The 83,246-nt window shown below is 42.3% G+C and carries 83 protein-coding genes, 2 tRNA genes, 4 pseudogenes and 1 riboswitch; of the genes and pseudogenes, 43 read left to right on the top strand and 46 right to left on the bottom strand.

Annotated features, from left to right (window positions below; translation table 11 throughout):
• The 3 genes and pseudogenes from CSQ79_RS28655 to CSQ79_RS17445 all read left to right on the top strand — a co-directional run.
• Window positions 1-112, top strand: a pseudogene (locus tag CSQ79_RS28655) (IS982 family transposase); the annotation flags it as partial.
• A gap of 284 nt (window positions 113-396) precedes the next feature.
• Window positions 397-546, top strand: a complete 150-nt coding sequence (locus CSQ79_RS27985) for a hypothetical protein (RefSeq protein WP_289501256.1) — start codon at window positions 397-399, stop codon at window positions 544-546.
• Window positions 547-549: 3 nt separating this feature from the next.
• Window positions 550-1,209, top strand: a complete 660-nt coding sequence (locus CSQ79_RS17445) for a DUF7002 family protein (RefSeq protein ID WP_143755470.1) — start codon at window positions 550-552, stop codon at window positions 1,207-1,209.
• 191 nt (window positions 1,210-1,400) lie between these two features.
• Here the strand turns inward: CSQ79_RS17445 and CSQ79_RS17440 are convergent.
• A tRNA-Met gene (locus CSQ79_RS17440) sits at window positions 1,401-1,474 on the bottom strand.
• A 240-nt stretch (window positions 1,475-1,714) separates the two neighbouring features.
• On the opposite strand from CSQ79_RS17440, the gene CSQ79_RS17435 reads away from it, so the two are divergent.
• On the top strand, window positions 1,715-2,794 hold the full coding sequence (locus CSQ79_RS17435) for an MraY family glycosyltransferase (RefSeq protein WP_099702423.1): 1,080 nt from the start codon (window positions 1,715-1,717) through the stop codon (window positions 2,792-2,794).
• 103 nt (window positions 2,795-2,897) lie between these two features.
• Here the strand turns inward: CSQ79_RS17435 and CSQ79_RS17430 are convergent, their stop codons facing one another.
• The 8 genes from CSQ79_RS17430 to CSQ79_RS17395 form a co-directional block, all read right to left on the bottom strand.
• Window positions 2,898-4,412 carry a Ycf46 family AAA ATPase gene (locus tag CSQ79_RS17430; protein WP_099702422.1) on the bottom strand — a complete coding sequence of 505 codons (1,515 nt, stop codon included), beginning with the start codon at window positions 4,410-4,412 and terminating at the stop codon, window positions 2,898-2,900.
• A 43-nt stretch (window positions 4,413-4,455) separates the two neighbouring features.
• The gene (locus CSQ79_RS17425; protein WP_099702421.1) at window positions 4,456-4,962 is read right to left on the bottom strand and encodes a YceD family protein; all 507 of its coding nucleotides are present in this window, start codon (window positions 4,960-4,962) and stop codon (window positions 4,456-4,458) included.
• 141 nt (window positions 4,963-5,103) lie between these two features.
• Window positions 5,104-5,619: a Jag family protein gene (locus CSQ79_RS17420; protein WP_099702420.1), complete on the bottom strand. Its 516-nt coding sequence runs from the start codon at window positions 5,617-5,619 to the stop codon at window positions 5,104-5,106.
• A 2-nt stretch (window positions 5,620-5,621) separates the two neighbouring features.
• Window positions 5,622-6,767 (bottom strand): membrane protein insertase YidC, encoded by a 1,146-nt coding sequence (yidC, locus tag CSQ79_RS17415; protein WP_099702419.1) that lies wholly within the window; start codon window positions 6,765-6,767, stop codon window positions 5,622-5,624.
• A gap of 218 nt (window positions 6,768-6,985) precedes the next feature.
• Window positions 6,986-7,366: a PH domain-containing protein gene (locus CSQ79_RS17410; RefSeq protein ID WP_099702418.1), complete on the bottom strand. Its 381-nt coding sequence runs from the start codon at window positions 7,364-7,366 to the stop codon at window positions 6,986-6,988.
• A complete protein-coding gene (rnpA, locus tag CSQ79_RS17405) occupies window positions 7,353-7,754 on the bottom strand; it encodes a ribonuclease P protein component (RefSeq protein ID WP_099702417.1) in 402 nt (133 codons plus the stop codon). The genes CSQ79_RS17410 and rnpA overlap by 14 nt, the downstream gene beginning before the upstream one ends.
• Before the next feature lie 31 nt (window positions 7,755-7,785).
• Window positions 7,786-7,920, bottom strand: a complete 135-nt coding sequence (gene rpmH / locus CSQ79_RS17400; protein ID WP_099702416.1) for a 50S ribosomal protein L34 — start codon at window positions 7,918-7,920, stop codon at window positions 7,786-7,788.
• 115 nt (window positions 7,921-8,035) lie between these two features.
• Window positions 8,036-8,548 carry a DUF2808 domain-containing protein gene (locus CSQ79_RS17395; RefSeq protein WP_099702441.1) on the bottom strand — a complete coding sequence of 171 codons (513 nt, stop codon included), beginning with the start codon at window positions 8,546-8,548 and terminating at the stop codon, window positions 8,036-8,038.
• 854 nt (window positions 8,549-9,402) lie between these two features.
• Here CSQ79_RS17395 and CSQ79_RS17390 point away from each other — a divergent pair.
• From CSQ79_RS17390 to CSQ79_RS17380, 3 genes are all read left to right on the top strand, one after another.
• Window positions 9,403-10,569 carry a Re/Si-specific NAD(P)(+) transhydrogenase subunit alpha gene (locus CSQ79_RS17390; protein ID WP_099702415.1) on the top strand — a complete coding sequence of 389 codons (1,167 nt, stop codon included), beginning with the start codon at window positions 9,403-9,405 and terminating at the stop codon, window positions 10,567-10,569.
• A 72-nt stretch (window positions 10,570-10,641) separates the two neighbouring features.
• Window positions 10,642-10,935: an NAD(P) transhydrogenase subunit alpha part 2 gene (locus CSQ79_RS17385; RefSeq protein WP_099702440.1), complete on the top strand. Its 294-nt coding sequence runs from the start codon at window positions 10,642-10,644 to the stop codon at window positions 10,933-10,935.
• On the top strand, window positions 10,932-12,326 hold the full coding sequence (locus CSQ79_RS17380; RefSeq protein WP_099702414.1) for an NAD(P)(+) transhydrogenase (Re/Si-specific) subunit beta: 1,395 nt from the start codon (window positions 10,932-10,934) through the stop codon (window positions 12,324-12,326). The genes CSQ79_RS17385 and CSQ79_RS17380 overlap by 4 nt, the downstream gene beginning before the upstream one ends.
• A gap of 225 nt (window positions 12,327-12,551) precedes the next feature.
• Here CSQ79_RS17380 and CSQ79_RS17375 read toward each other — a convergent pair whose 3' ends face one another.
• Window positions 12,552-13,361 carry a DUF3800 domain-containing protein gene (locus CSQ79_RS17375; RefSeq protein WP_099702413.1) on the bottom strand — a complete coding sequence of 270 codons (810 nt, stop codon included), beginning with the start codon at window positions 13,359-13,361 and terminating at the stop codon, window positions 12,552-12,554.
• A 279-nt stretch (window positions 13,362-13,640) separates the two neighbouring features.
• On the opposite strand from CSQ79_RS17375, the gene CSQ79_RS17370 reads away from it, so the two are divergent.
• Window positions 13,641-15,218 (top strand): alkaline phosphatase D family protein, encoded by a 1,578-nt coding sequence (locus CSQ79_RS17370; RefSeq protein WP_099702412.1) that lies wholly within the window; start codon window positions 13,641-13,643, stop codon window positions 15,216-15,218.
• Window positions 15,219-15,252: 34 nt separating this feature from the next.
• Here CSQ79_RS17370 and CSQ79_RS27980 read toward each other — a convergent pair whose 3' ends face one another.
• The 3 genes from CSQ79_RS27980 to CSQ79_RS17355 all read right to left on the bottom strand — a co-directional run bounded on the left by CSQ79_RS27980 (window position 15,253) and on the right by CSQ79_RS17355 (window position 16,324).
• Complete coding sequence (locus CSQ79_RS27980) at window positions 15,253-15,426, bottom strand: hypothetical protein (RefSeq protein WP_099702411.1); 174 nt, start codon at window positions 15,424-15,426, stop codon at window positions 15,253-15,255.
• A gap of 8 nt (window positions 15,427-15,434) precedes the next feature.
• Window positions 15,435-15,524: a cytochrome b6-f complex subunit PetN gene (gene petN / locus CSQ79_RS17360; RefSeq protein WP_015189376.1), complete on the bottom strand. Its 90-nt coding sequence runs from the start codon at window positions 15,522-15,524 to the stop codon at window positions 15,435-15,437.
• Window positions 15,525-15,649: 125 nt separating this feature from the next.
• Window positions 15,650-16,324, bottom strand: coding sequence for an SDR family oxidoreductase (locus tag CSQ79_RS17355; RefSeq protein ID WP_099702410.1), 675 nt, complete (start codon window positions 16,322-16,324; stop codon window positions 15,650-15,652).
• Between the two features lie 115 nt (window positions 16,325-16,439).
• On the opposite strand from CSQ79_RS17355, the gene CSQ79_RS17350 reads away from it, so the two are divergent.
• The 8 genes from CSQ79_RS17350 to dnaB all read left to right on the top strand — a co-directional run bounded on the left by CSQ79_RS17350 (window position 16,440) and on the right by dnaB (window position 24,438).
• Window positions 16,440-17,096: a hypothetical protein gene (locus CSQ79_RS17350; RefSeq protein ID WP_099702409.1), complete on the top strand. Its 657-nt coding sequence runs from the start codon at window positions 16,440-16,442 to the stop codon at window positions 17,094-17,096.
• Between the two features lie 172 nt (window positions 17,097-17,268).
• Entirely contained in the window at window positions 17,269-17,652 is a 384-nt protein-coding gene (locus CSQ79_RS17345) for a hypothetical protein (RefSeq protein ID WP_099702408.1), read from the top strand.
• 52 nt (window positions 17,653-17,704) lie between these two features.
• Window positions 17,705-19,540 carry an ABC transporter ATP-binding protein gene (locus CSQ79_RS17340; RefSeq protein ID WP_099702407.1) on the top strand — a complete coding sequence of 612 codons (1,836 nt, stop codon included), beginning with the start codon at window positions 17,705-17,707 and terminating at the stop codon, window positions 19,538-19,540.
• 192 nt (window positions 19,541-19,732) lie between these two features.
• Window positions 19,733-19,939 carry a hypothetical protein gene (locus tag CSQ79_RS17335; protein ID WP_099702406.1) on the top strand — a complete coding sequence of 69 codons (207 nt, stop codon included), beginning with the start codon at window positions 19,733-19,735 and terminating at the stop codon, window positions 19,937-19,939.
• A 216-nt stretch (window positions 19,940-20,155) separates the two neighbouring features.
• A complete protein-coding gene (locus CSQ79_RS17330; protein WP_099702405.1) occupies window positions 20,156-20,974 on the top strand; it encodes a TlyA family RNA methyltransferase in 819 nt (272 codons plus the stop codon).
• Between the two features lie 350 nt (window positions 20,975-21,324).
• Entirely contained in the window at window positions 21,325-22,098 is a 774-nt protein-coding gene (gene gloB / locus CSQ79_RS17325) for a hydroxyacylglutathione hydrolase (RefSeq protein ID WP_099702404.1), read from the top strand.
• 192 nt (window positions 22,099-22,290) lie between these two features.
• The gene (rplI, locus tag CSQ79_RS17320; protein WP_099702403.1) at window positions 22,291-22,749 is read left to right on the top strand and encodes a 50S ribosomal protein L9; all 459 of its coding nucleotides are present in this window, start codon (window positions 22,291-22,293) and stop codon (window positions 22,747-22,749) included.
• Between the two features lie 333 nt (window positions 22,750-23,082).
• Window positions 23,083-24,438, top strand: a complete 1,356-nt coding sequence (gene dnaB, locus CSQ79_RS17315) for a replicative DNA helicase (protein WP_099702402.1) — start codon at window positions 23,083-23,085, stop codon at window positions 24,436-24,438.
• A gap of 18 nt (window positions 24,439-24,456) precedes the next feature.
• Here the strand turns inward: dnaB and CSQ79_RS17310 are convergent, their stop codons facing one another.
• Window positions 24,457-25,824 (bottom strand): di-heme oxidoreductase family protein, encoded by a 1,368-nt coding sequence (locus CSQ79_RS17310; RefSeq protein WP_289501254.1) that lies wholly within the window; start codon window positions 25,822-25,824, stop codon window positions 24,457-24,459.
• A gap of 53 nt (window positions 25,825-25,877) precedes the next feature.
• Window positions 25,878-27,008, bottom strand: coding sequence for an imelysin family protein (locus tag CSQ79_RS17305; RefSeq protein WP_099702400.1), 1,131 nt, complete (start codon window positions 27,006-27,008; stop codon window positions 25,878-25,880).
• Window positions 27,009-27,197: 189 nt separating this feature from the next.
• Between CSQ79_RS17305 and CSQ79_RS17300 the strand changes: the two genes are divergently transcribed.
• Together CSQ79_RS17300 and CSQ79_RS17295 are read left to right on the top strand one after the other, a co-directional pair.
• A complete protein-coding gene (locus CSQ79_RS17300; protein ID WP_099702399.1) occupies window positions 27,198-27,644 on the top strand; it encodes a ferritin-like domain-containing protein in 447 nt (148 codons plus the stop codon).
• A 9-nt stretch (window positions 27,645-27,653) separates the two neighbouring features.
• Window positions 27,654-28,607 carry an FTR1 family iron permease gene (locus CSQ79_RS17295; RefSeq protein ID WP_099702398.1) on the top strand — a complete coding sequence of 318 codons (954 nt, stop codon included), beginning with the start codon at window positions 27,654-27,656 and terminating at the stop codon, window positions 28,605-28,607.
• Between the two features lie 439 nt (window positions 28,608-29,046).
• Here CSQ79_RS17295 and CSQ79_RS17290 read toward each other — a convergent pair whose 3' ends face one another.
• The 3 genes from CSQ79_RS17290 to trpB all read right to left on the bottom strand — a co-directional run bounded on the left by CSQ79_RS17290 (window position 29,047) and on the right by trpB (window position 31,597).
• Complete coding sequence (locus tag CSQ79_RS17290) at window positions 29,047-29,676, bottom strand: ribonuclease D (protein WP_099702397.1); 630 nt, start codon at window positions 29,674-29,676, stop codon at window positions 29,047-29,049.
• 40 nt (window positions 29,677-29,716) lie between these two features.
• Complete coding sequence (locus CSQ79_RS17285) at window positions 29,717-30,247, bottom strand: CAP domain-containing protein (protein WP_099702396.1); 531 nt, start codon at window positions 30,245-30,247, stop codon at window positions 29,717-29,719.
• Between the two features lie 114 nt (window positions 30,248-30,361).
• Window positions 30,362-31,597, bottom strand: coding sequence for a tryptophan synthase subunit beta (trpB, locus tag CSQ79_RS17280; RefSeq protein ID WP_099702395.1), 1,236 nt, complete (start codon window positions 31,595-31,597; stop codon window positions 30,362-30,364).
• 67 nt (window positions 31,598-31,664) lie between these two features.
• Here trpB and CSQ79_RS17275 point away from each other — a divergent pair, with 67 nt between their 5' ends.
• The 4 genes from CSQ79_RS17275 (at window position 31,665) to CSQ79_RS17260 (ending at window position 34,295) form a co-directional block, all read left to right on the top strand.
• Window positions 31,665-32,012 (top strand): translation initiation factor, encoded by a 348-nt coding sequence (locus tag CSQ79_RS17275; protein WP_099702394.1) that lies wholly within the window; start codon window positions 31,665-31,667, stop codon window positions 32,010-32,012.
• 62 nt (window positions 32,013-32,074) lie between these two features.
• Window positions 32,075-32,446 (top strand): tetratricopeptide repeat protein, encoded by a 372-nt coding sequence (locus CSQ79_RS17270; protein ID WP_099702393.1) that lies wholly within the window; start codon window positions 32,075-32,077, stop codon window positions 32,444-32,446.
• Between the two features lie 170 nt (window positions 32,447-32,616).
• Window positions 32,617-32,775, top strand: a complete 159-nt coding sequence (locus CSQ79_RS17265) for a YqaE/Pmp3 family membrane protein (RefSeq protein ID WP_099702392.1) — start codon at window positions 32,617-32,619, stop codon at window positions 32,773-32,775.
• 116 nt (window positions 32,776-32,891) lie between these two features.
• Window positions 32,892-34,295, top strand: a complete 1,404-nt coding sequence (locus CSQ79_RS17260) for a DNA cytosine methyltransferase (RefSeq protein WP_289501253.1) — start codon at window positions 32,892-32,894, stop codon at window positions 34,293-34,295.
• On the opposite strand, the gene CSQ79_RS17255 is transcribed toward CSQ79_RS17260, so the two are convergent.
• From CSQ79_RS17255 to CSQ79_RS17240, 4 genes are all read right to left on the bottom strand, one after another.
• Window positions 34,287-35,039, bottom strand: coding sequence for a SinI family restriction endonuclease (locus tag CSQ79_RS17255; RefSeq protein WP_099702390.1), 753 nt, complete (start codon window positions 35,037-35,039; stop codon window positions 34,287-34,289). The two genes, CSQ79_RS17260 and CSQ79_RS17255, sit on opposite strands and share 9 nt — an antisense overlap.
• Window positions 35,040-35,120: 81 nt before the next feature.
• Window positions 35,121-35,315, bottom strand: coding sequence for a hypothetical protein (locus tag CSQ79_RS17250; RefSeq protein WP_099702389.1), 195 nt, complete (start codon window positions 35,313-35,315; stop codon window positions 35,121-35,123).
• 14 nt (window positions 35,316-35,329) lie between these two features.
• On the bottom strand, window positions 35,330-36,124 hold the full coding sequence (locus CSQ79_RS17245) for a dienelactone hydrolase family protein (protein WP_099702388.1): 795 nt from the start codon (window positions 36,122-36,124) through the stop codon (window positions 35,330-35,332).
• A gap of 22 nt (window positions 36,125-36,146) precedes the next feature.
• A complete protein-coding gene (locus CSQ79_RS17240; RefSeq protein ID WP_099702387.1) occupies window positions 36,147-37,760 on the bottom strand; it encodes an NAD(P)H-quinone oxidoreductase subunit 4 in 1,614 nt (537 codons plus the stop codon).
• A gap of 204 nt (window positions 37,761-37,964) precedes the next feature.
• Between CSQ79_RS17240 and CSQ79_RS17235 the strand changes: the two genes are divergently transcribed.
• Window positions 37,965-38,801, top strand: coding sequence for a class I SAM-dependent methyltransferase (locus CSQ79_RS17235; RefSeq protein WP_099702386.1), 837 nt, complete (start codon window positions 37,965-37,967; stop codon window positions 38,799-38,801).
• Between the two features lie 111 nt (window positions 38,802-38,912).
• Here the strand turns inward: CSQ79_RS17235 and CSQ79_RS17230 are convergent, their stop codons facing one another.
• Together CSQ79_RS17230 and thrB are read right to left on the bottom strand one after the other, a co-directional pair.
• The gene (locus CSQ79_RS17230) at window positions 38,913-39,410 is read right to left on the bottom strand and encodes a hypothetical protein (protein WP_099702439.1); all 498 of its coding nucleotides are present in this window, start codon (window positions 39,408-39,410) and stop codon (window positions 38,913-38,915) included.
• Window positions 39,411-39,418: 8 nt separating this feature from the next.
• On the bottom strand, window positions 39,419-40,345 hold the full coding sequence (gene thrB / locus CSQ79_RS17225) for a homoserine kinase (protein WP_099702385.1): 927 nt from the start codon (window positions 40,343-40,345) through the stop codon (window positions 39,419-39,421).
• A 131-nt stretch (window positions 40,346-40,476) separates the two neighbouring features.
• On the opposite strand from thrB, the gene CSQ79_RS17220 reads away from it, so the two are divergent.
• From CSQ79_RS17220 to CSQ79_RS17205, 4 genes are all read left to right on the top strand, one after another.
• A complete protein-coding gene (locus tag CSQ79_RS17220) occupies window positions 40,477-40,875 on the top strand; it encodes a VOC family protein (protein WP_099702384.1) in 399 nt (132 codons plus the stop codon).
• A gap of 101 nt (window positions 40,876-40,976) precedes the next feature.
• A complete protein-coding gene (locus tag CSQ79_RS17215) occupies window positions 40,977-41,777 on the top strand; it encodes a MerR family transcriptional regulator (RefSeq protein WP_099702383.1) in 801 nt (266 codons plus the stop codon).
• Between the two features lie 250 nt (window positions 41,778-42,027).
• Window positions 42,028-42,384 (top strand): nucleotidyltransferase family protein, encoded by a 357-nt coding sequence (locus tag CSQ79_RS17210; RefSeq protein ID WP_289501251.1) that lies wholly within the window; start codon window positions 42,028-42,030, stop codon window positions 42,382-42,384.
• Entirely contained in the window at window positions 42,356-42,709 is a 354-nt protein-coding gene (locus tag CSQ79_RS17205; protein WP_099702382.1) for a HepT-like ribonuclease domain-containing protein, read from the top strand. The genes CSQ79_RS17210 and CSQ79_RS17205 overlap by 29 nt, the downstream gene beginning before the upstream one ends.
• An 82-nt stretch (window positions 42,710-42,791) precedes the next feature.
• Here CSQ79_RS17205 and CSQ79_RS17200 read toward each other — a convergent pair whose 3' ends face one another.
• Both CSQ79_RS17200 and CSQ79_RS17195 read right to left on the bottom strand, forming a co-directional pair.
• Window positions 42,792-43,475 (bottom strand): SDR family oxidoreductase, encoded by a 684-nt coding sequence (locus CSQ79_RS17200; RefSeq protein ID WP_099702381.1) that lies wholly within the window; start codon window positions 43,473-43,475, stop codon window positions 42,792-42,794.
• Window positions 43,472-44,872: a helix-turn-helix domain-containing protein gene (locus CSQ79_RS17195; protein ID WP_099702380.1), complete on the bottom strand. Its 1,401-nt coding sequence runs from the start codon at window positions 44,870-44,872 to the stop codon at window positions 43,472-43,474. The genes CSQ79_RS17200 and CSQ79_RS17195 overlap by 4 nt, the downstream gene beginning before the upstream one ends.
• Window positions 44,873-45,387: 515 nt before the next feature.
• Between CSQ79_RS17195 and CSQ79_RS17190 the strand changes: the two genes are divergently transcribed.
• The 5 genes and pseudogenes from CSQ79_RS17190 (at window position 45,388) to CSQ79_RS17170 (ending at window position 49,173) form a co-directional block, all read left to right on the top strand.
• Entirely contained in the window at window positions 45,388-45,885 is a 498-nt protein-coding gene (locus CSQ79_RS17190; RefSeq protein WP_099702379.1) for a hypothetical protein, read from the top strand.
• Window positions 45,886-46,112: 227 nt separating this feature from the next.
• Entirely contained in the window at window positions 46,113-46,529 is a 417-nt protein-coding gene (locus tag CSQ79_RS17185; protein ID WP_143755469.1) for a hypothetical protein, read from the top strand.
• Window positions 46,530-46,707: 178 nt separating this feature from the next.
• A complete protein-coding gene (locus CSQ79_RS17180) occupies window positions 46,708-46,917 on the top strand; it encodes a hypothetical protein (protein ID WP_289501250.1) in 210 nt (69 codons plus the stop codon).
• Window positions 46,918-46,938: 21 nt separating this feature from the next.
• Window positions 46,939-47,351: pseudogene (locus CSQ79_RS28945) on the top strand (type II toxin-antitoxin system VapC family toxin).
• 388 nt (window positions 47,352-47,739) lie between these two features.
• Entirely contained in the window at window positions 47,740-49,173 is a 1,434-nt protein-coding gene (locus tag CSQ79_RS17170) for a bifunctional orotidine-5'-phosphate decarboxylase/orotate phosphoribosyltransferase (protein ID WP_099702377.1), read from the top strand.
• Between the two features lie 396 nt (window positions 49,174-49,569).
• Here the strand turns inward: CSQ79_RS17170 and CSQ79_RS17165 are convergent.
• Both CSQ79_RS17165 and ptsP read right to left on the bottom strand, forming a co-directional pair.
• A pseudogene (locus tag CSQ79_RS17165) lies at window positions 49,570-50,285 on the bottom strand (Crp/Fnr family transcriptional regulator).
• 261 nt (window positions 50,286-50,546) lie between these two features.
• On the bottom strand, window positions 50,547-53,051 hold the full coding sequence (gene ptsP, locus CSQ79_RS17160; protein WP_099702376.1) for a phosphoenolpyruvate--protein phosphotransferase: 2,505 nt from the start codon (window positions 53,049-53,051) through the stop codon (window positions 50,547-50,549).
• A gap of 262 nt (window positions 53,052-53,313) precedes the next feature.
• Here ptsP and CSQ79_RS17155 point away from each other — a divergent pair, with 262 nt between their 5' ends.
• Both CSQ79_RS17155 and CSQ79_RS17150 read left to right on the top strand, forming a co-directional pair.
• The gene (locus CSQ79_RS17155) at window positions 53,314-53,886 is read left to right on the top strand and encodes a GNAT family N-acetyltransferase (protein ID WP_099702437.1); all 573 of its coding nucleotides are present in this window, start codon (window positions 53,314-53,316) and stop codon (window positions 53,884-53,886) included.
• A gap of 68 nt (window positions 53,887-53,954) precedes the next feature.
• A complete protein-coding gene (locus CSQ79_RS17150) occupies window positions 53,955-54,314 on the top strand; it encodes a DUF6464 family protein (protein ID WP_099702375.1) in 360 nt (119 codons plus the stop codon).
• A gap of 8 nt (window positions 54,315-54,322) precedes the next feature.
• On the opposite strand, the gene fmt is transcribed toward CSQ79_RS17150, so the two are convergent.
• Window positions 54,323-55,318, bottom strand: a complete 996-nt coding sequence (fmt, locus tag CSQ79_RS17145) for a methionyl-tRNA formyltransferase (RefSeq protein ID WP_099702374.1) — start codon at window positions 55,316-55,318, stop codon at window positions 54,323-54,325.
• Between the two features lie 257 nt (window positions 55,319-55,575).
• Here fmt and CSQ79_RS17140 point away from each other — a divergent pair, with 257 nt between their 5' ends.
• Window positions 55,576-56,391: a hypothetical protein gene (locus CSQ79_RS17140; protein ID WP_289501248.1), complete on the top strand. Its 816-nt coding sequence runs from the start codon at window positions 55,576-55,578 to the stop codon at window positions 56,389-56,391.
• Window positions 56,392-56,416: 25 nt separating this feature from the next.
• Here the strand turns inward: CSQ79_RS17140 and CSQ79_RS17135 are convergent, their stop codons facing one another.
• Together CSQ79_RS17135 and CSQ79_RS17130 are read right to left on the bottom strand one after the other, a co-directional pair.
• Window positions 56,417-56,962 (bottom strand): DUF937 domain-containing protein, encoded by a 546-nt coding sequence (locus CSQ79_RS17135; protein WP_099702373.1) that lies wholly within the window; start codon window positions 56,960-56,962, stop codon window positions 56,417-56,419.
• Between the two features lie 216 nt (window positions 56,963-57,178).
• Window positions 57,179-57,382 (bottom strand): hypothetical protein, encoded by a 204-nt coding sequence (locus tag CSQ79_RS17130; protein ID WP_099702372.1) that lies wholly within the window; start codon window positions 57,380-57,382, stop codon window positions 57,179-57,181.
• Between the two features lie 127 nt (window positions 57,383-57,509).
• Window positions 57,510-57,649: riboswitch (cyclic di-AMP (ydaO/yuaA leader) on the bottom strand.
• A gap of 310 nt (window positions 57,650-57,959) precedes the next feature.
• Between CSQ79_RS17130 and CSQ79_RS17125 the strand changes: the two genes are divergently transcribed.
• On the top strand, window positions 57,960-59,477 hold the full coding sequence (locus CSQ79_RS17125) for a YcjF family protein (protein WP_099702371.1): 1,518 nt from the start codon (window positions 57,960-57,962) through the stop codon (window positions 59,475-59,477).
• 57 nt (window positions 59,478-59,534) lie between these two features.
• Here CSQ79_RS17125 and dhaL read toward each other — a convergent pair whose 3' ends face one another.
• From dhaL to CSQ79_RS17110, 3 genes are all read right to left on the bottom strand, one after another.
• Complete coding sequence (gene dhaL / locus CSQ79_RS17120; protein ID WP_099702370.1) at window positions 59,535-60,164, bottom strand: dihydroxyacetone kinase subunit DhaL; 630 nt, start codon at window positions 60,162-60,164, stop codon at window positions 59,535-59,537.
• Between the two features lie 2 nt (window positions 60,165-60,166).
• Window positions 60,167-61,240: a dihydroxyacetone kinase subunit DhaK gene (gene dhaK / locus CSQ79_RS17115; RefSeq protein WP_099702369.1), complete on the bottom strand. Its 1,074-nt coding sequence runs from the start codon at window positions 61,238-61,240 to the stop codon at window positions 60,167-60,169.
• Between the two features lie 140 nt (window positions 61,241-61,380).
• Window positions 61,381-61,896 (bottom strand): hypothetical protein, encoded by a 516-nt coding sequence (locus tag CSQ79_RS17110; RefSeq protein WP_099702368.1) that lies wholly within the window; start codon window positions 61,894-61,896, stop codon window positions 61,381-61,383.
• 152 nt (window positions 61,897-62,048) lie between these two features.
• On the opposite strand from CSQ79_RS17110, the gene CSQ79_RS17105 reads away from it, so the two are divergent.
• The 6 genes from CSQ79_RS17105 to CSQ79_RS17080 all read left to right on the top strand — a co-directional run bounded on the left by CSQ79_RS17105 (window position 62,049) and on the right by CSQ79_RS17080 (window position 68,724).
• Window positions 62,049-62,963: a histone deacetylase family protein gene (locus CSQ79_RS17105; RefSeq protein ID WP_099702367.1), complete on the top strand. Its 915-nt coding sequence runs from the start codon at window positions 62,049-62,051 to the stop codon at window positions 62,961-62,963.
• Window positions 62,964-63,152: 189 nt separating this feature from the next.
• Window positions 63,153-64,307, top strand: coding sequence for a glutamate--cysteine ligase (gene gshA, locus CSQ79_RS17100; RefSeq protein ID WP_099702366.1), 1,155 nt, complete (start codon window positions 63,153-63,155; stop codon window positions 64,305-64,307).
• A 167-nt stretch (window positions 64,308-64,474) separates the two neighbouring features.
• Entirely contained in the window at window positions 64,475-64,936 is a 462-nt protein-coding gene (locus CSQ79_RS17095; protein WP_099702365.1) for a tRNA (cytidine(34)-2'-O)-methyltransferase, read from the top strand.
• 475 nt (window positions 64,937-65,411) lie between these two features.
• Entirely contained in the window at window positions 65,412-65,576 is a 165-nt protein-coding gene (locus tag CSQ79_RS27965; RefSeq protein WP_289501247.1) for a hypothetical protein, read from the top strand.
• 173 nt (window positions 65,577-65,749) lie between these two features.
• Entirely contained in the window at window positions 65,750-68,443 is a 2,694-nt protein-coding gene (locus CSQ79_RS17085) for a peptidoglycan DD-metalloendopeptidase family protein (protein WP_289501246.1), read from the top strand.
• A gap of 207 nt (window positions 68,444-68,650) precedes the next feature.
• Window positions 68,651-68,724: transfer RNA gene (locus CSQ79_RS17080), tRNA-Pro, on the top strand.
• 226 nt (window positions 68,725-68,950) lie between these two features.
• On the opposite strand, the gene CSQ79_RS17075 is transcribed toward CSQ79_RS17080, so the two are convergent.
• The 12 genes and pseudogenes from CSQ79_RS17075 to hoxE all read right to left on the bottom strand — a co-directional run bounded on the left by CSQ79_RS17075 (window position 68,951) and on the right by hoxE (window position 81,836).
• A complete protein-coding gene (locus tag CSQ79_RS17075) occupies window positions 68,951-69,934 on the bottom strand; it encodes a methyltransferase domain-containing protein (protein WP_099702362.1) in 984 nt (327 codons plus the stop codon).
• A 96-nt stretch (window positions 69,935-70,030) separates the two neighbouring features.
• Window positions 70,031-70,282, bottom strand: coding sequence for a HypC/HybG/HupF family hydrogenase formation chaperone (locus CSQ79_RS17070; RefSeq protein ID WP_099702361.1), 252 nt, complete (start codon window positions 70,280-70,282; stop codon window positions 70,031-70,033).
• 16 nt (window positions 70,283-70,298) lie between these two features.
• Window positions 70,299-72,398: a carbamoyltransferase HypF gene (gene hypF, locus CSQ79_RS17065; protein ID WP_289501245.1), complete on the bottom strand. Its 2,100-nt coding sequence runs from the start codon at window positions 72,396-72,398 to the stop codon at window positions 70,299-70,301.
• Window positions 72,371-72,619 (bottom strand): acylphosphatase, encoded by a 249-nt coding sequence (locus CSQ79_RS27960; RefSeq protein WP_289501244.1) that lies wholly within the window; start codon window positions 72,617-72,619, stop codon window positions 72,371-72,373. The genes hypF and CSQ79_RS27960 overlap by 28 nt, the downstream gene beginning before the upstream one ends.
• 60 nt (window positions 72,620-72,679) lie before the next feature.
• A complete protein-coding gene (locus CSQ79_RS17060; RefSeq protein ID WP_099702360.1) occupies window positions 72,680-75,436 on the bottom strand; it encodes a bifunctional acetate--CoA ligase family protein/GNAT family N-acetyltransferase in 2,757 nt (918 codons plus the stop codon).
• Window positions 75,402-76,136 carry a hydrogenase nickel incorporation protein HypB gene (gene hypB / locus CSQ79_RS17055; protein ID WP_099702359.1) on the bottom strand — a complete coding sequence of 245 codons (735 nt, stop codon included), beginning with the start codon at window positions 76,134-76,136 and terminating at the stop codon, window positions 75,402-75,404. The genes CSQ79_RS17060 and hypB overlap by 35 nt, the downstream gene beginning before the upstream one ends.
• Window position 76,137: 1 nt before the next feature.
• Window positions 76,138-76,479, bottom strand: coding sequence for a hydrogenase maturation nickel metallochaperone HypA (hypA, locus tag CSQ79_RS17050; RefSeq protein ID WP_099702358.1), 342 nt, complete (start codon window positions 76,477-76,479; stop codon window positions 76,138-76,140).
• Entirely contained in the window at window positions 76,472-76,942 is a 471-nt protein-coding gene (locus CSQ79_RS17045) for a hydrogenase maturation protease (RefSeq protein ID WP_099702357.1), read from the bottom strand. The genes hypA and CSQ79_RS17045 overlap by 8 nt, the downstream gene beginning before the upstream one ends.
• 399 nt (window positions 76,943-77,341) lie before the next feature.
• Window positions 77,342-78,229, bottom strand: coding sequence for a DUF8173 domain-containing protein (locus tag CSQ79_RS17040; protein ID WP_099702356.1), 888 nt, complete (start codon window positions 78,227-78,229; stop codon window positions 77,342-77,344).
• A gap of 108 nt (window positions 78,230-78,337) precedes the next feature.
• Window positions 78,338-79,354 carry a medium chain dehydrogenase/reductase family protein gene (locus CSQ79_RS17035; protein ID WP_099702355.1) on the bottom strand — a complete coding sequence of 339 codons (1,017 nt, stop codon included), beginning with the start codon at window positions 79,352-79,354 and terminating at the stop codon, window positions 78,338-78,340.
• A 259-nt stretch (window positions 79,355-79,613) separates the two neighbouring features.
• Window positions 79,614-81,210: pseudogene (locus tag CSQ79_RS17025) on the bottom strand (NADH-ubiquinone oxidoreductase-F iron-sulfur binding region domain-containing protein).
• An 83-nt stretch (window positions 81,211-81,293) separates the two neighbouring features.
• Window positions 81,294-81,836, bottom strand: coding sequence for a bidirectional hydrogenase complex protein HoxE (hoxE, locus tag CSQ79_RS17020; RefSeq protein WP_099702353.1), 543 nt, complete (start codon window positions 81,834-81,836; stop codon window positions 81,294-81,296).
• Window positions 81,837-82,162: 326 nt separating this feature from the next.
• On the opposite strand from hoxE, the gene CSQ79_RS17015 reads away from it, so the two are divergent.
• Complete coding sequence (locus tag CSQ79_RS17015) at window positions 82,163-82,384, top strand: DUF4327 family protein (RefSeq protein ID WP_099702352.1); 222 nt, start codon at window positions 82,163-82,165, stop codon at window positions 82,382-82,384.
• Window positions 82,385-83,246 lie beyond the last annotated feature (862 nt).

The raw sequence follows: 83,246 nt of genomic DNA, 5'->3' as shown, positions 1-83,246 counted from the left end.
CCGAAGCCCTGTTAATTTCTGCGTTAACGTTCTTTGCGGATTAATTGCTTACTGCCATCAACCTAAGAAACCCAGCCTTCAGATGGAGTGGCTTTTATCTCAAACAGCTTAACCCGAACTCAGGTTAATTAAGCTCAGATATTTAACTTTTTTACCTGAAAATGTAACCTGAATTAGGAATATCTAATAGCAACAAGCAAAAAGTTTTGGTATTTGTAATAAAAATGTCCCAAAAGTGATTTGAACACTTGACCTTGGTCTTATAAATCCCCAAAGAATTGCTGTCAAACTCTGTCAAGGCATATGTTAGAGTATTCATACAGTTCCCTGCCTAAACTTTGACTAAAAATTAAAAAGGCGATTCCTGCGCAAAATAGCAACAAAGGACTTATGCTGATGTACCAGCAGCCTGCTCAACAGATGGTACTTGGACATCTATGTGACAGTACTAATGACGTTGAGAAGATTGACCAAGCTTGGTTTAAATCTATGGTACTTCAAGTTACACTCTGGAGCTATCCTTATGTGAAGAAAAGCGATTTTTAAGCAATGGCAAAGCAGATAAAACTCCCCGATCGCATTTACCACATGGCAGAAGCCGGAAACTGGTCGTCGATCCAACAGTACGGACTGCTCTGTGCTAGCAAACTGCTTGATCTGGCTGGACTAGTTGGAACTGAGCGCGAACACTTGGAGCGCGTCCAACGACAGGAACATACTAAGCTTCCAAACGGAGTGCAGATTCGCGATCAAAAGCCAATGCCGCCAGAAGCACTAGAATCTTGCTTGGTTGGATTGAACCCAGCGGAGTGGTACGCCTTGATCAACAACCGCGTATTTTTCTGGCTCGATCCAGATCGTCTCAATCGGCAGCGAGCCGCGTGCGAGCCGCGATCGCAAATAGTATTGACTATTGATACATCTGAGCTAGTAGCTGCTTACTGCCACCAAGTCGCTGTCACTCCAATCAACACGGGTAACGCTCGACGGCGTCCAGCTTGCCGTGGGGCAAGTACTTTCGTCCCCTATACTGTGTGGGTCGAGTCAGGGTGGGCTAGCGAAGCGGCGACACTCGGACTTCCTGAACGCAAGCGATCGCATGTCCCAGTTGAGCTGACGGTTACAGGCGGGGTACCTGACGCAATGCGGTTTGTGCTCAACGTGTGTGAACTAGAAACGGGTCAATCGTTTACGCTGCTAGATGCCTAAATAATGCTTTACTTCCTTAAGCTAACTCGTCTAAACTATGAAACTACAATTGCATAAATCATCTACATTCGTTACAAATGTTGGTTAAAATGTCCTTGTGTAACGAAATCGTTAAAACAGCTTACTCAAACAGGGGATAATAGCGATCGCCCGCGAGCAGCCTTTCGTTATTTTAGCATTATGATAAAAAATGGCTCAAGGCAGATTTGAACTGCCGACCTTGGGCTTATGAGTCCCCTGCTCTAACCAACTGAGCTACTGAGCCAAGCATTAGACAACGATTTATAAATATAGCATACACTATAAGCGATCGCTAGCCTTACTGAAATTAAACAGAAACAGCACAATTCTAATCAAAGGTGAGTATTCGCCAGAGAAAATGTGAGATTTCCTAATTTTTACCTGATTTACATCAGCGACGGAATTCCCTTAAGGCAGTAGCATATTGATTTATATAGCGATCGTGCTTGTGTAATTATTCCCAGTAAGGGTTGAATTATTATAGATGAACCTGTACGGATTTCTCCAATCCCTCGGCATTGCCAACCCTAGCGGAACCGGCTGGCTAGCGGTAATCTTTACCTTTATATTAGCCTGGGTAGTCACCTGGCGATTGACTCCGCCAGTGCGTTCGTTTGCGTTACAAGTTGGTTGGGCAGATCAACCCAACGAAAGGCGGCTGAATCGAGAACCTTTGCCTAATGCTGGAGGTTTAGTCATTTACTTCGGAGTGCTTGCTGCACTAGTACTGGCTACTCTCTTACGACCAATTGTGATTGAAGGTGTACTTGCTGAAGTTCTAACAATCTTATTGGGAGGGTCAATACTAGTACTTGTAGGTTTTATTGACGATCAATTCGGCTTACCGCCGTGGGTACGTTTATTAACTCAAATTCTGACAGCACTGCTATTGATTAGTAGTGGAATCAAAATAGAAGCACCTTTGGGGACTCCGATTGACTCACTACTTGCGATCTGTCTAACTGTGCTGTGGGTAGTTGGAATTACTAATGCTATTAATTTGATGGATGGAATGGATGGCTTAGCAGGAGGGGTGAGTTTTATTACTGCTATGAGCTTACTTGCAGTTTCTGCTCAATTTGAGACACGGGCAGCAGCAACTTTGCTTTTAGCTGCATTAGGAGGAGGCGCACTGGGATTTTTACGCCACAACTTTCATCCTTCACGGATCATTATGGGCGATGCTGGAGCCTATTTTTTTGGATACGTTTTAGCTGCGACAACTATTTTAGGTAATCTAAAAGTAACAACGGTGTTTGCTCTAGTGCCACCTGTCTTGTTTCTGCTCTTGCCAGTCATCGATACGACTCAAGTATTTGTATTACGGTTGATGGCAGGAAAAAATCCTTTAAGTACTCCTGGTAAAGATCATCTGCACCACCGTTTACTAGCTTGGGGCTTTTCTCAAAGACATACAGCAATCACGTTATGGACTGTCACAATTGTTTCTAACTGGCTAGCTATGCAGCTACAAGGAATGAGTGCAATGGCAGCATTAGTTACAATTGCGAGTGTTGTTGCTCTATTAAGCTTTACAATTTGGCGCAGAATTAGGTCTGTTTGACACATTGCTAATTAAGCATATGAGCTATGGTCAACGCTCCTGTTGCCTTTCATTCTCGCTCATTTGAGTTTTAGCTCACAAGGACGAGTAGTTGGCGTGCAGTTCATTGCATCTGCCGCTGAATCCGACAACTTAAAGTGCTGTGCTTTGAAGCTAAACGAGCTTTTCCTGCCGCAGCCCATTCTTGGAGAAACTCGATTTGCTCTTGCGCTGTCCTTGCCAAAGGAATAATTTGACTAGCGGCTTCTAAAACGTCATCGGTAGTAAAGTCACGGTTTTGACTAAAGCCAATATGCATAGCTTCAATGAGCGTTTGCTCAATTTCTGCACCGGAAAAGTCTGGTGTTTCGTAAGCTAATCGTTCGATGTCGTAATTTTTGATATTGTGCGGACGCAGTCGCAATAGATGAACTGTAAAAATGGCTTTGCGTTCTTCTTGGGTGGGTAATCCAACAAAGAAAATTTCATCAAGACGCCCTTTGCGCAGCATTTCTGGTGGCAACGACTGAATATCATTAGCAGTCGCTACAACAAACACTGGTGATGTTTTTTCTGCTAGCCAGGTGATAAATGTACCAAATACACGGCTTGTCGTACCAGCGTCACCTTTACCACCAATGCCAGAAAATGCTTTGTCAATCTCATCAATCCAGAGGATACAAGGAGATAAGGCTTCAGCAACTTGAATCATCTGCCTAGTGCGTGATTCAGATTCACCAACTAAACCGCCAAACAATCGTCCAACGTCTAAGCGCAGTAAAGGTAAATGCCAGTGATGCGCGATCGCTTTAGCAGTCAGTGACTTTCCTGTTCCTTGAATTCCTACTAACAATAAGCCTCGTGGGTGCGGTAAACCATAGCTGCGGGCGCGTTCAGTAAATGCCCCGCCTCGCCGTAGCAACCAATCTTTGAGATTATCTAATCCACCAATATCAGAGATCTTTTCCGTAGCAGGGTAAAAGTCAAGAATTTGAGTTTGCCGAATTGTTTGCCGCTTTTCTTGCAATACGAGTTCGACATCTTCAGGTTGAATTTGTCCGTGGGTTGCGATCGCCCGAGCTAAAACTCGTCGAATGCGCTCCATTGATAGTCCTTGGCACGAACGAACTAATTCATCAAGTACCTTTCCCGTCAGTGATTGCCCTGTTGCTGCTAGTAACCGCTCGATTTCTGCTTTAATTTCTGGTGCTGCAGGTAGAGGAAACTCCAAGACGGTTAAAACTTCACTCAAGTCTTCAGGAATCGCTACTTTTGGCGAAAGAATAACTATATTTTTCGGTTGAGACTTTAATAGCTTTGCTAAATTACGTAATTTACGGCAAACGGACACATCTTCCAAAAATCGGTGGAAATCGCGCAAAATAAATACTGCTGGTGCTGACATAGGCAGTTTTTCAATTAATTCCAGCGCCTGTAGCGGGTTACGACGACCAAAACCCGCATCATTAGGATTACTTGTGTATCCATCGACAAAGTCCCAAGTATAGATTGCCCGATTTCCTTGACGCTGTGCAACTTCCCGAACTGCTAGTTCTACTCGTTCTTCTTCAAATGTTGGGATGTAAACTAGTGAATAGCGGGCGCGGAGTAGCAGTTCAAATTCATCATGGAAGCTCATGGTAGTATTGGGGGCTAGACGCTATTAAGGACTCGTTTGCATTTTAACTATTAGAGTTGTTTTTGAGCGATTGCAGAGAAGCCCAGCGCTTGTCAATAAGTCCAGCTGAAGCATCGTTATTGTCTGTTTGAATTCCGAGACATTTACTGTCACACAGTTGCCTTTGCGGAATTTCTAAACACAACTGCTCATAAAGCCACTGGGTAGGATTGAAGAAACCGCGAGGTGGTAATGTTTCTATCAAGTCTTCCAAAGCTAGTTCTCGCTCAACTAAAGGCGTATCCGTTTGTTCTGCAGTTTCGTCTAACCAAATAATTTCTGAGGTATCGACGACCAAACGATGATTATATTGTTGCAAGCAGCGATGGCAAGTTAATGTGATGATTGTTTCGGCAGTTGCTGAAACTTCTAAATAGTTGCCGCAGTGTTTAACTTTTATCCAGCCGCGAACGGGTGTCAGGGTTTCTAAATCTGGTAAAAACTCCTGAACTTGAATTGCCTCAGTTTTCTCCGGCGCTTTAATTAGCTGCGGAATATAAATTGCTTCCATCATAATTTTGCGCCACCCCTTCAAACACAAGTATTTCCGGCACAGGTTAGTACTCAAATAACAGTCTAGCTGTTGCTATCACTTGTTAGCTATCAATTATGTAAAAGGGGCGCAATAACGCCCCCAGACTCTCCACTGATTTTATGGCAACTGCCGCACAACTAAATGACGGTGCGGCTCTTTACCTTTACTAAAAGTTTCTAAATCAGAGAAACCTTTCAAAAACGTGTGAACTTGACGGCGTTCTGCTGATGACAGAGACTTAATTTCAACTTCTTGCCCTGAAGCACGGACTTGCTCTGCTGCAGAGGAAGCGATCGCTTGCACTTCTGCTTGGCGACGTATGCGATAACCGTCTAGTTCTACAGTATATGATGCTTGTTCGCCTTGTGATTGATGTAAATTGAGTGTCGCATTAGCCAAATACTGAATTGCGTCAAGTACGTTGCCTTCGGAACCAATGAGAGTTTTTATTTGATCTGAGCTAAGTTTAGTTTCATCAACTGTCAACCAGTAATTGTCAGGCTCTTGAGCAGCACCATCTTGAATTTGACTTGCTTCTACTAAGTGTGCTTCCACATTTGTAGACACACTCATAAGTTTGAGCAGCGATTCCAACCAAGTTTGACCCCGCTGCATTCGCGTATCTTCTGTCATACTTATCCTGAAGCTTTTTTCTTAGAACGTCCTGGCTCGAAAGGAAGTGCTTCACGTCCTTTGGCTTCTGACTCTTTTGTCTCTGATGCTGCGACAATCTTTTGGAGATTTTCAGGCAATGGTTCGCGGGAAACAACAAAAGTTTGCAATGTTTGGAAGATATTCGCAATGAGCATGTACATCAGGACTCCAGCAGGTAACGGGAAAAACAAAAACATCCCCGAAAAAATGACTGGAGTAATTTTGTTAACTGTATCTTGTTGAGGATTACCTGAGGCACCTTGACCAGAAAGAACTTGGTTAAGATATAAACTCAAACCAAAGCCGATCACCATTGCCACAATATCCCAGTGAATTTTGCCATCGGCATCAAACGCGCCCACTCTGCCCAAAGCATCAATAAACAAAAAGCCTTTTTCCGAAGCAATTCCTGGAATAGTTCCTTGGATTGTTGCTTCACCTGGTTGCAAGGCTTCAATATTGCCTACTTCATCAATTTGTATCCGCTCTTGACCTTTAGTGATGCTCCAACGTGGCTTAATCCTAGTTTCTGGATGTTCAGCCGCTAACTCTTGAAGTGGCTTACCCTCAACTGTTTGAAATTCGAGCTTTGTTTTTTCTCCAACAGCTAAGCTATTACCACTAGGTACAATTGCGCTAATGCGGTAATGCTCTCCATCGGCTATATAGATATTTTGAGGTGAAGTCGCAAAGGCTTTTGGTTGAATTCGTTCGATTTGTTCCTGGGGTACAATTTGCAGGTTGACAGTATAGTTGATATCAGAAAACGGCGAACCGCGCAGCGTCGCGAATAAAGCAAACAGTACTGGCATTTGCAACAGTACTGGTAAACATCCAGCTAGCGGATTACCAAATTCTTTGTATACCGCGCTCATCTCTTCCTGCAACTTTGCAGGATTGTCCTTGTGTCGTTCTTGAATTTCTTTAACCCGCTTTTGCATTAAAGGCTGCGTAATTCGCGTGCGCCGCATATTGCGAATTGAGCCAGCACTGAGAGGGTAAAGTGCAAAGCGAATGACGAGTGTTAACGCCACGATCGCTAAGCCATAGCTGGGCACGATCCCATAGAAGAAATCCAGGATCGGCAGCATTACGTTGTTAGAAAGAAACCCGATACCAAAATCCATTGGTGTTAAGTCAACCTGAACTACTCTAATTTGTCTGAATCTAATGTATCCGAACTAAGGGTTAGGCGTTGCGAGCAGAGAACGGAGGATTGATGTTTTTCGTCATTTTACTAACACATCGATGTTCAAAATTCGTTCATATTATTAAATACTACGCTAAGCACTGGCTCTAGCATTTCATAGTAAAACCAGAAGCCTGCCCTCATATCGTTATCAGACTATGATGTTGCACCAACTTTCTTGGCAGCTACTTGCTCGTTGATATAGTCGTAAATCTCGCGAAACTTTGGAACTGCACGTAGTTCCAAGCGACTACCATCTCTAAGTGTAAGAACCATATCTCCCCACATGCCAAGACCACGAGGAACTTTTACAATCTTGACAATTTCTGCGTAGATAATATCAGTGCGATCGCGCCCTTGCCATCCTCCTGTTACTGTAATTCTACGATTTGTAACGCGATAGCGTAACCACAAGGCTCTGACAATTGCGCCAACACTCAGTGGTAAACCGATTAGCGTTAATCCAATTAGCAAGTTAATAATAAGGTCTCCAGTATGCGGTCCACCTTCAAAAAACACTTCTTCACGAATGCCCATCGATTACCTCAGCTTCTTTCAACAACTGCTCTAATTCTTGCAGAAATTGATCGTAATCGCACTTAGCTTGCACAACTGAAGGTTTTACGATAACCACTAATAGCCATCCAGGCGATATCTGAGGTAACAAACTGCGAAAAGCTGCTCGGATCTGACGCTTGATCCGATTGCGCACTACAGCCCGTTTACTCACCTTTGTACTAATCGAAATGCCAATTTTAGTTGGCACTAACTCAAAGTTTTCTGGCTCCACCTTGGAATTATTAACAATCGGTTTAGCTTTTTTGTGTAAGGCTCTCAGTGTGAGATGAGATCCATGACAGCGGATACCTTCTCGAAACACTGCTCGGAAATCGTACCGACTTTGAAGTCTATTTGAGCTATGCACTACGTCTCGTTGATTTTTGAATGTCTCAACGCTAAACGGTTAACCGATGACGTCCTTTTTTTCTGCGAGCTTTAATCACGTTTTGTCCATCTGGAGTCCGCATGCGAGCGCGAAAGCCAGATGTTCTTTTTCTTTTGCGGTTGGTTCCTTCTAGAGTGCGCTTCATGGGTTTTCTTCCTTACTCAGCTGTTTCAAAAAATCACAATCTCTTATTGTATCACCAAACTTGCAACTGATTGACTTGAATAGCAGCTTCTCAGGAAGATAGACTAACTGCTAGCTCAACTAATACTCAGAATCCACGTTCCTACATAGCGCAGTAGGGGTACATCACCAGGAGATTGAATCTGGCAATTGAAATAGTACATCCCGCCAAAGGTAGGATTTCTAACATTAGAAAATACTATTTCAGTACGCGAGTTAGCTGGTACAGGTTCGGCAGGAAAGATTTCTACTACACGGTTTTCTTGGTCCCATCTCACTTCTTGCAGGGGTACGCTTTTGCCTCTTACACGTACTTCAATTTTATCTGGATCAAATTTGCCTCGATAGTTATCTGGATAGGAAACTGTAAATTGAGCAGCAGCTAAATTCAGCCTATTTCCTGGAATGCGCAAGCGGTACCGATCCCAACCATTAGCTTGCCCACCAAAATCCAAGCGAAAAGGCAACTGATTTTCGCGTTTTACACCGCTAAATATTGTAAAACCAGGTAAAGACTGGGCGGTAGAAATGACAGGAAATGCAGCAATCAAACAACCACTAACAGCTAAAGCAGAAATTACGCGACGCATAGATACTTTTGTGGCTACCATCGGTCTGTATACCTAAAAAATTACTAGGTGTTTTTACTAAACTTTACCAGAAAGGGGCGAGGAGCTAGGGATGAGAGACGAGGGCAGAAAAGAATCTCGTGTAAATCAAGTTTAAGGCTCTAGCACTAATGGTATGGAGAAGCTAAAAATTGTGTGGAGAGGAAGTAGCCCGACACACAAATCGCAATTCCAGCCGCTAAATGCCTGTTAAGGGGTGAGAGAACTCCTTACTCATCGCTCCTCGCTCCTGTGAGGTTGGACGTGCTGTAGTTGAAAAAAGTGCCATTTTCTTAAGATTTTGTTGAGCATATCTTAGACCAAAGAAGCAGAGCAGGCTCAGTTTGAGTTACTCTCATCTTAGGTAATTTGCTTGACTTTGTTGATAAATGTGTACCAGTGTGTCTATATCTTGGGTTTTCGTTATAAAAGTTGAGACATTTTGCCACACAAGTGCCTATCAGGTAAGCTACATTCATCAAGACATTTCCCAAAATTGTTAAATATGCTTTCTGTATGACGAAGAAAGTCAATGTTACTACGTGTAACATATAGGCTATTTTTTGTAGCTCAATTTATAAAAGAAGCTAAAGATAGAATTTAACATTTGGGGATCGCAATAAGATGTGCAGAATTAAGTATAAGTAAGTTTTGAAAAGTATTAAATTGCAATTGCCACAATGAAGCCTCCGATAGCAACAAAGCGGATAACACGCTGCTTTGCCTTGTCCATGCAAAACTGAGGAGGAGTAAGGAGCTTTCAATTGGCTATAGAGGGAGCTAGTAACACACATAGTTTTGAATTGCGTGATTGGGATTATCAAGAAGGAGATTGAATGAAATTAGCAGTTGCAAAAGAAATTGAAGTTGGTGAGCGTCGTGTTGCCTTAATTCCAGATACAGTTGCTCGACTAGTTAAGAAGGGAATCGAAATCTGGGTAGAAGCAGGTGCCGGAGAAAGTTCCTTTTTTACGGATACAGACTACGAAACAGCAGGGGCAAAAATCATAACTGATACAGATGCCTTGTGGCGTGAAGCTGATATCCTGCTCAAAGTAGGGATACCTAGAGAGCGCGAAGACGGACGTTTGGAAGTAGATTTATTGCGTGAAGGCGCAGTTTTAATTAGCTTTTTAAATCCATTAGGTGAACCTGAGATCGCCCAGCGTTTAGCACAGCGACAGATTACAGCGCTGAGTATGGAAATGATCCCGCGCACAACGAGAGCGCAAAGTATGGATGCTTTATCATCACAAGCATCGATTGCGGGATACAAAGCCGTGTTAATTGCTGCCGCAGCACTGCCAAAATACTTTCCCATGCTGACGACTGCGGCGGGAACAATCGCTCCAGCTAAAGTATTTATCATGGGTGCAGGAGTCGCTGGATTACAAGCGATCGCCACTGCAAGACGCCTAGGCGCTGTAGTAGAAGCCTTTGATATTCGCCCCGCAGTCAAAGAAGAAGTTCAAAGCTTGGGCGCTAAATTTGTTGAAGTCCAACTTAATGAAGATACCGTTGCCGATGGTGGATACGCTAAAGAAGTTTCGGAAGCTGCAAAGCAACGTACGCAAGAAGTTGTTGCCGAACACATCAAGCAATCTGACGTAGTTATTACAACGGCACAAGTTCCTGGTAAAAAAGCACCGCTACTTGTTACTGAAGAAATGGTAGCTCGAATGAAACCAGGTTCAGTTATTGTCGATATTGCTGCTGAACAAGGTGGAAACTGTGCTTGTACCGAACCAGGTAAAGACGTGCAACGCAATGGTGTAACAATTATTGGACCAATTAATCTACCTTCGTCAATGCCAGTTCACGCGAGTCAACTGTATGCAAAAAACCTTTTTTCACTTGTCCAATTGCTGATTAAAGATGGCAACTTAGACGTGAATTTTGATGACGATATTGTCAGTGCTGCTTGCATTACACACGCAGGTGAAATTCGCAATCAACGAGTCAAAGAGGCTTTGGCAACTTTCAGTAGTGCCACGGCTGGTTAAGTGGTGATGGGCGATCAAAGCAATTACCAATCACCCATTACCAATTACCTACTAAGAAATGGAGATTTTTCAATGACAGAAGCATTACTTGCTGCTTTGTTTGTATTTGTTTTGGCATCTTTTACAGGATTTGAGGTCATCAATAAAGTCCCGCCAACATTACATACGCCTTTAATGTCTGGTGCGAATGCGATTTCCGGCATTGCGGTTATCGGCGCAATTCTAGTTTCGGGTGCTAATGAGGGACAGGTATCTGTCATTTTAGGGTTAATTGCCGTCGTACTAGCGACCATTAACGTTGTAGGTGGTTTCTTGGTGACAGATCGGATGTTGCAAATGTTTAAGAAAAAAGAGGTGAAAGCGTGAGTGACTTTCTACCAACTGGAATTCAGTTAACTTATTTAGTCGCTGCTTCGTTATTTATTGTTGGTTTAAAAAAATTAGGTTCGCCTGCTACTGCACGGCAAGGTAATTTCTTAGCAGCAGTCGGGATGTTGCTTGCTGTCGTCGCAACGTTGCTCGATCGCCAAGTGCTGAGCTATGAAATGATTCTAATTGGGTTAGCGGTTGGTTCGTTGATTGGTGCGATCGCTGCGCAAAAAGTTGCCATGACGGCAATGCCGCAGATGGTGGGCTTATTGAACGGACTTGGTGGTGCGGCTTCGGCACTGGTAGCAGTGGCAGAGTTTTGGCGATTAATGGGAAATTCTCAAGCGATTCCCCTCGATGCCAATATTTCCATGCTGTTGGATGTCTTTATTGGTGGTGTCACCTTTACTGGCAGTATGATTGCCTTTGCCAAGCTGCAAGGTTTAATCAGCGGTTCCCCTGTGACATTTCCTTTACAGCAACCGATTAATGCCTTACTTTTAGGTGGTTTTGTTGTTGGTAGCGGATATTTATTATTTGCCCCCGAAAATTTACCAATATTCTTGGCAGTAGTGGGCGTTTCCCTACTCCTCGGCGTATTATTTGTCCTACCAATTGGTGGTGGCGATATGCCTGTCGTGATTTCGCTGTTGAACTCGTTGTCAGGTTTAGCGGCGAGTGCTGCTGGTTTTGTCGTCATGAACAATATGCTAATTATTGCAGGTGCTTTGGTAGGTGCATCTGGGTTAATTTTGACGCAGATCATGTGCAAAGCAATGAACCGCTCATTAGTTAGCGTGTTGTTTGGCTCGTTTGGTAAAGCTGGAGTTGCTGGCGGTAGTGGGACAGAAGATAAAACTGTCCACAGCATTGATCCCGAAGAAGGCGCAATGATGTTGGGTTATGCGCGTTCAGTCGTGATTGTTCCTGGATATGGGATGGCAGTAGCGCAAGCACAGCACAGTGTTCGCGAATTAGCAGATCAACTTGAAAAAATGGGTGTCGATGTCAAGTATGCCATTCACCCTGTTGCTGGAAGAATGCCAGGGCACATGAATGTGTTACTTGCAGAAGCGAATGTTCCGTATCCACAGTTGCATGATATGGAGGATATTAATCCCCAATTTGAGCAAACAGATGTCGCGTTGGTAATTGGCGCAAATGATGTTGTTAATCCCGCAGCCCGTAGCGATGCTGCTAGCCCCATTTATGGAATGCCAATTTTAGAAGTAGATCGCGCTAAGCACACAATTGTAATTAAGCGGGGTATGAGTACTGGCTTTGCTGGGGTAGATAACGATCTGTTCTACAAAGATAAAACTATGATGCTCTTTGGTAGCGCTAAAGATGTCGTAGGCAAGTTGGTTTCTGAGGTAAAGCAGTTATAAAAAGCTATCTCAATTACAACTGACAAATTGACAAGCTTGCTTTGAGGGATTAGTGCTCTTGAGGCAAGTTCTTTTTTAAGTATAATTACTTATAATTGTTACTAAATGATAGGCTAGCCATAGTTGACAAAAAAATGATTAAAAGGTAGCCTTAAAAATAGGCACAGCCTAGGGGTGGTCGTAGACCGCCGCACCATTACCGCTAAAAAGGCGGTTTTGTTGTTTTTAGGGGTTATTGTCAAAGCAGTAATATTTAATTCCTAAACTATCTACAAGATTAGGCTCTAAATCACAATCTACTAGTAAATTAGCCTTTTTAAGGCTTAAAAATGCTTGATTGTTTGGCTTGTTTTTACTAATAACAACAGGGTACAAACATAAGTCAGCAATTTGCATCACTGAATTTTTCTTTTTCTTGCTATCGATCCCGCGTAGTAGAGATGAAAAGTCGTTAGCAGATAGAGGAGAATATTTATTAGCTCGAACAGTATCAAAAGGGTGTCCTACAGAGCGCAGTTCATTAAAGTAAGATTTGATTAGTCTATCTTCTTTTTTTCCGGCAGCTTCAAAATAAACCATTAATGTACCATTTTTAGTAGCTACATACTTAGCTGCACGTTCTACTAAAATAGTGAATGCACTTTTCATCATTTCCCATGTATCCTCGCCATACTTTTCTAAGTATCGTTTTAGATAACCATGACGAGATATAACACAAGCATGAACAATAATTGGGCAAGCAACTATTGTGTGAGTTACATCCTCCATAAACTTTTGTTGATCTGCTTTTGAAAGATTTCCTAGCCAATCATACCTATCCTTTTTAGAACGTATTTCGCTTCCATGTAAAGGTGTATCTAGAGGAATATTCCAGCGTTGTTTAAAGCCTAATACTAACGTTTCAATAATCGGTTCATGACCTCTACTTATGAGAACACCACCCATGCCAAAAAAAGGATATTGATCTTTGGGATCAGGCTTAGGGCTACCTGAATCATCGATATATAAAGCAAATTCACTATGCTCTAATTTCATAAACTGAGAAATAGTAATAAATCTCTTTTGGTTTCATAGTTAATAACTTCTATAAAAACAGCGGACAATCTCAATAAAATATTGAAATTAAAGCTATGTTGAAATTATTTTCAAAAACATTTTAGCTTAAAAGAAGTTTAACGCTAGCTTGAACAGCAGTTAATTATCAATTGATATCTTGCATAAGAGTCTTTTACTCAAAAAAAGATTGGTTACTTGATTAAATCTTTGATTTTTCTAAGTTGCCTGACTTTAAAGAAGATATCTAGAGGAATTAATATGGCTCGCTGGGATGTGGAGCGTTTGCTGGTGACTCAGATGCAGCGGCGGCGCTTGCTGATGGGTGTGAGTGCATTAACAAGTTTGGCGATCGCAAGTCAATTTTCGCGGCGAGTTGTTGCTCAACCAAGATTTTCTGATTATCCATTTAAACTTGGTGTCGCTTCAGGAGAACCATTACCCGATGGTTTTGTGATTTGGACGCGGTTAGCACCTCAACCACTCAACGGTGGGGGAATGCCAAGGCAGAATATTGAAGTGCGCTGGCAAGTAGCACGAGATCCCAAAATGCAGCAAGTGGTTCAGAAAGGAACGGCGATCGCGACTCCTGAACTTGCCCATTCAGTTCATGTAGAAGTTCAAGGATTAGAACCAAATCGCTGGTATTGGTATCAATTCAAAGCGGGTAATGACACAAGTCGCATCGGGAGAACGCGCACTGCACCCGCACAAGGCGAACGCTTACAACAACTAACTTTTGCATTTGCTTCGTGTCAAGACTGGCAAAATGGCTTTTATTCTGCCTACCGCAATATGGCGCAGGAAGAACTCGATTTTGTCATCCATCTTGGCGATTATATTTACGAATACGGACCTGATTTCAGCAAGCCACGTCAACACAATAGCCCTGAAATTGTTAGTCTTGCTGACTACCGCAACCGCCATGCTTTGTACAAAACTGGATTTCATTTACAAGCAGTTCATGCAAAATTTCCTTGGATTGTCACCTGGGACGACCACGAAGTTGATAATAATTATGCCAACTTAATTCCTGAAGACAATCAAACACGAGAGGAATTTATTAAGCGCCGTGCAAACGCTTATCAAGCTTACTACGAGCATATGCCATTGCGTTTATCTTCCTTACCCAAGGGTCCAAATCTGCAACTTTATCGACGTTTGACTTTTGGGGACTTAGCTGAGTTTTTTGTATTGGATACTCGTCAGTATCGCACCAATCAACCGTGTGATGATGGATTAAAACCTCGGTGTGCGGAAGCTTTGGCTGAAAATGCGACGATGACAGGCAAAGAGCAAGAACGTTGGTTATTTAGAGGATTAGAGCGATCGCAAGCGCGTTGGAATGTCATAGCCCAACAAACAATGATGGCTCAATTTGATTTTGATGCGCGTTCAGACAGTGAGGTGTTTAACCTCGATCAGTGGGATGGTTATGTTGCAGCACGCGATCGCCTATTTAACTTCATCCAACAACGCAAAGAAGTAGCTAACCCTGTTGTGATTACAGGTGATATTCATTCAAACTGGGTACACGATCTCAAAGCCGACTTTAACAATCCTGCTTCGCCTACCATTGGTACAGAGTTTGTTGGAACTTCAATTTCCTCTGATTTTCCCGCGCAGTTTATCGCCCCAGTTACTGCAGCTTTAGCAAACAACCCACATACCAAATTTTTCGACGGTGCTTTTCGCGGTTACGTTCGCTGTCAACTGACACCCAAACAATGGCGTAGCGATTATCGAGTTGTTTCGACGATTCTCGATCCGCAAGCTCCAGCAAGTACGCTAGCATCCTTCATTGTGGAAAATGGGCAACCAGGCGCTCAAAGCGCATAAAATTACAATTGTGTCAAGAGGGTAAGGCATTGCCTTACCCCTTTTTGCGTTTGTATTTACCTTGAATGCGGTTTTCGCGGTTTTCTTTGTCTTGACGACGGCGATCGCGCCAATCTGCTGCTGTTAAGTACAAAACACCTCCGGTTACTGCAGTCAGTAACCCAAAGGCAATTAAAACAAGAACATTAAGTGCTGTTGTCGTTTCCACTTGAGCTTTTACAGTCCGTTACGACCCCAAACTACCATTGCAATTGACCATGTGAAGGTAACAAGCAGTGTAACCCAACCGAGTGTCAAGATTTCCATAGCCGTGTATTAAGCATTCTGTAAAACAATCTTAAAATTTATCATACTGCAAGATCGGCACTAGAGGTAACGTTAGAAAAACCTATGAAGATAGGTTTCGTTTGTGTAGCGGTGATTTCAATCGCTCAGCTGACATCAAATGCAACAAAATCAGGTTGACCGTACATCATTTGGCGATCGACGGCGGAGAGAATTTTATTATTCGCCTTTTCCGAATTGAGACAGCGACAGACAAGTTGGGCGACATCAGCGCGGTGAATTGTCCCAGCAACTCGCGGATCTTCGGTAAGAATGCCATTATTTGTTGCGGGTTCTGATTTCAAACCACCTGGTCGAATGATTGTATAAATGAGTCCACTGTTAATCAAATGCTGTTCAGCTTTTTCCTTCTCAGCTAATACAGACCCTAATGTTGCCAAAGCTTGAGGTGGTAAAGCTTGCGCACTATCACCGCTACCAATTGAGGAAATTAAAATAAATTTTTGAACTCCGGCTTTGACTGCTGCATCGATCAAATTTTTGTTTCCTAAATAGTCAGCGCGATCGCCATCTTTAGGTAAACCACCAATTGTGCTGACAACGGCTGTAATTCCTTCTGACAACATTGCGTTTTCTACATCACTGACACGCAAGGCGTCGCCTAAAACAACCTCAATTTGCATTGCTTCTAGATCCGCACGAGTCGCCTCGCTGCGTAGTAACGCTTTTACCTTTAATTGTTGTTGTCTCAAACAATGCGCGATTTCTCGACCGACGCCACGGCTGGCTCCCGCAAGAAAAATGTAGGATGGATTTGTCATGCTTAGTTTTGTTGGGTAATGGGTAACAGGTAATGAATCGGAACTATGACCAATTATCAATTACCAATGACCAATTACCAGCCTTTTAGTGATGTTCGTTTTCACTCGCTTACTTATGAGTAGAAAAATTATTTTATGGGTGCTTTGGGCAGCATTTATAATCTATGTGCTGTTTTTTGCACCACCATTGCATCTACAAGAAACCTTAACACTGTTAATCAATATTCTGACGTTGCAGTGGACAAAGGTAAATCCAGTTATTTTATCTTTGTTTTCGCTCATTGGTGTTTGGATATTCATTTATAGCTGCCTTTTGTTTTTTGATGGCAGAATGCAGAAGATTCCGTTTTGGGCTTTTGCACTCGCGTCACTTGGTACAGGTGTGATTGGGTTAATCCCATACTTGGCGTTACGCGAAGCGAATCAAGAATTTACTGGTGCTAAAGATTCGTGGTTACAGTTGCTAGACTCGCGTAGTACTGGTGTCGCTGTGACGATCTTTACCATTGGTTTAGTCGCTTTTGGTTTATTTGCTGGCGATTGGGGAGATTTTTTCCAGCAGTTTTTAGGCGATCGCTTTATTCACGGTATGAGTTTAGCGTTTTGTGTGTTTACTGTCTTGTTTCCTACCGTACTTGGCGATGATATGGCGCGTCGCGGTTATTCTAGCGATTCACAACTTTTTTGGTTGTTTGCGCTTATTCCTTTATTTGGTTCCCTTGCATACCTTTGCTGGCGTCCGCCTTTACACGATACCGTTTCATCAATTTAGTACTTGTGTACTATCTTTAAGTAGAATGAAGAGGGGCTAGGAGCTAGAAGTCAGGATTCATGGAAAAATCTACTTTTGTGGAAACTACTAATCAGTTTAGGTTCTATCTGTACAACCCTGATCTCTGACCTCTGACCCCTGACCTCTTTATTATTCAGGGAGAACATCACATATGGCAATTGCAGATTTACGCAAAAGCGACATGATGGCGCATTTACTAGATGCTTTAGATGCAGGTAAGGATATTGGTCACTACGGTAGATTAGTGTTTGCGATGGTAGCGCGGCACTTTTTAAGCGAAAAAGAGTTAATCGAACACCTGCAAAAAGACCGCGACTTTAGTGAAGAAGACGCGCGATCGCTTTATCAACAAGTACAAGGTAAAGACTATAACCCCCCACGCCGCGAACGAGTATTGGAATGGCAACAACAGCAAGATTTTCCGATTTGTCCCAATCCTGACGATCCTGATGCTTGCAACGTTTACAAAGATTTGCAGTTTCCTGAGGAAATTTACGACCAAATCTCGGAATATCACGAACAAAAGGGGAGTTAAGTAGCTAGGGTTAGTAAAAAGAGTGGAGTGGGTTTCCCGCATGGGATCGTAGATGAAAAGTTATTCGCAGGGAATCGCACTCCCATTGCAGCAAAGCTTGCGACAAATATTAGCAATATTTCGTTATAGTGGACGGGCTATCGAACTGGTATGGACGACTAGCCATGTCCTGACATTGGTTCTGGCAGTATTCACTTTAACAGCAGGTTTACTTCCTGGGGCGATCGCCTACATTGGTAAATTAATTGTTGATGCGGTTGTGGTAGCCTCACAGTCAGGATTAGAAAGTAATCGAGCCGCCTTAGGCTATTTAACACTAGAAGCCATATTAGTTGCCTTACTCGCAGGCAGTCAACGGGGATTGAGTATCTGTCAATCACTATTACGAGTGTTATTAGGGCAAAGAGTTAATATTTTAATTCTAGAAAAGGCTTTAACCCTCGATCTTGCCCATTTTGAAGATTCTGAATTTTACGATAAGATGACGCGGGCGCGGCGTGAAGCCTCAAGTCGTCCGCTGTCGCTTGTTAGTCGTACGTTTGGTATTGTTCAAGATAGTCTTTCACTCATTACATACGGTGGATTACTACTACAATTTTCGCTGTGGGCTTTGTTAGCACTCGTTTTAACTGCAATTCCTGCATTCGTTGCTGAAACAAAATTTGCCGGAGAAGCCTTTCGCTTATTTCGCTGGCGCGCACCAGAAACACGACAACAGCATTATCTAGAAACATTAATCGCGCGTGAAGATTTTGCGATGGAGGTGCAGCTGTATCAACTAGGACCAATGTTGCTACAACGCTACCACAATATTTTTAATCGCCTTTATCGTGAAGATCGCAATTTAACCCTACGCCGAGGCGTGTGGGGTTACGCTTTGGGTTTACTGAGTAGTGCAGCATTTTATGCAGCGTATGCTTGGATTGTGATAGAAGCGATCGCCGGACGAATTTCGCTTGGTGATATGACGATGTATCTTGTTGTGTTTCGCCAAGGACAAACAACATTTTCTTCTGCACTGACTTCCTTAGGAGGAATGTACGAAGATCAGTTGTATTTGTCTAATCTTTATGAGTTTCTCGAACAAGACATTCCCCAACCAGGCGGTAATGCGACTCAAGGAATTATTCCCCAAGACGGTATTCGGTTTGAAAATGTGACTTTTACCTATCCAGGAAGCTTGCAACCTGCAGTAAAAAACTTATCGTTGCATCTCAAACCAGGTGAAAAACTGGCGATCGTGGGTGAAAATGGTTCGGGAAAAACGACTTTAATTAAATTATTAACGCGCCTTTACTCTCCAGATTCAGGACGAATTCTGCTTGATGGCTTAGATTTACAAGAATGGGATATTGAAGTTTTGCATCGGCGGATTGGCGTGATTTTCCAAAATTTTGTCCGCTATCAATTCACTGTTGGTGAGAACATTGGTGTTGGAGATGTTCAACACTTGGTTGAAGAACCACACTGGCATACTGCCGCAGATAAAGGCATGGCACAACCTTTTATCGAGCAAATGGCTGATAAATTCTACACCCAGTTAGGGCGTTGGTTTAAAGGAGGTCAAGAACTCTCTGGCGGACAATGGCAAAAAATTGCACTTTCGCGGGCTTTCATGCGGACACAAGCAGATATTCTTGTTTTAGATGAACCCACCGCAGCGATGGACGCGGAAGCTGAAGTGTTAATTTTTCAACGATTTCGCACTCTCAGCAAAGATAAAATGGCAATTTTAATTTCGCATCGCTTCTCCACTGTCCGCATGGCAGATAAGATTGTTGTTCTTTCTGGTGGAGAATTAATTGAACAAGGAACTCACGAGGAGTTACTGCAAGCTGAAGGACGTTATGCCCGACTTTTTTCGCTACAAGCTGCGGGATATCGGTGAAAGAAGTAGAAGGGTAAGAGGGTAGGCGGGTAGTTGGGTAGGCGGGTAGATGGGTAGTAAAGAACAATAATAATCAAATCTCTCCCACACTCCCACTAGCCGCTCGTTCATCCAAAAGTAAAGAATTTCTAAGAAGACTGACATCTTGACTATATTGGAGTCAAAATCAATGGCAAGTCTTTTGATGTTGCCATGATGGTCAATCCTGCGCAAAACTCAAATCCATCTGCGGACGTGCATCTGACGGCGGCGGAACAGGATCTTATTGAGCAAATTCAATCTGAGTTAATATCATTAACTCGTGTGACTCCCGATGAAACGACTGATTGGCAGCAATTTCCGTTTGGGACTAACTGGAATAGTACGTGGGAAGGGGAAATCTACCGTAACCTTTGGTAGCAGTCTGTAAGCATTAGAATAGACAAAGCTTATATTTCAGAGAGGTGAGGGAACAGTAGCTTAAAAGCATGGGATTGAAACAAGGAATTATTCTCCTCGGCTCAATGTATCTCGCCATAATTCTTTGTTCTTTTAGTGATTTTTTTATCCACCTCTAAAGAATTATTTTTATTCCCCTCACTCCTCACCCCTCGCCCCTTCTTCTGTAATTTTGTCTTGGCTAAACAACGACTTGATACGCTACTTGTAGACTTAGAACTTTGTTCCTCTAGACAACAAGCGCAACGTTTGATTCGCGCCGGTGAAGTTTTTGTCAATCAACAAATTATTGACAAACCTGGAACTGAGGTTGAGACAACATTACCAATTCATATCAAAGAGCGATCGCCTTACGTTTCACGCGGCGGAGAAAAGCTTTTCAAAGCTTTAACTGAATTTGAGATTTCGGTTGCTGGGCGTGTTTGCTTAGATGGTGGAATCTCCACTGGCGGTTTTACAGATTGTCTTTTGCAAGCTGGTGCAAAACGCGTTTATGGTGTCGATGTTGGCTACGGACAAGTTGACTGGGGTTTACGCAACGATTCGCGTGTCATTTTAAAAGAACGAACTAATTTACGCTATCTGCAACCAGAACAATTATATAAAGAGGGTGACGCTGCTGCTGATTTTGCGGTAGTTGATGTATCGTTTATTTCTTTAACAAAGATTCTACCTGCTTTGTGGGAGTTACTACAGCCTCCGCGAGAAGCAGTTTTGCTCGTTAAACCACAATTTGAAGTAGGGCGATCGCAAGTTGGCAAAAAAGGCGTAGTCCGCGATCCCAAAGCACAAGCTGAGGCAATTTTTCAGGTGTTACAAGCTGCACAACAACTAAATTGGCAATATCGTGGCTTAACCGTTTCTCCGTTGCTAGGTCCTGCTGGCAATATTGAATACCTATTGTGGTTAGGAATCGATAGTTACATTGCAACACCTAATTTTTCTCAGATTATTCAGTTTGCCCAAACAGTCCACGAACAATTCACCAGCAATTAAATCTGCTTTCTTTTTATCTACTAAATACCAATTTACATCTAAGTTTTGTACATAAATTAAAATAACATCATTGCTGAATTGCTTGTTATGAGCATTTTTGTCACGAAAATTGAATATCTGGGCAGTGAATTTAAGTCAAGTTTTAGTTACCTACTAATATTTAAACCACTATAATTTCAGTAAATTACAGTAATACTTTTGGCACGTCTATAATCTTCACTTATTATTGGGTTTATTCATTAGTGTTAGGTATAAACTCTAAAAGCTTTGAATTGTTAATTAAGTATTTTTTCTCGTTAAAAATAATTTTTATTACGTTATTAATTGGAAGAGTGATAGAACTACAAGCAATGGAAGTCATCAGAATTTCAGCACTTTATGATAATTACATCTTTTTACTGCATGAACCCATGCAAAATATAGCTGCGGTTGTAGACCCAGCAGAGGCGGAACCAGTACTACAGCAATTAGAGCAACTAGGCGCAAAGCTAGTGACAATTTTTAATACGCATCATCATAATGACCATGTGGGTGGTAATCGCAAGTTGATGCAGCATTTTGGTAATGTCACAGTGTATGGTGGCGAGAAAGATCGTGGCAGAATACCTGGACAACAAGTTTTTTTGAAAGAAGGCGATCGCGTTTACTTTGGCGATCGCACTGCTGAAGTCATTTTTGTCCCTGGACACACTCGCGCCCACATTGCTTACTACTTTCCACCAGAAACACCAGGGGCGCTTGGAGATTTGTTTTGTGGTGATACTTTATTTGCTGGAGGTTGCGGTCGCTTATTTGAAGGGACTCCAGCCCAAATGATGGATTCTTTATCTAAATTAAGAGCTTTACCGGATAATACGCGAGTGTGGTGTGCTCACGAATACACTTTAAAGAACCTGCAGTTTGCACTGACAGTGGATGGTGGAAACCCTGAGTTACAAGCTCGTTTTGCTACTGTCAAAGCAGCACGTAATCGTTTTGCAGCTACTATACCTTCGATGTTGAGTATCGAAAAGCGTACTAATCCTTTTTTGCGTTGGCATCAACCAGAATTACAGTTAGCAGTCCAAAGTAACGATCCATTGCAAACTTTTGCACGGTTGCGCGGCATGAAAGATCAGTTCTAACTTCCAGTAGTTTTTTCTAGAATAAATCACAGCATCAACAAGATTGCTGCAAATTAACTGCACGCAGTATGATAAATAGTTGCGATCGCTTGCTGCATTTCGTTACGATTATAAATTCTGACTCCTTTTACAAAGTAGTTTCATCCTTCTACTGCAAAGACACCACAGCAATTAAATCACGACAGGAAAATCATGGCAAAACGCGTGCAATTAGTTCTCAATCAGGATATTAGTAAGTTAGGACGATCTGGAGACTTAGTTGAAGTTGCACCAGGCTACGCTCGCAATTATTTGCTGCCCCAAAATTTAGCGGTGCAGGCGACTCCAGGTATTCTCAAGCAAGCTGAACGCAAGCGTGAAAAAGAACGTCAACGTCAAGAAGAATTAAAGCAACAAGCTTTAGCCCAAAAAGCAGCATTAGACAAAGTTGGGCAATTGACTATTGCTAAGCAAGTTGGCGAAAAAGATGCAATCTTTGGTACTGTAACTGCTCCCGAAGTCGCAGCGTTAGTTCAAGAAGCCATTGGTCAAGAGGTAGATCGGCGTGGAATTACCTTACCTGACATTAGCCAAACAGGAACTTACACCGCTGAAATTAAGCTGCATCCAGAGGTAACAGCAGAAGTCCAAATTCAGGTCGTACCAGAATGAAGAAGTCATGGGTCAGAGGTCAGGGTGATTTTTGAACCGCAGGTCTGCACGATTCGCATCCTTAAATGAGAACAAAAAATTTCTCCCCTGCACTTGAAGCACCTCTGCTTAATTGTATTCAATCTAAACTTGAAAGGGTATTAGTCCACCTCCGTGGACTTCGTTTTTACAGCCGCGAAGGGAGTCACTAGGCTTAAAAGATGTGGTGTGTAATCATAGCCAGGGCAATAATAGAAAGCGGAAAGATAGATAATAGATACAGTATCTAATTTCTTGCCTTAAATTTGTCCTCCTCGTAACCCTAACCTCTGACCTCTGACCTCTGACTGCTATATGACTCAACAACTGAGTTTTCAAGATAATATAGGTGGCTTACCTCCACAGAATGTTGATGCAGAAGAAGCCATTCTAGGAGGTATTCTACTCGATCCTGAAGCGATTAGCCGTGTGAGCGATCGCTTGATTAAAGATGCTTTTTATATCAACGCCCACAGAGAAATTTACGAAGCTGCCTTGAAACTCCACAATCAGGGTAAACCAACGGATCTTTTAAGTGTTTCAGCGTGGTTAGCAGATCGCGATTTACTTGCACGTATCGGTGGGAGAAGTAAATTAACTCAACTTGTAGATCGTACTGTATCAGCAGTCAATATTGACGTGCTAGCAATGCTAGTGATGGATAAATACTTGCGGCGCAAGTTGATCGAATCGGGTAATGAAATTGTCCAGCTAGGCTATCAAACTGATGTGGAGTTGGCAACAGTTTTAGACAGCGCTGAGCAAAAAGTTTTCAGCATCACGCAAGAACGCCCGCAACAAGGTCTTGTCTCGATTTCGGATACGCTCATTGATACTTTTCAGGAACTTGAAAGTCGCGATCAGGGGCAAACTCTACCAGGAATATTGTGCGATTTTTACGATCTGGATGCTCTTACAGGTGGTTTCCAGCGTTCTGACTTGGTAATTTTGGCAGGACGCCCAGCAATGGGAAAAACTGCTTTAGCATTGAATATTGCTAAAAATATTGCTGCTCGTTATGAACAATCAGTTGCGGTTTTTAGCTTAGAAATGTCTAAAGAGCAATTGGTGCAACGTCTTTTGGCAAGTGAAGCAGGAATCGAAAGTCATCGGATGCGGGCTGGACGCATTAGCCAAAACGAGTGGGAACAACTAAGCCGCGCATTTGGAAATTTATCGGAATTACCAATTTATATTGACGACACCGCAAATATGACGGTGATGGAAATGCGATCGCAAGCACGACGCCTACAAGCTGAGAAGGGTACAGAGTTAGCGCTGATTTTAATTGATTACTTACAGCTCATGGAAGGCAGTAGTAGTGATAACCGCGTTCAAGAATTATCGCGAATTACGCGATCGCTTAAAGGTTTAGCAAGAGAATTAAAGGTTCCCATCATTGCTTTATCTCAGTTGAGTCGTCAAGTTGAAGCGCGAACAAACAAACGACCTCTACTATCCGATTTACGCGAATCAGGTTCACTAGAGCAAGATTCAGATTTAGTTTTAATGATTTATCGCGACGATTATTACAATAACGATACTCCCGATCGCGGTATTGCGGAAATTATTGCAGCGAAGCACCGCAATGGTCCTACAGGTACGGTAAAGCTATTATTCGATCCGCAATATACTAAGTTTAAGAATTTAGCTAAGCCTCCAAGTTACTGATGTTGAAGTTTTTGTGAGTTACAGAGAATTTAAGAATCGAATTAAAGCATCGCGATCGCTTTGAGGCATCTTTTTAAACATCTCTTTTGATTGTGCTGCTTCTCCTCCATGCCATAAAATAGCTTCTGCTAATGTCCGCGCCCGACCATCATGAAGATAGCCAGAATAAGGTAATGCAGTTTGAGTCAAGCCTAAACCCCATAGTGGTGGTGTGCGCCATTCTGTTCCGGTTGCAGCAAAGTCTGGTCTACGGTCGGCTAATTCTGCTCCCATGTCGTGTAATAACAAATCGCTATAAGGGTAGATTGTTTGATGTGCTAAAGCAGGAATTTCATAGTTTGCAGTACGTAATTCTGCCACATGACACGCAGCACAATTGGCTTGATTAAATAATTTTTCACCCTGCTTGACTATCGGATCGTCTACCATTGTGCGAGCAGGAACAGCTAGCGTTTGCGTATAAAAGGTTGCTGTATTGAGAGTGCGATCGTCAATATCACTAGAGCCATCTTTTTCAGGAAATAAAGGATTAGTCACACCCATATCATTGACATAAGCAGAAGCAGATTGCTGTAAGAGGTCAGGAATATTAGCTTTATGCCCAAAACGACCTAACACTACTTTTTGGGCAGTTGTATCCCATACCATGTTCGGACGACCAGAAATGCCATCTTTATTGCTATCTTCTGGATCAGCTAAAGCTAAGATGGTTTCGTCCACGATCGCTTCGAGTAAACCGCGACCAAATATTGGTGTAGGAATCCGCAGCGAGGTTAAAACTTCTGGTGGTAAAGGTTTCCCGTTAGGAAGTGTGATTCGAGCAACAGGCGATCGCAGTTCGTAGGTTGTTCCATCTGCATAGTTACCAAAAGACTTTTGCCAAGAAATTTCTACTTCTGCTTCGGGTTGATAACCATAAACAGCTTGATCCTGAATTTGCGTACCAATTCCTGGAACAGGTGGTGCATTTCCTAAAGTCACTGATGCTTCAGGATGCGATTCAAAGATAACCTCTTGTTCTTCACTAGTTGTAGGGTATCCTGGTGGTAAACTGACTCGGACAAGCATTTGTCCTTTCACAGGCATTCCTCTTCCATCACGGATGTGACAACCTGCACAAGAAGCATTGTTAAATAATGGTCCTAATCCTGAATTAACAGGCGCTGGCGGTGTGACAAAAACAGCTTCAAATGCTCGATCGCCTTCTAAATGATCTTGTAATTCAGCTTCACTTAAATTTGGTGCTGGCTGTTCAAAACCACGGGAAGTGCGATTGATGACTGTTGTTGCGCCTCCCGCCATTGGCGATCGCGGTAAAGACCAATTTTGACCCCAGAAAATCGATAAAGCAATTCCTGCGGCGATCGCTACAGCAAAAATTATCAAAAATTTTAGTTGTTTTCTGTGAATATGCACTGAGGAGTTCATACTGTTACAGCTTAGTTCTGTACCAAGGGCAAAACTTCCTGTCTCATGGTTTGTTGAAGACTATCAATTGCAGTTTGTGCGGCTTGAATTTGTGGTACTGCTTGCGGATTAGCCATTGCAGTTTCTAAAGGTGCAGGAATTTTCTCTAATGCTGCCATTGATGTCTGAAATTGACTTTTAATTCTGGCATCTAAATCAGGATTAACTTGGGCAATAAAATCACTAATTCCTTTTCCATCGGTATTAGCATCTGGGAAACGACCTAAATAAACGTTCTCTGCACCTTTGACGTTGCTTTTTAAGTCTTCAAGAGTATGAAAGCTAAATCGACTTTCGAGTAATTTAGTGTCTTTTTGCGCTAATGGTTCACCGATCTTCTCATTAGCAACTTCATCTAGGCTGTCGATTGTTCCTTGAACAATTTCTGCTGCTCCAGAAGGTAATGTTGGATAGTTGCTATTACTACTTTCACCCGCAGTAGCAAGTACTTCTCGGTACGCAGGTTGACCCTCCACTCCTGTTGTCCAACTAGCAACTAGTTCATTCGCCACACGGCTAAAGTCTTTACCTAAAGCTTGTAAGTATTCGAGTTCTCGTTGGTTGAAATCACTAACTTGTTTGTTGTTCTCTGTACCAAAGAGCAAAAACTCGATCGCATGAAATCCTTTTTCTGTATCTTGGCGCTTTTGAATTGTTTCTACAGTCAAAGGGTCATTACTTTGCAGTACAGCCGTTAAGTCGGTTTCATTGACTGGCCACGAATCTAAGGCTGCATCATATCCTAAAGAATCTGCTGGTCCAAAGGTAAAGCTTTCACTCTGTTCCCAGGGCGATCGCGCATCGCGCCAAGCATTCCGTGCTGCTGCAAGCGTTTGCTCGTTGGGATCTTGCACAAAAGTGTCAATTGCTTTTGATAGTTGTGCTGCTTTTTGAGCAAATAACTGATTAGTAGGAATCACAACTTGATCGGCAAAGTCACTGACAATCTGGCGATCGCTAAATTTACTAGCACTCGCTGCTGAAGTCGTATTCGAGGAGTTTGTATTTGCTATTGTTGAAGTTTGATTTTGACAAGCACTCGCACTCAAGAGTATCCCTGCGAAGACTGCTACCCACGTCCTTTGCTGCAAATGAAAACGCATTGTTCACCTGTTTATTGCAAGTAAAAATCAACTAACACTCATTATTGATCGACTTACTTGCTTTTTGTTTTAAGTAAATCTTGAGATTTTTTAGGATAGAATGAGAAAGTTTTGCAAAATAAACAAGTTACACCAACAGCGCTAATCTAGAAAATAGCGCGTTCAGAACAATACATACTTAAAATACTTATGAAAGAACTTGACCAAGAAAAAACGATTCACTTGCTAAACACCATTATGGAGTTTGAACTTGCGGGTGTAGTGCGTTATACACACTATTCACTCATGGTTACAGGACCAAATCGAATTCCGATCGTAGATTTTTTTAAAGCACAAGCAAACGAATCGCTACTCCACGCCCAACAAGTTGGGGAAATTCTGACTGGCTTGGAAGGACACCCCAGTTTGCGGATTGCGCCAATGGAAGAAACTTACACGCACACGGTGCGAGATATTTTAGAAGAAAGCTTGAATCACGAAAAAAAAGCTTTGGAATTATATAAAAGTCTTCTAGAAACAGTGAACGATGCAAGTATCTATTTAGAAGAATTTGCCCGCACTATGATCGGACAAGAAGAATTACACAACATTGAAATTAAAAAGATGTTGCGCGACTTTAGTGGTAGTGCTGTCTAAAAAACGTTTATGAGTATTAGTGCTGCGTTACCAACTTTTGTGATTACCCTGCGCGAAGGCGTTGAAGCTGCTTTAGTTGTAGGAATTGTCTTAGCGTGTCTCAAAAAAGCACAGCAAAGTCAATTGAATTCTTGGGTTTATGCAGGCGTGGGGGCGGGAATTGGTGCGAGTGCGTTGGTAGGTTTGCTGTTTAGTTGGATTATTCCTGTTATTAGTAACGCAAATCCTGAATATACGCCTGTCATTAAACCCCTCATGGAAGGGGTATTTAGCGCGATCGCAATTGTCATGCTAAGTTGGATGCTAATTTGGATGACACAGCAGGCGAAGCATCTCAAAGCAGATATTGAAGGGACACTAACTGACACTTTGCAACACAACCAAGCTGCGGGTTGGGGAGTTTTTAGCTTAATTTTTATTGCAGTGCTTCGTGAGGGCTTTGAAACAGTTATTTTTATTGCTGCTAATTTTCAACAAGGTTTATTCCCTGCTTTGGGTGCAGTATTCGGCTTAGTTGGTGCTGTTTTGATTGGCGTGATGCTATTTAAATGGGGTGTCAAGTTTAATATCCGCCGCTTTTTTCAAGTGATGGGGGTTTTATTACTGTTAATTGTTGCAGGTTTAGTGGTATCTGCATTAAAGCATTTTGATGCTGCTGTTGCTGCCCTTGCAAGTATAAATCCTGCCTCAGAGTCGTTGTGTTTCTATCACGAACAGTTTGTCAGAAATCCTTCTTGTATTTTAGGACCAAGAGTGTGGGATACTTCACAGATTTTGCCTGACAATCGCTTTCCTGGAATTATTCTCAAAGCTTTATTTGGCTATCGACAAAACCTATTTTTGGTGCAAGCTGTAGCGTACATCGCATTTTTATTGACGGTTGGTAGCATTTATTTTCGCAGTTTAGGCTGGGGTCAAACGAGTGCTACAGTGCAAAAACCAGCTAGTTCGCAGCAAGATTAATCGGAACTTCGTCAGATTGTTGAGTAGGTTCAGCAGTAGTTGAGATAGTCGTAAACTTAGAACCGTATTAGAGGAAAGTCAGTAGAAGTTTGCTCATTGAATTCTACCATAAGAAGTTTTTGCACGCTTAGAGTATCAATTAACTTCGCTAATTACAGCAAAGTTAACGATTTTTATCAAATGATTGAGAAAACTTAAAAAGGTTCCTTTTATTTAGGTAAGTGGGTAAAAATAAACATAACTCAAGAGCTGGTAACTGCTTAATAGTTTTAAGTTTTGAGTTTTGTTAGCGTAGCGGTGCCTTAGCACGTTTTGAATTGTTCGCGAACAAAGGTGCCGGAGGCATTACAATTTTGAACTTTGAGTTTTCTTAACTCATAACTCAACACTCAACATTCATAACTCTCTATTACCCATTACCCGCTACTCACCTACTGAACTAGTGTTCAAAAATATCTTTGAATTGTAGTAAGTCAAGCGTGACAATTGTTGGCAAACACTCAAAACAGGCTTGTGCTAACTCTAATCTGTCTTCGCGCTCAAGCATTGTAATGAGTTTCTGTTGTGCAGAAAGTAAATAGCGGACATCGTTGGCTGCGTAGCGGAGTTGTTGTTCGCTTAATGAAGCAGCGTTTCCCCAATCAGAACTTTGGGCGCTTTTATCGAGTTCAACTTGCTCTAGTTCTTGGATTAAGTCTTTTAGTCCGTGTCGATTTGTATAAGTACGGGCTAGTTTACTAGCAATTTTAGTACAAAAGAGGGGCGATACCTGAATATCAAGATGATAACTTAAAGTAGCAATATCAAACCGTGCAAAGTGAAAAACTTTCAGAATGCTACTTGCTTCCATTAAAGTTTGTAAGTTTAGAGCAGATTCTTGTCCTTTAGCAATCCGAATTGCGGTTACGCGCCCTTGAGGATCGCACAGTTGCACAAGACACAAGCGATCGCGCCAGGGTAATAAACCCATTGTTTCAGTATCGACGGCGATCGCCTCCGCATTCATGTATTCCGCTAAGATTTCATCGCTGATGTCGCGATCGCAAACTTGAAAATCGGTTAATTCCATATTAAGGTTCAGGAAATATTAAGAATAATTGATTTTGATATTAGCGGCTGCGGATAAAAATCTGGGTAAAGTAATATTCGCCTTTAGAGTTTCGACTAATACCGATACCAGTTAAATCATAATGACCTTCGATGTTAACGCGATGTCCTGCACTTTTAATCCAACCTTGGACAGCTTGCACGTCTGGATTACTATAGCCTTGGTTAAATGCAACATTTTCAGCAGCAGCACGATATGGTATGCTACGGCGAATGATTTGAACCCGCTGATCGAAACCATCATGGCTAAAAGGTACTTTACCACTTGCCATTGCTTGACTATGAGCTAGTGCTTGGGCACTAATTTGAGAATTGAGAGTTAATGGTGGTAAGTTGCGCGATCGCCGATATTCATTGATTTGCTTGTGGATAGATTGTTCCAAAGTTGCAAAACTAGAACTTGATGCAGGAGATGATGGTGTGCGTGACATTTGTTCAGGTAAAATTCTTTCCGCAATCGATATAGCATCACAACTAATAATTCCACCCGCGACAAGCACGCTCAAAGCTATGCTTGAAAAATGGTTTTGCATTTTAGCAATTACTGTTTAATAACCTCTAAACAAGCAATTTCTCATGAGTAATTAATATGTCCTCTTAAAAGCTATTACCAATTACCTATTACCTATTACCTATTACCCATCACCTCAATCTTGAAGATGCTTCGCGACAGTTTGCACGTCTTTATCACCGCGCCCTGAACAGTTAATCACTATTCGCGGACTACCTTCGAGTTGCGGACATAAGGTGTCGAGATATGCGATCGCATGAGCGGTTTCAAGTGCAGGTATAATTCCCTCTAGCTGCGCTGTGCGTTTAAATGCTGCTAAGGCTTCTTCATCAGTAACGCTGTAATATTCCGCCCGTTGCTGATCTTTTAAGTAGCTATGTTCAGGTCCTACCCCAGGATAATCTAGCCCTGCACTAATTGAGTGTGCCTCTACAACTTGACCATCATCGTCTTGTAAGAGATAACTCATCGCCCCGTGTAAAACACCAACACGTCCTTGAGTTAGTGTAGCTGCGTGTTTTTCAGTATTGACGCCTTCCCCTGCTGCTTCAACACCAATCAACCTCACAGATGGTTCATTCACAAACTCATGGAATAAACCCATTGCATTAGAACCACCACCGACACACGCCAGAAGAATATCAGGTAATCCGCCCCACTTTTCTAAACACTGGGCGCGAGTTTCAATGCCAATTACAGCATGAAAGTCACGCACAATCATCGGATACGGATGCGGTCCTGCAACAGAACCTAAAATGTAGTGAGTATTTTCAACATTTGTCACCCAATCGCGAATTGCTTCGGAGGTTGCATCTTTAAGTGTTCCTGTTCCCGCCGATACAGGGCTGACTTCCGCACCCATTAACCGCATCCGAAACACATTAAGACTTTGACGTTCCATATCCTGAACGCCCATGTAGATGACGCATTTTAATCCAAATCTCGCGCAGACTGTAGCTGTTGCAACACCATGTTGTCCTGCACCTGTTTCAGCAATAATCCTTTGCTTACCCATGCGTTTAGCGAGTAATACCTGTGCCAGGGCATTATTGATTTTGTGTGCGCCGGTATGATTCAAATCCTCGCGCTTTAGATAAATTTGTGCGCCTGTGCCATCTGGACGAGCATAATGCGCTGTGAGGCGTTCTGCGAAATACAACGGTGTAGCCCTTCCTACATAATCCCGCAGCAGTTGTTGTAATTCAGCAATAAATTCTGGATCGTTGCGATACTGCTGATATGCTGCTTCTAATTGACTCAAAGCAGGCATCAACGTTTCAGGAACATATTTACCACCAAAGCGCCCAAAGCGTCCGAGGGTGTCGGGGCGTTGTTCAGCTTGAGATTGTGTAGGTAAAGGAGTAGTAGTCACAGACTGGCTAAAATAACAGAATACAGTTAATTAATTATAAATTAAACTCAGGCTTTCAACTTTCACTATGGCTGCTGCAAATCGTAAATCCTCTGATAATCCTTTTGTTTACCGCGAGTTTGGCGGCGATAATTCTCCAGCCCTAGAACGCGGAATTCAAAACTTACCGCCTGCGCAACAAAACCTCCGCGTCCAAGCTTCGCGTAAAGGACGTAAGGGTAAAACAGTGACTGTGATTAGTGGTTTTCAATCCACACCAGAGACTTTAACAGCTTTGGTAAAACAACTCAAATCACAGTGTGGTAGTGGCGGAACTGTTAAAGACAACGAAATTGAAATTCAAGGCGATCACAAGCAAAAAATTATTGAAATTCTTACTCAACAAGGTTACAAAGCAAAAATCAGTGGTGGGTAGCTTGTGTCCTACTTACTAAGAGTTAATACAGTCAGAAGTTAATTATAAAGAATATAGCTAAGATGCCAAATTTAGCAGAAGGGATAGCTGCATTTCAAGCAGGAGATTACACAACTGCTGTTAAAATTTTAAAGCCAATTGCTGATTGTGGCGAGGCTGAAGCGCAATGTATAATTGCAAATATTTACCATCTAGGTCTTGGTCTAGAGAGAAATATTTTAGAAGCAGTTAAGTGGTACAAGAAGGCAGCTGAACAGGGTTATGGTCTAGCCTCAAATAATTTAGCAGGGATTTTTCTGTCTGGTGATAACGGTATAGAAGTAGATCGAGCAGAAGCAGAAAAGTGGTACAAAAAGGCTAAAGATCAAGGTTTCTTACATACTCCTAGTGAAACATATCTTGAGCCAAGATTTCTACTTAGTAGTCCTGAATAAGTAAGGTATAGATGGCAACAATGGCTCTAAATACGCCCATAGTTCATTACAAAATCCAAGCAAATTAACGCTGCACCATAATCAAGTTAAGATGTTAGCATAATTACCAATGCCGGTGTGTTAAAAACCACCCTTTAATTCAGTAAAAAGTTGTCACATCACATAATACAATGGATATTCTTCGCCTAATATGCGCAATCTTTTTGCCACCTCTTGGTGTCTTTTTGCAAGTAGGTTTTGGTAGAGACTTTTGGATCAATGTGCTTCTAACTTTACTGGGCTACATTCCAGGAATTGTTCATGCGGTTTGGATCATTCTTTCTAAATAAACTGCCTGCACAAACATCAAACAGCACTTAGGAGGAAAAGACACTATAATTAGATTGAAATTGGGTACTTAGTTTGAGTTTCGTGTCCGAAATCTATGTCTGCTCAATACCTCTCTGTGAAAGAAGCTTCGGAAATATTGAATTGCTCTGAGCAATACGTTCGCAAATTGCTCCGCTACGGTGACATCAGCGGAGAAAGGATTAGCAGCCGATGGATTGTTGCTGCGGAATCTGTTGATGAGTATCGATCTAAAGAGGAGGATACAAGCGGATTTGTTCCAGATCATGCAAGGAGATCCTTTAGTAAACCATCCCTAAAAGCATTAAGTTTTTTCTCTGGATGCATGGGTTTAGATTTAGGACTGGAAAAGGAAGGAATCAAAGTAATTCTCGCTTGTGAAATAGATTCAGCAGCCCGAAAAACGATTGAAACGAATCGACCGGATATCGCGCTAATTGGAGATATTAGAGACTACTCAGCTACAGCAATTCGGGAAAAGGCGGGATTAAGTTCTGAAGAAGAGATTGATGTAATTGTTGGCGGTCCCCCGTGCCAAGCTTTCAGCAGTGCAGGTAAGCGACAAGGGTTCAATGATGAACGAGGAAATGTCTTTTTAACTTTCATTGATTTGATCGTCGAACTCAAACCCAGGTTTGCAGTAATAGAAAACGTCCGAGGACTATTATCTGCTCCGTTAAAGCACAGACCACATGAGATGAGAGGAAATAACTACCCATCATTATCTCAGGATGAACAACGGGGAGGTGCACTACTTTTCATCACTCGGAAGCTCAAAGAAGCTGGTTATAGTGTTTCTTTCAACTTGTACAACGCTGCCAATTTTGGTTCGCCACAACAAAGAGAAAGAGCTGTCATTGCTTGTAGCCGTGACGGAGAAAAACTTCCCTATCTCACACCGACTCATTCGGAGAAAGGTTTGTATGGACTTCCTCATTGGCGAACATTGAGAGATGCGCTAGCAGGACTTCCTGATAAACATCAATTCATCAAGTTTCCTGAAAAACGAATCAAATACTATAAACTTTTGAAACCTGGACAATGTTGGCGAGATTTACCAGTAGAGTTGCACCAAGAAGCACTTGGGGCTTCTTATCACGCAGGAGGCGGAAAAACAGGTTTTTATCGGAGATTAGCTTGGGATAAGCCTTCTCCAACGCTTGTAACACATCCTGCAATGCCTGCAACGGATTTGGCACATCCAGAAGAAAATCGACCGCTGAGTATTGAAGAGTACAAGCGAATCCAAGAATTTCCCGATGATTGGGTAATTGCAGGAAGTTTACTCGATCAATATCGACAAGTTGGAAATGCTGTACCCTGTTCTCTGGGAAGAGCGATCGCCAGAATGTTACTAAACCACCTCAAGGGCGAAACACCAACTATTTACCCCGACTTTCCCTACTCGCGGTATCACAAGACTGATGATGTAAGTTGGACAGTTGAAACTTTAGGCTCTCTGGAACCATCTGCAAAACAACTTTCTTTAAATTTAGTCTGAAGACTGAGACAAAGATTGCCAAGGGTTATTTGCTTCTAGTGCTAAAGCACTTGGATTTGCTAATAAAACTTTCTGAACAAAAAGAATAAAGTTTTCTTCGGAGAAGCGATTTGTATTATATTTCTCATTAAAGTATGACCATTTGTATAGTCCTGTTTTTGCATCAACCCTGTGCCATTTTTCAATTGATTGATTAATCCTGACCCTAGAAGAAGAGCTATTTTCTGAATTACTACGGTTTTTTACTTGTAAAAGAGAGCCATCTATGTGGCAAAAATCGACGTGGCGGATAACTTCTCCCCAACAACAGTACCAACCATAGTCAGCTAGTTGTTCAGCTAGAAATTCTTCAAGAAGTAAGCCTTGAATATTTTCTGCTGACATGGACAATCTATGAGCATACTTAATCTGCTCAAGATGTTTTTCAGTTAATCCTGTTAATCTAGCCTTGATAATTGTATCGACGATTGGATCAGCAACTGTTCTCGGAGGTTGAGAGATCCGTCTTGAGATTCTGTTCTCGAAGCTATAACAATACTTTTGCAACCAAGACTGAGCTAAGAATTCTGGTGTGTCTCCTTTTAGAGTTGGAGAAAGTCCTGGATTTCTATAACAAGCTGTTAAAATTATACGATGCTCTTGGAGAAGCGGCTGATCAACCTGAGAGAAGGCGTTTTGAAAAATTTGGAGAAAGTTTTCTTCAGAATTACAAGCCGTGATAATGTCACTAAAGGTAACAGGCATGAAATTTCCTCTCTGGGCAAGAGAATGCCAACAGATTACAAATGCCCAGGTTTCATATCAAAATAATGCTTCTCATTAAGCCTACTCTTCTAAAGGCTTGTTTTCAAAATACCCCATTTCACATAAAGAGTGCTTCACTAAGTCCATCTCAAAAATAAACTGAGGATCGCCACTGCGCGTAGAATCCAAAGCAGTCACTAGTTTAGACACTACTTGCAAAGTAGCATCTAATTTTTTCTCCAACTGTGCAATAGCTACAAGATCTTGTTCACTCATTTCTCTGCGGTTTGCTATCTTACTCCAAAAATCTCCGCAAAAAACTGCCGCATATCTTGCCAAGAACGGCGATCAGCTAACTGATTATACGCTACACCTTCAGATTTATCATTACCCGCTTCAGGATTTGTAAAACTGTGAACCGCACCACCGTAAGCAATTAATTGCCAATCAACTCTAGCATTGCCCATTTCTTCAGCAAAGCCTAAAACTTGTTCGGGCGGTACTAATGGATCTTCCGCACCATGTAATACCAGTACTTTACCCTTAACATTCTTCGCATCACTAGGATTTGGTGTATCCAAATTACCGTGAAAACTGACAACGCCAGCAACATTTGCCCCACTACGGGCGAGTTCCAACACAGTACCACCACCGAAACAATATCCAATAGCAGCAATGCGTTGGGCATCGGTTAAAGAATTTTTTTGTAAGACTTGTAATCCTGCTAAAGCGCGATCGCGCATCAACTGACGATCAGATCTGTAAATTTTAGCCTGTGCTGCTGCCTCTTCGGGATTTTTTGGTCTAATTCCTTTGCCATAAATATCTGCTGCAAAAGCAACATATCCTAGTTTTGCTAATTGCTGGGCACGTTGTTGAACATAAGGACCAATTCCCGTCCACTCATGAACAATCATGACACCAGGACGCCTACCTTGAATTTCATCATCGTAAGCTAGATATCCTTCTAATACTGTGTTGCCTTGCTTGTATTCCACAATTTGGGTTTGAATTGCGGCTTGAGCAACAGTACTAAATGCTAAAGCAAAAATAGGAGCAAGCAGAAAGGAGCGTAAGATCTTCATTAGGTTGACAGTGGAATTTAATTTATTCGCTAGCGATGAGTACTTGTGATTCAGGTACAGCTAGCTGTGGTGCGACTAATGCAGTTGAATAGAGAGGCGATCGCTGTTTTTGCGCGATAACTGTTGGTAACACTTGACGTACTTGTGCTGCAACTGCAACTGTTTTGACATCATACGTCTGAGTTGCCAGTTTAGGATACATCCCAATACCAATAATTGGCAATAGTAAGCAAGCTGCAATAAACACCTCGCGTGGCTTTGCGTCACCAAGATACTCTTCAATTACAATTCCAGAATTCTCGTTACCATAAAATACTTGGCGCAACATCGACAACAAGTAAATTGGAGTTAAAATGACTCCTACCGCCGCTAAGAGAATGACGACAACCTTAAACACAGGGTTGTAAGCATCGCTGGTGGTAATTCCCAAAAAGATTGTTAATTCGCCCACAAAGCCACTCATACCTGGTAGCGCTAAAGAAGCCATTGCCCCAGCAGTGAATAGTGCGAAAACTTTGGGCATCGCTTGCGCCATACCACCCATTTTCTCCATGATTAGAGTATGGGTACGCTCGTAGGTAACTCCAGATAAGAAGAACAAGCTAGCCGCAATTAAACCATGCGATACCATTTGCAATACTGCACCGCCGATACCCAATTCGGTAAACGAAGCAATACCGATTAATACAAAACCCATGTGGGCAATTGAAGAATAAGCTAAGCGGCGCTTGAGATTTGTTTGGGCAAATGCAGTTAATGCACCATAGACAATGTTGACTACACCTAAAATTGCGAGTACAGGAGCAAATGAAACATGGGCATTGGGCAACATTTCGATATTCATGCGAATTAGCCCGTAACCTGCCATTTTGAGCAATACACCCGCCAAAATCATTGAGACAGGTGCAGAAGCTTCACTGTGGGCATCTGGAAGCCAAGTATGTAATGGGAAGATGGGTAACTTGACGCCAAAAGCAATGAGTAATGCAGCATAAACCAACAGTTCAAACGCTCTAGGATACTGCTTAATACCTAAAGTTGCCATGTCGAAGGTAACGACATCGCCATACATTGCCATCGCAAACGCAGCTACTAAGATAAATATCGATCCAGCAGCAGTGTAGAGAATGAACTTTGTTGCAGCGTAACGGCGATTTTGTCCTCCCCAAATCGAAATTAGTAAGTAGACAGGGACTAATTCAAGTTCCCACATCAGGAAGAACAACAGCATATCCTGGGCTACAAATACGCCAATCTGCGCGCTGTACATCATTAGCATCAACGCAAAAAACAAGCGTGGTTTTTTCGTTACGTTCCACGCTGCCAAGATTGACAAAGTAGTGACAAAACCTGTTAGCAATACCAACGGTAATGATAAGCCATCTACCGCAACTGACCAGTTCATGCCTAGCTGAGGTATCCAAGGATAGCTTTCTGCTAGTTGAAATGTTGAGATTTGTAAATCGTAGTTCTGCCAAACGGCGTACACCATCAGAATCAAATCCGCTATCCCTACTCCTAAGGCGTACCAGCGAACTGTTTTACCTTGATTGTCTGGAATGAAAGGAATGGCTAGGGCAGCCACCAACGGTAACAGAATAATGGTTGTTAACCAAGGAATTTGTGTGCTAAGCATGACTGAGGATAAATACCTATTGCCTATGACATACATTGTATTAAGTTAGGTTAACTTTTGAAAAGGTGGATTTACAGGAATTGTGATGATAAGAATAAATACTTAGTCACACTTTCTATTACAAATCTTAATGAATAAATGTTAAGAGTGGGAAATAAGGTGGCGATCGCAACAGCGTATGTAACCTAAAGGTTCTCTAAACTCATGACACCAAAACAACCCAATGATTGGTACAGTACATTTGCCAGTGTCTATACTGCAGAACAGAGAAAAAATTGGTACAGTACAGCTGCAGATGCTTACAACCAAGTAAGACCGCGCTATCCTCAACAGCTAATTAATCGTGCAGTAGAGTTAGCTAAACTGCCTGATAAAGCAGTTATTTTAGAAGTAGGCTGTGGTCCTGGAATTGCAACAGTTGCGTTTGCAGATCGTGGATTCTCGATGATTTGCCTAGAACCAAACCAGGAAATGTGCCAGTTAGCACAGCAAAACTGCACGCAGTATCCAAATGTCAAGATTGTAAATACTTCTTTTGAAGAGTGGCAGCTAGAGACGAAGAAATTCAATGCTATTGTTGCTGCAACCTCTTTTCACTGGATTTCACCTGAGATTGGGTATTCAAAAGCTGCTACTGCGTTGAAAGACAATGGCTCTTTAATTTTGCTGTGGAACGCCATCCCAATCCACCCCCCATACAATATTTATCAAATGTTGCAAGAGGTTTATCAGACTTATGCACCGTCGCTTGCAGAATATGAAGCAAGAAGCACTCAGGAAGAAAATCTCAGCAGATTTGGACAAGCAGTGATTGACTATGGGCTATTTAAGGGTTTAGCATCCGAACAATTGAGATGGAAAGCTACCCATAGTATTGATGACTATCTCACGCTTTTAAGTACCTTGTCACCTTATATCAGGCTAGAACAACACAAGCGAGAAGCTTTGTTTGCGGGTTTAAGAGAGGTTTTAGCAAGACATTGTATTACAAGTATCCCAGTTTCTTATTTCTCAGTGCTTCAGGTTGCTCAAAGGATATGAATCTGCGATGATTGTGATGTGAGCCTGGCGAATAAATTCGCGGCTTAACGAATAAAGTCCACCTGCGTGGACTAAAGAAATATCAGTGCTATGGTGTCATGCAATAAGTCTTTACACGATGCGATTTACAATCGTTAAAACATCGCTATCAGTACGCACATAGGGAACTGAGATCGATCTAAAGCCAGTAATTAAAGGTTTATAGTATACCTGCCAATAACTAGGACTGAGTTCATCCGCAGTTGCTTTGAGTGACTGTAGTTCAGCAGCGAGTTCAGCGGCGAGTTGATTAATACGTTCAGCTTGGGCTAAAGCCTGTCTTTTACCAGCAGCGACGCGCTGTTCTAAAGAGTCATTTTGGGAAAGTTGCGATGCTAATTCAATTTTTTGAGCAAGTTGCGCTTCTAAAGCAGCGATCGCATCGTCAATACCTTTAACTTCTGCAAATAATTGTAAATCTTCTTTAGCACGGCGACGGTAAGCATCTGCAATCTCTTCTGGAGACGCACTTTCTAGATCTATCGGCTCGGTTGTCAGTGAAGTACGCTCCTGACGTAGCGCCGCAATTTGAGTTTGAATAGCCGTAATTTCTGCTTGAATGTCATTCATCATACTTACTAGGCTACCTCATTAGAGCTACGCGCACCTTGATTGTCAATTTCCAACGATCGCACTTGTGCTTTCACACCTACTTGCTGCCAAGTTTGAGCGATCGCCTCAATCACCGCCTCAGCTTCTTTCTGATTCGTCAAAGCAAGTAATGTAGGACCTGCACCACTAATTACCAAACCATACGCCCCAGCAGCGATCGCCGCTTGCTGTACCGCTTCATATCCCCGAATCAAAGCTTGACGATAAGGTTGATGCAACCGATCCTGCAACGCCGCCTTAAGCCAATCTTCATTTCCTGTCTCCAACCCGCGCAACAACAACCCTAAATGTGCTGTATTAAAAATCGCATCCCCTCGACTCACCTCACTCGGTAAAACTCGCCGCGCCTCAGCCGTCGAAAGCTCAAAATCAGGAATCGCCACCACAGGTATAACACACTCATGCCAAGGTACATCACAAATTTCCCAGCGTTGGCGACTTAGCCTTTCAACACTCGCTGCTAATCGACACCCTCCCAACAACGCCGGAACAACATTATCAGGATGTCCTTCTAAAGCGATCGCCAACTCCATCACCGCATTTGTATCAAGTGGTTTCCCCGCAAGTAAATTTGCCCCAACTAAGCCCCCAACAATCGCCGTTGCAGAACTACCCAAACCCCGCGCTAGCGGCACATCCATCACAATATCTATATGCACAGATGGTGGCGTTTGTCCAATATGTTCATACAATTTTATAAACGAGCGATAAACTAAATTACTGTCATCAGTGCGGACGCGATCGCTTTCTATCCCTGTCACGCAAATCTCTACTTCTGCTTGATGCGTAAACTTGAACTGGTTATACAACGTCAACGCTGCACCAATACAATCAAAACCAGGACCTAAGTTAGCAGTTGTAGCGGGAACCGAGACAGAGGCAGAATGAGACATTGTTGATTGTGTTACATCGCACGACGCAAATCATATCAGAATTTATTCATCAATATCGATGCAAAGCTTGACTCTACCCTTGGGGAAGAGTGTTTACTGTGAATCAAATGCAACAGAGGTGATATAAGACTATGAAACTAGGAGCTATCCATCATATTGCCTTGAGTGTATCTGATATGAAGCGATCGGAAGATTTTTATGACAAACTACTCAAATTTATGGGTTATGAACAAGGCGAAAAGACAGAACAACTAATTCTCTGGGCAAGTTCTCACAATGCGATTACGATTTCTCCTACGAACCCACGCTCAAATCAAAAATGCGATCGCTATGCTCCAGGATTGCATCATTTAGCATTTAGTGCCGATAGTCGAGAAGATATAGATAAGCTGTACCAAGAACTGATCCAGCAGCAAGTCACAATTCTCGATCCGCCTGCTGAATATGACTATTTACCAGGTTACTATGCTGTCTACTTTCTCGATCCCGATGGTATCAAATTGGAGTTGGCACATACACCTACTTGGTGAAGCATCGCAGGTTGGTCATTGGTAACTGGTAATTGGTAATTGGAAAGCATACTTATTGAGAATTACCCTTTACCTATTACCTATTACCTATTAAAGGAAAAATGCTGAAAATCGGCGACTTTTCCAAACTCAGCCACGTATCAATTAAAGCATTGCGTCTCTACGACCAAATGGGACTACTTAAACCAGTAGATATAGATAAGTTTACTGGCTATCGTTACTACTCAGCCCATCAGTTACCCCGACTTAATCGCATTTTGGCACTCAAAGATTTAGGATTCTCACTAGAACAAATCGCCAAACTACTAGATGAAATTTCACCAGCACAAATTCAAGGAATGCTGCGATTGAAGCAAGCTGAACTAGAACAAATAGTTGCAGAAGAACAGGCAAGATTACAGCGTGTCGCAGTGCGACTTGAGCAGATTGAACAGGAGGATAAAATACCTGATTACGATGTTGTTCTCAAAACCATTGCCCCCATCAAAGTTGCTGCAATTCGGGAGATAATACCAAGCTTTCATGCTGTAGTAGGGCTTTACAATGAGTTACTTGAGTACTTGCAACGTCAAAGAGTTAAAGAGAGCCGTTACTTTGCAGGAATTTGGCACGATACTGCATACAAAGATACAGATATTGATTGGGAATTTGCGATCGCAGTAGAAGAAGTATGTAGTAGCGATCGCATTAAAGTCTATGAATTACCTCGTGTTGAAATGGCTTGCGTCGTCCACAATGGCAGTTACAATACCATCAACCTTGCCTATGCAGCGTTACCTGTTTGGATTGAAGCTAATGGCTATAACATAGCAGGTTCCAACCGTGAAGTTTATATTGTTGGTGGGAATCAACAAGACGACGAATCTTACGTCACAGAAGTGCAATTTCCTGTAGAAATATAGTTGTGCTTAGGTTATTGGTTGAGGCAGTGCTTGTATAACATTAGACTTCTTGTATGAATCACAGATGCCCTACAACTAAAGTCAGGGCTATCCAAGCAAAGTGTACCTTCGTACACTAAAACAAGATTTTTATGGGTAAGTCCACCTCCGTGGACTTTGTTTATATAGAACAGCGAATTTATACGAGATCGCATTCACGCAGGAGGTCTATTAAATACTGTATGGGTAGAGATAGTGGAGGAAATTAGTGATGCATACAATTCAACTGACTTCCATGCTTCAATTACGACTTGCAATTACCTCAGAACAACTTGCTGAATTTTGCCAACGTCGGCATATCAATGAACTTGCGCTTTTTGGCTCTATTCTACGGGATGATTTTCATGCAGACAGCGACATTGATATTCTGGTTGCCTTCCAACCCGATGCCAAAATCAGCCTTTTAGATCTCGTCGATATGCAGTACGAGTTAGAAGACTTATGTCATAGAAAAGTAGATTTATTGACTAAAAAATCAGTCGAAGATAGCCCTAACTGGATTCGCCGTAAAGAAATTCTGAATACAGCCAAAGTCGTCTATGAATCGAGATCCAACCTACCTGCTTGATATTGCTAACACCTGTAGCACGATCATTGAACTCATTCAAGGAATGAGCAAAACATCATTTGTGTCAGATAAGCGAACACATCTCGCCGTTCTTTACGAAATTACCGTCACAGGAGAAATAGTTAAACGGCTGTCCTCAGAATTTCGACAAAACTATCCAGAAATTCCGTGGAAGCAAATTGCAGGAATGCGCGATAAATTAGTGCATGATTATAATAAAGTCGATCTAGATTTGACTTGGGAAGTCACTCAGTCTAACATCCCTGAACTTTTGGAGTTCGTACTACCGTTGCTGCCCCAAAAGGAGATTGACGATGAAAGTTAATCTCGTCAACCAGTTCCAGAACCTACTTTTCGAGGAAAAGCGATCGCTTTTCCAGCGTAGAGGTTATCTGCAACGTAAGCTCTTATTGAGGAACTGTTAACGGAGAACCATTGTGTCGCGGACTCAGTTGTAACAAAAAAGGCACAGCTTGACGACTCCATTCTTGTAGAGGTGTATAGTCAGCAGCTGCTTCTCCAAAACAGATTTCCAGCATATCAGTGTGAATAATCCCTGGATTGAGGGGAATTGCTGCCATACCATTAGGAAGTTCTTGCGCAAGCGATCGCGTTAATCCCTCAATTGCCCACTTAGAAGCACAGTAGGGTGCAACTTCCGGTGAAGTTGAGCGTCCCCAACCTGAACTAAAATTAACGATAATGCCTTGATTTCTCTGAATCATTGCTGGTACAAAATGACGAATGACGTTCGTCACGCCAATAATATTGACATTGATCAAACGATTAAATTCATCAGCAGGTACTTTCCATAATGGTGCTAATTGATTAATGACACCTGCATTGTTTAGTAATAAATCGGGTGGTTCGTATTGTGCAAGTATGCGTTTTGCCCAGTTTGCAACTTGTTGATCCTCTGCAACATCAACAACAGTAAAATCGTGAGGTGAACTAAATCGTTGACGGAGTGTTTTTATTGCAGTTTCTGAACGCGCACAAGCAATAACAGTCTGTCCTGCTTGAATAAATGCTTCAGTCATTGCCAGTCCTAAACCGCGAGTGACACCTGTAATGACAATTAGCTTTTTCATATAGTAATTTTACTTGAAATTTCAGAATAAAATTGAGCGATGAGTTGCTCTGCTACATACTTCATAACTACAGGTTTTTGGGTGAAGTAACCAGAGTGAGTTTCGATTAACGAACGTCTTTGCAGGGATTCCAAGACTCTATGTAACTCATTATGGGAGATCGTTGGCACAATGTCAGCCTGTAGTTGTGTTAGTGATACTTCTTTTTGCGCGCTCGCCAACCAACACATCACCTGCTTTTCTAGAAGTGAGAGGCGCTCAAAGTGCTGATCTAACAGTTGCTGAATATCTTCACAGATGAGTGTACCTTGGGAAAGAAATAGAGAGACATTGCCATCCCATAAAAAGGCGATCGCACTACCAATAATCTTTAAAGCTAAAGGATTACCCCCGTATTGTTCGATTAGTGCTTGGCACTCCGCTTCTGTTGTCATTAGTCCTTTACTATGGAGAATAGCCTGTGCTTCTAGTGGCTGCACTCCTTGCAACTGCATAATTCTCACTGGTAAGTCTTTACCCTCTCTAGCAGATAACCCAATGGGTGGTTCGCGGCTTGTAAGCATGACGCAACTTTGATGTTGTTCGTCAGCTATGCGACGTAGCAGGTGATGGTAGTCTTCATAACCATGTCGGTATTCCCCTAATTCACCGCTGCACAAAAGAGCTTCGACGTTATCAAGTATCAGTAAACAACGGTTTCGTCGCAGGTAATTTATTAGAAAAGAGAGTTGCTTTTCTGGAGCTGTGGGAAGATTTTCTTGTCGCTCTGATAGAAATAGAATGACATCACAGAGCAGATCTGATAGAAAAGGTGCATTGCGTAAGGAATGCCAAATTAGATACTCGAAGTTTAATTGCACCACTTGGGCTAGCTTTGCGGCAAGAGCAGTTTTACCCATACCACCCATACCCAGTATGGCAACTAAACGGCAGCGATCCTTGTGAATCCATTGTCTGAGTGTGGCTAGTTCCCTACCTCGTCCATAAAAGCGAGAGACATCAATTAACTCTCTCCAATCTTGCCAGGGAGTGAGGGGGATTTGACAGCGATCGCACGAGGTATGAGTTATTGTTTCTACTGCGATCAAGTCTGATGTCAGAGTAACCTCTTGAGTTACTTGAGCAGGCTGACGAACAATAGTGGCTTGACTCGCATATCGTTGGAGTGACGCACGCAGATTGAGTTTCGTTACTTTGCGTCCTAGTGCTTGGGAAAGCAGTTGCCAGAGTTTTTGCCCTACCTGCTTGAGATAATCGGGATCGCGATCAGTTTCTAGGGCGATTTTAGAGTAGCTTTTCCCCTCCCAAGTACCCTGTAACACCGCTGCTTGCAGGGAAGTGAGGCAGTTAGGTTCAAGAATTTGACCGATTAAAGAAATAAAGTCATTAGAGGACATCACAATCTCTCCTCAGCAGCCTCACCTACAATCTTACTTTCTTTAGATTAAGCAACAATTTTACACTTACTTTTTCCAGTTTTTTGTTAGTATATTTAATAGTTTATTTATAATTACACTCTTAAGTTCAATTACAAAACTTCAAAATATATAAAGCTACTAGATAAAACTAGAGTAAAGTTTAACAAAACTAACTTCAATAAAAATATATTTACTCCTCAAAAGAACCTTTGAAATTTTTATTATATATAAAAATTGATTTAAAAATTTGTTAAGTATGTAGCTATCTTTTTCTTACTGAATTGTTTGAATATTTTCCTTACAATTGCTTTAGTTTTGAATTTAGGGGTGTTTGCAAAGTCAATATTTGTGAAGTTTTTTTTTACAAAAACTGACATTTTGCTGGAAAAACTTAGCCTTGAGGTAGTATTCACAAGTTCAAAATCAATGATTTTGTAGTTTGCAGACACGCCTGAGTTAGTGACTCTCCAATTTTAAAAATCAGGACAATACTAATGATTAGGCAAACTAAGCAAATAGTAATTGGTACTTTAGCAGCATTAACCACAGTTGTAGCTTCGATCTCCTCGGCACAGGCTGTGACTTACGTCAGTCTCTTCTCTGATGCTCGAATTTTCTCCGGAACTAACTGGATATGGTGGAACCCGAATATTGTCAATGCTTTCATTCCGGCTGGCGGACGACTGGTGAAAGTTACCTTCTCCGCGGAGTCAGCCTGCTACGGTGCAAGTGGTTGGTGTACGGCGCGCGTTGTTTATCGTCAGGTTGGTAGCGCTACCATCAATGAATTTCAGCCTGCTGTAGGAACAGACTTTGCCTTCGACAGTTCTGACTCTAACAACGAAGGTTCTGGGTCTTGGGAAAGCCATGCAATTAGCCGCTCGGCGTTCCTCCCAGCTGGGAATTATCAAATCTGGGTGCAAGCACGGACTACATCGAACGCCTTGACACTCCGCTTAGACGACGCTCACCTCCGAGTTGAGTACGAATAAGACCCAAAGCTCGCACTGCCTGCAATCTGCCTACTGTGACGTCCCTTACTTTAGAAGAGTTTCAGGTTGCAGGTGGAGTAGAGACGTTAGTCTGCTTGACGAAGCCGGATACAGATTAAAAGCACCAGACTCGCCTCTATATCGCTGATCGCCGCAACTGAAAACCTATATAAAAGACGGCTTCTAGCATGTTGAAATACCTTTTTCTGGTAACTGCAACTGCCTTCGTGCCGTTAACAACGGAAATCTTAGCAGTACGCCCTCTCGCTGCACAGACGATTTATCCCTATCCCCTCGTTTCTAATGCCGAGCGAGATACATTGTACTGTTACATGGAAACGGCTGATGGTAGCATTTTGCAGCTTGAAAGTTTGTGTGGAACTCAGGTAGGGGTGACGCCTCGGGGTGGCGGGAGTGTTGCCTCTGGTTCGCCTCAGTCCTCAACGTCCGCATCTACCACCAGCAATACCAACTTCAGTAGTTCTGAGGGAGGTAGAGAGAAAGTTCCTACCCCTGGTGCTGACGGACTTACTACCTGTTATCCTCCCGATTCACCCATTTGTCTCAACTCTCAGTTTGATGCTCCTCCTCCACCGATGTCTACTCCTAGTGAGTCTTCTGAGTCTTCTGAGCAACTTCCCTAAAGGAATCTTACGCAGATAGCCTTTGAGACTCTATATGTGGGCTATATGCGTAGCTCTAATAGAAGTATCTTTGCCTAAATTGCTAAGGATTTCAGTAAAGAGGCAATCAAACTTTTGGAGCATCTTGCAGCACTTTCATGAGCCAAACTCTAACTTGGAAATAAGTGAGCAGGTTTTTGTGGCTATTCAGCAGCAGGCAGCAGCGATTGGTATTGCTCCAGAGTGTTTAGCTGCCAGATTGATAGAGCAGAGGTTTTCTCAAATATCCGATTTGCTTGTGGTTGAAGCCGATTGGGAGGTAGCACGAGCAAGGTTCGAGCGTCACTTCGGGGCACTTAGTCTTGACAAAGCAACGAGTTTAGATAACGAAAGATTGATGCAGACTTAGCTAGGGAGTATACGAACACCTATGAGGATGAGTAATGTCCTCGATACTTCGGGATTGCTTTGTCTGCACTATCAAACTGAACCTCTTCATACACAAGCTATTGCTGCGTACAAGAAAGCTACCGATCGCTAGACTCACAGCTATGTCATTGCTGAGTATGCTGCACTAGCAAATGCGAGGCGTTTCTCTAGTTCATCGGTCTTGCCTTTGTGGTCGATCTGTTAGACAGCCCCGATATAGAAACTGTTTGAGTTGACGAGTCTTGACATCGAGCAGCAGTTAAGTTGTTGATGGTGAGACAAGATAAGACTTATTCTTTGAGTGATGCAGTTAGCTTTGTGTTGATGCGCCAACATGGAATTACTGAAGCTCTAACTATTGACCGACACTTTGAGCAGGAGGGTTTTGTACGCTTGTTGCAGTCAGCTAGCTAAAGATACTCGCTTTTCAGTGAACCAAAAAATGCGATCGCTCCCCTATTCTTGATTGATGGACTTAGTTGATTGTTTTGCCTTGCCCAATCGATATGCAGCTAAAGGGCTGTTGCGGATATCAGCTTCTAATCGGGCGATTACTTCATTAGATATCTTTGCCATTACGCTTGATTTTAAAGAATGACAACCTTACAGAATACTACTTAGCAATCTGGCTGTTCTAAAGCTACAGAAAGGCATTTCTTTAAGAGTTGTAAATTTATTGTTGCATTGTACTGCTATTCTAAACTTTAGTTACTTAAGCAATTGCAGAATCTGAGATAAATGAGGATCTCTTTTAGGCGATCGCTACCCTAACTTACCCCAATGACTATTTGAGAAAGTAGCTATGACCTTTTTTGATAAATTGAATACAGCGATCGCGCAGAATGATAGCTTGCTATTTTTAGGACTCGATCCTAATCCAGAAATGATGCCTCAGCATAAAACTGGAGATATCATTGAAGACTTATGGACATGGCTGCAATTTCTCATTGTTGAAACAGCTAATTTAGTCTGTGCCTACAAACCGACACTTGGTTTCTATGAAGCTTTAGGTAGCCGAGGCTTAGAACTTTTAGAGCGGACTTTAGCAGCAATTCCTAGCGATATCCCTATCATTTTAGATGCTAAACATAGTGACTTAAATACAAGTACAACCTTTGCGCGAACTATTTTTCAAAACTGGCAAGTTGATGCAGTGACAATTAATGGTTACGCAGGACAAGATCATGCAGCCTCGTTTTTAGTTCATCCTGATAAAGCTGTATTTGTCTTGTGTTGTACTTCTAATCCTGGTGCGATCGCCTTACAACAATATCCTCAAAGCGAAACGCCTTTTTACTTGCATTTAACGAAAGAAGCAAAAACGTGGGGAACTCCAGAACAACTTGGTTTTGAAGTAGGAACGACAAGTCCTGAAGTTATTAAACATGTGAGGGCGATCGCCCCTGAAAGACTGATATTGGCACGCAGCATTTGGGGAGAAGAAGGTAATATTAACCAGCTTTTAACTGCTGGTTTAAATGCAAACGGTAATGGTTTATTAGTTCCTGTGCCTCAAGATATTTTAAGTCAAGATAATCCAGCCAAAGAAATTTATTCACTTCGGCAAAAAGTTAATCAAATTCGTACAAAAAGTAGTCAAGAAGACTCTAATTGCTCTGTTTGGTTGCCAGATGTTTGTTTACTTGAGAAACATCCTCATTTTGATTTAATTCTACAACTTTATGACATTGAATGTATTTTGTTTGGTGATTTTGTTCAAGCTTCTGGAGCAACATTTTCTTACTATATAGACTTGCGCAAAATCATTTCTAATCCCCAAATTTTTCATCAAATTCTTTTAGCATACGCTGATATTCTTAAGTATCTAAACTTTGATAGAATCGCAGGAATTCCTTACGGTTCATTACCTACTGCTACTGGTTTAGCTTTGCATCTCAATCGTCCAATGATCTTTCCACGCAAAGAAGTGAAAGCGCATGGTACTCGACGCTTAATTGAGGGACTGTTTCATCCTGGGGAAACGGTTGTTGTCGTTGATGATATTTTAATTAGTGGCAAAAGTGCAATGGAAGGATCTGCAAAACTTGAATCAGCAGGCTTAAATGTAGAAGATATTGTTGTATTTATAGATCACGAACAGGGAGTAAAAGATCGATTGCATCAAAATGGTTATCGCGCACACTCTGTATTGACGCTTTCAGAAATTACAGAAACATTATATAAAGCTGGTAGAATTAATGACGAACAATTAAAAGCTTTTGAAGAAAGTTGTTAGCAAACGAAATTTATGTTTAGAATATACTTTAATCATTTTGAGTCAAACAAATAAGCTAATTCACTTATTTATATCAGTTAGAATTTGGCTTACCAATTGCTGTTGTATTGGAGTAAGTTTCTGCCAACTATTACCCCACAGATTTATCATTGTCTTAGTTGTAGGATCAGAGATGATAACAGCAGTGTTGAAATTATTCATCTACATTCCTTGTGCGTTTAAGCAAATCCTTAGTAATTACTAAGTCGGGTGGAATTTAAAAAAATCCTCAAAGCCACTACACAGGATTTGACGATTTACTAAATAAAGCATAGATATGTTCACCCAATTGTTCCGTACGGTTTCGGGCATAAATACTAAGTTTAATCAAATTGTTTGCAGCCTACCTAACCGCGTTTAGTTTTTTAGCAAACGGGTAAACTCTTTTTTAACTGTTTGATAGCACTCGCAAGAAGTTGACTCTAAGGCTTCTCGATCGAGAATAGTAATTTTTCCTCGGCTGTAGCGGATTATTCCTGCTTTGCTAAACTTACTAGCAGCCTCTGTAACACCAGAACGGCGTGTGCCAAGCATATGAGAGAGAAATTCTTGAGTCAGAGGTAGCTCATTTGATTGTACGCGGTCTTGGACTATAAGTAGCCAACGAGCAAATCGAGCCTCGATTGTATGCAGACGGTTACAAGCTGCTGTATGTGCGGTGTGAGTAAACAGTGCTTGTGTATAGCGTAACAGTAAACTTTGCAGTGCGCTGCCTCGGTCAAACTCAGTTTTAAAAACTTTGCACTCATCCTGATGGCAGATCCAGGAATTTGGACGATCGCCTGTAGCGTAGTAGTGTCCCCTCCCCAACATACCGTAAGACCTGTCATACCTTCCCTACCAACTATACCTACTTCGACTATCTCACCACTTTCCATGATGGTGACTAAAGAAATTAATGCCCGATTGGGAAAATACACATACTCAATCACTTCTTCTGCATTCCAGAGAATTTGGCTTTGTGGCAAACTAACTGTTTCCATCTCAGGAAGCAGGCGTTGATAATCTTCAGTTGGTAGGGCTGCAAGCAGCTGATTCTCTATTTGTAGTTCAGGAGAATAGTGAACTGACATTAGCAAATCCTTGAATGCGATTGTGGTTTATGCAAACCTGGCAGCATAAGAAGATTTAAGCACCTACTCCTCATGAATGTTAGTAATGTTAGTAACTGCTAACAAAAAATCACATACTAACTTGCTAAAAACAGCATAAGATATCTGACAGGGAACAAGATATAAGGATTCAAGAAAATTTTGACTTGTAGATGCAGCGATCGCTTATTTCATTTAATTTACCAATCAATGTAATAATCGCTTACATCAAGCTCAACACATTCAAGCAAGCGAGTTTTGATGGAATTCGGCTTGATGATTAGTCGTAGTTGTCACTAATGTTTTGACATCCTGTGCTGAATTTAGATTTAAAGCTGTTTGCGCGATCGCTTCAGATTCAGATCTTTTTAACTCAGTAATAGTATGTTTAATTGTTGGTATCGCTGGCGAATTAAGGCTAAGTTCATCTAATCCTAAGCCGACTAAAATTGACGTAGCAAGAGGATCTGCTGCTAACTCACCACATAAACCAACCCAAATTCCAGCGTGATGTGCAGCTTTTACAGTTTGCTCAATTGTGCGTAAAACTGAAGGGTGTAAAGCATCTGCAAGCATGGCGACATCAGGATTAGTACGATCTGCTGCCATGACATACTGACTTAAGTCATTTGTCCCAATACTGAAAAAATTGACCTCGGTTGCTAATTGATCGGCGATCGCAACTGCCGACGGAATCTCCACCATAATTCCTATTTGCATTGTCGCATCAAAAGGAATATTTGCATGTCTCAGTTCAGTTTGGACTTCTAGTAAAATTGCCTTTGCAGCTTGTACTTCTTGCACAGTAGCAATCATGGGAAACATAATTTTAATTTGATGTCCGTGACTAGCTCGCACAATTGCACGTAACTGCGTTTTGAAAATATCTTGATTTTCTAAACAAAAACGAATACCGCGTTTGCCTAAGAAAGGATTAGATTCTGGTTGTAACCTCAAATAAGGTAGTGGTTTGTCACCACCAATATCTAAAGTACGAATGATAAAAGGGCGGCGCTCTAAAACTTGGGCGATCGCTTGATAAACTGTAAATTGTTCCTCTTCAGTAGGCGCAGTTGTGCGATTAAGATAGAGAAACTCGGTACGAAGTAATCCGACACCTTCAGCCCCATTTTTTATTGCTGTTTTCGCATCTGCAACACTGCTAATATTCGCTACGATTGTAATGCGTTTGCGATCGCGAGTTATTGCAGGTTGATGTGCAGTGGTTTGTGCTTGTTGCTGAGCTTGCAAGATTGCATGACGCTTAGCTTGTAGCGTTGTTATGGTATTTGTATCCGGTTCTAGCCAAACTTTACCACTCGCGCCATCAATTGCTAGAAGTGTGCCATTTGTGAGATGCAAAATTGTTGCTGGAGCACCAACAACGGCTGGTATATTAAGTGTACGCGCCAAAATTGCCGTATGTGAAGTGGCGCTACCCCGCGTTGTACAGATACCTAATACTTTTGTTGTATCTAGTTGCGCGGTATCTGAAGGACTTAAATCGGTAGTGACTAAGATGCTAGGTTGCGTTAGTTCAATTGTCGATGCTGTCATTCCACTGAGCGATCGCAATACTTTTTGTCCAACATCAGTTATGTCATTAGCACGTTCTTGCAAATAAGTGTCGTCTAGAGTGTAAAAGTTATGCGCTAACTCATCAATCGTACTTTTCCACGCAAATTCTGCGTTTTGGTGATGTAGAAAAATTCGTTGGTGTACGGGATCAAGTAATGCGGGATCTTGGAGAACAAGTAAATGAGCACTAAAAATCTCCGCCTCGTCGCCAAGCTGTGTTGTTTGCAAAGCTTGAAGATCTTGGGTTGCAGTTTGAATTGCCCTTTGTAAGCGTTGCCATTCGGTTGCTGTATCCTCAACGATGTATTCTTCTACTCGTACAGTTATCGGACGATATTGAAATATAGGGGCGATCGCAACTCCAATAGAAGCCGGAATTCCAATGAGTTCTCCTGCAACAGAATTCTCACTTGCATCAATTCCTATTGGCACTAAATCACTATCGTCTTCACCAAAGTTACTTGCGACTAGTTCTTGCAATGCAACTAAAGCTGCTTCTGTATCAACCCCAGTCGCAGCAATCGCAATCTCGTGTCCTTGACGAACTGCTAATGTGGCAACTTGATTGATACTATCAGCCCTAACAAAGTTTGTATTTCTAGTGATATTTCTTACTTCAATCTGCGCTTGAAATTTAGCTGCTGTTGTCACAAATTTTGCTGCAGGACGTGCGTGTAAACCGAGTTTATTAGTGACTGTAATTTGAATTTGGGCGATGTGGGAGTTGCTATCTTGTGCTTGTTGATTATTGATAGCTTCATTGATTCCTAGTTGTGTCGCTTTGGCTGTTAATGCCCCTTGTGCATCTGCAATGACTTGGGTGATAGAATTTCCTGATGCGGCTGAAATCGTTGCAGCGATCGCACCTTCAACAAATGGTGCTTCACATAAATGAATTTTCTCGCGCTGTTCCTCAGACAAAAACTCTAGTGCCATTTCCGCACTTAACAAAGCACTTCCTAGATCCATCAAAACAACGACACCATCTGCGCTATAAACTGACTCAATTGCCTGATAAACTTGCATGGTATCTGTACCCAAGGGATTAACTGGATCGTCAATACCTGCAGCAACAGCTAAAGAAACGTCATCACCAACCATCTGCGCGGCAAGTTCTCGTACACCTGCTGCTAGCTGTTTACTGTGAGAGACAAGAACAATTCCTACCACTGCAACACCATGATGAGAAGCTTGTACTTAAACATTGCCAGCACGATCAATAGAAACTTGTGCTAGCAATTTAATGAGATCAATGCTACAGCAACTTAGTTCAGCCTCAAGCAACCAAAACACATTTACTTATTTTGTACAATAGCAGGGGTCAGGGGTCGAGGTTAACAGTTAGTTGGAGCAATAATTCTGAGCTTCTACAATGTTCTCACTATAATTGACCGTTGCTATCAGTGTTACAGCCTTGATTTTCGCTTTGAAGATGACGATATTTTTAGAAACAGAAAGATTGATTTTGCGGCAATTCACTAAAGATGATGCAGATAATTTATTTGAACTTAATAGCGATCTTGAAGTCACCCGTTTGACACCTGATGTTGGTCAACTACCAAATTCCACAGAAATTCAAACAAAAACGTTACCACAATATCTAGCTTACTACGAACTATACGATGGTTACGGTTGCTGGGCAGCCGTTGAAAAGTCAAGCCAAGCATTCATTGGTTGGTTCTACTTACGTCCAGCAATTCATGCAGCTTACTTCAATCCTCAACTCGCCGATGGCGATGACATTGAATTGGGATATCGATTGTGCAAAGCTATTTGGGGAAAAGGTTATGCTACAGAAGGGGCTAAAGCACTGATTTGGAAAGGATTTCGTGAGGTAGGAATGCACCGTGTTTTTACGGTTGCTTTGGCAGTGAATGCGCCTTCGATTCGAGTTATGGAGAAAATAGGGTTAAAAAGAGAAAAAAGATTTTTAGATGAATTGGGTAACGATTTAGTTATCCACGCACTCAACAAAGATGAGTTTGAATCCTTAAGCAGAATCTAAACTTGCCACGTTAGCTGTGCGATCGCGATACCATCCAAATGTAGTTAGCTTTACATTGAGTAGAGATTATGGAGTCAGAGTCACTACCAACGGAGATTATTTTGACGCACCCACGTCAATCATTGGGTAGCGTAAAATTAGATTGGACACCCCAACCAGGAAACTATCTCGATCTTGAGGGTAAAACTTACGCTGTATTAGAGCGGCGCCACCGCTACCATTTAAAATCGGGACGATATCGATTGCATAAGGTGGCAATTTACGTCCAGTCAGCGCCACGTCCGAGTGAAAAAAGCCTTGTTGCTGGGCGTTGGGTAATTGGAGATGCTAGCTGCCGTTACAATGCCCATTCAGAGTTAATTCGTTGTGCCGTGAATCCTGAAGGACCATGCGATCGCTGTCGTTATTATGAAATTGCTGAAGCTTAAGAACTCAATTATAGTGCTGTAGTCTGTAACTTTTCTCCTACTGTTAAACGACTACCATTAGCAAAATCCCATCCTGATTGCGGACGTTTACCCGCAAGTTGCACTTGTTGTAATAATAATAATCCCTCGCCTGTTTGCACAATTGGTCCCGTTCCCTTGGCAATGCTGACGACTTCACCTGGAACTGCTGTTGACAATAAAGTATACTCCTTTAAAAAACTAAATTCTGGTAGTAATGACGAATAGGCAGCGCCAAGGGGAACTGTGGCAATCACTTTTAAAGACTCTTCCCGAAAGCTGGTGACGCAGTTGGGGAAAAATCCCCGTACTTGGTTATGTAATGCGATCGCTGGTTTTGACCAATCTAAAATATAATCGTCTTTTTTAATTAATGGCGCATAAGTTGCTTGGGTGTCGTCTTGCGCAATTGGTTGAATTTCTTGATGTTCCCACTTCAACAGCGTTTCTATCAGCAAATCTGCACCTATTTCCGCTAGTCGTTGCGCTACGTTTTGAGCATTATCAAGGAGATTAATTGGTGTGTAGGCTTTGAATAGCATTGCACCTGTATCCATACCTGCATCCATCAGCATTGTTGTAATTCCAGTTTCCGTTTCACCGTGATAGATACACCACTGAATCGGCGCTGCGCCTCGATATTTTGGTAAGATTGAGCCATGCACGTTGATACAGCCCAAACGAGGCAGATCTAAAATTTCTTGGGACAGAATTTGCCCATAAGCAACGACGACAAAAACATCTGCCTGAGATTGTCGCAATTGATTTAAAGCTTCTGCATCTTTTTTAACCCTTTGCGGTTGCCATACAGCGATATCATGCTGCAAAGCTAAAGTTTTGATTGGTGAAGGATTTAACTGATTCCCACGTCCGCGACGTTTGTCGGGTTGAGTGACAACTGCAGCAACTTCTATTGCTGGGTGTTGTAGCAGTCTTTTTAAAGTAGGTACTGCGAAATCAGGAGTCCCAAAAAATACGACTTTCATTAAAAGCGACGGTTGTCACGGGCAGGATGCTTGTGCCACTTTATCTGAATTTTGATGTTTCCAACTCAAGCCGTAGAAAAATTTAATGAAAATGGTCTTCTCAGTTGACTACTTATCTTGTTATACCTGAAGTAGCACACTGCCAAATTGCCTACTTAGGCGCTGCTTACCTCGCCACCGCCCTACCTAAAACTGTATAAATGCTACAACGCTATTTCTCAGGATGGTTTCGCCCACAGCCATGCCTCAAATTGCTTATGGCTATGTTACTCATGCCGTCAACTGGAGTTACACTAATTCAGTCTGCTTCGGCTCAATCTCTTGAAGCAATCGCTTCAAGGTCCTTAAAATCTATTCCTTTAGAACAACAAACTGGCGATCAGCCTTCAGTATCAATCGATCCCCTAAATAGCCCTTATCCAGTTCCTTGGAATTGGGTGATGAAAACTTACGAGGATGTCAGTGCCCGCGAAGGTTCTGGGGTACGGTATTACCGCAGCCATTCACTACTCTCTCCTGATGGCGAGTATGCTGCTTACAGTCGCATTCAAATGCAAGTACAGCCAGAACTTTATCGTAGCCAAGTCAGCAGTGTGATGTTTTTAGAAAACTTACGCACTGGACAGCTACAAGAAGTCAAAGCCTCGTCTCCATTGGCGCTTCATTTGATGACGCAAGGAAAAGCCGCGACGCCAGGAGTTATCTCGATTTTATCTCCCATTGGTTGGTCAAAGTCAAGCGATCGCTTACTCGCACGTCAATTTGAAGGCTTCTTTAGTACTTCTGATATTTCTGATTATGCTGTTGTTTGGCATCGATATCAAAACCGGACAACAACACTTGCTCCTGCACAAGTCTTCAATAACCATGCCATGTCAATTTTATTGGGTTGGAGTCAAACTGATCCCAGTCGAGTTGTCTTTCGGGTTGGTGAGTTAGGTGATGAGCAATGGCAAATGTGGACAGTGGCAGAGAATGGGCAAACATCACTGGCAACAAGTGTAGAGCAACCTGTTGTTTTTGGTCTACGACAAATGCAACTTTGGGCGGGAGAACAAATTGCTTCCCGCTAAGATAGCAGAGGAATTCACAACTCCTTTAAAAGCGCGATTGACCAAGATAGCGTCCAGCAAGCTGCATAACATCAGCAATGTCTACTTCTCCATCGCCATTTGCATCCAAAAAAGTGTCTAGTACAGTATTTTGACTCGTTTGAGGATTGTTTGGGGCATTTTGCGCGCGGCTGCCACTTTGCAACAAATTCAGCACAATTGGCACTAAAATAGGCAACATCTGTACAATCATGTTTGGATTTAAACCTGTCCGTTGCGCGGCAAGTTGTGCTAGCTGTTGAACCTGGTTCTGAGAAAAAAGTCCAGAAACTGCTTGCGGACTTGGTGAGGCGCCACTATATTGATTTACATATGCTTGTGTTTGGTCGTAACCGTCTCTAGAACGCTTTTGTTGTAGCCCTGAACGCACAGAACTGCCTACCACAGACATAAGTGTTTGCATTGTGGAAGGATTAGTATTGTAGCTACTGCTGAGCTGCTGTACTGTGTTTAGAATGTTAGCTAGCTGTCCAGAACTTGCTTGTTGTGAAGGATTATTGATTGCACCAAGAATTTGATCGAAAAGTTTCATGGGTTTTCTCAAGTTATGGGCAAGATCAATTTTCCCTGTTCAACAAGTTGAAAACCTCTAGCTAACAGTAGAAAAATTTGAAGACATCAGAATCGGGAGTAAGAAAACGCGATCGCGCCAGCTTTCGACTTAGGAATTTATAGTTATTTACTAATTCCTCTCCTTTGTTTTGAACACCAAGCTAAAAGCTAATTGCTAACAGCCAATAGCTTGTCTTTATGACTCTGCTTGGATAGGAGACTTAGATTTTACTCGAATCAAACGGTCAATACAGGCTTGACCGTAAGCGATCGCTTCATCAATAGTTTGAAAACAGAAGGGTTCACTGTAATGGTTTCCTTCGGGATCGGTGTAGTCTACAACAATACCATTCAGCTCTTGTTTTGCAAGTAGAATCCATTGTTTGTAATAATTTTTCATGCCTTACCTCTGTTTACTTGTAGCGGTGGACGAGGTGGGTCAAAATGTTCGCAAATACACACAACTATATTGTCAGTGATATTTACTGGGAGAACCCTAGGACACTTGGCTTGAAGCTGACGTCCAAAGGTACTCCTTCCATTGCCTACGAAGTTAGCTGACGGGCTAAGACTGGAAGGTGTCTCTCTCATCGACTGAGATTTGCCCCAAAATTTGGTTCCTCCGTTCTTTAACCGCAAGCGGTTGAAGATTAGGCTGCCCACTAAGTTGCTGATAAGTAATACTTGCATATTTGATTCTCAAGCTAATAACTCATCAGTTATGGGTAATATAGCGGAATGTTTTCTACTACGCAATCCTCCTAAATAGATATCGACGCTCTAGGAGATGGAAGCCCAAAGCATTAAGCTTATAGTGATATCTGTGTAAGACTTTTACGCAATATTAAGTTTTACTAATATCTGAAAATACAGCGATCGCAATGTGTGGCGTTTCTATTTGCTGTATTCCTGCTGGCGCATTCAAGTTAATAGCAAGCAGACTAAGATCAAAAGCATCTCTTTGTCATTCCTCTGAAATGCCTTTTCCACGCATTGTCATGCTGCTTGTCGCCCTAATTGTTGTTTTAGGGCTATTACTGTGGTTATTTGCTAGCTTGTCACAGTTGTTGTGGCAACTGTCTTACACTTCACCGCTACTTGCGGATGTGTTGCTATTTTTGATTATTGCTTTGGTAGTATTGCTGATTGGTGTAGTCATTTACTACATTGCAATCGTACAAAGAGGCGAACAGCGATCGCGGCGACGGGCACAACGCCAAATTCGGATTCCTGAAGAACGTACTGATGCAGCCGAAGAAAACCTACGTGCCATCCAACAACAACTGACACAAATTCAAGACGAAGTGGCACGTCAAGCATTGTTAGAGCGATCGCGGGAAATTGAAGCAAGTTTGTCGCGTAGGGCGTTGCAAGTCGTTGTCTTTGGAACAGGTTCAGCAGGCAAAACTTCGCTTGTCAATGCTATTTTTGGGCGGATTGTTGGACAAGTTGCTGCACCAATGGGGACAACACAAGAAGGGCAAACTTACAGCTTGCGGCTCAAAGGAATGGAACGCAAGATTTTAATTACCGATACACCAGGAATTTTAGAAGCAGGAGTTGCAGGAACCGAACGCGAACGCTTAGCACGACAATTGGCGACAGAAGCCGATTTATTATTGTTTGTTGTTGATAATGATTTGCGACGTTCTGAATACGAACCACTACAGACTCTAGCGGAAATTGGCAAGCGATCGCTCTTAGTTTTGAATAAAACGGATCTATACACCGATGAAGACCGCGAGACTATCCTCGCACAACTGCGCGAACGAGTAAAAAACTTTATTGCGCCTACCGATATAGTGGCAATTGCTGCCAATCCTCAACCTGTGACATCAGAAAATGGTGAGGTATTGCACCCTGAACCTGATATTATGCCGTTACTCCGTCGTATGGCTGCTGTGTTACGTGCGGAAGGTGAAGAATTAGTAGCAGATAACATCTTACTGCAATCGCAGCGCTTAGGAGAAGAAGCCCGTCAAATTATTGATGCACAACGCCGTCGCCAAGCCGACAAGGTAGTAGAACGCTTTCAATGGATCAGTGCAGGTGTTGTTTCTGTCACTCCATTGCCAGGTGTTGACTTACTCGCTACAGCAGCTGTCAATGCACAAATGGTAGTAGAAATCGGTAGAATCTACGGATGTGAATTGAATTTAGAACGCGGTAAAGAGTTAGCACTTTCCTTAGCAAAAACTTTAGCAAGTTTGGGTATTGTCAAAGGTGCAATTCAAATTCTTTCTACGGCGTTGCAATTTCATGTTGCGACTTTTGTTGTTGGTAAAGCAATTCAAGGTGTCACTGCTGCGTATCTCACGCGGATTGCTGGTAAAAGCTTTATTGAGTATTTTCGCCACGATCAAGACTGGGGTGATGGTGGGATTACTGAGGTTGTACAACGCCAGTTTCAACTCAACCGCCGCGATGAATTTATTAAGGTTTTTGTGCAAGAAGCGATCGCGCGTGTGATTAAACCGCTTAAAGTTGATTCGTGAAAAGTGTTGCTGCTAATTGGTAATAGGTGATTGGTAATTGGTAATTGTTGTATCTAGTTACTCAATAAGTACTTCAGATAAACTCTGGATCATCAAATAAACGGATGTTGCGCCAGGATCTTGATGATTGATACTGCGATCGCCTAGGTAACTAGCTCGACCTTTTTTTGCCACCATTGGGATAGTTGCTTTCATTCCTTGTTCTGCTGCAGATGTAGCTTGTTGTATAGCTTCTGTGGTAGTTTTTCCTTCCCTAATAATTTGGGTAAAAGTTGTAACTGCAGGAGACAGGGCATCAATCATTGTTTTATCACTAAGTTGAGCCTTGCCGCGTTGCAAGACACCATCTAACCCTGCTTGCAGTAGACTTACCATATCTTCGTTAGACAATTCTTGTTTTCCTACAACTGCGGTACTAGCGCGTAAAAAGAAGCTGCCATACAATGGACCACTAGCACCACCGACACTAGAGATAAGTGTCATACTTACACTTTTCAAAATACTGCTGATATCTTGCTCTGCAAAATTTGATAACTGATTTGCGACTTTTTGAAAACCACGATCCATATTGATCCCGTGATCCGCATCACCGATTGCTGCATCTAATTGTGTTAAATATTCTTTATTTTGGGCGATCGCACTGGTGAATTGCTGCAACCATTGTAGAATTTGCTCTTTTGTCACCATGATTAAATTCCCCATCGCCAGCTGGCGGTTTTCACGGGTGCATCCCAGAGTCGAATCATTTCATCATCTAACTTCAGTAGTGTAATTGAACAACCTTGCATATCCAGCGAAGTAATATGAGAACCGACTAAGTTACGCACAATTTGATATCCTTGTTGTTCGCAAAGCTCAGCAAGTTTGCGATAGACAATATATAATTCAGCCAGTGGCGTACCACCCATACCATTAACAAAAGCGAGAAGGCGATCGCCCTTTTCCCATTCAGGATCAGTTAATTGCACGTCAACAAATCCCCCTTTATTTTCATCCCACTCACGTACTGTGCGACTATAAGCGACATCCTCAAAAATTGACGTTGCGAGTATTTCAGTCATCTCATCCGCCGACTTAATCGACATTCTTTCGCATCCTGGTTCGCCGTGAATGCCGATTCCCATTTCAATTTCGTTAGCACCTAATTCAAAAGTAGGCGTTCCTTTTGCTGGTACAGTACAAGAAGTTAAGGCAACTCCCATACTGCGTCCATTCAGATTAACTTGGCGACACAAATCGGCAATTTGCTGTAAATCGTATCCTTGTTCTGCTGCTGCACCGCAAATTTTCTCAGCTAATATTGTTGTTCCTACGCCTCGCCTTCCTTGGGTGTATAAACTATCTTTAACAGCAACATCATCATCAATTAAAATACTCAATACTCGCAGATCTTCAGCACGAGCTAACTCAGTTGCCATTTCAAAGTTCATCACATCGCCACTATAGTTTTTGACGATATAAAGAATTCCACCGCCACCATTAACTTGTTTTGCTGCTGCTAGCATTTGATCGGGAGTTGGAGAAGTAAAAACTTCACCAGGACAAGCTGCATCAAGCATTCCCAAGCCAACAAACCCTGCGTGCATTGGTTCATGTCCGCTACCACCACCCGAAACAATCGCAACTTTCCCTGGTACAGGTGCAACAGCACGGTAGACAAACGTTGGCTCAAATTGTACCTTTAAAAGATCAGGATGAGCCTTTGCCATACCTATCAAACTCTCACGCACAAAATCTTCTGGTCGATTAATCAACTTTTTCATTGCGGTGACTCCTGCAATACTGCTAAAACGTGTAAACGTAACTTCAAGTCACATCAAAAGTTTTGAATCCTAAAGAGTCGTGGCGCTTTGGCTAGTTTTGAATTTTGAATTAGAAGAATTTTCTTAACTCAACACTCTATTTATGGAATTTGTTCTTTTAATTGACTAAGACTATTAGGATTGAGAGTAATTTTCACTTCTAGTTGTTGCTGATTGTCTCGTAGCGTGAGAATGTGGTTTTCTCCTACACGGCGGTATAACCAGTGAGGATTTTTAACTTCAATAGTTTCATAGCTTATTCCTCGTAGGGCTACACGGATGACGAGTTGTTTTTGTGACTGTGGGAAGATATATAACTGCTGTTGGCGAGTATCGAAGACTAACTGATGCGGTGTGGTGTTACGGACTTGCGGTGAGTCGGGTTTTTGCCAATAAAGCGTAATACCACGAATTTCTGGGCTTTTGATTTCAAAAACTTCATCAAAGCGTTGTAACTCCCAGTCAAGTTCGTCAACGTCTCCCGTTTGAGGAATCATGCGCTGCGCTAGCATCACTTGTTTATTTGCTAAACTTGACCACCATTGACTAATAACCGCAAAATTGTTGAGATTTTCTGGTTTGGAGTTCCCTTGCTGCCAAAGTATTTTACCTTCCATATGCATTATCTAAATTGCGATCGCTTCTATATCACTTCAATTTGAAAGCTACATTGGGATACTTGTCATTAAAATCAATAACTGCGAATAGTAAGTACGTAGGCTCATTGTCTACTAGCTAATGGCTAAAAGCTAACCGCTAACTGCTAAAAATGGACTTACCAATTATTTATCATCCTAACTACGTAGTACCTCTACCCGCAGGTCATCGCTTTCCCATGCCTAAGTTTAGCCAACTCTATGAACTACTCATAGCAGATGGCGTAGCACATCCTGCACAATTTCATACCCCAGACTATCCACTAACTGAATGGATAACATTGATTCATACTCCAGAGTATGTTCAAGCTTACTCTACAGGTACACTTGATGCTAAAGCCCAACGCCGTATTGGCTTACCTTGGAGTTCTGCGCTAGTCAATCGCACTTGTATTGCTGTTGGTGGGACAATTCTGACTGCTAAATTAGCCCTCGGTCATGGTTTAGCTTGTAACACTGCGGGAGGAACACATCATGCTTTTCCCAGTTATGGTTCTGGTTTTTGTATTTTCAACGATTTGGCGATCGCAGCCCGCGTTTTACAAAAGTTGCAACTTGTTGAAAAAGTACTAATTATAGACTTGGATGTGCATCAGGGAGACGGCACTGCCTATATCTTTCAAGATGATGCCAGTGTTTTTACATTTTCGATGCACTGTGAGGTTAATTTTCCTGGAACTAAACAAAAAAGTGATTTGGATGTTCCCTTACCAGCGGGAATGGAAGACGATGCCTATTTGCAAACTTTAGCAAGCTACTTACCTGATTTACTTGCACAAGTGAAGCCAGATTTAGTGTTATACGACGCTGGTGTCGATCCACACGCGGGCGATCGCTTGGGTAAATTAGCTTTAACTGATGCTGGGATCTATCGCCGCGAAATGCAAGTTTTAAGTACCTGTGTTAGTAGTGGTTATCCTGTTGCTTGTGTCATTGGTGGCGGTTATGCAGATGATTTTAAAAGTTTGGTTTATCGCCACTCTTTACTGCATCGAGCCGCTAGTGAAGTTTATCATCATTACAGGTGATACCACTAAGCCTTGTGATTTCTATAATTTAATTATGCCCTTCGATAGATGTTCGCTGTTAAATAGTGCATAAAGACACAGCTTTTAAAATGCTACAGATGAGATGCTAAACTCTTGACGGATGCGTAGTGAAAATCACAGATTTACACTGTAAAAACATAAAAATCTAGCCAAATTCGAGGGAACACCGTGCTGCTATCAAAAGGTTTTGAAGTCGAAATGTACACTGGTACGCCCCAGGGTGATGTTATCGGTCTTTCAGACAAAATTGTAGCCGGTTTAGATGGATTTGTTCGCGAGCCAGATAGTCGCAATGTAGAATATACAACTCCACCTTTGTGGAAATATGAAGACTTACTATGTGCCTTGCTGCGTCCGCGATTACAGTTACGCGAATTTCTTCAAAAATTAGGCAACTATACTTTAATACCTGGAAGTACGCTGGCTTTGGGTGGAAGCGATCGCTTTTTCCGCTCTGATCCGAGTAATTCTTATCATGACTATATTGAACAAACCTATGGTACTAAAGTAGTCACTGCCAGCGTTCACATCAATATCGGTATTAAAGATCCGGAAACATTATTACGTGCGTGTCGTTTGGTACGAGTAGAAGCGCCACTATATCTAGCTTTAAGTGCCGCATCTCCTTTTCTGGATGGCAAAGCAACAGGCTATCATTCAACACGCTGGGGATTATTTCCCCAAACTCCCACTCACGTACCTTTATTTGAAAGTCACGCACATCATACTCGTTGGGTAGAAGAACAGTTAGCAGCAGGTACGATGCAAAACGTACGGCACTTGTGGGTATCAGTACGACCAAATGGCGATCGCCGCCCGTATGACTTAAATCGTTTAGAATTACGGATTTGCGATCTTGTGAGCGATCCAATTAGTTTACTTGCGATCGCTGCTTTACTCGAAGCACGGCTTTTACAACTCATTGCCAATCCCAGCCTCGACCCACTTGAAAATAGTACTTTACCTGCAACAAACCTTCCCGAAGAACTTTTGGCAATTACGATAGCTAATGAAACTGCCGCAGCACACTACGGTTTAAATGCTCAGTTGACGCATTGGCAAGATGGCAGAAGCATCTTAGCACGAGATTGGATTGCAGAAATTTATCAAGATGTTTGGGCGATCGCTAAACAAAGTGGCTTTAACTGTTTTCTTTCACCAGTCCAAAAAATTCTCCGCGAAGGTAATGAAGCACAGCAGTGGTTGCAACTTCATTCTTGCGGTTTTGATATTCGGCAAATTGTAACTCAAGCAAGCTTAGCAATGCGCGAACGCGAACGCGAACTAGAAACTGAATTATGTTCTCCTCCTGTAGCTGCTTAGTCAAGGGATAGCGAAAAAAGCATAAAAGTTTAAAATATGAGGAGAATTTAAAATATTTAATCAATGTTATTGAGCATTCTATTATTTAAAAAACCTATAGTTTGGCTATAGATATGTACTGACTGGAACCCACACGATTATGATGTTCTAAGTCGGATCAAGAACAAATGCCTCAGATTGTCTTAGTTCACCCCCAAATTCCCCCAAATACTGGAAATATTGCTCGTACTTGTGCCGCAACAGGTACTGAGCTTCATTTAGTAGGACCACTAGGATTTGAAATTAGCGATCGCTATGTGAAGCGAGCAGGTTTAGATTATTGGCCCTACGTAAATCTACACTACCATGAATCACTTTATACTTTTCAAACTCACTACAAACAACGCGGTGGGCGTACGATTGGGTTTAGTGTGAGGGGAAAAAACAATTACGCTGCGTTCCAGTTTCAAGCTGATGATTGGCTACTTTTTGGTAGCGAAACAACAGGTTTGTCGCCTGAAATTATATCTGAATGTACCGCTACAGTTTATATTCCCATGCCACACCCAAAGGTTCGTAGCTTAAATCTCTCAGTAAGTGCTGCTATAGGGTTATTTGAAGCTCGACGTCAATTAGGACTTCTGATCTGAGTTTGTTTGTAAAGATGCGCCGATCAGCTTGTATTTTCCTACATTTTAAGTATTTTTGCTTGAATTAATATTTAATGACTTACGCTTATAGTCATACAGAAAATTGTTGAGGTTATCAGCATCAATTTATACGTCAATTAAAAAAATGAAGTATGAACAGCTTTGCCTTAGCTCAACAATGGCATCTGCTCATTATTCATAAGAAATTTTTATAGTAAAAAAGAGCTTTTAGCAGCAGAAAGCGATAGATTTTATTCATTCTAAATAGACTAAATATGTTAAGTCTTTCAGGATCAAACCTGATTAAAGCGAGTACAATCAACAAGCTGAGTTATTGTACTTGCCTAAGAGTTCTTCTAATTGCGGTTAGAAGGCAGATTAAACATAGTGCTTAGAATCGCTAAGCGCACAAGACACACAAACAATCAAATGAAGCATCAGTAGTCGGATGGGCAAAATAGCAGCATTAATGGGTATGAGCACAGCTAGTTTTAATTTTGTAAAAAAAATTAATTACATCACAATTGCGATCGCGCGCATCAATGATAGTGGCAACTGCTACTTGTTACAGTCTGATGGTCATAGCAATCAACCAGCGAAAAAGGTGAAAAAATCACTAGTTGCAATTGTTACGAGTTGATGTAAACTTGTCTAAATCAAAAATGCTTAGTAATCTTGCTTAAGTATGTCTACTGGGTGCGAGGTGAATCTATCAAAAGTAGTAGCCTAATTCATTAACTAGTAATAAACTCGATGAATCGAGATCAGGTAAGCCCTATTGCTCATAGGAGGTCATTTTTGAAAAGAGCATGGATGAAAAAGGTTAAGGCTGTTCCTACTAGTGCAGAAAGTAAAGCAGTTTCAGAGGAACAATTGCAGCCCGTTCAGCCCAAGGTCAAACGGCGAGTGCGCACTTCGGTCGCGATGATGGCGATCGCGATTTCAATGGGAGGACCCAACCTTTTACTGACTCGACACGATCGCGCGCCGGCAGCTGAAATACCACAAGGTGAAGAACCAACAGCTAGTAAGGTGTCGGTGGCAACAACCACCCCAACACAGCCAAAATCAGTAGTCATAGAAGCTATACCAGCGCCAGTGAATACTGCGGTTCCTATGCCGATTGCACCTGCTCCTGAGTTACCAGTAAAGAGTAATGTGTCTCAGCCAGTGAGTCCTCCTACTGCGAAAAGCACAGTGCAAGTGAAAACGCCTGCCACAACTCCGATTCAAGTTGAACAGCGGCAGCAAAATTTAGTGATAAATGCAAGTCCAAGCACAAATACAAAACCCAAATCAATAGCACCAAGCCGAGTAGAAATCACTACTGTAAATCATCACCAAGCCAATACAGATAAAGCACCAGCTGTGGAGCGTCAAGAGCGCTTGGTACAGAGATTAAAATCAGCGAATAAAGTAAATCAGTCGAGTGCACTTCAGCAGGACTCATCTACACAGCCAGTCAGCAATACTAGTCGCAATCAACTGCAAAATACAGCATCAGCAACAACGAAAGATAGCAATACTGTTAGTGCTAGACAAAAGTTGTTAGTTCATCGCTTAAAGCAACAGTCGAACCACTCAATAAATAGTGCGGCAAAGTTGCGGTCTGAGGAGTTCAGTTCGTCTACAAACAATCTAGTAACTCCACAGATTGTGGAAACTGCTAGACAAGATGCAAATAACAGCAATATCCAGCTTAATCAACCAACACCAGTCCCTAGCCAGTCTAACTATGAAGTGCCAAGTCAAAATCAGGCAAGTAGACCTAGTGATGTGGTATCACCAGAAAAAAAGGCAACTGTAGACTCGCAGCCAGCAGGCGGGAATCAAAGTTTTATTGTCAATACTCAAGTTCCACAAATTGTATCACCATCTATTTTTAATACTCCACAGTCTACACGCAGCTTAGACCCGCTCAATATTGCGCCTACTACTAGAACTCAAACAGCAATTGAACCCAGCAGTAATGGTATCGTTGTTGAGATCAAGAAATCTGTAGGAACAACACCTGAGGAAGTCATTCCACAAGTAAATGTAAACAGTGCGAGTGCGCAACAAAAACAAGAGACACAAATTGACTCTACTCAAAATTCAGCTAATGCAACATTGCTAAAACCAGCAGAATTTGGAGTTACTAACGAGCTACAGAATGTCACACCAAGTTCTACACAGGATACAGTAGCTCAAGATACAGAAACTGCAAGACTACAAGCTCTTGCGCAGCGGTTACGAACTCAAACAGCAGAGAAGCAAAATGTAGTTGCCGAGCCTGAGTTAAACACACCAGACACAGTTTATGTCATTTCTCAAGCCATTGAGGACACAGCTACAGTAAGTGTCCAAGCGGCGTTATCAACAGCATACCAAGTCAAACCAGGAGATACATTAACTGCGATCGCTCGTGAATATGACATTCCACTACATGAGTTGATCGCTGCTAACCAAATCTCTAATCCCGATCGGCTCCAGATTAACCAAAACATTACTATTCCGACGTCGGCATACAACGGTGCTGTTGCTCAAAATATAAGTGTCAGCGATCGTCCTCCACAGCAAATCGCAGTTGTGCCAGTAGTATCTGCGACAATCACCAACAACGGCGAAGGGCAAGCGCCCGCATTAGCTCATAACAATCTAACAACGCAGCCTGCACCCCAAGTTGTGAACAACTCAACTGGTATGGGTGGTAGTTTATCTAACGAAGAGCCGCTTGATCCACCGAGTTTTTACGTTCGAGGATTGCAAGCAGAAATTGAACAGTTGCGACAAAAATACACTACTCAACTTGCTAGTTCTTCAGGTGCTGTTACTGAGCAGCAAACTAAAGCAACAGAAATTGTAAGTGTTGCTGCGCCTTTGGCGAAAACTAAACCAGTAGCTTCTGTAGCTAATAGTCCTAGCCGCCCCCGCGCAATTACAGCTGAACCCGTTAATCCAGAATTTCGCGTTGCTCAGGCAAGTAATTCTAACTCCAAGACAATTAGAGCTAGACTAGCAACTGCACCTACTGATGTCGATCCGACTGAAGCGCTACACTCGCTACGAGGACGACAGGTATCTCCAGAACTACCACCGTTGGGTGCAGCAGATATGTATTTGCCTAGAACTGGCATGTCAGCACCATTCAACGGTTATATTTGGCCTGCAAAAGGCGTTCTCTCTTCTGGCTATGGCTGGCGTTGGGGAAGAATGCACCGCGGCATTGATGTTGCAGCACCTGTCGGAACTCCTATTTTTGCTGCCGCTTCTGGTGTTGTTGTCAGGGCAGGCTGGAATTCTGGAGGTTATGGAAATTTAGTCGATATTAGACACCCGAATGGTTCTCTTACTCGCTATGCTCACAATAACCGAATCTTAGTGCGTGCAGGGCAAGAAGTAGAACAAGGACAACATATTGCAGAGATGGGTAGCACTGGTTTTAGTACAGGTCCTCACTTGCATTTTGAAGTCCATCCTTCAGGTAAAGGAGCCGTTAATCCTATTGCTTTGTTACCTCGGCGTTAGCGGTCAATTAAGGGAAAGAATATTTGATCTCTTTCCCTTTATGTGTTGACTAACCGACTACATAACACTCTACTTTCAGCATTTCTATCGTTACCTGCCCTACGGTTTCTGACCTATTTTTGACCCAAACAAAATACAAAATTCAGTGGGCGAACAGGTATGTGTTAGAATGCTTTAGAGTCAATGATGACTACTTATAAGTAGTAGCGGGATGTAGCGCAGCTTGGTAGCGCACTTCGTTCGGGACGAAGGGGTCGCTGGTTCGAATCCAGTCATCCCGATTTGTGTACGTTTTCCTATTAATGTCCGCTTTACATTGGTTTAAGTGAAAATAAAACAGTCATATTATTGAACGGTTGTAATTATACTTACAACTTCCTCTAACACTAGCCAAGAAGCGATCGCGCACCGGAGACCATAACTTTATAGATCTCCTGAAAGTCATGAGCAATGTGCTGCTTAATAGTGTGCATTTGCCAGAAGATAGACTTTATTGATCTAGTAACATTATTTTGCCTTCGCATGAACTGCTTGCAACTCATTTGCTGTTTCTTGATTGTTTCGGATAGCGCGAAACATACCAAATCGGCAAAGTCCTGTGCCAAATGCTAACCGCATCAGAAGTAGAGTTGGGACTTCTCGCAAAGACTTGAGCAATCCTAGTAAACCAAACCGTACCAAGCCTTCAGGTCGAGCCACGCCTTGCCAAATTGAATCAATCCAAGATGGTAGAGTTGGTTCTGTCCAATCAGCAGTGATAACTTTTCCTTCAACAAATCCTGTCTCTGCCAAAAGTTCAGCAAATCCTTCAATACTGGAAAATTCAGGATGAGACCATTGATCTAGCAGTTGTCGCATGACAGGCTTTTCCCAAAAATTGAGCGGCTTTTGACGCGCATCTCGCTGATTCCAATCAGCAACTACTAGCACGCCACCAGGCTTTAACACTCGCATCAACTCTTTGGCAAAGATTGCTTTATCAGGCATATGGGGACCTGCCTCAATTGACCAGACGACATCAAAACTAGCATCAGGAAACGACATCGCCATAGCATCGTCTACCTGAAACCGGACATCTAAGTCTTTGGGAGTCAGCTGCTGGGCACGAAGCACTTGAGTCGGGCTAATCGTAATTCCGGTGACAGCAAACCGATAATCTTGTGCCAAAATGCGACTGCTTCCCCCAATACCACAGCCAACATCCAGGACAGTTGTGCCAGGGGGAAACTTGTCTAACTCACCCCAGCGCACCATTTCATGTACAAAGTCAGATTTAGCAGTTAGAAAATCTTTGCGTCGTGGTGGCGAACCATAGTGTCCTAAGTGAATGTGTTCGCCCCAATAAAACTCTAAAATTCCGTCTTCAGTCCATTGGTCGTAAGAGTTAGCAACCGAGTCAGACGATTGATAACGACGGGCAGTAAATAGATAAAGGGCGATCGCAGCTATCAGCAAGATAAACAGAATTCCTAAGGCAAAAAATAAACTCATGAAGAAGTTGGATGCAACGGTTGAATCGGGGTATTTTAACGACCTGCTAGCTATGCAGGTGCATGCAATTACAATCCCCATACTATTGTTACACTCCTATTGATTGCGAGAAATATTACGCTCACTTATCTGTTGCAAATACGTCAGCGTACTTTGTGCCTCCTCAATATTGAGTAGACTAATCGCAAATCCTGCATGAATAATTGCGTAATCATCAACTTTTGCAGTAGGAACATAGGCAAGACTCACTTCTTTAATGACTCCTCCAAAGCTGACTCTTCCAGTTTGAAGTAGCGGGTTTTCATGATGATTGATACTGATGATTTTTCCTGGAACTGCCAAACACATAATTGATCACTCCTGACTAGATGACACGCAATGCTGCCACAATTTGTCCTAATGCAATACCACCATCATGAGGTGGAACTTGTTGATGCCAATAAGGGTGAAAACTTTCTTGAGTTAAGCGTTGAATGGTGCGTTCAATTAAGTACTTATTTTGGAAACAGCCACCCGTCAGCACCACTTGTTCGGCACCAATTTGCTGCGCTACAACAACCATCATTTCCACTAATGTATTGTGAAATTTTGCTGAAATGTATCTCTGCGATAACTCACAACTTAAGTCTGCTAAAACACCTTGCACTGTTGGCATCCAATCAATAATCAAAGGTGAATTTGCTCTTGTTGTTATTTCAAAGCTGTAGCAGTCATCAGTGTTCAATTCGGCGATCGCAAACTCTAACTCCATTGCCGCCTGTCCTTCAAACTGAGTATACTGACGTAGCCCAATGATGGCGGCGATCGCATCAAATAATCGCCCTGCACTCGAAGTGATCGCAGTGTTAATATTTCTTTGCAGCATTGTCCGCAAAATCCTTAACTCCTGAGCGTTAAAAGCTTGTACAGGTGCTAATTCATTCATTGTAAACAGTGCATCTCCCGCAATTTCGTAAAGCAAGCCAATTGCTACTCGTCTTGGTTCTTTAATTGCTTTTTCCCCACCAGGAAGCCGAAAAGTGCGCAAGTGGGCAACTCGTTGAAATGGTATTTCCGGATCGCTTGTTAGCGATCGCAAAGGTTGAATTTGCAGAAATTCACCTCCCCAAATTGTGCCATCTAGTCCATAACCAGTACCATCCCAAGCAATACCTAAGATAGAATTCTCATTGCTAAGTAAGTCATTTTCTGCCATACATGAGAGAACATGAGCGTAATGATGTTGCACTGGTATAGTTGGTAAGCCAGAATTTTGAGCGAATTGTGTCGAAACATAATCGGGATGAGCATCACAAGCTATAGTTAGTGGTTGCAATTGATAGAGTTGTTGAAAGTCGGCGATCGCTTGATTGAATGCTTTGAGTGCTGCTACTGTTGCTAAATCGCCAATGTGTTGACTCACAAAAACTTGCTGAGGAAGCGAAAATGCGATCGTATTTTTAAAATGTGCCCCTACTGCTAGGAGTTTAGACTGCGGTTGTTGAGTTTTGAGTGACAGGTTAATGGCAATCGGTAAGGGTGCATAACCACGGGCGCGACGTAACAATAATTCCCGTTCCATGATGACACGCACCACAGAATCGTCTATCGGTCGAGTAATTGGTCGGTTATGAATGAGGAAAACTGTAGCAATATGACTTAAATACTGGATTGCTTCGCGCTCATCTATACAAATAGGTTCATCCGTGAGATTTCCACTAGTCGCCACGACTGGAAAACCAAGTTGCGACATAAGTAAGTGATGTAATGGTGTATATGGCAACATCACCCCTAAATAAGGATTGTCGGGAGCAACCGCAGGAGCGATCGCCATGCCAGACTTAAGTTTGCGTCGCAGCAGTACAATGGGAGCTTGGGGCGAAAGTAGTAGTTGAGTTTCTAAATTTGAAACTTCGCAGTGCGCCTTAATGAGTTGCAGTGATGGATACATTAAAGCAAAGGGTTTCGCTCGTTGCTTGCAGTAGCGCAGTTTAGTAACTGCTTGTTGGTGACGTGCATCGACTACTAAATGAAATCCACCAAGACCTTTAATAGCAACAATCTTGCCCTTACGAATTTCTTCAACTGCTTGCTGGAGTGCTTGATAATGAGATGTGAGAACATGACCATCTTGCCACAACTCTAAATGAGGACCGCATTCAGCACAAGCGTTTGGTTGGGCGTGGAAACGGCGATTTAAGGGATTATGATACTCAGCTTGACAGCGATCGCACATCTCAAACTTTTGCATTGTCGTATTGGCGCGATCGTAGGGCAAGGCAGTGATAATGCTGAAACGAGGACCGCAGTGAGTGCAGTTCGTAAAAGGATAAAGATAACGGCGATCGCGCTTATCAAAAATTTCGCGCAGACAATCGGCGCAGGTAGCAATATCAGGTAAAATCAGCGCTGTGTTCTCACCGCCAGTACTAGCACGAATTTCAAATTGCTTGTAGCCTACAGGAGTGAGATATGAAGTTTCCAAACTTTGGATCGACGCATGAGGTGGCAATTCTTTGTAAATCTGGAGTAAAAAGCCTGCAACTGTGTTTGACTTCCCTCAACTTCGATTGCAACTCCTCCAGCAAAATTGTTCACCCATCCTACAAGTCCTAATTCTGTTGCCAAGCGGTAGATGAAAGGACGGAAGCCTACCCCCTGTACAGTTCCTTGAATAGTTATATGCAAACGTTTTAAGATTGGCATCTTGTCCTAGTTACGTTTGATGCTGGTTAATAGCTCAACCATCAACAGCAGTTTACGTAGTTACTTACTAGACAGAATAATTTCTGCTTTGACGACAGAGGGATCTTCTGTACGATGAATTTGGAAACCCAGTTTTTCACAGACATGTTGCATTGCTCGATTATCGCGAAGAATTTCTGCATGGATGTGCTTAAGATGTTCGTTACGACCTACTTGCAGTAGCCGTTTTAATAACTCTGTACCTAAGCCTTGGCACTGAAAGCGATCGCTCACTAAGAGGGCGAATTCTGCTTCATTGGTACTATGCAACTTGCTCAACCTACCTAATGCTAAAATTTCACTGACTTTTGTCTGGGGATTTTGATATTCAGCCACCAGTGCCATTTCGCGGTCGTAATCAATAAAGCATATGCGGATTAACCGTTCGTGGGTAACTCGTTGACTGAGTTTCACTAAATGAAAGTAACGAAAATAGATACTTTGTTCTGATAATGTTTGATGGAACTGGATCATCAACGGTTCATCTTCAGGACGAATAGGGCGGATAGTTACTGAAGTACCATCTTTCATTGTCCAATCAGTGACATACTGAGTTGGATAAGGACGAATAGCGAGTTGAGGTAATTCATCTGCAGTGATGTTTGGTTCGTGTAAAATGACTCGAGCATCAAGCGCAATCAGTCCATGAGGAGAAGCAAGCAACGGGTTGATGTCAATTTCTTTAATCCAACGTTGTTCAACGACTAACTGACTAAAGCGCACCATCAGCTGTTCTAGGGCGTTCATATCGATAGGCTGACGACCCCGCAAGCCTAAAAGTGCTTTATAAATGCGAGTTTGTTCCATCATGCGCCGCGCTAAAGTGGTGTTGAGGGGAGGTAAAGCGATCGCCCGATCTTGAAAGACTTCTACTAGTTGCCCTCCTGAACCAAACAACAAGACTGGACCAAAGTGTAAATCGAGACTGCTACCGATAATTAATTCATAACCATCTGTACTCACCATTGGTTGCACGGTAACGCCCAAGAAATGCTCAACACCAACTTTGTCGCTGACTGATGTAGCAATAGCTTGATATGCTCGTTGCACAGCTGCTGCATTGGGCAAATTCAACTGTACGCCGCCGACATCAGTTTTATGAGTAATTGTTTCAGAGAAAAGTTTGAGAACAACTGGATAACCGATTCCTTCAGCACAGTTAATTGCTTCCGCTTCACTTTTAGCAACACAAGTTGCAACAATCGGAATGCCATAAGCTGCTAGAATCTGTTTAGATTCAACTTCTGTAAGAATCATGCGTGCCTGATGGATTTTGGCAATTGTTGTTTCTACTAAAGTACGAACCGTAGCACCATCAGCGGCATGAGTACTGAGTACCGGTGTTTCGTATATGCCACGCAAGTTGTAGCTATACTGCCACATATAATTAAATACGCGGGCAGCGGTATCTGGATAAGGATAAGTTGGAATACTGGCGCGATTAAGAATCATTTCGCCTGTTGCGACTTCAGTTCCTCCCATCCAACTGGCAAGAATAGGTTTGCGTGCAGAGGCGGTATGCGTTGCGATATATGACTTCAACCGTTCAGCTGTCAGCGTGGGATCGGTCATAGCTTGCGGCGTCAGAATCACGAGTATACCATCACTGCTCGGATCTGTTGCAACAATTTCTAAAGCTTGCAGATAACGTTCTGGTTCAGCATCACCGAGAATATCAATTGGATTGCCATGACTCCAGTGAGGCGGTAGCAGTTGATTTAGGGCAGCGATCGCACTTGCGGATACTTCTGCGAGTTCGCCGCCAGTTGTCATCAGTGCATCGGTAGCAAGAACTCCTGGACCTCCTGCATTCGTGATAATTGTCAATCGCGATCCTTTGGGACGCGGTTGTTTTGCTAGCACTTCTGCCATATCAAATAAGTCAGATATACTATTAACTCGCAAAACTCCACAGCGACGAAAAGCAGCATCAATGACTTCATCACTATCTGTTAATGCTCCCGTATGCGAAGTTGCAGCCTTAGCTGCGGCTTCAGTTCGACCTGCTTTGAGGACAATAATAGGCTTAGTCAATGCAACCTCACGCGCAGCAGATAAAAACGAACGCGCATCGCCGATTGATTCCATATAAATCACAATGCTATGAGTGTGCGGATCGTCACCGAGGTAGTAAATCAGATCGCCCCAACTGACATCAAGCATTGAGCCAATCGAAATAAAGGCACTAAAACCGACGTTTTCTCGCAAACTCCAATCAAGAATAGCAGTGCACAGCGCACCACTTTGGCTAATAAAGCCGACATTACCAGGACGCGCCATGACGCTTGCGAAAGTCGCATTGATGCCGTTGCGGGGGTGCATGACGCCCAAGCAATTAGGTCCAATTAAACGCATTTTGCCACGACGTAACTGCTGTTTAATTTGCTGCTCTAACTCAGCACCGACTGTACCAATTTCTCTAAACCCAGCAGAAACGATAATTGCACCTTCAACGCCTGCATCCACACATTCAGCAATGATATCTGGTACCGTTGACGCGGGTGTGGCAATAATCGCCAGATCGATAGATTCTGGGATATCCTTAACTGTGGCGTATGTCTTGATTCCTAATACGCTATGTCGTTTAGGATTTACAGGGAATACAGTACCACCAAAAGGATGGCTGATTAGGTTCCATAAAATAGTCCGTCCTACACTATTAGCCTGATCGCTAGCACCTATGACAGCTACAGTCTGCGGAGCAAAAATTGCATTTAAAGGTTGACGCTCAAGGCGAAGGATATCATAAGCTGGATCGTTTGACTTGAAAACTTGCATTACCGATTCCTCTATACTTTTGTTCGAGATAGGTATCCCAGTCTTCCATGCCTTGACCTGTCTTTGCTGAAACTGCAAAAATCATGGCTTGTGGTGCAATGCGTTCGATATTGGCGATCGCCTGTTCGCGGTCAAATTCCACCGCTTGGGCAAGATCGATTTTGTTAACAATTGCCACTTGCGCAGTTTTAAAGAGTGTCGGATACTTGAGCGGTTTATCTTCTCCTTCGGTGACAGAGAGCAAGACAATACGCAAATCTTCACCCAAATCATACGCCGCAGGGCAAACTAAATTTCCCACGTTTTCAATGATTAATAAATCTAAAGCATCTAGCTTGAGTTGTTTGCTTGCTCGTGCTATCATGCCTGCTTCTAGATGACAGATGTTACCTGTTGTAATTTGGACTGCGGGTACGCCATGCGATCGCAAGCGTTTGGCGTCGTTATCTGTTTCTAAATCGCCTACAATAGCTCCGATGCGGAATTGACTACATTGCAGCATCCTTTCAATCAGTGCCGTTTTTCCTGAACCAGGTGAGGAAAGGATATTTAATACCAATACACCTTTAGACTTGAAGTAGGCGCGATTCTGTTGTGCTAATTGGGTATTTTTATGCAGAATTTCTTGCCCAACATTAATTTGCTTTAAGTCACCATTTACGCTTGATTCGCGCTCATCACAACCGCAGGTTTGGCACATATCAAGACACCTCCAAAGAAGCGATTTCTAATTCTTGACCACGGACTACATCAATGCTGATTTGGTGACATTGGTAGCAATCATAAAATAGATTGGCTGGTTGAAAATCTAGATGACAGTTGGAACAGTGACAAACAACGGGAATGTAATCAATTTCTAAGTGCGCATCAGCAGCGATCGTTCCTTGGACAACGACATCAAACGCAAACTCTAACGCTTCTGGGACGACTCCCGATAACTCACCAATGCGCAGCTTGAGTACATGAATTTGAGTTCCTCCTGCTAAGTGTGCTTGCTGGAGGGCAATATCCAAAGCGTTTTGCATAATTGCTACTTCATGCATAGGTGACTTCCTGCTGAAGAATCAAAAACTCAATTTGCTTTAAAGCTTGCGCCATACCATGTTGAGCAACAGTTGAAAAGCGATCGCCTAAACTAAAATTAATTGCTGGTATTTTGACTAACCAAGAAGAGGGACAATAGCCATAAAGCAGCTGTGCGATCGCCAGTAACATTTGTGGTTCGCAGCAGTGACCCGTTATCATCCGAGATGGTGCAGGTTCGAGAAGCTGCACTTGAATTTGGAGTGTGTCTGTCGAGTAGGCGTCGCTAAAAATAGCGAGATCGGCAGTTGCCAACATTTCTACTAGTTCAGGAGTCAGTTGGTGAGTCGCGATCGCTCGTACATGCGGTAATTTCCATGCAGCAACAGCATCAGCTACCGCTTGTCCAACTCCATCATCGTTGCGTAAGCGATTGCCATAACCAATCAATATGACATTTTTAAATATAGGGTGGGAATTCATGCTACCCAGATAAGCTTTACTTTGAAGCTAAAGTGAAATTTTGAGGAACTTGTGAGGAGATTCCACAACGCTTGGCAAATTCGTAGCTAAACAAACCATATCCACTGCCGTGGACTACTAACCTCAACTTACTAGTTTCGCCAAACTTCATTAATAACGTTACCATTAGCTGCCAGTAATTGAATATGTAATGGCATTTGACCTGCTGTATGAGTAGCGTGCTTCCATCTTGAGTTATAAGCAAAGAGTTTGAGGAATTTGTGACGGTGGCAAAGAATTTAATGAATAATGCTAGACAACATAGTTCTATATCCCAGGGCAAAAAATCGTAATCATGTGGCAGCGATCGCAAGCCACAACCAAGATAAGCGGTCTTTAGGCTTAGTAAGACTACTCATATTATCTAGATAGCTGTGGTTGTCGCTTATTCAACAGCCATGTCAAGACTGCACCAAAGCCAACCAAATTTGCCACAGACAAAATCAATCCTCCAAGCCCTGGAACTAAACCGATTAAACCTAAGATCAGCAAGCCCATCAGGAGTTGTTGTACTGGAGTATGTTCTGACTTCGCCCGCGTTTTTTCGCCAATCCACAGCGCCACACCCAGCGTTCCTAATAGCACAACAATAGCAACACTTAAACCAACCAAGGGCAACAGCGGAATACCAATCAAGCTGATGGCTAAAAGAATGACGAGTAAAATAACAGCGACTATACCTCCTAACCCCCACAATGCACATTGAACTGGGTATTCGCGAACCGTTTCTGCTAGGTTTAGTAAGAAATTAGGTCGCCAACGCAGGATGAAAATGCCTACGACAGCACTTAGCAATACTGTCAGCAGATGCGCAGCAACACTCGATAAGTAGTGAAACCAGAAGCCATCGATGCCTCTCCTCCTGGAACCATGCATTCCCCAACGCCCCTGTTCAGTGAAGATTTGCGATGACCCTCCGATTGTAGCTCCTGCTGCTCTGACAATATCACCGCCTACGGCATAAGCATCTCCATCGACACGGGCATTTTCTGCCAAAATGACATCGCCCCCAATTGCGATCGCTGTTTGGGTAACTCTTGCACCCTCTTCAATCGTGACATCTCCACCAATTGCATGAGCGTTTTCAATAACCTGATTGGCAGGAACGATAACATCACCCCCAACCCGAATAAAATTTCTGTCATTGATATTAATATCGGTTTGTGCTGAAACAGTTGCTGAGATGAGAATGGCGATCAGAGCGGATACCACCATCCAAACCAGTCGATTAAAGAGTTTTCGTTGCATTGAGGTGTCCTCTATGTTGTCACAGCTTCTACAATTTTTAAAATTAAAAGCAAGTGCTCAGTATAAACAATCAAAGGAATGATTTGAGTTAGGCATAATATAATGACCTCAATTACTGCACATCAGGACTAGCTGACCACTGACAGCGGAAGTTTCTAGTAATTTGTGGGCATCAGCTGCTTTTTCTAGCGGTAGGCAATCGGCGATAATCGGTTGAATTTGCTTGCGTGCAAGTAAGTCTAAAAGTGTGGTTAAATCTTCTCGAAACCAGTCTGAATGCCGCTTTTTACTATCAGCAATGTTATAAAAAACTGCTTGGTGACTATCTGGTAACAACTGCAACAACGATAACAAAAGTAAACTAGCAGCTAGCTTCACTTTTCGATTGTGCTTGGTAGCTAAAGCTGAAGAAAAACCGTAATTGATCAATCGTCCTTTGTTGCGTAGTGCTTTGTATGAACTAAACAAGTGACTGCCACCAATCGCATCGAAAACAACATCTACGCCATCACCTGTCAAGTTATAAATTTGTTTAACAAAATCTTTTTGTTTGTAATCAATTGGAACTCCCCCTAAACTCGCAACGAGTTCATGTTTTGGTTTCGAGGCTGTTCCATACATCTCCAAGTTTGCCAGCTTACCTAATTTTAATAGTGCTGTACCGACTCCTCCTGCTGCACCGTGAATGAGAATGCGTTCTTTGGGTTTAACTTTAGCAATGCGATGTAATAGTTGATAAGCACTCACATATTGCAGTACCAAGCAAACCGCTTCAACAGCATCAACTGTGTCTGGTATGAGTACTAATTCTGTTGCGGGCAAACACAAAAACTCACTGTAACCACCGACAATTGTGAGCGCAACAATTCGCTGTCCTAGTTCAAGGGTAGATACTGTCAAGCCTAGCTTGTCTACAATACCAGCGATCGCATAACCAGGAGAAAACGGTGTTTGCGGTACACCTGGATACAACCCCTCGCGAATAAGAATATCAGTAAAAGCAACTGTCGTCGCTAGAATTCGCACCCGAACTTCATCATCTTCAGGTTCTGGTAATTCAGCTTCACTGAGTTGTAAAACTTCTGAACCACCATGACGGGTAATCAAAATTTTTTTATAACTCATATAGAGTGGTTTGTAGTTGTCAATCGACTGATTCTTAGTTTTGACGAACTCTTTTACACTTCATGCTCATCCTAAGTCAGAAAATTGAAGATTTTGTGAGGAGAATCAAAAAGATGAATGACAGTTGGAAACCAACTGAAGTCGAGGCTAGCCAAATAAAGTATTACTTCATACTCTCTAACATTTTTTTTGCAGTAATTACACGGGAAAAGATTGTATTTGGCTGTGAATTTATTTACCCAGCCCTCATGCAGGAAGTTTATTGAGTGCTATTAATTAACGCTAAATACTCGTCGCGGAAATAACGTAAAGTACTGAAAACAGGATTTGGTGCAGACTGACCAAGACCGCATAAACTGGTAGACTTCACCATGTCACACAGTTCTTCTAAGAGTTCCAAATCAGCTAGTGATGCTTCGCCTTGACGAATTTTAGTTAACAGACAATGTAACTGTACAGTACCAACGCGACAGGGAATGCACTTACCGCAAGACTCATCCATGCAAAATTCCATGAAAAAGCGGGCAACATCCACCATATTGGTACTTTGATCCATCACAATCATACCGCCGGAACCCATAATTGAACCTAACTGAATCAGCGATTCGTAGTCTACAGGAGTGTCAAAAGCTAATGCTGGGATACACCCTCCTGAAGGTCCACCTGTTTGCACAGCTTTAGCACAACCGCTATCCGGTACACCACCGCCCATGTCTTCAACTATTTGTCGCAATGTTGTTCCCATAGGGACTTCAATTAAACCAGTATTGCGGATTTTTCCTGCTAGAGCGAAGACTTTAGTTCCTTTGCTTTTTTCTGTACCAATACTGGCAAACCAGTCAGCACCGTTACGAATAATCGGTGTAATATTAGCGAAGGTTTCTACATTATTAAGTAAAGTAGGATATCCCCACAAACCAGATTCAGCTGGATAAGGTGGACGAGGATGAGGAGTACCGCGTTGACCTTCAATTGATGCCATTAATGCAGTTTCTTCACCGCAGACATAAGCACCTGCACCAATGCGGATATCGATTTTAAAATCCAAAGGAGACTCGAAAATTTGACTGCCTAGTAAACCTAAGCGTTGAGCTTGGCGGATTGCAAGTTGCAAACGAGCGATCGCAGTAGGATATTCAGCTCGTATATAAATATACCCTTGATTAGCTCCTACAGCATAAGCTGCGATTGCCATTCCTTCTAACACTCGATGCGGATCGCTTTCTAAAATGCTGCGATCCATAAATGCACCAGGATCGCCTTCATCAGCATTACAGATAACGTACTTGCGTTCTCCTTTTGCTTTGGCAACCGTTGCCCATTTTAAACCAGTAGGATAGCCAGCGCCACCGCGTCCTCTTAAACCACTTTTGGCGATCGCATCTACCACCTGATCAGGTTGCATTTCGTGCAGGACGTGATACAGTGCTTGATAACCATGAGCAGCAATATAAGATGCAATTCGTTCTGGATCAATCTTGCCACTATTTTCGAGTACAATTGGCATTTGTTGGGTAAAAAAAGGCTGAGCCAGATTGCCACGTTGCCCTGTTGTTTCTCCGCCATTGAGGGCAGTAATAATTGACAATGCATCTTGAGGAGTTACTTTCTCATAAAGCATCTTCTCTGGTTCGATTTGTACGAGTGGGCCTTGACAGCACAAGCGCAGACAACCCACGCCACAGACCTGGGCTTGATCTTCTAAACCTATTATCCTTAACTGCTTTCTCAAGGCATTGCTTGACGGCTAAGGAGTCAGCAGATAGACAACCCGCAGCCACACAACAACGAATTTGGATCGGTTTTTTCGCCGCGTGTTCTTGCTGTGCAATCTCTAATAGTTGAGTCAAATCCATTTTTTGGCTGTCTCCTGGCAACGAGTTATTCAAGTTCCACTTTGAAGCTAGAGAAGAAGTTTGAGAAACTTGTGAACTTATAGCTAGTTTGACAAGTATCTGCTATTTTCGAGCCATTCTTTGAGGCGATCGCACACTGACTCTGGGGTTTGGTGTCCGCACACAGTACCGTCAAAAACTACAGTAGGAGCAATACCACACGCACCTAAACAACGGGCTGTCAGTAACGAAAGTTGTTTGTCTGATGTTGTCTCACCAGCACGAATATTGGTATATTTCTCAACTGTTGCTAGTATTTGCGCTGCACCTTTGACATAACAAGCTGTGCCAGTACAAACTGTACAGGTGTGAACTCCTTGAGGGGCTAAGGAGAATAAGTGATAAAAAGTTGCTACACCATAAACACGGCTAGGTGGCAGTTTCAAGCTACGGGCTACATAAAGTAAAAGGTCATCTAAATAACCAAACAATTCCTGCGCTTTGTGCAGAACTTCAATCAGAGCATCTTGTTGATATTGATAACGTTTAATTGTAATATCTAGCACCTTAAAACGCGTGTTACCACTGGGGTGTGTTGGTGTGAGTTGCGTTTTTCTTTGTACTTTTGCAGAAGAAGGTGAATGCATAATTTTGTCTTTGTTTAAAATAGCGATCTTCTCTCAATGCGGATGTATTTTTTGTACATCGAGTGAAGCATTTCTGATCTTGTTTTTTCTACAACAATTCTTCAAAAATGTTATTAATTTGTTATTCGCTAATTACTCAATTTTACTGTTCACATTAAACTGATTCTCGTGTATCACTCCTTCAATATTATTGCTTTTTAACTTCATTTATTACTTTAAATAAATACTTACTAAAGCTAGTTTTTTTAGGATTAAAATAAGAATGTAAATATATAGTAATAGTTACCAACACAATCTGTTTGATTGTCCAAAGGAAGGAGTGCGTTATGGCTACTACAGTTAAATACGATATTGCTGTAATTAAAGAAGAAGCTCGTCAACTCGTCGAAAAAGGACTCATTGACCGTCAACAGCCAATTTATGCTTTGTGCAAATATATTCCTGGGCGTGACTGGGTTTGTGTAGAACTTGAACTAGAAGAAAATGATTTTTTGCTCAGAGATCGCATTATAGATCTACTGAGCAAGGAGAAATGGCAAGAAGATTAAGCTTGCTATCAAACGCTAATTAATGTTGTGCGTATATTTTCTTGATTTCGTATGTTGCAATAGCTTGCGTTTCTTTGTTTTGGCTGGTACAGCAATGTAGATAATCTAATAACCTTTTTTGGGTATAAATTATATTCTTCACTCAGTACTGGCATTTCTTGCCAGCAAGTGCGGCAAAAAAAATAAACTTCATGATTGTGAATATGCCGTAAAAGTTGATCAGAACAGCAAGGACAATTATTCATGGTTTGTTAAAGATTGTAAAATCAATGCTTGATTTAAGTTAAGTAGGCGTAATTACCCACAAGTTTTATGCTAGTTCATGGTTAATAGTTGATTATTGAGCCATTAACTGTTAACAATCAACCATTAATAGCCCTTAGGTCACATTTATCTTCACCCACTCATTTAATTAGTATGTTGATCTGATGTTATTTATGAGAATAGTGTAAAGATGTGAGAAAGTTGTGAGCATGGCAAAAGAATCAAGTCGAAGTTGATGGTTGATTGAGCCATTGACTATTAACCAACATAAAACGTACGCTTTTTAGCATCTGGAACTGTTGTCAGAAAAAGTGAGATAGCGCTAAAACCACTGACTAGCTAACCTTGCTGCTTGATGACGGCAACAGCAGCGCGCATTGTTGCCCCAGTTGCTAATCCATCATCCACTAGAATGACATAACCATGAGTGGCGATCGCCTCGATTCCTACACTGAAAACTTGTTCTAGGGGTAGATATTCCCTACCAAAGTAATAGCCATACGTGTTACTCCTGATATGAATTTTTAAAACAGTTTTTAATGAGTTTTGAGTTGTGGTGAGGCTAGCTTGTGAAGCAGAAACGAACTTTATTTTGAGC

Origin of the sequence: Gloeocapsopsis sp. IPPAS B-1203 (assembly GCF_002749975.1) — a bacterium.
GTDB lineage: Bacteria > Cyanobacteriota > Cyanobacteriia > Cyanobacteriales > Chroococcidiopsidaceae > Gloeocapsopsis.
Note: the sequence above shows the minus strand (reverse complement) of the source record. Positions and strands in the feature narration are given on the sequence as shown.

What these genes read in the sequence shown, in the direction of transcription:
- CSQ79_RS17285 (WP_099702396.1), bottom strand. Translation starts at nt 30,247, where the DNA reads ATGCAAAACCATTTTTCAAGCATAGCTTTGAGCGTGCTTGTCGCGGGT.
- CSQ79_RS17350 (WP_099702409.1), top strand. Translation starts at nt 16,440, where the DNA reads ATGAGTAGAAAAATTATTTTATGGGTGCTTTGGGCAGCATTTATAATC.
- CSQ79_RS17215 (WP_099702383.1), top strand. Translation starts at nt 40,977, where the DNA reads ATGCTGAAAATCGGCGACTTTTCCAAACTCAGCCACGTATCAATTAAA.
- CSQ79_RS17095 (WP_099702365.1), top strand. Translation starts at nt 64,475, where the DNA reads ATGCCTCAGATTGTCTTAGTTCACCCCCAAATTCCCCCAAATACTGGA.
- CSQ79_RS17105 (WP_099702367.1), top strand. Translation starts at nt 62,049, where the DNA reads ATGGACTTACCAATTATTTATCATCCTAACTACGTAGTACCTCTACCC.
- dhaK (WP_099702369.1), bottom strand. Translation starts at nt 61,240, where the DNA reads ATGAAAAAGTTGATTAATCGACCAGAAGATTTTGTGCGTGAGAGTTTG.
- CSQ79_RS17355 (WP_099702410.1), bottom strand. Translation starts at nt 16,324, where the DNA reads ATGACAAATCCATCCTACATTTTTCTTGCGGGAGCCAGCCGTGGCGTC.
- CSQ79_RS17305 (WP_099702400.1), bottom strand. Translation starts at nt 27,008, where the DNA reads ATGCGTTTTCATTTGCAGCAAAGGACGTGGGTAGCAGTCTTCGCAGGG.
- CSQ79_RS17445 (WP_143755470.1), top strand. Translation starts at nt 550, where the DNA reads ATGGCAAAGCAGATAAAACTCCCCGATCGCATTTACCACATGGCAGAA.
- CSQ79_RS27965 (WP_289501247.1), top strand. Translation starts at nt 65,412, where the DNA reads ATGAGCACAGCTAGTTTTAATTTTGTAAAAAAAATTAATTACATCACA.
- CSQ79_RS17435 (WP_099702423.1), top strand. Translation starts at nt 1,715, where the DNA reads ATGAACCTGTACGGATTTCTCCAATCCCTCGGCATTGCCAACCCTAGC.
- CSQ79_RS17250 (WP_099702389.1), bottom strand. Translation starts at nt 35,315, where the DNA reads ATGAGTGAACAAGATCTTGTAGCTATTGCACAGTTGGAGAAAAAATTA.
- CSQ79_RS17195 (WP_099702380.1), bottom strand. Translation starts at nt 44,872, where the DNA reads ATGTCCTCTAATGACTTTATTTCTTTAATCGGTCAAATTCTTGAACCT.
- rplI (WP_099702403.1), top strand. Translation starts at nt 22,291, where the DNA reads ATGGCAAAACGCGTGCAATTAGTTCTCAATCAGGATATTAGTAAGTTA.
- CSQ79_RS17035 (WP_099702355.1), bottom strand. Translation starts at nt 79,354, where the DNA reads ATGAGTTATAAAAAAATTTTGATTACCCGTCATGGTGGTTCAGAAGTT.
- CSQ79_RS17265 (WP_099702392.1), top strand. Translation starts at nt 32,617, where the DNA reads ATGGATATTCTTCGCCTAATATGCGCAATCTTTTTGCCACCTCTTGGT.
- hoxE (WP_099702353.1), bottom strand. Translation starts at nt 81,836, where the DNA reads ATGCATTCACCTTCTTCTGCAAAAGTACAAAGAAAAACGCAACTCACA.
- CSQ79_RS17130 (WP_099702372.1), bottom strand. Translation starts at nt 57,382, where the DNA reads ATGAAAAATTATTACAAACAATGGATTCTACTTGCAAAACAAGAGCTG.
- CSQ79_RS17140 (WP_289501248.1), top strand. Translation starts at nt 55,576, where the DNA reads ATGGCTATGTTACTCATGCCGTCAACTGGAGTTACACTAATTCAGTCT.
- dhaL (WP_099702370.1), bottom strand. Translation starts at nt 60,164, where the DNA reads ATGGTGACAAAAGAGCAAATTCTACAATGGTTGCAGCAATTCACCAGT.
- CSQ79_RS17390 (WP_099702415.1), top strand. Translation starts at nt 9,403, where the DNA reads ATGAAATTAGCAGTTGCAAAAGAAATTGAAGTTGGTGAGCGTCGTGTT.
- CSQ79_RS17075 (WP_099702362.1), bottom strand. Translation starts at nt 69,934, where the DNA reads ATGAGTTTATTTTTTGCCTTAGGAATTCTGTTTATCTTGCTGATAGCT.
- thrB (WP_099702385.1), bottom strand. Translation starts at nt 40,345, where the DNA reads ATGTCTCATTCTGCCTCTGTCTCGGTTCCCGCTACAACTGCTAACTTA.
- CSQ79_RS17375 (WP_099702413.1), bottom strand. Translation starts at nt 13,361, where the DNA reads ATGAAATTAGAGCATAGTGAATTTGCTTTATATATCGATGATTCAGGT.
- CSQ79_RS17220 (WP_099702384.1), top strand. Translation starts at nt 40,477, where the DNA reads ATGAAACTAGGAGCTATCCATCATATTGCCTTGAGTGTATCTGATATG.
- CSQ79_RS17150 (WP_099702375.1), top strand. Translation starts at nt 53,955, where the DNA reads ATGGAGTCAGAGTCACTACCAACGGAGATTATTTTGACGCACCCACGT.
- CSQ79_RS17385 (WP_099702440.1), top strand. Translation starts at nt 10,642, where the DNA reads ATGACAGAAGCATTACTTGCTGCTTTGTTTGTATTTGTTTTGGCATCT.
- CSQ79_RS17300 (WP_099702399.1), top strand. Translation starts at nt 27,198, where the DNA reads ATGAAAGAACTTGACCAAGAAAAAACGATTCACTTGCTAAACACCATT.
- CSQ79_RS17155 (WP_099702437.1), top strand. Translation starts at nt 53,314, where the DNA reads ATGACGATATTTTTAGAAACAGAAAGATTGATTTTGCGGCAATTCACT.
- CSQ79_RS17410 (WP_099702418.1), bottom strand. Translation starts at nt 7,366, where the DNA reads ATGGGCATTCGTGAAGAAGTGTTTTTTGAAGGTGGACCGCATACTGGA.
- CSQ79_RS17235 (WP_099702386.1), top strand. Translation starts at nt 37,965, where the DNA reads ATGACACCAAAACAACCCAATGATTGGTACAGTACATTTGCCAGTGTC.
- rpmH (WP_099702416.1), bottom strand. Translation starts at nt 7,920, where the DNA reads ATGAAGCGCACTCTAGAAGGAACCAACCGCAAAAGAAAAAGAACATCT.
- fmt (WP_099702374.1), bottom strand. Translation starts at nt 55,318, where the DNA reads ATGAAAGTCGTATTTTTTGGGACTCCTGATTTCGCAGTACCTACTTTA.
- CSQ79_RS17295 (WP_099702398.1), top strand. Translation starts at nt 27,654, where the DNA reads ATGAGTATTAGTGCTGCGTTACCAACTTTTGTGATTACCCTGCGCGAA.
- CSQ79_RS17420 (WP_099702420.1), bottom strand. Translation starts at nt 5,619, where the DNA reads ATGACAGAAGATACGCGAATGCAGCGGGGTCAAACTTGGTTGGAATCG.
- CSQ79_RS17425 (WP_099702421.1), bottom strand. Translation starts at nt 4,962, where the DNA reads ATGGAAGCAATTTATATTCCGCAGCTAATTAAAGCGCCGGAGAAAACT.
- CSQ79_RS17340 (WP_099702407.1), top strand. Translation starts at nt 17,705, where the DNA reads ATGAAAAGTTATTCGCAGGGAATCGCACTCCCATTGCAGCAAAGCTTG.
- CSQ79_RS17125 (WP_099702371.1), top strand. Translation starts at nt 57,960, where the DNA reads ATGCCTTTTCCACGCATTGTCATGCTGCTTGTCGCCCTAATTGTTGTT.
- CSQ79_RS17190 (WP_099702379.1), top strand. Translation starts at nt 45,388, where the DNA reads ATGATTAGGCAAACTAAGCAAATAGTAATTGGTACTTTAGCAGCATTA.
- CSQ79_RS17255 (WP_099702390.1), bottom strand. Translation starts at nt 35,039, where the DNA reads ATGCCTGTTACCTTTAGTGACATTATCACGGCTTGTAATTCTGAAGAA.
- CSQ79_RS17240 (WP_099702387.1), bottom strand. Translation starts at nt 37,760, where the DNA reads ATGCTTAGCACACAAATTCCTTGGTTAACAACCATTATTCTGTTACCG.
- petN (WP_015189376.1), bottom strand. Translation starts at nt 15,524, where the DNA reads ATGGAAATCTTGACACTCGGTTGGGTTACACTGCTTGTTACCTTCACA.
- CSQ79_RS17015 (WP_099702352.1), top strand. Translation starts at nt 82,163, where the DNA reads ATGGCTACTACAGTTAAATACGATATTGCTGTAATTAAAGAAGAAGCT.
- CSQ79_RS17060 (WP_099702360.1), bottom strand. Translation starts at nt 75,436, where the DNA reads ATGCAAGTTTTCAAGTCAAACGATCCAGCTTATGATATCCTTCGCCTT.
- CSQ79_RS17370 (WP_099702412.1), top strand. Translation starts at nt 13,641, where the DNA reads ATGGCTCGCTGGGATGTGGAGCGTTTGCTGGTGACTCAGATGCAGCGG.
- CSQ79_RS17135 (WP_099702373.1), bottom strand. Translation starts at nt 56,962, where the DNA reads ATGAAACTTTTCGATCAAATTCTTGGTGCAATCAATAATCCTTCACAA.
- gloB (WP_099702404.1), top strand. Translation starts at nt 21,325, where the DNA reads ATGGAAGTCATCAGAATTTCAGCACTTTATGATAATTACATCTTTTTA.
- CSQ79_RS17395 (WP_099702441.1), bottom strand. Translation starts at nt 8,548, where the DNA reads ATGCGTCGCGTAATTTCTGCTTTAGCTGTTAGTGGTTGTTTGATTGCT.
- CSQ79_RS17085 (WP_289501246.1), top strand. Translation starts at nt 65,750, where the DNA reads ATGAAAAAGGTTAAGGCTGTTCCTACTAGTGCAGAAAGTAAAGCAGTT.
- CSQ79_RS17275 (WP_099702394.1), top strand. Translation starts at nt 31,665, where the DNA reads ATGGCTGCTGCAAATCGTAAATCCTCTGATAATCCTTTTGTTTACCGC.
- CSQ79_RS27960 (WP_289501244.1), bottom strand. Translation starts at nt 72,619, where the DNA reads ATGCCAATCTTAAAACGTTTGCATATAACTATTCAAGGAACTGTACAG.
- CSQ79_RS17245 (WP_099702388.1), bottom strand. Translation starts at nt 36,124, where the DNA reads ATGAAGATCTTACGCTCCTTTCTGCTTGCTCCTATTTTTGCTTTAGCA.
- CSQ79_RS17045 (WP_099702357.1), bottom strand. Translation starts at nt 76,942, where the DNA reads ATGAATTCCCACCCTATATTTAAAAATGTCATATTGATTGGTTATGGC.
- hypB (WP_099702359.1), bottom strand. Translation starts at nt 76,136, where the DNA reads ATGTGCCAAACCTGCGGTTGTGATGAGCGCGAATCAAGCGTAAATGGT.
- CSQ79_RS17335 (WP_099702406.1), top strand. Translation starts at nt 19,733, where the DNA reads ATGATGGTCAATCCTGCGCAAAACTCAAATCCATCTGCGGACGTGCAT.
- CSQ79_RS17345 (WP_099702408.1), top strand. Translation starts at nt 17,269, where the DNA reads ATGGCAATTGCAGATTTACGCAAAAGCGACATGATGGCGCATTTACTA.
- CSQ79_RS27985 (WP_289501256.1), top strand. Translation starts at nt 397, where the DNA reads ATGTACCAGCAGCCTGCTCAACAGATGGTACTTGGACATCTATGTGAC.
- CSQ79_RS17040 (WP_099702356.1), bottom strand. Translation starts at nt 78,229, where the DNA reads ATGCAACGAAAACTCTTTAATCGACTGGTTTGGATGGTGGTATCCGCT.
- CSQ79_RS17290 (WP_099702397.1), bottom strand. Translation starts at nt 29,676, where the DNA reads ATGGAATTAACCGATTTTCAAGTTTGCGATCGCGACATCAGCGATGAA.
- CSQ79_RS17200 (WP_099702381.1), bottom strand. Translation starts at nt 43,475, where the DNA reads ATGAAAAAGCTAATTGTCATTACAGGTGTCACTCGCGGTTTAGGACTG.
- yidC (WP_099702419.1), bottom strand. Translation starts at nt 6,767, where the DNA reads ATGGATTTTGGTATCGGGTTTCTTTCTAACAACGTAATGCTGCCGATC.
- dnaB (WP_099702402.1), top strand. Translation starts at nt 23,083, where the DNA reads ATGACTCAACAACTGAGTTTTCAAGATAATATAGGTGGCTTACCTCCA.
- CSQ79_RS17210 (WP_289501251.1), top strand. Translation starts at nt 42,028, where the DNA reads ATGCATACAATTCAACTGACTTCCATGCTTCAATTACGACTTGCAATT.
- CSQ79_RS17430 (WP_099702422.1), bottom strand. Translation starts at nt 4,412, where the DNA reads ATGAGCTTCCATGATGAATTTGAACTGCTACTCCGCGCCCGCTATTCA.
- hypA (WP_099702358.1), bottom strand. Translation starts at nt 76,479, where the DNA reads ATGCATGAAGTAGCAATTATGCAAAACGCTTTGGATATTGCCCTCCAG.
- CSQ79_RS17170 (WP_099702377.1), top strand. Translation starts at nt 47,740, where the DNA reads ATGACCTTTTTTGATAAATTGAATACAGCGATCGCGCAGAATGATAGC.
- CSQ79_RS17230 (WP_099702439.1), bottom strand. Translation starts at nt 39,410, where the DNA reads ATGAATGACATTCAAGCAGAAATTACGGCTATTCAAACTCAAATTGCG.
- CSQ79_RS17110 (WP_099702368.1), bottom strand. Translation starts at nt 61,896, where the DNA reads ATGGAAGGTAAAATACTTTGGCAGCAAGGGAACTCCAAACCAGAAAAT.
- CSQ79_RS17205 (WP_099702382.1), top strand. Translation starts at nt 42,356, where the DNA reads ATGAATCGAGATCCAACCTACCTGCTTGATATTGCTAACACCTGTAGC.
- CSQ79_RS17270 (WP_099702393.1), top strand. Translation starts at nt 32,075, where the DNA reads ATGCCAAATTTAGCAGAAGGGATAGCTGCATTTCAAGCAGGAGATTAC.
- CSQ79_RS17070 (WP_099702361.1), bottom strand. Translation starts at nt 70,282, where the DNA reads ATGTGTTTGGCAGTTCCAGGAAAAATCATCAGTATCAATCATCATGAA.